The organism is Paraburkholderia kirstenboschensis, from assembly GCF_904848585.1.
Classification (GTDB): domain Bacteria; phylum Pseudomonadota; class Gammaproteobacteria; order Burkholderiales; family Burkholderiaceae; genus Paraburkholderia; species Paraburkholderia kirstenboschensis.
Window position 1 is genome coordinate 56,140 of the sequence record NZ_CAJHCR010000017.1, and the last position, 109,386, is coordinate 165,525.

The following is a 109,386-nucleotide window of genomic DNA, read 5'->3' on the forward strand; positions in this document are numbered from 1 at the left end:
ACGCCGAGCGTGAGCTCGTCAATTGCGGCCGCGTCGACCTGCATTACCTCACCCCCATATCGCCGTAACCGCGTCTGTCCGGTGCTTAAGGTGAAAGCCACCTGAAGCACACACATCTAATCCTGCTGGGAGCCAATCCCAACGGGACCGGCTCCCGGTTTCTGAGGAGCTTTCCATGTCGAATCGCAATAGCATGATCACAGTCGTCTCGATCAAGTCGATCCTGATCGTTGCCAGTATTCTGGCTCTCACTGGCTGTGCGCTCGTCGTTTTTGGCTGTGCGTTCGAAGCGCAAGGTCAACTCGATCTGTTGCGCGCATCCGGTCCTGCAGCCCTCGAGGCCTACCTGGCGCATGTCGGCTCGCACCAACTGTCCTTCGCTGCGCTCTTGGTCGAGTCCGTTACGGGACACGGCTACGGGTACGGCGCGTTCGTGCAAGGCGTCGGTTTCTGGTTTGTCTTCGTTCTCGCACCGCTTTCGGTCGTGCTGCTCACCGCAGCGCGCTGGTTTGCTGTTCGCGATCGGAGCACGAACCCGCGGCTTCGCCTTGCCGTTCACTGAATAAAAACCCTTTTCTTTCCCGTCAGGGCGACCTCCCTGACGGGACGGTTGCCCCTCTCTCGTTGAGGCAATCAAATGTTCAAGATCATCGTCAGTCTCGTTCTCGCGTCCTTGCTGTCGGCTTGTGCCGGTGTTGATTTCGGCTCGCCGAATACCTACCAACGCTATGACGTACAGCGCGCGGGAACGGTCGAAGAGGGAACGGTTATCCGCACTCGCGCGATCACGATCGAAGCCAGCCAGGATAACTCGGGTTTGACTTCGCTGATCAGCGCTGGCGTCGGTGCATTCCTCGGTAGCCGCACTATCGGTAACGGCTCTGGCCGTTATATCGCTGGCGCGCTGTCGGGGGCTGCATCCGGCTTCGTGACGCAGAAGGTTTCGCAGGCCCTGTCGCATCGGGCCGGCCTCGAGATCATCGTGCGCAAGAGTTCTGGCGGCAACGTGGTCATCGCCCAACCCGATGACCAGCAGTTTGCTCCCGGCGAGCATGTGCTGCTCGTCTCCACCAATTCGGGTTTGCGCGTTACGCACTGATCCGCTTCTCCCAACGCCGGCGCCGCTGGCGCATTCCTTAATCGCGAGGTGTCCGAAAGGGCGCCTCGCTTTTTACTTTTCAGAGACATCAATGTTCAAGATCCCAAAGGTGTTCCATGCAGACCGCCGCAGCGCGGGTGCCGCATCGGACGCTGCCATCACCCATCACGCGACGCAGATGCTGCGTCGTGTGGCGCGCGACCTTCGTCTTCGCGCTGGCGAGCACGAGGTCGTCGCCGAACCGGCACGCCGGGGACGCGGCTGCCGCGTCACGCTTCGCACTCCGGCAATCATGCTGGAAGTTGCCGACACGCCGGCGCGTCGGAAAGTCGCCGTGTCGTTTCGCACGCGTCGCGGCCGCTCGGATATGTCTGGCGGCGCCGATAACGCCGTTTCGCTCGAGCAACTATCGTCCCGCGATGGGTACGACACGCTGCTTGGCGGGCTGCGCCTCGCGGGTGGACTCGATAACGAACGTCGATAGGAGGCTCGATGGAAATCGTCGATATCCTCGTCGAGTACCCATCCGGTATGACGATCAGCGATCGCGCCAGCTACATGCGCGATGCCAGTCAGGTGTATCCATCCGAGCGTCTGCAGGCACTGCTTCGGCCGTTATCGATGGCACGACTATGCAGCTTGACAGCAGGATTGACGGGACGTTTTCGGTTGGTGACGAGATCGCCACCGGGCGGGACAGCGCTGTCAAGGTTCTGCTCCAGCCGTTTCTTGACCCGTCAAATGACCAGCGACAGCAGTTCGGCCGGTTCTGTCACACACTTGCCGCTGCTGCTTTCCTGGGCGCTGTCGGAGTCTGGCATTCGACAAAGGCCTGGACCGCTGCCGACATCAAGCTGGAAGTCAGTCTGGTCGCAAGTTTTATGCTAACGTTCGTTCAGGGCATGATTTCCATCAAGGGAGAATGAGCATGGACATCAGTTTTCTGGTAATTGGCTTCGCAGTTGCTATGTGCGGGATTGGCTCGCTGATGGAGCACAAGGCGCGCAAGGCCAAGCGGGAGCGGCGGTTAACGCGCATTTCGCATTAAGCACCTGATATCGTCTCGGGCCGAATTTTTCTTCGGCCCGGCATTCATGAAAGGCTGCACCTTCGGGTGTGGCCTTTTTCATTTTCTGGACGCCCTATGTATAAAACCCTTGATTTCCCAGCTGCCTTGGCAGCTGCTCGCTTTCATCCCGCAGGCAAGTCGCTCGATGAAGTTGTGTCGCACGTCGAGCTCACACTGCGCGAGACTGAAAACGAACCGGAATGGCTGTCGCGGGCGAACCTGGTCGAAGATGCGAACACCGATCTATACGGCTTGCTTGGCAGTACGCCATGGCCGGAAGTCGGTCCGACGAGGCGGGTAAGCCTCTCGGTGGAACGTGGCAATTCTGAAGGCTGGATTATCCGCGTCGACCTTGTAGAGCTTGTCGGCGACGGCGACACGCAGTTCTGGAAGTGCCGCGGCTGATACGCATCAAAAGCCTTTCGCGCTCCCGGACATGGTCGGTAGCCGCCATCGTTTCGTGGATGCTCGACGTCGACTGATCCAACCTGATTCCTTCAACTCCTTTTGGGGCCACCGTCCCCAGCTGGGGTGTTGGCCCAATTTTTTGTGGAACCAACTGCTCATGTACACACTGACCATTCCCGGTGAAAAGTTCGTCGCCGCAACGCTCGCTGGCGTGCTGGCTCTCTTTCGCGATGAACGCGTTCAGGCAACCGAAACGGCCTCGATCTCGCTCGACGGTGATGCCTGCGTCGCAACGGTGACGCGGTACAACGGTACCCTCGCGCTCCGTCATCCCGGCGCTGCGGCCCAAGTGGTGGCCGCACTGTTCAACGAAGTTCGTGATTACTCGCTGTCCGAATATGGCGATGCTCCCGAACCCTGGCGGATCCGTCCGGCGCACTGGGATGAACTGTTCGGCTTGTTCGATCTGGCGCGGACCCCGGAAAGCTTCCTCTCCAGTAGCCAGATCGACGCCGAAAGAGCAGCGGCGCGTGATGCTCGCCAGTTCTTCAACCTCTCTCCGTTGTTCCATAGCGTAGCGGTCGAGCGACTCGGCTTCGGCGCTGGTGGGCCGGCGGCTCCGGGCGGGGGCGTGAGCTGCAGGCACGAAGTGCACGTCGCCTATGCGCTTCTGCGCAACGAGCCGGTGCCAGATAGTGTCCTCGACGACTATCGCAAGATGGACCGCGCCTTCCGATACGACCTGGAGTGGGCGAAGCCGCTTCTCGACGTCGTTGAGCTGCGTGGAAGGCTTCCTGCGGAGAAACATCGCTGGGTCGCCTCTGTCATGCGCGCAGCGAAGCAGCCGATTACCGCTGAAACGGTCGACGCAATCGTGGCGGCCGTCAGTGGTGTACCGGACGCGTGTGACTTCGTGGATGTGGACGATGCGCTCTTCGCTGGAGGCATCCTGTCCGTCGACGCACTACCGCCGATGTTCAACGAGCCGATAGCCTTGGGCACGCCTGTGAACGGATTTGCAGAGCGGCTGCGCCAGATCCTGGCCGACTCGCGCCGGGACAAGTCGCTGGACCGCGCGGACATGGAACGTACGCAAGGGCGCATGACTGCGCGCAGGCACAGGCTGGAGCGCGAGATGGCACAACTCTCGCACGGTCGTGAGACCTTCGAATGGGCCAACCGCATGGCTCTCGCCGTCGAGCAGCATGACCTGCCGCTTTTGCTTGAAGTGCTAGATAGTCCGGACACCCGCAACCGCAGCAGCAAGCGCGCGCTGGAAGAGCACTACGGCATCAAGCTGCGCGGCATGAATGCCAAAAGCCGTCGCCGTGCCATCTTCGGCCTGTGCGGGATGGATGAAGTTGGACAGGCGGCATGGCAAGAGGCGGATGCTGAGCGCAAGGCGGCCGCGCGCAAGGCTGAAGACGCGCGACACGCTAAAGAAGTCGCACAGCGTGCCCAGTATCAGCGTCCCGATGGCGTTGTCATTGATGGAGCCGCACACGTGGAGACCGCGATTCAGGAGGGTTTCCGCGAGATCCGTGACTGGCGCAAGGGAGCGAGCAAGCAGTACGCTCTCGTGAATGTCGAGCTGGGTCAGGCGCGAACGCTGCGTGCGAAAGATGGGACGCTCGATTACGCGCGTGCCATGCTCGAACGTCTGGCCGCGTGAGGGGGCGACTATGCGATTTGATCGTTACCCCCGGTGCGAAGGCTATCGGTGGACGCCGCGTATGGAAACGCTGCACCTTCGCCGGCAGGACCGTGCCGCCGAAAAGATCGCTCAGGCATATCCGCTGTTCTCCGACCAGATTGCACCGCCCCGCGCGTTGTCGGTTGAGGAAGAGAGGGTGCGCCGCGAGCGCATGTATGACCGCAGCGAGCAACGCATGCGTGATCTGGTTGCAGGCCAATGGCGTCGCTTGCGGCGCGAATACTTTGCGTGTTCGGCCGACGTGCGTGAGCGGATCGTGAGCGAATGGAAGGCTTGGCGCGGTCCGGCCAACCCTGTCTGTTTTTCCTACGTTATCGAGAAGCACAACGGCATCGGCGAAGAGAAGTCGCGGCGGCATCGTGAAAGGGAAGCGGCAATGATTGCCCGAATCGATTCAGCGCGCCTTGCTCAGTCGTCGTTGCTCTGACGGTCACATTTATTAACTTACAACCGGCGCCCAGCGCCGGTTTTTTTCGTCGACCGGTTTGCGCTACCTGCTTAAGCGGGGTTGTTTTGCGCATGATTCTGTCATGTCGCATCATGGCGGCGACGTAGACTTCTATTCATCACCTGCGTCCCTGACGCATCGAACCGCCGGATTCCGGCAACAATTCTGCCCTGGGGGACGTCATCCCTTTACGGGCGGCACCGGGGTACCACTCTACGAGGACCCCATGACACAACAATCGGCTTCTCAAGGCGATGGCGTCTCGATCGCGCAGATCGAAGACGCGATCAACGTATGGCGCAACCGCAATCCTTCCATGTTCGAAACGGATGTGCTGGTGCTGTGCGCCGAAGCCCGCTGTCTTGCTGATCTGTACGGCGAGATGATCTTTACTCGCGAATCCTCGGTCTCGCGGGGTACGTTGACGCAAGCGCAACTTGAGGCGTTGACCGGCGCGCTCGCGTAACACACAACCGCTTTCTCTCGCGTCAATCGACGCATCGAACCGCCGCGTAAGCGGCACACTCAGATCGCCCCATTGGGACCACGTCCCTCGGGGCGTCGTTTCGTGGGGCCTTTCCTTTTCAGGGTACCCCATGAAAATCAATCCCTCGCAACTCGGTCAACTGCTTTCTGCTTATATCCCGAAGGGCCTTCCGGTTCTCATTACCGGCAGCCCGGGTATCGGCAAGAGTGATATCGTCGCGCAAGCTGCGCACGATGCGGGCCACGAACTGCTGATCAGCCATCCCGTCGTCGAAGACCCCACGGACTCGAAAGGGCTTCCGTTTCCGTCACCTGACGGCAGTGCTGCGAAGTTCCTGCCGTTCGGCGATCTGGAGCGCGCCATCAACGCGCAGTCGCCGACAGTGTGGTTCCTCGACGATTTGGGCCAGGCGTCGCCCGCCGTGCAGGCAGCGAAGATGCAATTGCTGCTTGCACGTCGCATCGGCGAGCATGACTTGCCACCTCATGTCACCTTCGTTGCGGCCACCAACCGGCGCAACGATAACGCCGGCGTGACGGGCATTCTCGATCCTGTCATCTCCCGTTTCGCAACGGTGGTGGAGCTGCAGCCGACGATCGACGACTGGACTGCCTGGGCGGTGCGTAACAACGTGTCGCCGGAGTTGATTGCGTTCTTGCGCTTCCGGCCGGATCTGTTGTCCGTTCAGAAGAAGTCGCGCGATATCGAGAATGCGCCGAGTCCCCGCAGTTGGGGTTTCGTCGCGAGAACGATGGGCGTCGTACCGGCAGAGCTTGAACTGATCTCCTATGCAGGATCGGTTGGCGACGCGGCCGCGAGCGAACTGATCAGCTTTCTCGGTATCTACCGTCAACTGCCCTCGCCGGACGCCATTCTGCTTTCGCCGGATAGTGCGCCGATTCCCGAAACGCCCGCTGCGCTCTACGCAATTAGCACGGCGCTCGCCGCGCACTCGACCGAAGGCAACTTCGACCGGGTGCTGACGTACAACGATCGCCTTATCGACGCGGGCTACGGCGAGTTTGCGGCGCTGCTTGCGCGCGATGCGGTCCGTCGCACGCCGGAGTTGCAAAACACCCATGCGTTCATTCGTGCGCAGGGTGGCCCGCTCGGTCAAATCATCCGCGGCCAGTAAGCGCGCGTCCTTCCCGCTTTACCTGTCTCTCTGTTGCCACGGCTCGCCCCGCGCGGACCGTGGCTTTTTTCTGCCTGCCGAATCCATTCCCTATCTTTTCTGGAGTTATCCATGAACATCACTGAACTGAAGTCGAAAGTCATGCTCTCGTCTGTCACCGTCTCCGCCTGGCAGGGTCGTCGCTTCGATATGAAAGCGACCGAAGCTGTCGAGGCGAAGCATCAGACCAAGGGCATCGGGCGCTTTAACAAGCGTCTGTTGCCGGAACACGCGCCGAGCTATCACGAGGTCATCTCGATCGGCAATCGCATCCGCTCGTACTATTACGCCCACACGCTGCAGTATGAGCAGTTGGGCGTGCGTCTGCTGCCGACGATGATCTACATGGACGTCGCCGATCAGCTGCGCAGGATGAAAGACGAGTTCGAGCTGGCGGTGTCCGTTTTCCTGACGGACTATCTGGACCTGAAGGAAAAGGCGCGCGACGAGCAGAAGGACCTGTACAACGAGGCGGATTATCCGACGCTCGCCGGGATGTCAGGCAAGTTCGGAGTCAAGCTCGCGGTGCTGCCGTTCCCGGATGCCAGCCAGTTCGGCGTCGATTTGCCCCCCGACGTTCTGTCCGATCTGCGAACGGAAATCGATCAGCACGTACTCGCCTCGATTTCGACGGCCAACAGCGACCTGGTCGGCCGTCTGTTCGAAGCGGTCTCGAAGCTTGCGGACCGGCTCTACGGCGGCACGAACGTTCGCCTGGACGTTACTAACAACGTGCGCGAACTGTGCGATCTGCTGCCCAAGCTCAACTTCTCGAACGATCCGAAGCTCAACCACATCCTCGAGCAGGCGAAGCGCCATCTCGCTGTGCATACAGGTGCCGATCTGAAGGAGTCGAACGTGCTGCGTTCGCAGGTAGCTGCCAAAGCCTCGGAAATCGAGGGGCTGATGGCCGCGTTCATGGGCGGAGCGCCGGAACCGATGGCTGATCGTGGACCGGCGTTTGCACCGTTCGAGACGATCGTCCAGCCGGAGCTGACGCCCTTGCTGCGTCTCGTTGCCTGAGGTGGCCATGGACCCGCGAATCTCTAAACAGCGTACCGCGCTCGTACTCGATCAGCCATTCTTCGGCGCGCTCGCGCTTCGATTGAAGGTAGTCGAAGACACATCATGCAAGACGTTCTGGACGGATGGGGAATCGTTGGGCTACAACCCGGCGTACCTCGGCGGCCTGAACGATCTTCAGACGCGTGGCGTGCTGGCGCATGAAGTTCTGCACGTGGCCAACGGTCACTGCTGGCGACAGGGCGACCGCGATCCGAAGCTCTGGAACGACGCATGTGACTATGCGATCAATCCGATCGTGCTGGACGCCGGCATGCTGCTACCAAAGGGTGTGTTGGTCGACGCGCGGTTCAAGGGCAAGTCGGCCGAGGAGATCTACGGCATCCTCGCGCAGGAGAAGCGGCAGAGGGAGAAACACCAGGGCAAGGGCAAGCAGGACGGTGGCAAACCGGACGCACAGTCAGGCCAGCAATCGGCTTCACAGCCGACGCAGCAAGACGGCGTGCCCGGGGGCAGTAGCCCGCCGCAGTCCTCAAACGCGAACGGCGCGAACACACCGTCCGTCAATCCCGAACCCGGCGCAACTCCTGACGCCGCTCCCTCCTGTGGCGAGGTCCGCCAGTACACCGGCGACGACAAGGCCTCGAAGGAAGCTGACTGGAAAGTAGCCGTGTTGCAGGCTGCGAAAGCAGCCAAAATGCGCGGCGCGCTGCCGGGTGCTCTGGAAGCGATGGCCACGGACGCCGTTGAGCCCGTTGTCAACTGGCGGCCGATCCTGCATCGCTTTGCGCAGGAATCGTCGCCGACTGACTACAGCTTCGCGATGCCGGATCGTCGCTATCTGCACATGGGACTGTACCTACCGTCGTTGAACGAGCCAGCCGTTGGCGATGCCGTTTTCGTTCGCGACTCAAGCGGTTCCGTGTGGGATGAGACCCAGGCGCAATTTGCTGCAGAAATCATCGCAGTGAATGCCGGTGTGCAACCGCGTCGCCTGATCGTGATGGACTGCAACACGCACGTTACGCAGGTGCAGATATTCGAGCGCGGTGATGCGGTCGAATTTGATCTGCTGCCGGTGCGCGGCGGCGGTGGTACTTCGTTCGTCGAGCCCTTCGAACGGCTAGCGAAAGACGGCATCCGTCCCGCGTTCCTGGTTTATCTCACCGACATGGACGGTCGCTTTCCAGACGACCCGCCGGACTATCCGGTTCTGTGGGCATCAACGACCCCGCTCAAACGGGCGAAGAAGGCACCATTCGGCGAGATGGTCGAAGTGATCTGCTAGTGGGCGCAGTTGTCCAGTTCTCTAATCGAAACCCCGGCCGAGTGCCGGGGTTTTTTTTGGGGCCATCAGATTGATTGCACAGCTTGCACGACAGGCTACGGGTGGAATTTTCGGCGGCTAGCAAAAATTTGCCTGCAAAATCAGGGAAGTATTTTTCTTTGCTTTACGACTGCGATCGCCGCTGTGGCGATAGTGACCTGATCCGGCTCAGGTTCCTATTGCGATTTCTGCAAATAAGATGCGCGCTTGCGAAGATCTTCACGGTGATCTTTACCAATCAGGCATTGATCAGCCGTCGGTTTTCCTGGTTTAGAAGAACCACGCTGGCTGCGAGACGAATCCATTGGCGCGAGGACTTTTGCCGGAATTCGGAGGAAAAGCTAGCATTTTCAGCTACGAAAAGAGGTCTAGTTGGCGTGGATCAAGCTCATTGCCATCAGCCCGGCCGGTCGTGAGCTCGGGTGCAAGATGCGGTCCAACCCGGAAAAAGCAGGGATCGACGCCAGCGTTCTGCGCGGCACGAAGCCACTGAGGCGTGTCGCCGACACCGTTCCATTCATTGCCCCGGGCGTCGCGGTAAAGCGGTGGTTGGTCGAGATCACGCTGTATGGAGTCCGCGAGGGCTTGCGGTGTGATGCCGAATTCTTCCATCCTGCGCCGGATCCACTGGATCAATCGGTCGCGAGCTTCCCCGTCAACGATTCTTCCATTCATGGGCGGTTAGCTCCTAAGCGCGTTTGCGTACCGTCTCGCCAAATGACTCTCCTGCGCGGAAACGGTCGAGCCGGTCGCTCGCTTCTGCAACTGCGGCAAGCGGGGCGCGCCGCAGCTGTTGGTCGTAGGTGGTGACGATGATCGCGAATTGCGCGAATCCGTCTTCGTCCAGCGACCATGTGTCGGAATCCCGGCCGCGATCAAAGGCATCCGCGATTACTTTTTCGGCGTCGCGCATCTGTTCGAATGTTGCCTGACCGTAACCCGCCTCGGCCAGCAGTCCCGTCAAAATCATCGCCTGACAGAGCGTTTGCGCCGCATCGGCATTGCCCTTTTTGCGGCGCATGGCATCGAGCGCAAGATGAACCTGCAGCACTAGCCGGTCAACTTCGGTGCGGGGCATGGGCAACAGGAGGGTTTTGTTTCGGCGGGCACGCGCAGCCTGGGCTGTGCGTGGAAACGGAATCGTTCGGGTCATTTGTCTGTGTGGATCTCATAACGCGTCGCGGCAGAATCCTACACCACGGTAGAGCGCGCGCCGCGGCCCGGAAAGCTATACGTTTTAACGCAGCTTTCCGGGTTAGGAGCCTGAGCCGGCTCACGCAACTCGGTGGAGCGTGGCAACGTCGCTCTACATATTCAGATAGAGCCGCACCCCTCCAACTGGCAAAAGCTCCTTAATTTGATCGTTCTTTCGGTCTGCTACAGGTCGTCCAAGACTTAAAAATAGCAGCATGTCTGAAGCTACCGAAAATCCCCTGCTCAAGGTGCGCCCGCTCGAAGAGAGTGCGGTGCAGATGTTCTTTGCGTCCGTCGCCCCGCTGAAGGAATTCTTCGAGGCGAACGACGTGGCCGAAATCATGGTGAACAATTTCGACAACATCTGGGTGGAGCGACGCGGGGAAATGCATCGCCTTGATCTGACGCTGAACCAGGCGACGCTGAACGGCGCGATTCTTTCGCTCGCCGCTTCAGTTGAAAAGTCGGCTAAGGCGGGCACCGCGCAGGGAATCATCAATGCCGGGCACAAGGGGTTGCGTATCGCAGCCGTCATGCGTCCGACGGCGATCGATGGCCACGCGATGTCGATCCGCAAGCACAGCGACAAGCAACTCAGTCTCCTCGACTACGTCGCGATGGGCGCTTTCTCGCGTGTCAACGCGCGACACGAGCACAACGACGAGAAACTCTTTTACTCAGGCATCGAAAACGAAGGTCTGATGGCCGCCGTCAGTGAGCTGATCGTCCGGCGAAAGAATGTGCTTGTGGCGGGCGGCACGTCGACGGGTAAGACGACGTTTCTCAACGCACTAGGTGAAGCTATACCCGGCAACGAGCGCGTCATCTCCATCGAGGACACGATGGAGCTGAAGCTGCGTGTGCCCAATCTCGTGCGCTTTCTGTCGAACCCGGACAAGGGTGTCACCACACAGGCGCTCGTCGCGCTGTGTCTCCGCTTCCGTCCTGACCGGATCATCGTTGGCGAAGTACGTGGTGGAGAAGCGTTCGACTTCATCCAGGCACTGAGTACCGGCCACGACGGCGGTCTGGGCTCAATTCACTCCAACGACGCGCGCGGCGGCCTTAGCCGTCTTGAAAGCCTCGCGATGCTGGGGATTCCTCCTGGCAGTCGGTGGGACCTTGTCGACATGCGCAAGGCCATCGCCGACTGCTTCCACTACGTCATCCATCTGCGCCGCACCGGCGAGTTGCGTCACGTTTCCGAGATCGTCGAGATCAAGGGGTTCAAGGATGGGGATTATGTCCTCAACCGCGTTTTCTAAATTAACTGGAGCTGTGTCATGAAGAAGTCCCTCAGGTCTGTGAAGTCGCGTCTGCGAGCCCTTTCGGCCGCGACATATCAGCGCTTTCTGAGCCGCCGTGAGATCCGCTCGACCATCGTGGCGGCGAGCCTCGCATTTTTCACGCCGTTCGCATCGGCGGTGAGCCTCAGCGACCTCGGCGCCGCAACCGACGTCATCTGTCTGATCCAGGCATATATCAGCGGCCCGTGGCTGTACGGGATTGGCATCGTGCTCATCATCGTTGGTGCTGTTGCGATCGCGAGTTCGGAAAGCACGATTGGAAAGCTGATCTCGTCGGTGCTGGTCGGCCTGGGCCTCGCTGCCTGTGCGGTGAACATCGTGAAGAACCACCTCGGCATCTCGTACACCTGTGCGTAAACAGACCAAAGTCAGCCGGGGCTTGTCGCTTCCGCGCCAGATGGGTGGCGCGGATCGCGGGCTGGCCATCGCAAACGGAACGCTTACGTTGCTGCTCTGCTATTCGAGCATGACGCTCGCGTTTCTCGCCGTGGGTATCGTCATCCACTGGGTGCTTCGCTGGAAAAGCAGCCGCGACCCGTGGTGGCGCGACGTGATGCTCGTCTACAACCACTATCCCGACCTGCACGAGCCGCTGCCGTCCGCGAAGTTTTCCGCGCGATTCAAGCGGCCTTACGGTTTCGATCAGGATCTTCCATGCTGAAAAAAATTGTGCGGCGGCCGGTGCAGGAAATTGCACCGTGGGCAACCATGGTCACCCCCGAACTCGTCCTCGACAAGGACGGGTCGCTGCTGACCTGCTTTACGTTTGAAGGGGTCGATGCCGACTCGCCCAACGCCGACGACATCTCGTCGATGCGCACGAATCTGGACAACGCGTGCAAGAATTTTGATCATCGGATCACGGCGTGGTGGCGGCTTTCCCATCGACGTGTGCGCGGTGCAATTGACGGTGAGTTCACCGCGGACATCGACGCGTATGTGGACAAGATCAACCGCAATCACGTAAGCAGCGGAAAGTTCTTCCGCAATACCCACTCGCTCTCGCTCGCCTACACGCCGGAAACAGGCATCAACAAGGTGTTTGACAAGGTCGCCTACCATATGACGGTGGGCGGCAAGTCGATGGTGTCGGCGCTTGTGGAGACGGCGAAAGACACGTTCTTCGCCCGTAGTGCGTTCGTCTTCGATCTGGAGCGCATGACGTCCGACATCAAGCGTTTCGAGTCCATTCTCGATGCGTTCAAGGGTGGCATCACGCGTCTGAAGGCAAAGCGGCTGGAATTGCAGATCGCACTCGCGTACCTGCATCAGACGGCCAATCCGTCCGTGCCGCCGCGTCGCGTACGCTACCCGGTCACGATGCTCGATACGCACCTGACGGAAAGCACAGTCGTCTACGGTGCCGAACACCTGATGTTCGAGTCGGCGCACGGCGTGCGATACGCCAAGATCGTGGCTGTCAAGGAATGGATGGGTTTCCAGGAAGCGGCACTCGACGTGCTGTCGGAAGTCGACGCAGAACTCGATATCTGCGTGATGTTCCGCTTTCTGGACACCAGCAAGGCAAAGCAGTACATCGACAAGATTCGCAGCTTCTACAAGATCGCAGCGTTCAATCCGTGGGCGATTATCAAAGGGTTTTTCGCCAAGGAAGAGCAGAGAAACGAGAAGGGCCGCATGATGCTTGCGGACGAAGCGGAAGAAGCGCTCGCGAAAATCACGGCAGAGGGACAGCAGTACGGATTCGCCAACGTGTCGGTCATTGTCTACGGCAATACCGCAGAAGAGTGCGACGACGCGACCAGCGAAGTGATTGGCAAGATCGGCAATGCCGGTTTCGGGGTAGTTCTCGAGCGAGACAATCTTGCGGCTGCATGGAACACCACGCTCCCGGGTCGCTGGGACAAGCAGAAGCGTCTGCAATTCGTTGAAACGCCTGCGGTGTCGGATATCGCGCCCGTGCGCAGCGTAGCTGAGGGCAGTACCGTCAACGACTGGCTGACGCAACAGTCCGGCCAGAAGACCGGGCCGCTGACCATGCTCCCGACGCGCCACAAAACGCTGCAGCGTGTGAACCTGCATCGGCCCGGCGGCGCTTCGCACCTGCTGGTGCTCGGGCCGATCGGCATGGGCAAGTCGATCATGCTCAACTTCCTCATATCACAGACGGGCCGTCACGGCGCGCGGCGCGTGCGCTTCGACAAGGACCGCTCGACACGCATCCCGACCGTGCTGGCCGGTGGTCGCTTCATCGATGCGACGGGACGCTTCGAGGCGGCAACGTCGGTCAATCCGCTTTCCCTCCTGAGCGACAAGAAGCATTTCCCCTACGTCGCCGAATGGGTGCAGATGGCGATCGAAGACGATTCGTTCCGTTGCAGCAAGGCAAACGAGCGGGAGATTTTCGAGGCCGTCGTCACGCTCGGCGAAGGCTACGGCCCGGAGTTCTGGACGCTCTCGTTCCTGAACACGATTCTTCCGGCCGAGCTACGGGACCGTCTCGCGGTCTGGACCAAGGGCGAGAAAAACGGTCGGTTCTTCGATCACGTCGACGACGCCTTCACGCTGTCCGACGACATCTCCATCGAGATGGGCGACCTGTTCAACAACTTCCCGGTGGCCGCCGCCCTTTTCATGGATTACGCGTTCTACCGGATCGCGCAGTGGCTGGACGGCAAGCGCTACACCGTGATCGAAGTCGAGGAGGCCGGGTTCTTTTTTCAGAACGAGCGCTTTTACAGGCGGCTGGAAATCTGGGCTGTGACCATCCGGAAGCTTAACGCTACCTTGATGATGGCGACACAATCGCTTGCTCAGGTCGCCCGTATCGCGGACTTCGAGGTGCTCAAGGAAAACATCCCGAATATCATCTACCTGCCCAATCCGGATGCGAAAAACAACCTGCATCTGTATCGCGACAAGTTCGGCCTCACGCTCGACCAGATCGAGATGATCGCGCAGGCCGCGCCAAATCGCGACTACCTGTGGGTCACACCATCGCAGACACGGATGCTTCAGGCGAGCTTTCCGAAGGAAACGCTCGCGGTGTTGCGCTCCGACGGTCGCGCGCAGGCGATGCTCGACAAGCACTACACGTCGGGCGCCGTTAACTGGCGGGAAGGGTATCTCGCCGAAATGATGACACTCGACTGATCTCTAACGGGAATATCCAAGATGACAAAGATTCTGGCACGCCTTGCCCTGACCGTCGGCATGACGTTCTTCGCGTCGCAAGCCGCACACGCGCAATTGACGGTCATTGACCCGACTAACCTGATCCAGAACACCATCACGGCCCTCAAAGCCGTCAAGACCGAGGTCTACCAGGACAGCAACATCGCTTACCAGTACCAGATGATGGCCAACCAGTTGCTCCAGGCTACCAACCTGGATCCAACTGCCATGAAGGCACAGTACGACCAGATTACCGGGGATATCAGCAAGTACAAACAACTCGCCGATAACGCAACGAGCCTCTATGGCGACCTGCAGGACGGCAATCAGTGGCTGTCGCATGTTCAGACCATGATTTCGCGCTCGGGCAAATCGAATGCCCAATGGTTCGCAGACATGGGCACGTTGTACACCCAGCGGGACAAGCAGGCGACTCAGCTGATGCAGACCGGGAACAACGTCCTGCAGCACGTGCAGGACCTGGCGAAACGACGGCAGGATCTGCAGTCGCAGATGTCGCTCACCCCCACGGCGCAGGCGACGGCAGAGCTTACGACGCATTACCTCGACATCGTGTCGAGCCAGATGAGCGATCTGTTGCAGATGACGGCCGGAAAGGCACAGAAAGATGCGCAGCAGCAAACGGCAGACAACGAAGAAGACAAGACGCGGTCCGCGAACGCGAAAGCGTTTCTCGATCAGCAGGCCGCCGAGCGTGCCGCTTACGGCAATTAATGGATTTGTGAGTCAACCATGATGTTGCGTAAGCTGAGATGTCTGGTCGTCCTCTCGCTGTTGGCGCTAGTCACGGTCATAGCGCCGCCGGCCTTCGCTGACACGGCGGCGCCGGCGGCCGCCAGCGGAACAACTGCCAATCCGTATGTGAGCGCGGGCGAGACGGCAGCTGGTAACGCCCGCGCGATCGATAAGATTACCGCGTTGTTTTCGTCGATCATGAATACGGCTGTGGCCGCCTCGCAGAGTATTCAGCAGGAATCTGACAAGTTCGCCAGCGGGCTTGCGGTCATCACCATCGTGCTCGCGGCTGTGCGGTTTGCCGCGACAAAAGACCCGGTAATCGCGTGGGTCGCCTTGTTTGAAGAGCTCGGTATTCTCGGCATCTTCGCGTCGATCTATGTCGGTTTCGCGAGCTGGGCCCCGAACTTCTACAGGTGGTTCGTTTCGATGGCCAACGACATAGGCGGCGCCAACATGACCAGCGCGCTGAGTATCATGGGTAACGCTGCCGGCCAGGTCTTCGATTCCGCAGTGCAGGCATGGTCCGGAATTGGTTTTCACCTGACCATGATTCCTGACATCGTGATCGCGACGATTCCGCTTTTTCTGGCTTGGGCGCTACTGTCGGTGACTTCGATCATATTCGTGTTCTTCATCAACATCGGACAATTGCAGTTCGCGGCCGGTGTTGTGATGGGCCAGATCGCGTTTGCACTCGGCTTCTCTTCTTTCACGCGCGGCTATTTCAAGACGTGGCTGGACTACATGGTCAGCGCGGGGATGTATATCGTCGTCGCAGCCATCCTGATGCGACTCGTTACGCACAGCATGGTGGACGCCGTTCATGATGCAGCAGCACTGGGCCTGACAACCTCGGGAGCTGCTGCCCAGGTGTTCGATCTCGCATTCTTCGTATTTCTTGTCTCCTTCGAGATTCCCAAGATCGCAGGCATGTTCGGCGGCGGTGCAAACGCCAGCGGCGCGATCATCGGGAAGGTCGCGAAGACAGCGACGGCGGGAGTGGTATGACGCTGCACGCATCCACGACGAGCGATGCGCTGATGACACAGCATCAGCGACGCGTCGATCTTATTGCGCAATGCGCCAACGAAGTGAGCAAAGGCGAGCTCTCGCGGAAATGGATGACCGTGCTGGAATCGTGCGCGGCGTGGTTTTCCTCATTGCCGCTCAGCCCCGATCTCTATCGTGAGCCAGGCGGTGCCTTCCGTTGCACCGTGGAGACTGCTTTCTATTCCATGCGCCTAGCGGGCGGCCAGAAGTTCGGTACCAATCTGCCATCCGAGCAACGCCGGCGCATCGAGCCGCAATACAACTACGCAGTCTTCCTCGCTGCTGTCTGTTCCCGGCTCGACGAGCCGTTCCGATATTTCGTGATCGAACGTGACAGGGATCAGCAGGCCTGGAATCCGTCAGTTCATGGCGCGGTGGGGCCGTGGCTGGGCGGTTCTGAATATCGCGTTTCACGCCGGGCGCAACCGCTGGCGGTCGAGCGGATGCGCACGGGCATGCTGGCGCAGGTTCTCGTTGGCTCTGGCCTCCTTTCCGAGCTCGATGGCGAGGTGCAGTCGGACCTGTTTGGAGCGATCAACCCGAACATGCAGCCTCTGGGAGCGGAATCGCTCCTCCATAAGGTTGTGCGCCAAGGGGTGAGCACCGCCGACGAATTCGACCGCAAGGCGCAACGCGCCGTGTTCGCGCCAGTTCAGTTCGACGTGCCATCGGCCGTTCATGTGGCTGCCGAGCTGGAGCCGGTGGTTGCTGTTGCGCCCGTCCCGGATCAGCCCTCGCCATCGGCTGCTACGGTCGGCCAGTCGGCACTGGCCGGTGCTTCATCGACCGCGGCGGCGCCGCAATCGGTAAGTGACCCGGCCCCCGCGCCAGTGAGCCCGGTAAGCGTTCCGGCCGCTCCTTCCGGAATGACGGCCGAACTGCCTCCTGAGCCGTCGGCAGTCAGCGCGAAGGCGTCGCCGCAACCATTGCACGAGGCGCTGCGGATCTCGCCGGCTACGAAAACCGCGCCGTCGGCACCCTCGCAACCCGCCGTCGATCCGTCCGCGATGAGGTCTCCCTCCCAGCCGACTGCAGATCGTCGCGAATCGGCACCGCCCGCGGCATTTGATGAGGTACTCAAGGGAGTACCAAATCTCGTGCGCGAACTGTTTCAGGCATTGCGTGAGGATGTCGCGGCGGGGAAAGCATCGGTCCAGTGGAGTGACCAGGGTCTCGTCTTGCCCAAGCGACTCGTCGGGGGCTACGGCGTTAGCAGCAGCACGCTCGTTGAGCACATGCGCAAGCGCAGCCTGATGGTTGCCGACGAAGCGGGCCAAATCACGCTTACGCCGCGGGCTGGCCAACTTATTCTGGATCGCCCAGCATGATTACTCCCTATATCAATCATTTCCGTCCTATCTACGAGCTTCGCGCGGCCGTCTTCTGGCTCGCTGCGATTGTCATGCTGCCGCTCTCAGGCATGCCCTACGCCTGGATTTTTGCACTCGTCGGACTCGCATTCCTTCTGGTGCGGTCGTTCCAGATCTGGCGCGCGCTGAAATTTCGCATGGCCATTTCCACGAAGTGGCTGACGACCTTGCCAATTCCCAAGCTGTTGCAGATTCAGAAGCGCATGCGCGAGGAGGCGAATTCGATGTACCTCGGCATCGGGTTCGAATGGACGCAGAAGCACTGCCAGATTGCCCACGACATCCTGCGCATGCCAACGACGGATATCCCGGGCTTGCCGAAATGGCTCAACAAGACCAAGACGGGCCGCAAGATTGAGGACGCGATCGAGGGCTTGTTCGCGCCCAAGGACAGCATCCGGGATCGCATGCCGCAGGGCGCGTCATGGATTCACGGCCTGGAGCCGAAAAAAGCCTTGGTGCCTTTCCATTACAAGTCGATGGGAGGACACACGGCGGTAGGCGGTACGACGGGCTCGGGCAAGACGCGCACCTACGAAGTCATCTCGACGCAGGTCATTCACCTGGGCGACGTGCTGATCAACGTCGATCCGAAAAACGACAAGGACTGGAAGCTGCGTGCGGAAAAGGAAGCTGCTCGCACCGGCCGGAAATTCCTGTATTTCAATCAGGCTAAGCCGTCGGAGTCTGTGCGACTCGAGCCGCTCGACAGTTGGTCGCAGCCATCCGAAATCCCCGCGCGGATTGCACAGTTGATGGAAGAGGGTCCATTCCGGGATTTTGCTTACCTGTTTATCAGCCGCTCGGTGAACGGCGAGCTGTACATCGGTGACAAGCCGAATTTGCGCTCGATCCTGAAGTACGCGCAGGGTGGTATCGCCCCATTGCTCGAAAAGGCGCTGCGGCGGTTTTTCGTGGAAAAGGGATTGACGGACTGGGAACAGCAGGTTGCTACAGAAGCAACCCGCCAAAGTCAGCGCAACAATGCCGCGACGCTGGTCGACGGCATGATCGGGCTCTACAGCGCACGATTCGCTTCGCAGGAGCAGGGTCACGAAGCGATTGACGGCCTGATTGCGACCCACACGCATGACCGGGAGCACTACATGCGGATTATCGCGTCCGCGCTGCCGTTGCTTCAGATGCTGGCGACGGGCGAGACGGGTCTTATGCTCGCGCCGAAGGTCGATGACTTCGATGACGAGCGCGAAGTTTGGACCATCGAAAAGGTGATCCGCCAGAAAGCGATTCTGCATATTGGTCTTGATTCGCTGTCTAACAGCATTGTGGCCAAGGCTATTGCGTCGATGCTGCTCGCAGACGTGTCTGCGGTCTGCGGTTCGATCTACAACTTTTACGAGACGCCGCCCGACGTGGTGTTGATCATCGACGAGGTGGCTGAGGCGATCAACGAACAGGTGATCCAGATCCTTAACAAGGGGCGCGGGGCGGGCTTCAAGGCATTCGTTGCTTTCCAGACGCGCGCTGACCTTGAGGCAAAGCTTGGAAACGCCGCCAAAATGCTGCAGGTTTTGGGCAATCTGAATAATCAGATCATCCTTAGACTCGAAGATACCGATACGGCACAGTGGTTCTCGGACAAGGTCGGGGAGACAGCAATTCGCAACATCACGATCACCGGCAGTACGAGTACCGGCACCGAAGCCCATATCGGCGAATTCACCGGAGGCGTCTCGCGTTCGCTTCAACTGGAGAAAGCGCCGCTGATTCCAACCCGCCTGATTCACAGCCTGCCCAACCTGCAATATTTCATGCGCATATCGGGCGCCGCCGTGTACCAGGGCCGCATTCCAATCCTTCAAGGCTGAAAACCTACGCATGTCTGCCGTATTCAAAAAAATTATTCGCGAACACAAGCTGTCGTCCCGCCTGATTCCTGTTTTCACGCTGGCGCCGGAGCTTGAGCTTGCCTGCGCGCGGGTGGCCGATTTCATTGGGGAGAAGTTCATGGGTGAGGCTGAGCCACTCGTGAAAGAGATGCTCGACACAGCGATCGCCGAGTTCAAGCGCACGCGAAAGACTGGCAATCCGCACATTGCGTTCATGCAGGGACTGTTCAGTCACGCGCACCGGCTCTATGCACGGCGCTATATTGCGCGCGATGGCGAGCGCTATCACGTGTGGCCGACGATGCTCGAACCGGTCACTGATTTCGAGGCGCGCCATGCGGGCCGGGCGACGGAGATGGTCGAGGAGCGGTGTCCCGAGGTGGTCACGCAGCGCTCTGTTGCCTTCCAGCTAGCCGCGCGTGCGCTGACTGGCGAAAACTTCCGGCTCTATTTCGAGGACTACGATGTCGCTCACGCCTTTCCTAATAGCGAAGCTGTCGAGGGTTGATCCAGATCTCGCGCGACGCGCTCTATCGACGGCGCGCGCACAGGACGTGATGGATGAGTCGCGTCCCGACGAGTTTTCTCGTGGCGACGGCGCGAGGGCATACGGGATGGCGCTCTACATTGCCCGTATGCCAGTCCATTTCTACGTTGGAATGTTCGGGCTGATCCTTTTCCCGCTGTACATGCTGTCCCGAGTGGTGCCGGTGCTGATTGAATGGGCGATGCAAGCCTATGGCCGGTAGCCGCTTCGCTTCTCACCTTAAATGGTGGTTTTTCCTTGTCCCGCTGCTGGCGCTTTTTGTCATGCCCGCGATACCGGACAGGTCCATGTTTTCCGTACCGCCCGAAGAGGCCGACTCCGTGCAGACCGTAGCAGGGGTTGAGCGTGCTGACGAGGTGGTCGCATTGACCAATACGCGGTTTCGACGCTGGTTCGTTGACTCCGGCATTATCCGCGCGACACTCGATGCGTCCGGTTCCGGCGAGATCGGTGAAGCAGGCGTGTCGGAGTTCGCGCACGGCTGGGTCCACAATTTCTGGCTTGAGATCTATCGCGTGATCTATCGAGCGAGCGTCATGAAGCTGTGGCTGATCGGGACTTTCGTCTTCTGTGTTGCGGCCTTCGTTGACGGCTCTGTGCGGCGCAAGATCAAGGCGTCCGCTGCAGGCTTCGCCAGCCCTCTCTCGTTTCACCTTGCCGGTCACGGCATCCTGCTCGTCTTTGGGGTTGCATTCGCGGTTCTTGCAGCGCCGTTCCCTGTACTCGCACAGTACTGGATCGCGGTGGCGGCGATTCTGGGTGCGCTGCTGTGGAAGGCCGCGTCCTCATTTCAGTAACATATTCCCCGGAAAGCTGCGGCAAACCACGTAGCTTTCCGGGTTAGCACCCTGAGCCGGCTCACGGCCCTTTCGCGAATCTTCTCGCGCTCGCTGGTCGCAACTCCTCCCGTTCCTCCATATGCGCCACCTTCAGTGCGCGTGCGCGACACCTATCCCCACTCTCTCCGACGTACGCCGACGGAAGTTGGTCGCACCGGATCGGCGTTACCCCCAAAAGCAGATTGAAATCGTCCATGTTTTGGACGCATCTCGCTCTGCAGCCCTCGTGACAATAAGGTCGTACCGCGCACGTTCGCGCGTGCTTTCCACAGGGACCCACTATGACGACCATCACGGAAGAGACGAACCTCGACGCTGCAAGCAATCCTGCGACCGCCCATCCCAACGCAGCCATTGGCGCTGCGGAGACGCCCCCCACTGCTGATGGCCCCGCTACGACCGACGGAGCAGATGGTGGGGAGATTGAGCTCGAGCTGCAACAGATGGAAGATGCCGCGAACACCCTTCAGAAAGAAGGGATGATTAGCGAGGCGGAAGCGACAGAAAAGCGTGAGCAAGTGGCTCGCACGCGCAAGATGTTCCGTGAACTGTCGCCGGCGGAACGCGCAGCGATCGTGCAGCGTCGCCGCGAGATCGGCCGCGAACTCATGAACCGCCAATTGTCGGGTGCGGCCGTCGTCCAAGCTGCGGTCCGCCTGAATCACACTCGCCTCAAACCGCTGTTCGAGCAATGGTGGCCGTACCTGAACCGGATGAGCATCAACATGCAGCGCTTCGGACGCTCGACATTCGGCGCGGAGGATCAGGGCGCCGTCACAGCGTTCTTCGAGAAACAGGTCGGCGAACTCGAAGCGTATGTCGAAGAGCAGCTGAGCGTCGCTCACGGTTTCCGTGAAAAGACCGAGACACGCCTGCGCGAGCAGGGCGATATCGTCTTTGCCCCAAGCGTCACCAAACCTTCGTTGGAAATCGGCGTAGAGGCATACTCGCGGTTCTCGATGCGCCTTCTGTCACTGCTGATGAAGTTCGACAAGGTGATGGATCACTTTGACTTTCTGGTGTGGAACGGCGTACGTGACCAGTCCGACGTCGACGAGGAGACGACCCGCTTCCTGCGCAAATTCCATCCTGTCGGCGTGCGGGGCTACATGACCCACCTGCGCCTGATGACGACCGTCCGCGGCCGCTAACAGGGCCTTCTACCATGCTCGACGGGCTGAATCCGCAGCAGCGTGAGGTCGCAGAACTGCGCCACCACTGTGTCGCGATCGCGTGCCCAGGTGCAGGCAAGACGAAAACCATAGCGGCGAAGGCTGCGCTGTTGCTGTCCAACCCGACCGCGATCGTCGGCGCCGTCACGTTCAGCAAGGACGCGGCGCTTGAGTTGCGGGATCGAATCCTTGCGCTCGCCGGCGACGGCGCTAAAAAGCGCCTGATTGCGGGGACATTTCACTCGCTCGCGTTCAAGCAACTCGGGAAGCGGGATATTGCGACGGATGGCGATCGCCTGGGGCTGATTACGCGCGTTATCGCGGAGCTCGGACTGAACTGGAAGCCCGAGGAGGTGGTACCCGTCGTCGAACGCATCAAGACTAATTTCGGTCGGGTCGAGGCGGGCACGCCTGACGCGCAGATCTACGCGGCCTATCAGGCAGCGCTGGAGCGCAACGGAAAAATCGACTTTCAGGACATGCTCCGTCTTGCCGTTGCCGGCATGGAAACGGGCAAGATCGCACCGTATCAGTTCACCGATCTGCTCGTTGATGAGTTCCAGGACACCGACCCATTGCAATACCGATGGGTCGAACTGCATGCGAACGCTGGCGCGCAGGTCACGGTTGTCGGCGACGACGATCAGAGCATCTACGGCTTTCGCGCTGCGCTCGGCGTCAGGGGAATGGAAAGCTTCGCGGAGACGTTTAACGCGCATCGTGTCGTGCTCGGCAGCAACTACCGTTGCCACGGCGAGATCCTCTCCGCCGCCGATCGGGTGATCCGCAATAACACCGATCGGATTACCAAGATTCTGCTGGCAGAGCGTGGCCCCGGCGGCACAGTTGCGACAAAGCGGTCTGACGACGAATACGCGGACGCTGTCGCCGCCGTTGAGACACTGCATCCGCTCCTCAGTGCAGGGAAGTCGTGTGCGATTCTCGCGCGCACGAACCGGATTCTCGACCCTATCGAAGCTGTATGCCGCTCACACGGGGTATCGTATTTCCGCGCCTCGGGTAGTTCCGTCCTGAACCGGCCTCAAGGCGCGCTGATGTGCAACCTGCTGCAAGTTGCGGAAGGGCGCAAGCAGAACGGACTGGACGCGGTGCTTGGATACATGGGCACGAGCACACCGCTGCTCGGCGCCCTTCATCGCGACATGGGGCCGGTGCTTGTTCAGCGCCTGAAAAAGGATCTCGTCGACATTGGTCTGCCAGAAGACACGGCGACGGCATACCGCAGTTTCATGAAGCGTCTGTCTGAATGGCAGGAGATGTGTGAGCGACGCTTCTACTCGCTCGTACTGGACGGTGTACACGAGCTGATGATGACCTACGCAAAGAATGATCAGGCAATCCGCGCAATACAGGGCACCTACGATGTGCTGTCGCGGTTGAGCGGAACCTTTGCGGAGCGCATCGAATACCTCAAGCGCGATAACAACAAACCGGCTGATGGTGCGCTGGTGCTTACGACGATGCACAGCTCGAAGGGGTTGGAATGGGACCACGTGTGGATTTCACGCGCCGAAGAGGGCGTCGTACCTGACGAGAAGAGCACGGAGTCCGAGGAACGCCGCCTCTTTTACGTGGCGATGACCCGCGCGCGGGACGGTTTGACCATCGCGACAATCAAAAAAAATCCCGTCTCCCGCTTTCTTATCGAATCCTCCATCTAGTAGGCATTCGTCGGTTTCCCCGGGAGTTAACGTGCTAATCGGTCCGATGCCGGAATGTGGCGGGGATAAAAGTGCAAACGGAAAAGAAACGGGGCGCTGAGCGCTCCTTTTTTTCGTTACGCACGCGAGCGTGTCAAGCGGTCCCGGCCGTGCGGGACAACTGCTGGACGTTGCTCGTGGCGTTTTCGATGGTCATATCGCTCTTACGCTTGATCTGACCTTCGAGGGAGGCACGCGGGCCAAGACGGATCGTCCCGTAATAGTAGACGTTGCCTTTTACACGGCCGTTGATTTCCAGGACGCCACGTGCGTGCACGTCGCCTTCCACCGTTCCATCGACGCGCACATGTTCTCCTTCCACCTGGCCTTTCACCATGCCACCCTGTCCGATGTGCACGAGACCGGCATTCGAAACGATGTTGCCGTCCACAATCCCAAAGCTGCTGACGCCGTGGTCCAGGATGACATTGCCGTGAATGGAGAGGCCTGCTGCCAGCAGGGTAACGTTAAGCGGTTGGGGCTTCATTGGTAGAGCCTCATCAAAAGAGTTGCACGTCGCCGGTCTTGCCGGCTTGCGCTTTGGGCTGTGTGGTAGCTGCTGGTTCGGGCGACGCCTCATTGGTTGGCGTGGTCACCTGGTGACGTGTGACATGACGCAGAGGACGTAGCGCGGGACGTGTCTCTGGCTTTGCCGCTTCCTGTACGGGTGTCGCGACGGGCGCTTTCGACTGGACGGGCGACGGTTGTGGTACCGGCGCTTGCGCCGGTAGCGATCGCACTTGCGAGTCCGCCGTAGGGACAGCTTGCGGCGCCGGCGCTGCTGAGGCGACTGTCGCGGGCGCGATGGGCGTTGCGGGCCGCTGGATGCGGATCGGTGACGCCGCCGCGACATTCTCCGCGGCAGGCCGTGCCGTCGGTACCGTCCGGTCCACTACGGGAGCGGATGTCGTTGAAGCGAGCGAGCGTGCGTCGACGTTCGAGAGTGCCGAATGGGTGACGGGCTCAACGGAGTCGAGGTCTTTCGAAGTGAGCGGGTGCGCCGGGTTGACGTCGATCGGTCTGTCGCGGGTTGATTCGCTCGCCGGTACGGGCGTTTGAGTTGCTGCCGAAGATGCGGCGAGAACTGTCGGCGCTGCCACCGTCTCATGCATGGCGTGCCAGATGCGCGCGATGCTCATGCCGCCGACTGCGGCTACCGCCGCAATTGCGAGCGCAACAAGCGTCGGCTTCCCGACCTTGCTCAGTTTGCCGACGAATTTATCGATTCGAGCGCCGGCCGAACCGCCGCGATCGGGAGCGGGCAAGGCGGGCATGGCCGCTGTATGGCTGGCGATGTCGATAACCACCGGTTGCGCGGTATATTGCGCGTGCAATGCCTGAATTTCCCTGAGGTTCATAGTCTCTCCTTTGACAGTTCGAGCGTAACCACCACGGGGCGATGTCAAGTAGCGCGTAGAACTGTCGTCGTGTGCTGAAAACGGCGAGGCGTTATTGCTCGCGTCGTTCACCGTCGAAGTCGTACTGATCGTTGTCCGGCATGCAGATCTGTACGACCTGCTTCAATCGGCGTTCAGCGTTGTCGAGGATGCGTGCGCGGTCTTCGCCCGTGATCTTGCCTGTCATCATGCGTTCCGTCGCGCGGGCGTAGACACGGTCGTATTGCGTGAGACAGCGAACGAGCAATCCCGCCAGGGGACGGGTGATGGTCAGTTCGATCAGATCGTGCGGTAATTCAATCGGACGAACCTGATGACGCAGCAACCACTGCTCGGTCTTGCGCAGCCAATCGGAGGTCTCGCGCAATGCCGTTTCCAGCGCGCGAACTTTACCGCCGCGTGCGACGGCAATTTTCGCGGCGCAGAAGTTGTAGTCCGAGCGGATGTAGTTGCGCGCGAACTGCGACGAATAACGCAGGACGGTCTTTGCGTCTGATTCCGGGTTGATGCGCGATAGTCGCGAATCGCTGGTCAGGCGATCAATGGGTTTCAGTCCACTGCCCGCTGTTGCGGCAATGGACTGTTCAGGTTTTGGAGCGACGCCTGGCGCTGGATGCGGATCCGGCTCCGGTGTCTGTTCAAGAACGGCGGCCATATGATTATTTCGGGTGGTCTCTCTCACCGGCCATTTTGCTCGCGCACGTCAGACGATTTAAGGGTAAAAGCTGCGCTGTTTTCGTCACCTTTCTGACGTACACGGTCTGCGATTTGCGCAATACTGACTCTACTTCTCGCGTCTCTGACGCATCGACATGACCCCGGCTAGCCCGGAGTCCATCTTCTGTACAAGCCGTGCCCTGTGCATGCTCCGACCGGTTGGCCACTGGTGTGGAATTTTCTTCTGATGAGCGCCTAGCCCGCGCTCCCCATTCATTCAGTCATAAAACTCGTTGCCGGCCGCATTCATTTGCGCCGCGACATCGTTCGGACCCGGACATCGGGTGTTCTCTCTCCAGAGCCTAGTCTGGGTAGAACGATCGTAGTCGACTGAACCGTGATCCTGCGGCGGAATTGATTTTCCGAAAATGGGCTGTTGCGCAGCGTGACCATGCTGCGCGAGGGCGACTTACGCCCTCGTATCTGAGCCTTGCGGCTCCCTGAGCGCCACGACCCCGGAAGGGTTGTGGCGCTCGGGTCATTTTCATCGAATCCCGAAACGCGTTCCTCACTCCGAGGGACGCGTTTTTTTTCGTCCTGTCGTTCCTGTCCCGAAGGAGGTCATCTTGCTTCCAGACCGTCTTGATGAGCGCATTGCCGAAGCGATCAGCCACACGATTGCAGAGGAGCGCACCACTGCAGATACCGCGTCGCCCGCATGGCGGGCACGGTGCGAGGTTGCCCAGATCGCGAAGTACAGCGATCCGGATCGCCGCGTCTTTCTTTCCCACATAGCCGAACGCCGCGGAGAGGCGGCAGCACACGAACTGGAGCATTCAGTCAGCGAGTTGCGCACCACGGCCATTTTCTTTCTAGCAAGGAAACCCTCATGAACGCAGTAGTCAATCTGGTCAACGGCCCTGTTCGCAGCGTCGTTGAAGAGCGGGCGTTGCGTCCGCCGGTGATCGGGCACATTCGCCCGGGCATTAAAGTCCTCACATCGAAAGCCCGTGGCAACGCGCGTGCGGTCGAGCTGTACAACACGATGGTCGCAGCAGGTGATTCGTTCGATACGATCGCTTCCGTGCTCGAGTCGAAATGCAACCTGAAAAACGCGCTCGTGCCGAAGAACACCGCATATTTCACCTGCCGCCGCTCGGACTTCAATAATCCGGACGTGGCCGACGAAATCCTCCGGCTCTACGGCGAGGACCGCGGTGACGGCGTGAAGCTCTACCGGTTTCCCGTACTGTTCGCGTTCAATGACTGGATGCAGAACCTGCCGAACCAGATGACCGTATACGGCACAAATGGTCGGAAGTTCTTCTCCCAGTACGAGCGCGACGGAATCCGCTATTGCATGACATATGCAAAGATCGAGCGCGATCCGCGTGCGCAACGTGCGGTCCGTCACTTCGGCGGACGCACCGTCGTACGTCGCCAGGATGAGGCGATTCCGGACGGCATCTGCGATCCGGAACAGTGCCCGCAGTATCAGGCGCGACACTGCAACCTGTCTGCGAGTTTCGTGTTCGCGGTGCCGGACATCAAGGGGCTCGGCCTGATTGAATTGCCGACGAACTCGATCTACGTTCTGCAGAAGGCCTACTCAGCGATGCAGACCGTGCAACTTGCTCGGGGCAAACTGACAGGCACGCGATTCTGGATCACAAAACGCGAGTTCGACATTACGCGGATCAACGAGCACGGCGAGGCAGTGAGAGCGAGCCAGATGCTCACGGTACTCGATGCAGACATCGATATCGGTGCGTTGCTAGACGCAGCCGATGATGCGCCCTCCGCACTGGAAACGGCGAGCCGGGCGGTCGCGTTGATCGAAGCGGGCGGCAATGTCGTGCGGCTCGGCGGCGAAGTCGATGCAGCAATCGGTAACGCGGTTGCCGAAGGTACCGTGATGGACGCGTCCGTCGACCCGGAGGCGGGCACAGGTGTCGGCACGACGGTAACTGTTGGAACTGAAGCTGCGACGGCAAACGAAGCCGCGGCGGCGACCGTCACCACCGCTTCGACGGCAGGTGCAGGCAATGCGGCGGCTGCCGGTCCGTTGTTGCAACACGTGCTTGCAGCACAGCCGGCGACGGCCGGCTCGATGGAAACGCTTGCAGACAAGCGCGACCGGATGTCCGACCTGCTGCAACGGCTTGGCCTGAGCGCGGAGGATCGTAAACAGGACTTCCGCATCTACGCCCATACGAGGTTCGGGCGCGGCTGGACCGAACGCGAGCAGGACGTCGACCAGATGAACGAGCGACTCGTGCAGGCACTGACCGACCGTGAAGCGTTCGATCGCGAGATCGGCGCGGCCAGACAGCCGACGTTTCTCGACTGATCTGACGTTCCTTCAATCCTTGCCAGCCCTTCGGGGCTGGTTTCCTTCCTGCTTCTTTCCTGTTTCGATTGCGAGAACATTTCAGCAAGCCTGCGTTTGCTCAAATGCTTTCGACCGCGCAACTGCGCATCGAAAAGAGCCCGCCCCGGCGGCCCATTTTCTGTCTGGCTTTCAAGGAGTCGTCCTGTGCGCAAGATCGGCAATTTCACCGCGTTTTTTGGCGCGGACGATGTGTTCAGCAACTGGCATCCCTGCCGCTTCACCTATCACGCCGTTGCGTTCACGAGCGTTGAACAGTTCATGATGGTGCGACGCGAAGTCGCGTAAGTAATTGTTTCAGCTAGATGCTTAGCGAAGAAACCTGCATTTCCGTGTGCAGTAGCCTACTCAAGCTCGCGGTGTTGGTAACGGCACCGTGAGAAGCCTTGAGGACAATGTAGATCGCCTTCGGGCTAGGTGATCCCGCGAGGGTAGCCGAGAACTCCGAGCACAACTGGGGTTCGGTCGCTAGGCTGATCGGTATGGGTAACACATGTGAACTGTCGATAAACGTCGTTAATTGCAACAAGCCAAACGTGCTGACAGGCTTGAACCAAAACGGTACGTGACTGGTTGACCCGCTCATCATTCGGGTCACACGGACGCAACAGTCACCGGCGAAAAGACAGGCCCTAACCCGGTCGTGTTACTTACGTGGAACGCGGTAAGCCCGTATATCTCCCGCAAGGGTAGGAGCATCGCAAGATGCGACGATGGATTGCGGGTATGGGATCGTGGAAAAAGCGAAGGCTCGGTTGTAATGACCGAGATACAGGCAGCTGTTTTTGTCTGGCCCGAAAGGGAGCCCACTTCCACGTGGTCTTTCATCACGAGATGTATTGAGAAACCTTTTAAGGAAGGAAAGCAGATGACTGCATCGTTGGTAGACGCAGGTGCGCCTTCCCATAACTCGGTAGAGTGGCGCCAGATTGATTGGTCCCGCTGTCATCGAGAAGTGAGAAGGCTGCAAGCGCGAATCGTGAAGGCAACGAGCGAAGGCCGCTGGGGCAAGGTGAAAGCCTTGCAATGGCTGCTAACGCATTCGTTTCATGGCAAAGCTCTAGCCGTGAAGCGGGTAACTGAGAATCGAGGCAAGAACACGCCGGGCGTGGACGGGGAAACCTGGTCTACGCCGGAATCAAAGTCTGCTGCCATTTTTTCGATGGGGCGACAAGGTTACCGACCGTCACCTCTGTGGAGAATCTATATTCCGAAAAGCAACGGAAAGCTCAGACCCCTGGGTATTCCGACAATCCGCGACCGAGCGATGCAAGCGCTGCACCTACTATCTCTCGATCCGGTGGCTGAAACGATTGCCGATGGTTATTCCTACGGTTTTCGTACACATCGATCTGCGGCTGACGCCATAGAACGGTGCTTCGGTGTGCTGGGAAAGAAGGCCTCTCCGCAGTGGGTGTTGGAAGGTGACATTAGAGCCTGCTTCGACGAAATCAGTCATGACTGGCTACTCGCGAACGTTCATATGGACCGAGCGATACTCCGCAAGTGGCTGAAGGCGGGATTTGTGAGCGATGGTGTCTTATCGCCCACTGAGGAAGGTACCCCTCAGGGCGGAATCATCTCCCCCGTACTCGCCAATCTCGCATTGGATGGGCTACAGGCCATGCTTCGAGACCGATTTACATGGGTTTCGAAAAACAAGCTTAGGGGGTGTGTCAATCTTGTCCGGTACGCGGATGACTTTGTGATCACGGGGCGTTCGAAAGAATTCCTGGAACACGAAGTACTCCCGGCAGTCGTAGCGTTCCTCCGGGAACGAGGGCTTGAGCTTTCACAGGAAAAAACCCTCATCACGCATATTGACCACGGTTTCGACTTTCTCGGTCAGAACATCCGGAAGTACGGCGGGAAGCTACTGATCCGGCCGTCGGATAAAAGCGTGCGTTCGCTGATGGACAAGATTCGCGATGTAGTCAGAAACAACAAGCAGGTTAAGCAGTCAACGCTGATCCGTTTGTTGAATCCAATCGTCAAGGGCTGGGGCAACTATCACCGGCACGTAGTCGCGAAAGACACATTTCACAAAGTGGACTTCCTGATTTGGCAATGTTTGTGGCGGTGGGCAAAACGCAGGCACCCAAGGAAACGTCTCCCGTGGATCAAGAACCGGTATTTTCACCGTGTCGGTCCTCGGGACTGGGTTTTCGCGGCAGATGAGCGAGAACCCGAGTCCGGGCGATGTAAAACTGTTCAAGCTTCAACACTTGAGCAAAATAACGATCGTTCGGCACGTCGCTGTCAAAGGCGAGACGAATCCATATGACCCAAGGTGGGAAAGCTACTTCGAAGAACGTCTTAACCTTCGGATGGCGAGATCATTGACCGGTCGGAGGGTGCTCCTGTCGCTTTGGATTTCTCAAGGCGGCAAGTGCGCTCACTGCGGGGAAAAGATCACCAAGCAGAGTGGATGGCATGTTCATCATATTCGTTGGAGATCGCGGGGCGGGAGCAGCAGTATCTCCAATCTCGCTTTCCTGCACCCCAATTGTCACAGGCAGGTTCATAGCCGAGATATCGCAGTTCGTAAGCCGGCTCCTTGACTGGGATTTAGAAAGGCTTGAGCCGGATGAAGGGAAACTTTCAAGTCCGGTTCTTAGGGGAGGGGCAGCCAGCAATGGCTTTCCCTTACCCGACTTCTCCAAGGCGAAGCTCTTCAGCGACGAGAAGTCGGCTGCAAGGATCCTCGCCACTCGCGATCCGATGACCCAGAAGATGATAGGCCGCAAGGTGGCCGGCTTTGATCAGCAAATCTGGGAAGCGAAGCGCGAGTCGATTGTCTTCGTGGGATGTCGCGAGAAGTTCGCGCAGAACCCGGGGCTCAGATCCATCCTGCTTGCCACGGCGCCGACCGAACTTGTCGAAGCCAGTCCCTACGATCTGATCTGGGGCATCGGCCTGGGCGAGCGCGATCCACGGCTGACTGACCGGTCGCAATGGCGCGGACAGAACCTGCTCGGCATCACGCTGATGCGGGTTCGCGATGCGCTCGCAATGAACTGATCATCCTTTCTTCACACCCTCGCGGGTGTTCATCCATGAGGCTGCCTTCGGGTGGCCTTTGTGCTTTTTACGGAGGCGAATTTGAAACTCGCTCATTTTTCTGACCTGCATTACGCTCCGGACAATCTGGCCGAATCGGAACGCTGCTTCAGCTTTGCGGTGGGCGACGCGATCGCGAGCGGCGCACAGGGGGGTGTTATTTCCGGCGATTCGACCGATCATCGGCTCGACGCTCATGCACCGTCCCTGCACGCGCTTGCTACCCAGGTGCACCGGCTCGCTAACGCGATGCCAGTGCTGATGCTGCAAGGCACGTTCTCTCACGAACCTCCGGGCACGCTCGACAACTTTGCATTGATGGGCGGCGCGCATCAGGTGCACATTGCCGATCGCGTTTCGCAGGTCGCGCTCATCGACGGTCGTTTCTGGGCCTCGGCGGGCCCGGTATTCTCGGACGACGAGCTGGGCCGGTTCATCGGTGTGAAGCCTGAAGTTGTGTTCACGTGCCTCCCGACGGTCAACAAGGGCCAACTGGCCGCGAGCGTTGGCGCGCTGGCAGCCGGTACGGAGCTGGGCGATGTGCTTGCCGCATATCTGGCGGCGGCAGGCCGCGTGAACACGCAGCTTCGGGCAGCCGGTATCCCGACGGTCGGTGTCTCGCACGGCACCGTCAATGGCTGCACGACGGAGCATGGCGTGGTGATGGCAGGCTTTGACCATGAGTTCTCGCTCACGGCGCTTTTCGAGGCCGAATGCGATGGGTTCATGCTTGGCCATATCCACAAGGCGCAGCAGTGGGCGCGCGAGGGAAGACTGGTTGCGTATCCCGGATCGATCGGCCGGTTTCATTACGGCGAAGAGGGCGAGAAGGGTTATCTCGCTTGGGATGTGCAACCTGGTGTGGCGAGCGCAACGCTCATCACCACGCCATCGCGTCAGATGGTCTGTATCGATTTCGACGGGCCGCCCGACATGGGCCGCCTTGCTGAAATCGCCGCGCACGCAGCCGACAAGTTCGTGCGTGTGCGCTGGCAGATCGACGAGGAGCATCGGCAGGCCGTCGATCGCGAAGCCATCAAGGCGCTGTTTTCCGGCGCCGCGGGCCTGAAGGTCGAATCGCGGGTCCTTCCCGTCGTGCGCAGTCGTGCCGAGGGCATCAGTCTCGAGACGACCGTCGAGGGAAAACTCGCCCGCTGGGCCGAACTGACTTTCGTTGATGTTGGTCCGCTTCAGGAGCGCTTGCAGTTGCTGGTCTCGGCCGAGGTGGAGGCGATCGCATCCGATGTTCTGGCGCGCATCGACTCACAGCCGGATGAGCGGTCTGATCCGCAGACGCTTGCAACCGTGCTGCCGCACCCAGCGGTGGGTGCCATCGCGGCAGATGCGCCGGCAGCTTCCGCGGTGCCGTCGGCGCCCGCTGGCACTGAGCCTTCAACGCTGGACTGGCTGAATGACGATCTTTTTGCGGCGTAGCCGCCATATAGCGGGAGTGGCCTGTAAGGCGCTCCCGCGCGGGACACGAGTCGTGTCCCGGTAGCACGTTGCTCGCGTGTTACCGGAACAGGATTTACCCGCGTCTCTGACGCATCGATCGCAGTTCGCTGCATCCATTTTTTCTTTTAACCCTGGCGGGGAATCATCCCCCCATGGGATGCACTCCGCCGATTTTTCTTCGGAGTGTCCTCATGTTTGGTCTTTATCCCGCCGGCGCCAGATGGGTCCGGCACTTTTCGGCAGCACGTGCGCCTCGCGACATCCAGAAGGTCCTCACGGTCCACGCTGGATTCAGCGCAGGCATTTTCCATCAGCCGTTCGGAGAGAGCCGCGGCGCGGTAATCGCGCAGAAGGGTCGTTTGCTGGTACTTGCGGAACGCGTTGATTCGGTCAGTGCCGATCTGGCGCTGGTGCCGGACGTGCAGATGCAGAACCTGCTGTGGTCGTTCAACAGCGGGTATGCGAATCAGTGGGGTTCCCGCGAGCTCCGTGTGCTGACCGGTTGCGACAACTGGGATGCGTTGTTGCGGCAGGCAAGCGCCGATTACGCGCAGGCCTGCGACCTCGTTGAGGAAGCTGTCTCAGGCGCGCTTGAAGCGAAGGCGGCAGAGAAGCTTGCCGCCGAGCAGCTGGCCGCTGAAAAGGCGGCTGCGGCAGAAGTGGCCGACGCACGTCGTCTGGCAGATCCCGTTGTTGGCACGATGTACGCCAACGACGACGATGTGCCGTGGCTGCCGTCGGACTATCTCTTCGATGCACCGCATCCGGAGGTCGCCTCATGCGCCCACTAAAGCTGACCCTGACCGGTTTCATCGGCGTGCGCGACGGCATGAAGCGCGAGAGCGTGTCACTCGATCTCGTGTCCCTGCCGTCAGGCCTGATCGCGTTGACGGGTCCAAACGGTGCGGGGAAATCCACGATCATGGACAACCTGCATCCGTACCGGATCATGCCTTCGCGGGCCACAAAGCTTTCTGTCGACGGATTCTCGTACTGGGACCACCTGTACGGATCGCACGCCCTCAAGGAGTTCGAATGGGAGCACGGCGGAGTCTACTACCGCTCGTCGTTTGCATTCCGCAAACCGGGCAAAACCGGCAAGGCTGAGTATTTCCTTGCTTGGTGCGACCCGAGCGGCACATGGCAACCGATGCAGACCGGAGACGGCACTGTGTCAGACGGGAAAGCCGAAACCTACGATGCGTGCGTCGAGTCGGTGTGCGGCTCGCTGGAGTCTTTTTTCACCAGCGTATTTTCCGCACAGAACCGCCGACCACTGGCGTCCTATGGCGCAAGTGAAATCAAAGGGCTGCTCGCGGAGCTTCTGCATATCGACCATTTGCGCGCGCTGTCGGCGAAAGCTGGCGACGTCGTGAAGGTTCTCGGCCGCGCGCTCGATGCGACGCACCAGCAGCTTGTTGCACTCGGGGCGAAGCGCGACCGCGTTGTGCAGATTGATCAGGCCATCGTTTCGGATGTCCAGTCAGTCGCAGCGGCTCGGGAGAGCCGTGAGGCACTCAATGCACGTGCAGTCACGCTGAGCGATCAGCGCGCAGTTCTGGTTGCGAAACAGACTGCGAACGCGGATGCCCCAGCGCGGTTGAGGGAACTGGCCGGACGACGCAGTCTGATCGCGTCGTCACTGCAGGCACTGGTGAATGACGGCTTGGCTGACGATCGCCGCTTTACGCAGCGACTGTCGGCCTTACGCGAGTCGATTGCCGGTCACAACGCGGTGATCGCGCAGCGTGACGCCATCCTGGGTGCTGCCGCCGCGCGCGATGGTGCCCAGGCACGTCTGGCGAGCCTCGAAGCGCGTGTCGAGCCAATGCAGCAGGCCATCGCAGCACTGGAGGCCAAGCAGCTTGAACTGACCGCGGCCACTTCGCGCATCAACGGGCTGACATCCGAGGGCGAGTCGAAGGCGTCGTTGCTCAAGTCGCTGGAACAGCAGGCTAGCGTGATCGCTGCCGTTCCCTGTGCGGGTCACGCGATGCACAACACGTGCCCTCTGCTTGCCCAGGCGCGTGAAGCCGATGCGAAGGTTCCTGAGCAGCGCGTTTCGCTCAACAACCTTCGTGTGGCATTTCGCACGAGCCGCGAAGCGGTGGATCGTCTGACGCCCGAAGTGCAGCAGCTTGCTACGCGGCGCGCCGAACTGAAGACGCTGTCCGGGGAGATTGCAGCCTCGCGGCGTGATCTGCAAACGGCGGTCGATCTTGCGGCGCGCCAGCCATTGCTTGATGCGTCAACCGAAGGCGTTCGCAAGGCCAGTGAAGAACTGGACGCTGTGGAAGCCGAGGCGAAGTCTGTTCGCGAGCGACGACAGATACAACAGAACAGCCTGTCGGTGCAGGCGCGCGAACTCGACGCAGAAGTTGCGCGGCTCGGTGTCGAAGACGTGACGGCCGCCATTGCAGATCTGGACCGGCAACTGACGCAGTGTCGCGACGGCATCACCGCAGCCGATGCGCGGATCGAATCGCTGATCCGTTCACAGGCAACCCGTGAAGTCGAGCGGCAGGCCATCGCGAAAGAGCTGGCGGGATTCGACGCGACGCAGTCGCGTGCGAACCGCATCTCCGATGAGATCGCCAGCTGGAAGCTGCTTGCGAAGGGGCTGGGCAATGAAGGTGTCATTGCCTTGACGATCGACGATGCAGGCCCGGCGCTGACGAAAATGGTGAACGACCTGTTGCTTGCCTGTTATGGCATGCGCTTCACGGTCGAGATCCAGACTCAACGTGCACTGGCAAGCGGCGAACTGCGCGAGGGATTTGAAATCCTCGTGCACGACGCCGATATCGACAGCACCAAGGCAGTGACGGTGATGTCGGGCGGCCAGAAGGTCTGGATCAACGAATGTCTGACACGCGGCATTGCGCTGTATCTGGCCAGTAATGCGGGCCAGCCGTATCAGACGCTGTTTAGCGACGAGTCCGATGGTCCGCTGGATCCGCAGCGCAAGCTGCAGTTCATGCGCATGAAGCGGGAAGTTCTGCGACAGGGCGGCTACGAGCGGGAGTTCTTCATCTCGCAAACGCCGGACCTGGTTGCCGAAGCTGACGCCGTTATCGACGTAGAGGCGCTTGCAGTCTGAGCGTCAATTTATCTTTCAACCCTGTGGGGATCGCTCCCCACAGGGGCGTTCCCTCGCCTTTTTTTCAACGAGGAACGCCATGAAACACAAGCACGACATGTACGCACGAACCGGAGCGGTCACCGTCTCCGTTCGGCCTGCGATGCCGCGCACGGGCACTGTCCACACCTACGTCCTGAACGGCACGCTCCTGCGTGACGTTCTCGTCGGCGGCAAGTGGGTAACGCACCACGCCAGCATCCCTCTCGAATCGCGGGCCGCGTAAGCGGCTTTCCTTTTTCATACCGGGTTCATTCCATGCAAAATAACCTGATGATGCTGCTTCTGGTAGCAGGCAGTTCGACGCTGTGTGCCTGCACGATTCAACCGCAGGCCCAGCCTCAGCCGTCGAGGCACGTATCGACGAGTGTCATCCAGCAGCCGCGAGGTGAGCCGGGCGACTTCATTCTTTGCAACGATGGTCGCGTGCTGGTTTTTCCAGTCGCGCATCCGAAAACCTGTTCCTGATCCGCAAGGCCTCGACCTCGAAAGAGTGTCGGGGCCTTTCGCATGGAGAGCCTTCATGAAGAAACAGATCACTACCGCGGCTGCAATTGGCGCGTTGCTTGCCATCGCATGCCTGTTCTGGGAGCAGCAGTCGGCGGCCGCTTTGTCCGCAACTGCAGGCAAAGCGACACGCGCACCTGGCGCAAGCCAGTCGCCGTTCGACCGGCGACTGAATGTAGCCGTGTCCACGGGCACGCGACGCGATTCGCGTCACGGCGACTGTGTGCCGACCTAACGTCTGACGCATCTTTTACTCACCCGCCGGGGCAAGCCCCCGGACGGGGAGCCTGCCCAGCAATCTTCTTATGGAGCAGGCCAAATGACTTACTCTTGCACTGATTTTTTTGACGACGTGATGCGGTGTCTCGCCGATTCTGGCGCAATCGCAACCGATGACGTTCCGGAGAACAACCTGGGTGTCGCCGCGGATCTGGCGATGGCGGCCATCGTTACGATGCATCGCGCGAGCCTGTCTTCAAATTTCGTCCGTGAGCTTCTGGATGAAGTTGAGACCCTTGGCACCGTAGCCGAAGAACATGGCACCGGAGCGCTCGCGTTTCTGTTCTACCTCCAAGCCGCGATTCTTAACGAGACATTTGTCGAGGCGCGCAATCACGACGACGCAGGTCTGCTTGCATTCATCAGGCGTTTTCCGTCAGGCGTCACCTGGATGAAGCATATCCGGGTCTTGGAGTCGTCCTAGCCAGCATCTATACCCTACGGGATCACGCTCCCGTACGGGCGTGATCGCTGCGTAGCCGTTGTACTTTTTTCCCTATCCCTTGCGGGGCACGCCCGCGAGGGCTGCTCCGCATTTTCCATTGGAGTGGCAAATGACTCGAGGCCCACGCGTGCCCGGCATGCCGGTGCTGCAGAAAAACGCTCATGTAGATGACGGGCTGCTCGTTCGAGTGGGCATCCCTCATAGCGGCGGTCGGCTCGCCTTTCATGCTTTCAACGAGGGGTACCCGGCGATGGTGTCGGCGTCTGCCTTGTGGAACCGAAAGACAGGCCGCTTTCGTATCCCGCGAGCGACCGATCTTACAGAGATTGACTTCGCCCTGGATAGCGCGGGTTTCTCAGCGATGAAGCTTTTCCAGGCAAAGGGTCGACAAAGCGGAATCGCGGGCGTATCCCTGGACTATGGAGCAGTTCGTCGAACTGGCATCCTGTTCAGGGGCAGCCTGGGTCGCCCAGCCGGACATGTGCTGTGAACCTGAGCTCGCAGCGGACCAGGATGCAGTCGACTATCGGGTGAACGCAACGGCGACGTTGCTCGAAGCGATGCTGCGGGTCGTTTATGCCTGGCAGGATCAGCTGGCGGCAAGTTGTAGCGCCGAAGTTGTGCAGAACACTGTCCGGATTCCGGTACCCGTTGCACAGGGTTGGAAAGTTGACGATTACCGACTAAGCATCGACCTGTTGCTCCAAATGTGGGAGCGGTGGGTGCCGTGGATTGCGGCGCCGGTTCTTATCGGTCTGGGTTCGGTCTGTCGGCGGCACCTGACCGATCGCCGGCACGGGCTGTTCGCCATCCTTGAAGGCCTCGAAGCGCACCTGCCGGCCGGTTCCAAACTTCACCTGTTCGGCGTAAAAGGGCAAGCCCTGGAGCGCGTCAAGATGTATGACTGGGTGGCAAGCGTGGATTCCATGGCACCGGACTTTGCGGCCCGCGTGAAAGCGCGGCAGGCGGGAACGCCCAATACAATTGCTCACCGGGCGGCCGAGATGGATCGTTGGATGAGCAATGCGTCGCGCCGGGTCGCTCCTCGGAGCGGCGATCAGTTTCGCCTCTCGTTCAACGGCTAGGCCCCGATAGTATTGTGATCAGCCCGCGGGTTCCTCTGGAACTGCGGGCTTTTTTTCGTCTGAGACGGGCAGCGTCCCATAGCCCCGTTTGCAGAGAGCGGGTTATCAATGCACGCGGCATATTCCCGGAGCGACTACGCCTCGGCAATTGCGCAACAGTGGCGATTTGTCATACCTTACGGCAATCACAGATTCGAAGGTCTGGTATGCCAGCACAATGCACATTTGCACTCAACGGATTGAAGGTCTCGACGCTCCTATGCAGCGGTTTTGGCGGAGTAGCCGCTTTCTCCGGCAACAAGAATCACGTCGATAACCCTGCAGACACTGCTGTCGTCGGCGCCGGTCCGATCCCGAAGGGCCGCTATTACATCATCAAGCGCGAGACGGGTGGGCGGCTTGGGCGCGTGCGCGACCTCGCCCTGGATATGTGGTCAAACAGCAATCGGGCGAGTTGGTTCGCGCTGTACAGTGCCGACGGCAAGATCGATGATTGGACTTTCGTGAACGGCGTGAAGCGCGGCAATTTCCGGCTGCATCCGAACGGCCGCTGGGGTATCAGCGACGGCTGTATAACGCTCCCATCGCAGGCGCAGTTTGACCGTCTGAGCGCCTACCTCCTGTCACAACCGTCAGCGGTGATCCCCGGCACGGATATCCCCTACTACGGAACGGTGGACGTGCGATGAAAGGTCTTTTGCGCGTGGGCCTTGCGGTCCTGCTCACCCCACTCGTGTTCATCGGTCTTTCGCGTATTGACCCACTCGCGCGCTGGGTCGGAAGCGACGCCGTATGGACGGTGCTCACGCCGTTATTTCGTATGTTCGGCGCCGTTGGCACCGAAGGCGAAGAAAGCGTAGTGCTCTGCGTGCTGCTTGCCGTCAGCTTCATCACTGCGGCGCTCCTGGTCTGGATTGCATCGGTCCTTATCCAGAGGCAAAGACAGCGCCAGGCAGCGCGGTAAGCGCTCCGCCGTGTTCCGGTGAGTATGTTGCGTGTCATCTGCGCCCGAACGGACGACGGCGGCTGTGCCTGCCGGACCTGCGCTCCGTAGACTTAAAGGGCGTCGATGCTGATGTCGAAGAATCCGTTGCATCCGGTGCAACGGAACAGGCGCCGCTTGAGTTCGGCCGCCGTCCGCTTCCTTGTCCGTTTGAAACCGTGCGGTCGCGCCTCGACCTGCTTCAGGCAGTGCGGGCAGTCCATCAGCGGCCGCGGAGCTTTAAGTCCAAGCCGCACGCGCCGCTCAAAGTTGCCGGTCGGATCCAGGAGCAACAGCCACTCGCGGAATCGCCGGACCCAGGCCTTTACTATTTCAGGCGTCGTCCCGAGTTCTTCTGCGGCATGAGCGAGCGGCCGATGCTGCGAAAGCAGAGGCAGGAACGCATACAGGATGTCCTTGCGCAGCATCTTGGCCAGCGGCGTACGGGTCGCACGCGAATACAACCTTGCGCACACACGGCACTGGAATTGGGGCAGAGGCGAGCGCGCGCGCTTCGTAGAGGCAAGTCGAGTGTTGTCGCTGCCGCAATGCGGGCACGGCGGCGGTTCGACATTGTCGGAGAGGGTCCGGTCGACGTGGCTTTTCAGAAAACGCGTCAGTTCCTTGTCCTCGACGTGGCGTCGCGGAAGAGGACTGGTGTGACGCAGCGGGCCGCCGAAATCGAACCGCTCTGCATCGAGGGCCGAGAGAAGCGGCGTTGGCACCGGCACCGGCGCCTTGCGGGGCTGCGTTCTGACGGAAGCGGATTCGACACGCGGCAGATCCGGGGCGTCGAGTCCAGCGCGTCGGCGGCGCTCGGCCGCGTTAAGCGCCAGATCATTGGCCACGATGACGGGTATGTCACCGCCGGTCGTTGCCGCGTCCAGCGGCCACACGTAAGCGCACGACGGACACTTCGCCCGACGTTTGTCGTCGGCGCTGAACCCTCCGTTGTTCAGTTGCCCATCATGGCCGCATTTCGGACACTCGCCGTGCGGGCGGTATCTCAGGCCGAGCCTGACAAGCGGCGTCCAATGGACGTCGGGATCGTGCGTGCAACGCGATGAGTTGCCGGAAGCGCATCAACCAGTTCGAGACGGCGCCGTATTCGACGCCCAGACGCCGTGATACCTCCTCGAGCGGCACCGGCTGGGACAGAAGCCGGAAGAACTCGGGCATTTTCTTCGCGAACCGGAGGCGGGCAATGGGGCTGCCCGTCAGTCGTGTGTACAGACGACGGCAATCGGCGCACCGAAAATAGGGCACTGCATGATACTCATTCGCCCGCTGGTGCAGGCGGCCACGGGCGCCAGCGCAATGCGGGCAACGCGGCACCGGAGTCGCGTCAGCCGAATGGAGCTCCGCCCAGAGGCTACCGACGAAGGCGGTAAGGGCGGGATTTTCTGTGTCGCCGTACTCCCGCGCTTTGCCGTGCGTGATTGGCTCGTGCGCATCGAAGAAAACCTGGGGGCGAACGGAGCGTCCCGAGCGCCGGGAAGATTGTTCTTTCGGTAGGCCTGCCATCTCGTTGGGCGATCTGCAATAAGCGGTAATTCTAGGAGATATAGAGGTGCACGTCTGGCCAGAGGGCGTCGAGCTTCAAAAACGGACGTTTATCGCCCCGGTTGGTCCGGATCGGCGTCGTGAGAAACCTTGAGCGTCAGGACTTTCCTACAGTCAAACAACGCCCCGCGCGGTATTCACGCATCATATTCATGATTTCTTGCCGACGTAGGTCGGGATCGAGTTTCCTCGCTTCGACGATGTGTGCGATGAGGTCATCGTCCACGCTTTCCGGCAACAGCAGTTGCATATCGCTCAGCGATAGATATTCGACGGCGTCCCCACTATCGCCAAATTTCTCGTAGCATCGGGCATAAAGCTTAATAGTGTCGTAGGACAGGTTTGTTTTGTTCGCTATGTACTGGTAGACGGAAACTCTTGCGTGCTTCCGTATGGCGGGCGTGTCTCCGTCCCTGGCGACGCAAACTGCTTCGTAACGCTCAACGAGAAGGACGATGGCTCTGCCGGCTTCTGTGTGATGGCGCCTGGCGCCGCAGACGAGCCGCAGATAAACGATGGCATCTGTGAGCGTATCTGGTGTGTCGTCCAGCGCAGCTTCGTGTTCCTCGGTGCTTTCGCCTCGTCCCGTACCTCATTCATCTTTGTTCCTTGCATTGTCTGGACAGTCTTATCAGCTTTCGGCCGCATCCGTGAAAACTTTAAGTAGATCGTTGCGCAACTCTGATACGTCCATTTCATTCCGGGCGCGTGTAAGGCCCACGTACAGCAAGCGCTTCTCTTCGTCGGCCATCGTAGTGCGTCCATCGTCTTCCGTCTTGAACCTGAAGTCGCCGCAGACCTTCACCCGGTCCCATTCAAGACCTTTGGCGCGGTGAATCGTTGAGACCACATAATCCGCCTCCGCTTCCGGCGAAGCGCGGGACAGGAGGTCGCGCAGATAGGCGGTGCCTTCACGATCGATAAGCTGGACAACGGGGAGGAGATCACGGCCAGCGTGAGTCGCTGCGTATTGCTGAACGTCGCGCCACGTTTCGAACAGTGCGAGTGAAGCAGGGCTGAACGTCCGCTGACCCCGCATCAGGCGGTCCGCGCCGTCGGCGAATGCAAGGATCTCCTCCACGTTCGCCCGCACGGCGACCTTGTGTCCGTTCTGCAGGCCGTTTGCCAGCGTCCCAATGACAGTCACGTTCTTGCGGCAGAGGATCGCGTCGAAGCTCCGGGTGGGTTCATGCTCCTCGAAGAAGGTAGATGAAATGTTGGCCTGGCCGCGAACCGGTACGCGCTCGCCCAGGAGGTTCAGCACGCGTGAAGCAAGCGCGGCAAAGTGCGGTCCGAAACGGAACGACTCAGTGAGCGCGCACTCCCGTGCCTTGATGTATTCCATGGCGTTGACCGCACCGCGCCACTCGTAGATCTGCTGATAGGGGTCGCCCACATAGATGATCTGGGCCTGGCCCTGACGACGCAGGACCGACAGCATCAGACCGTCGCTGTCCTGCGCTTCATCGAACAGGATGAAATCGGCGCCGATCTGCGGGCGCGACCGCTCCCACGTCTTCAGATACGTGTCTGGGGTGATGGCGATCTTTCCCTGCGGGTCGATGCTCTCGTTCCAGTGTCGTACCACGAAGGGCAAAAGCATCGCGCGCAACTCGTCGGCCGACTGCTCGGTGATCATCTCGTCGACTGGAATGTGCCACGCCTCTGGCTCGTCCTGCGCGGACCGGCAAAAGCGTGCAGCGCCATCTGCAACGAGGCGGCCGAGCTGGAAGGCGGATAGCTCGACGTTTTTGCCAATAATCGTCGGAACGCGGACGGGGCCGAGCCCGTACCTGGCAGCGAGAAGGTGAGGCGGCTCCTTTGGAAGATTCAGCCGCGCGGTCAGCGCCTTGTCGGTGGCCCGGAAGGCGACCGAATGGACCGTCTGACACATGACGTTGCGCGGAAACTTCCGCCTGGCTTCGGCCGCAATGTCCTTATTGAAGGCGAGGTACTGGCCACGCTTCGTGCTGAACCGTTCGGCGATCATCCCGAGCGTCGAGGTCTTGCCGGCGCCGGCGTACGCTTTGACTTTTACCGTAGCGCCGGAGGTGACCGTCTCGAGCGTGTCGAGCTGTTCGTTCGTCGGCTTGATTGTTTTCATGCGCTCTCGAATGATGTGGGCGGCGAAGGGCTGTGATGCGGGTTGCGGGACACACGAACTCCAGGACATTCTGACCGGTCGCGCAGGTGCACGCCCCGTCGAAAGACGGCGTAACAGCACCGCCTTTCGGGCTCGTGAACCGGCCGACCGTGTCACACGCCTATCGCAGCGCGTTAGCTATGTCGCGCGGCACGGCAACGGGCTCGGCGTGGCTGGTCTGTACGCGGGTCCGTCCGGCGACAACCGACTCAGACCGGATCGCGACACGTTCCCGGAACAGACCGCGACCCGTTGTGACATGCGTCGCCTCGTATGGATTGCCACGCTTGATGTAGTCCCCAACGTCGAAATCGATTGGAAACAGCGACGACTCTTCGCCGCTCTCGACGACGAGCCGGATGGCGTTCAACGGAACACCGCGCAGGTGAGTATCCAGAATGCGATTCAGGATCTGGTCCCGGACGATGGATGACTCCATCGGACCCTGGTACTCGGCCTTCGTCTCAAGCAGATGGACAATCGCCAGACGCTCAGTTGTTGCGGTAAGCGCAATGCGGAACTGAAGGGCGCATGGTCGGCCCGTTTCATCGGGATAGGTCATGTCCATGAATGATGTTTTGTATTGCATTTAGCACTCCGAACAAGCTTGTGCCGGCACAGACGAACCGGCAAGACCAGCCTACGGAGTTGGAAGCGAAGTCAAGTCGTCTGGGCGCTGATGGTGTCGCGGATGCGGATAACGGTGCGATGACTGGCCAGGCCCAGCATTGCGCTCGTCTGTTCGTTGGTGCGGCCAGACAGCAACTGACGACGCGCGAAGGTATTGCGCAACACACGCGGGCTCATGTCCGGCGCAGCAAAGCCGATCGCGTCCAGCGCTTCACGCACGACCGCACCGAGGAGGACGTCGTTGATGGGCTTGTCACCTGTGCGCGGCGCGGGGAAAAGAAGCGTGCCGTCGGGCGACGGATGAAGCCGTTGCCATGCCGCAAGCGCAGGCGTCGAGAAGGCGGGAAGGGCCACAGTCCTCTCGAGGCGTGTCCCTCGCTTTGGAACGGATACCTGCGGCCGTACCCCTTCGACGACGACGTCGCGCCATCGCGTGCCGCGGACTTCGGCCGCAGTGAGGCCCGCCCCCAGCAGCAGCGCTACGACAGCGCGGTTGCGGCACAGGCGGGCATCGTCGCCGGCGTCGGGTTGCACGAAGGTTTGCAGCGCCGCGTCGGCGGCCGGATCGAGAAAGAGCGGCTCGGGCTCATCCTCTGGCCAGGCGGCCGAGAGTGCGAAGGGTGCCGCCGGATTGCTCTCACGCAGACCGACGTCGACGAGGTGGCGACATAGTCGATCGATCAGCTTGACGTAGCGCAGGCGTGTGGTCGTGCCCGGCGCGCAGCGGTTTTCGACGTCGCCAAAGAATGACTCAAGGTGCTCGGGCCCAAACGTCGCGAGTGCCACGCCGCGGGTGAGCAGATGGCGTAGGAACCGGTCGAACATCGCCTTGTGCTGCACGATCGAGCGTTGGGAGAACCGGCGGCGGTCTGCGCCGGCCGCCTCTGTCGTCTGCCAGTGGAGATAGGCGGAGTGCGGCTCGGCATTCCACAGGTGCGACTCGTTCATGGCATTGATCACCTTATATACTGAACTGGCGTCATCCCTACACCTGGCGAATCTCCGATCCGCCATCCTGCCTCTAGGAAGAGGGGGGTACCGTGCCGCCCCCATAGGCGTCGCAGATCGCACGCAGGCACGCAAGCGGACCGCCCGGGACGATCTTTGCAGCGCACGCGAGCATCAGGTTGAGGGAAAGCCCGAAGTCCTCGACCAGATAGCCGCGCTCGCAAACATCGCCGAGCGCGGTCGCAATGCACGGCACGCGCTCGCGCAACTCCGTGACATCCTCCCGGTAAGCCCAAATGGGCTTCCCAAGCGCAGCCGCAAACCCGATCTCGAATGCAGTGCCACTATCCGGCTCGCCAACGCCACGAAAGTCAGCCACATTGGCCATCACCATATCGGCGCGGCGAATGGCGGCCGCGTTGGCACGATAGATCCACGCGGCCTTGTCTTGAGGCGACAGGTTCGCCGGCGCGATCGCGTCGAGCGGATAAAGCCCCTCGAATCCCAGGCTGGTGCAAAGTCGCTGCAGCGAGCGACCGTATTCCAGTGCGTCGGGGCGAAACACGTCGAAACCCGCGAGATAGATCCGCGCCTTTCCGGCGCCGTCGTGTGCCGCAGTCATTCGGGGATGCGAAAGCGTGCGAGGTCCTGATCCTTGATCCATCGCGGCGCCCGCCCGCGCCCGCTCCACGTTTCGCCAGTCTCGGGGTCTCGGTACTTTGCGGCCACCGGGCGTCCCGCGTCCTTGCGCCGCTTGCCAAACACCTGGTCAGGCGTAAAGCCGAACTCCGCCACAGTCTCGCGGACCTTTTCGAGCGCGGACGCAGCTTCGTGCTGTCGTGCCTCTGCGATGAGTTTTTCAAGCTTTTCTTTTTCCGCGAGCAGTTCCTTGTATCGTGCCATCGTCTTGAATTTCCGTTGTGGATGATGGACGATTCTACCAGGCCCGAATCGCTGTCAAGTGCCCATCCCTGACTCGCAGGCGGAGATGTGATGTTCGCTCCGGTCCTCGCCAGCGGCGGCTCAACTTCACATTTGCAATAACGACTATCGATGAAAAGAATTTCTGTCCGTCGCTCGAGCGTTCATGGTCGCGGCGTCTTTGCGTTGCAGCCGCTTAGCGCAGGTGAACTCATCATCGAGTACACCGGTACGGTTATGAGCTGGAAACGCGCGGTAACCCGCCATGCGAAATTCGGCACTGAGGGACATACGTTCCTGTTCGGGCTTGCCGACGGTCGGGTCATCGACGGCTCGATCGGCGGCAACAGCGCACGATGGATCAACCATGCGTGCGTCGCGAACTGTGAAGCCGTCGAATCCGAGGGGAGAGTACTCATACACGCACTCGCGAATATCAGGGCCGGCGAGGAACTGTTTATCAGCTATGGACTGACGACAGAAGGCCGCGCTTCGGCATCGGTACGAGCGCAGTACGCATGCCGTTGCGGTCACCGTCGTTGTCGCGGAACCATGCTCGGCCGCAGATGACGCAGCGGTAGCGTTCCGGCTGCGTGCCTTGTAACGGCGACAGTCGGTCCGTCCGATATTCAACGGTCACCCGCGCTGAACGCTTTGCTCTACGCGGCGATGCATCCAGGAAGCGCTTTCCTATGGCTTTTCGTTCGAAAGCGTAGCGATCCTTCGCGCGTGCAGGCGTTCACGAAGTAGGACCTTGGCTACAACCGGTAAGTCTGCGGCAAGCTCATTGCAACTTTTGTGAGCCAGCACCAGGTTGGCGAGTCGCCAGGAGCCGCCGTCCTTTTCTGACAAAAGATGTTCCAACGTCACGTCGCCAGTTCCAAGCGCAACGCCGCAGTAAAAGCAGTTGTCCCCGTCGCGCGCTCGCAAGCTCTTCAGGCGTGCCGCCCGCTTCTTCTGGCTCGGGTTCGCGGTATCTCGGGATCGCGGCGCGGACGGTAAAGTACCGTTTCCCGCCGGCCGCAGAAGTCTGATCGCCATCGGCTCCATGCGGATGACTTCGGCTGCCCCCTTCTCGAGCAGCGCAATCGCCCGCGATAAGGAACAGTTCGCCACCGCGGCGCCGTTCAGATCGAAGACCGCAACCGCTGACATGATTTGTCGGGCCTTAATCAGTCAACGTAGATGCTCATCCGCGGCTCGCCAGGGCGCGCTCGATCTTCTGATCGGTCTTGTACTGGCTCAGTGCGTAGACGGACCAGATTGCGGCAGGAATCCAGCCGATCAGCGTAATCTGAAGCAGCAGGCAGACTATTCCCGCGAACGACCGCCCGATCGTGAAGAACTGAAGCCATGGGAAAATCAGGGCGAGCAATAAACGCATTTTTGTCCTTTGTTGATTGAGGTTTTCTCAGAAAGCACCGACGCCGGTCGTGAGACGAAGATGCTCCGGTAGCGGTGAGTATCAAAAGGCCTGGCGTTTCGTGTTATCGGCCGCGTCCCGCGAAACCTTGAGTTCGTCGACGGCGGGACGGGTGTCGCAGGGAGGCGCTTTAGCTGGCCGGCTTCCCTGGCGGGGCCATGTCCGCTGCTTTGGAGAGCGTAGACAAACGCCGGCGACGGTATGGAATGTGCTGGAACCACTGCGACGGCCGGGCCTCGCACAATTCCGCCAACGACCGCCCTGGCCGGAGAAGGGAGAGATTCCATGACTCATCAGGACTTTGTTCGTCAGCTTGCGATGATGCTTCGCGATATGCCGCGTGGCGTTACTGCGGAGCTCAGCGATTGCATGGTGGCGTACTGGAACGGGCACTCCGTCGTCTTCGCCTTCCTTTGCGAGCGTGGGACCGGAGCGGTAGAGGAGGAGTTCGACATTGACGATTATGTCTGGGAAGACTGGCGGCCAACCTTCGAAAACTGGCTTGCACGGCCCGTGTTCAGCGCCAGCCCGGAGGTTGAGCTCTGGCTGAGAGATGCTCCGCCGCACGAGGCCGGTGCGTGAAATGGGGCGCTGGAGTCGCGGGCGTGGAAAAGCAGTTGCCAGTCCGTTGCAATCGGAAGAGGGCGCGCTGCCGCTGCTGATTTCGCCCCAGCTAGCCACACTCGTAGACCGCGCCCCGAAAGGCGGCGACTGGTCCTACGAAATAAAATTCGACGGCTATCGCGTGATGACGCGTATTGAACGCGGTATCACCCAGATTTTTACCCGCAACGGACACGACTGGACTGCGCGCATGCCGCGGATAGCCGATGCCTGCAACGCCCTACAGGTTGACGACGCCTGGCTTGACGGGGAGGCGGTCGTACTCGACTCGGGCGGCCGCCCCGATTTCAACGCGCTGCAGAATGCCTTCGACCGGCGCAGCACGGCCGACATTGTCATGTTCGTATTTGACATCCTCTGGTTGAATGGTGTCGATCTGCGTGAGCAGCCATTGCGTTCCCGCCGCGCGCTCCTGCGCGAACTGATGGAGCAGGCGACATCCGACGCGATACGCTTTTCGGAAGACTTTCCGCAGGACCCCGTGTCTCTTGTCGCCTCCGCATGCAAGATGAAGCTTGAGGGCATCATCGGCAAGAGGGCGGACGCGCCTTACCGTTCCGGTCGCTCGACGGACTGGATCAAACTCAAGTGCCAGGCCAGGCAGGAGTTCGTTGTAGGCGGCTTCACGCGGGCGAAGGGCGCGCGGGCGGGAGTGCAATCGCTGCTGCTTGGCGTGCATGAAAAGGACGGTTCATTGCGTTACGCGGGCAGCGTGAGGCCGTACTTTTCATCCCGCGCCGCGTCCGCCTTCCTGACGAGAGCAGACTCCGTGCGCCGCGAGGCCACTGCCTTCTACAACCCGCCGAAGCCCGAGAAGGAACGGGATTATCTGTGGCTCGATCCGTCGATCGTCGTTGAATGCTCGTTTCTCGAATGGACGCCGGGCGGCGAAGTGCGTCACCCCGTCTTCCATGCTGTGCGCGACGACAAGCCCGGGTCCGCAGTCAGCGAAGAGCCGATGGTGACCGTAGAGTGCGACGAGCCAGTGGAAGCTGACGCCGGCTCTACACGGGAAGTGGCGGGCGCCAAGGGCGCAGTGAAGATCGGCGGCATCCGGATCACCAATCCGCAGCGTGTTCTGGACGAAGTCACCGGCCACACAAAGAGGGAACTGGTCGAGTACTACTCAGCCATCGCTGAGTGGGCGCTGCCGTATCTGCATAACCGTCCGCTCGCCCTCGTTCGCGCCCCGGAAGGAATCAAGGGCGAGCTTTTTTTCCAGAAGCACAGTGAGAGAGCCCGCATTCCGGGTGTCGTCGAACTGCCTCCCGAGTTGCATCCACGTCACCCTCCGTTACTGGTCGCGGGCAGCGAACAGGCGCTCGTTGGCTTGGCACAGATGAGCGTTATCGAGATCCACACGTGGAACGCCGTCGCGCCGGACCTCGAGCATCCCGATCGCATCATCTTCGATCTCGATCCGGACCCTGCGCTGCCATGGACCGCGATGCTGGAAGCCGCCAGTTTGATGAAGGTCGTGCTCGACGAGATCGGCCTGCACTCCTTTCTTAAGACGAGCGGCGGCAAAGGCTTTCACATCGTTGTGCCTCTCACTCGCCGACAGGGATGGAGCGAAACCAAGGCGTTCGCCCACGGGGTTGCGAAGCATATCGCGCACGTCGTGCCGCAGCGATTTTCGGCAGTGCTCGGCCCTAAGAATCGCGTCGGAAAAATTTTTATCGACTATTTGCGCAACAGCCGTGGGGCGAGCACAGTTGCCGCCTTCTCCGTGCGCGCCCGCCCCGGCATGGGTGTCTCAATGCCTGTCTCCTGGGACGAACTTCGGGAAATTAGCCGCGGCGATGAGTGGACAATGACTAAAACCGTCGAGCGTCAGAGATCGCTGAAAAAAGACCCGTGGCAGGGCTACTGGCAGACGCGGCAGGGCATCACGGCAGCCATGCGGCGCGCAGTGGGTCTGGCTTGAGTACGCTTGGCCGCGGCGAACGGCGGACGCGCGGCGACCGGGACGCAACCATCATGAAGTGGACATGCCATCGCGATAGGCAGGCTCCGACCCGAGGTGGACTTTCGATCTGCTCCGAAGCAGACATTCACGAGACAAACGAACGCAAGAAATTCTTGCGTTTCCATCTGACAATCAGTTGAAGTAGTAGCCGCAAATTGCGCCGGTCAGTCCGATATGCGTTTGAATCGATAGAGCGCGTAATGCTTTGCCGTTCCCGTTGGGATTGCACCAAACAGCATATTCATGTGAACTTGCATGTGTTCCTCAACCATCAGGTCGCCATGCTCGTCGAGGTAAAGCGCGGCCGACGAGTCTGTACTGTTCGGGCCGAACTCGGAGCGCCCCGTCCCACTGGCGCCACCCCATGCAATCTTTCCGTTTCGGCCCGTGCACACGAATCGGCCTTTGTCCTCCATCGAAGAGATGTACTCGACAGGTTGTCCAGTAGGAAAGGCAAGCGTCACAGTCGCCCTCCGGTCGTTCCAGGCGATTGCTCCGGACTGAGGGTATCTGCCCGTTTCCGCTGCGTGAAGCTCAGCAACCTCAAGAGCGCCTCTGAAAGGAAAGGCATAGTCGATACGCAGGCTCTGCTGAGCCTGCCGGGCAACAGCATCGCCGTCCACCAGCAACCCACGTCCCTCATATTTTCCGCTGAGATCTGGACATACGCTTGATGCGTACGACGCAGGTTCGAGGTTCTTGCCACCTGCGCCTGGATAGCTCGCTGGTGAATGCAAACATCCGCAGCAAGCGATCGATGCCGTTGCGACAAACAGTGTACGCAGCCTCAATTCTGGTCCTTTGTTATGGCGCTCGACAACCCGGGATTCTCGATGGTCTCTTCCAAGTGTGGCTGTCGCAAATGTCAATGATAGGGATTGTCAACGGTTGAGAGGCCCGCGTCGAGTGGCCGCTCCTGGCCGGCTGCCGTCCCGCAGGCAAGATATGGCTTCGTGTCGGCGTTCAGAGCGGAGGCCTGCCCAGCTTGGCCCACTGCTGCACGGACTCCCGGTCCCATTGACGCGCTGCATACGATGCCAACTTCGCGGGAACGTCGTCGCCATTCATGACGAGGCGATTTAGCATCAGCGCCAAGTCCGTGTCGGCGATACACCAATCGCCCAAGAGGTGGGATGCATCCTGGGAGAGAAGCCTGTCGGCTGCGAAGTACAGCTTTTGCACTGCCAACTCCGCTGCGGCTGTAAGAGCCGGAGCCTCCTTTTTGTAGAACACAACCTCCGTGGAGCGCTCCTGACGAATCGGCAACAGATCGCTTCTGAGCCACGCCTGGAGTTGGCGCGCCCGAGCCCGGAGATGTCGGTCAGGGGGATAAACGGGGGTTTCGGGGAAAGTATCGTCAAGATACTCAGTGATTGCCGATGACTCGGATAGCGCAAAATCGCCATGTACTAACGTGGGTACGCGCTGAGTCAGCGATTCGACGGCGTAACTCTGTTCACGATTAGCGCCGCGTCCAAGGTCAACCGCAAGCAGATCGAATGTTAGTTGCTTCTCCCGAAGCGCTACGAACACAGACATCGCGTACGGGCTTGCGAACTGCGCATCAGCATATAGACGAAGCGGTGGCTCAAGCATGACACATCCTTGGTGACCGCTTGTTGAGCAGCTCGATGGAAGGAGCCTGAAGAGGAATGGGCATTGTCAGCGATCTGAGGCGTGATGTCGAACGGCCGATTTTGGCCCGGTTAATGCCTGATCGGACGCGCCCCGTCCGGGGCGCCGTATGAGATGCTCGTTCAGACAATGTAGCGCTTCGCGCGCCCGGATGTCGGACGACGCCTCGGGGGGCGCCCTTCTGCTCGCGCAAAAGCGGAAGCTGGCGCAACGCTTCTTCGTTGGCCGGGCCGATAGAAAGCGACGCGCATACGCCTTCATCGCCTCGTCGACCCTGCCCGTCTCCTCGATAGGCATTCCGTGGCTGAGTGCGCTTCGCGTCGGGAGCGGGCGACAGCAGGCTAGCAGTACGCATACTCGCCGACAGGCCCATTATTTGCCCCAGCGTCGTTAATTCGTGAAACAAGGAGGACCTATGGCAGACCAGCATAAACCCGGCGAGACCGTTAAGACATCCGGGATTTACAAGGTAGTGAAGGAGGGTGGAGGCGGCCCGGAATTCGAGGTCACCTGTGTCGAAGGGGAGCATTTTCCGCCGACCCGCTCGGGCAAGGGCGCGCACTATGAACTGGTCCACGGCGCGACGCATTCGCATAAGCACAGCGAGCTTGGCAGCGGCGACAATTAGCGAGGCTATGGAACGCCCGGATGGCCCGCGTTGAGGGAACGGTGCAGCGCGGCAGGCCGTTGATCGGTGCGGGCGCGTAGCCAGGTTCGGCGTTGCCGGGAGGGCGGCGATATGACCAGACGATGGACAGTCGTGGCGGCAATGTTCGCTTCGACCTTTCTGCTCGGCTGCGCGGTCCGCAGCATCAGAGTGAACTGGGCCGCGCTCAGAAAAGCCGGCTACGATCCGTCGCCCTGGTATGACGATCCGTATTACCCCGATGACCTGCAAGCGGCACAGCGCCTCGTGGACTACTGGTTTCAGACCGAATGTCAGGTCGCAGTCGGGTTGACGGGCGTGAATGTCCTGACGGTCAGGGGGCCAAGCCCGGGAACCCGATCTGCCGCCTGACATGGGCGGAAAAGCCCATAACGCGGCGAATAGCGACGCGCTCCCCCAGGAAGCTCGCGGGCACGTATGAGCCGACGGTTCCGCGCTCTGCATCTGATGCATAGCCGGTGGCAGAATGATTGCCCTGATCTCAACGGAGACTGGCATGTCGATCTTGGTAGGCACTGCTTCGTGGACAGACAAGACGCTGGTCGAGTCGGGCGCCTTTTATCCTCCCGGCTGCAATAGCGCAGAAGCTCGTCTGCGGTATTACGCAAGCGTGTTCCCCCTGGTCGAAGTCGATTCCTCGTACTACGCGATGCCGAGCGCGACCAACAGTGCCCTATGGGTTGAGCGCACACCCCCTGGGTTCGTCTTTGACGTGAAGGCCTTCCGGCTGTTCACCGGCCACCAGACCGAGCCGCGATTTTTTCCGAAAGATCTTCAGGCAGCCCTTCCAAGCACCGGCAAGAAGAACCTCTATACAAGGACATCCCGCAAGCGGTGCTGGATGAACTGTGGGCCCGCTTTTTTGAGGCGCTGCAGCCGTTACATGTGGCCGGCAAGCTAGGCTCGGTGCTTTTTCAGTTTCCTCACTGGATCACCGCGGTACCGAAAGCCAGGGAGCACGTTGAACACTGTGCGGAGCGCATGCATCCGTTCCTCACCGCATTTGAGTTCAGGCATGAGAGCTGGTTGGGCGAAAAGCACCGGGAGTCGACGCTCGCAATGGAGCGGGAACGCGGCATTGTGCACGTCATTGTCGATGCGCCGGAGGGAGTGTCAAAACGCGCACACACCGTTTGGGAGGCGACCTCTCCGGAACTCGCGATCGTACGGCTGCACGGCCGCAATGCAGACACGTGGTCGGGCGCCGAATCGGCCGCCGATCGCTTCAACTATGAGTACTCGGAGGACGAATTGCGCTCGCTCGCGCCGGACATCCAGGCGATTGCGAAGAACGTCGGACGCACGCACGTCCTGTTCAACAACTGCTATAGGGACGTCGCACAGCGCAACGCGGGAATGATGACCCTGCTGCTCAGCGAGCGACCGTAGGGGTAAGCATACTTCCTTCCAATGTAACCGTAGCTGATCAATATATGCTATGCGATGCAAGGCGGTGAAGTTACTTCGCCCATCTATCACGTCGCACAATCAGCCTTTCCGGCTTTGGAGCAGAATGTTATCTGCATAGTATTATTAACGCACAGTAACAGGAGAGCGCGAATATGTCGTGGTCATTCCAAGTGGACGACAACCATTCGATAGGGTTTGGACTTGATTCCGACGGTGCCGAGTATGTGTACGGCGATGCTTCAAGTTTTATTTTTGAGCACGAGTTAAGCACGCCGATCCCGTCGCGGCTCAAAAACGCGGTTGCTAGCTGGTCGATTCGCACGCCTGCGTCGTCCGATGCCAGTCTTGACCCCGCTGGCTCTGGTCTCTACCAAGCCGTGCGCGCAGCCCCGGGGAAGGTTCACGCGATGATCCAATTTCATGGTGCCAACGAGTACAACCGTGCAGACTTAATAGGAGCCACGATCTGCGTTCCGCAAAACCGTTTTGCACTTGTTCGAAAGCAGTTGGAGATAGCGGTCACGTCTCGCCTTCCCACGCAGACGATCATCGTGCTGGATTTCAATCAGTTCAATAATCACGAAGGGACAACGATCCCCACGCTACCCACGTTTATGACCTATGGAAAGCCGGTAATGTCTAGCCGGATGCAGATCACGACTCGCAGAATCGTCGACTAGGGGAACCGTTCGCTTGAAGCTCTTTTTTAGTCAGAAACGAACAAAAACATGACGCCAAATGACCAAAGGCCTGACAGTGCCCTTGATGTTGCCCTTACTGACACTCTCTTAAAACAGGCGGTGCTTACCACGTTTAAGACCGTTGACTTATGCTCACAAATCGTGTCGCCTCGTATTGAACATGCACATGAGTTGGCGAAGTGGGGACTGAAAATTGCTCGTCGCGATTACGATAAAAATCCGGAGCGATTGATGTTGCTAATTTCTCCGTCTAGTGTGGCGAACGCTCTTGCTGTTTGGGGATCCTCGAAAAGCGACTGGATTGTTTTGAGTGATGGGCTTTTACTCGCCCTGCAGTCAAAGGCAAATCAGGTAGCGGAAAAGCTCGCGTCCGAGCAGTCATGGATACTCGAGACAGAATTGCTCAGGAGCATCCAGAAGGTTGATACGCTAACCGGGCTCGATACACCCGTGGCGTCATTTTTGTATTTTGCGGCGGTTTCGTTCTTCGTCGGACACGAGGCTGGGCATCACGTTCTCGGTCACGACGGATACTTTCGAAATGGTGCACATGCAGAGGTATCCGATCAGAATTCAACTCCGAATGTTGATTCGAAATTGACTAAACAGGCTCTCGAATTTCAGGCGGATCGTTACGGGGTGATGGTCGCACGGGTTGCGATGATTGGATGGCTGTCTCGACATTGGGACGTGCGAGAGTATTCAGCCCAGGAACGAGCTTCCTATCAGTGGATTATTGCTTTCGTAATGAGCGTTGGTGCACTCATGGCGCTTTCGGTAATCAAGCCGCGTCGTATTGATTGGGAGGCGGCCTATGGGAGGGAGCATCCGCCCGGCGTGCTGAGGATGATCCAGCTTCTGAATGCTTTGACGGAGTCAATCAAAGAAAACTTTGGGTTGCTCGGAGATAAGGAGCTGGAAACGATTCGTCTCGAGGCCATCGATCTCGTCGCCGAGACCACGCTCGTCCCAGGGTCGCCGGATCATATCCTTTTCCGAGACCGCCTCGCTCGAGAAGGAAGGCGCGCCGCATTACGTGCTATCGGATTGCTTCAAGCGATCCATGACCCGAACGCTGCCTCCTACATACAGAAGATTGCCAACGCCTTTCATGAGGTGACCCCTTTGCTCAACCCGAGAAGCAGAAGATTCATTGAAGACTTGGGCGTGGCACCGCAATGACTGCAGAGGCGAAACACCTTGGTTGCTCGACAATCAACATGTATTCGGCTGGTAATGAAAAACAATACCAGCCGATCAAGCTGCTGACCCGTTCGAACGCGCTTGCCTAAATACGGGGGCTGGCCCGGGACGCAGTGGTTGCGCCGGCAAGGGCGACGCCATTGACGATGTCTTGCATTGGTGAGTGTCCGTAACAACCCACGTGCCTTGCGAACGTGACTGTCCGTTCAACTGCGATCAGCGGACATTTGCGACCCGAAGCTCGAATGTAGCTGACGGGTCGACGCCGCGAGTTCACAAATGAGTTCGTCGCCGTTCATGCAAGCGCGTCGGGTGCCGGAAAATCCTGGTAACCCGCGTCCATCGGGTAGGCGCTGTAGTCAGGACAGGCGGTATGGACTATCCGACGGTCTTGCGGATGAAAGCCGGTTGTCCTCCTGCCCATTTTCGCTTCGCAAGTAATCAGTCGGCTAGTGCCCATCATCTCGCCCAAGTATGTGCCGTCCGCGGCGAACACCTCGTCCCCCAGGAAGCGCCCAACGTTACGGCCATCGCGCGCCCACAGGTCGTCCCCGTCCCGATAGCCGAAGCTCTTGCCACCCCAAGTCCATAGCCAGTCCACTTTCCCTCCCCCGTTGTTCGAGCCCGCAGCCGCAGAACGAATCTCACCGCGATGGCTCCTGCGCACGCGCGTCGTCGAGCCACTCGAGCAGCGACGGCCGAAAAGTGAAAGCAGGGCGCATTATCCAAGCTGCAACGTTCTCCCTCAATTGCGGCAGAAGGTCCTCAGGCTCGAACGGATCCACGACGCGCCCCGGCTCGTCCGTAGAGAGGTGCGCACCGTTCAACCTAACGCCGTCCCAGTACAGCACGCTATCCCCGGTAATGTCGGCAGTGGTTCCTGGTGGTCGGTCGCGAAGGAGCATGGAAATGTTTGCGCAGGCCCTTTCCAATTCGGCGCCGAGCGGAGCACGCTTGTATTCGCGACGGCTCAATCCTGCGGTCACATATGCCAGTCTGACGAACGCAAAGGCCCGTGGACCAAGTTCCTGCTCAGCGCAGCCCGTATAGGCGCAGTACCCCAGAACGAGGGTGCTATGGACATGCCTAGAACGCCCTGATTTGACGGAAAAAACGTTGGCCACCGGATGTCCATAGGAAATGGGCGGGAAGGGCAAGATACGCGCGTTCATGTCCATGGTGTCACGTGGCTCGCTGCCAGCTCCTGCCCGGCGTCAGCCGATGCAGTGTTCACGTGTCCGCCGCCAGCCATTGGCCGGATTCGGGGGATCAAATTGCCAGTGGTATTGCCTCAACGCGGCCATTAGCCGCCGCTTAGTGTGGCGCCCAATAAGACGCTCTGACGTCCGGTGCCCTCACAAAACCGCCGTTCCAGCGTTACCCATGATTTGAGCAGGAGATTTCTAACGTCGTAGCCCCGTGCGCTTGGAGGCGTCAGACAAGTTCGTGGCCGCCTTTGACAGTAGAATGTTGATCGCGCTTTCGACGTCGCGTGTTCCTCTTGATTCCAGGAAAGTGGTGAACGAGATGGCCAACGAAAGATACCGGTGGCCATCGAACCACATTGTTGCCTCCTCGCAAAAGCGCTGGAGCGTCCTTGCGATGTCGTCCGACGACACGTCTGGCAGTTCCCGGCAAATCGAGGCGTGTGAGCGCGCCGTGTCGCACAGTAGGAAGACCTTGGACTGCAGCGCATCGAGCTCCTTAACTCGACTTACATTGAGCATGGATCGCGCGTCAAACAATAGGACACGGCCGCCCAGTTCGAGGTATGTGAAGGAGCACGTCGAGTGGCAGGCTCTCCAATTTTGGATTGCGCCCAGGAGATCGCGCGTGTACGCTTCAATCGCCTTCTCATCGATTGCGCTGTCCGCCTGAAAGAAATAGGACAGGTTAAACACTGCCTGTTGCGACTGCCGTTCGTAGACGTCGAAGTAGGCCGGATACGGCCGGAGATTGAAGAACCCCAACTGGGAGGCTTGGGTGAAGTTTGGACTGAATCGGTCCAGCCTGATCTCAGAGCCTCTGGCCGGCGGCTGCAGGTGGCATAGCAGCGGGATGAGGGAGGCCATCGAGCGATATTCATCCGGATCCTCTCGTGGGAATCCCCACAAAAGATTCCAATCAACCTTGACCCCGAACTCGGCGCACCACTTCAGAAGCTGAATGTTCTGGACCGCGCTGACCCCTTTCTTCATGATTCGAAGCACTTGGTCGCTGAGGCTCTCGATTCCTGGCTGAACGTGCCTTACGCCAGCGTCTTTGAGCGCCTTCAGCTGAGGCTTGCTCACATTGCTCTTGATTTCGTAGAACAAATCAAGACTGCTCCCAAGCTGCGCGAGATGCGGCAGCAACAGGTCGAAATACTTATAGTCCATGATGTTGTCCACGAAGGAGATCTTCGCTTCGGGATACTTTGCCGCAATTGAGACTATCTCCTGCAGGGCGTCAGCAGGTCGTCTGCTCCGGAATGTCATGGTGGCACCGTTAAGGCCGCAAAAGGTGCAATGATTTTTCATTCCCCACCAACAGCCCCTGGACGTCTCTAATGGCAACTGGACCATAGTCGTATGCCTGTCGCCCCACAAGCGGCGAAGATCGCCAAAGTAGTCATCGAAAGACGGCGTTGGGTAGTCGTTGAGGTCAGCCACCATCTTCGTCTGCATGAACGAGCCGCCTCCGGGCACCGGCTCAATGTAGGGGCGTACACGCGGGCTCTGGTGAGGATCTTCGCCGGCCAGCAGACACTGCACGAGCGGGACGATGAGCAGATCTGCTTCGCCTGAGACAATGAGATCGACGAACGGGAAGCACCGCGCCAACTCCCGGCCCATAGAACCCTCGCAGTTCGCCCCGCCCAAGATGATCTTGACCGAGGCGTCCAATTGTCTAAGCCTTGCGGCAACCGCCAAGCTCGCCATGTTCTGTTGAAAGACAGAGGTTAAGCCGACGACCTTGGGCGCATATTTCAAGATCTCGCGCGCAGCGTGATCAACAAAGTCCTTGGCAGAATCGGCTAGCCAAAGGATCCGCTCCAGTAGTTGCGTTCCTCTTGTTTCGCCGTATCCGGCGGCCGATGCATCGTTGGCCTTGACCAACTCGAACTCAGGGCCCCCAAATGTACGTGCGAGGTATCTCTTCTGTTGTGCCAAGGTCTTGGGGGACAGCGCGTGGCTAAAAATCCACTCGCCAAGCAGGTCGGTTGTTCGAGGAAATCCTGCTGCGATCCTGATATATAGATCGCGTCCAACGATGGAGGCATAGTCCAGCGCGAAGTGTCGACAGGTAGCACTGAACCCTGCTGCACCGAGCCGAGCTTGCAAAATTGCAAGTGCCAGAGACGGGCTGTGGAGAACGCCGAAGGGCAAACTAGCCAGCAAGATATCGCTGCACGGCTTTTCGCCCTCCTCGGTTGAAATGGCATTCATAGCGTGTCATCGCGGGATAGTTTGACAACCGACGCACAAGTCGTTTGCGCGGTGGATGATGGGCAGGAACTGTCTTCGTACCCGCCGGCTCTTCGCTCTGGCTGGCTGTCCGACTCTTGACCGAGTATCGACTGAGATCCATCGCCGCCGCTCGAAATGAGCTTCCGCAAATAGGCCAGGGGGGGCTGGTTATCGCACGCGCCAAGTCCAAACGCACTCATACCATAGCCAAGATCACTCTGCAGTTCTGGTGGCATCGACAGAACCTCTGTACGAGGAATAGACAGGAATTGGTTGTACTGGGTCCGCAGCCAACCTCGGCAGTAGTTGAAAGTCAAGGTGCGCCGGCTTTCGTCCTTGGTGACATTTGCGCCGCCGCCGTGAAAGACAGCACCGTCCCACAACAACACCGACCCTGCAGGCATCTCGCACTGAATCACCTCCGCGGCCTCGGGGCGCCTCGACGCAGGCCAGCAACAGCTGCCTGGAACGACTTGCGTGGCACCATTAGCGATCGTGAAGTCGTCAAGGGCGATGGCGGCCGTGACTACAAGCGGCAGACGCGGCCGCGGAGGTTCAGGGTAAAAGCCGTCGTCACGATGCAGTCGTTGCGCGCTGCATCCCGGATCTGGCGACATTGCGACGGCTCCAGCGTTAAGAATGAAGTCGCGACCGAGAATGCCTTGGACTATCATGCGCAGCAGCGGGTGGACCGCCACTTCGTCCGCTGCGCGCGACTTGGCCAAGACATTATGGACATGGACCGTGAGACGTGGTCCCGAAGGGTCGTTCGCAACGAACATGCGTCGCGACGCGGCAAACTGTGACGCCATAGCGTCGCGTACGCGTCCAATTTGCGCTTGGTCGAGCAGCCCCGGCACAATGGCATAGCCTTGGGAGTGCACCTGCGCAATGGTCGCCTTGACCAGTTCCAGTACCTTGAGTACCTGTGCATGAGTGCGTTCGTCTTCCGGTGCGACAGCTGCCGCAGCAGTCTCCAGCAACCCCAGCCTGCGTTGATACTCCCTATCGCGTTCAGCCAACCGTTCGTCGAGCTCTCTCGCGTATAGCTGCGCGTGCAGCGTCCGCACCTCTGCGCGAAGTCGTTTTAATTCAAGGAGCTCTTCTTCGTCCATTGAGTAAGCCCTTGGGCGGTTCTTCGCCACGGATGAAGTGCCGCATGCGCAACTTCGATTGAACGCGGGTGGAGTTCGTACGTCAACGCGCCCCTTGACTGGAAAGATTCGCGGTGCCACGATTGGCCAGCATGCCGGCAAGATCAAGTCATCGTACCGCGAGGTACCAAAATGATCGTTGTGTTCGACGGTTTTTGCAACTTCTGCAATGGCTGGACACGGTTTGTGTCGCGGCACGATCGACTTCACCGGTTCCAGTTTGAGGCGGCCCAGTCCGACAAGGGTGCAGAATTACTGCAGTCGCTCGGCCTGTCGACCGATCGACTAGAGACAATCATCCTTGTCGACGGTCAACGGTCTTACCAGAAGTCAGACGCGGTGGTGCAGATCCTGAGGCATCTTGGCTGGCTGCACCTATTCGCAATCGCCCTGACGCTCGTTCCCAAACGATTGCGGGATGCGGGTTACGACGCATTCGCGCGCAGGAGGTACAAGTGGTTCGGCAAGTCCGGCACGTGTTTCCTGCCCAATGCAAATTCGCGTGTCAGCTTCATGCAGTTTCCTAGAGTAGCCGCACGGTCGACCATGCGCCTGTCCGCCGAAGAGTTGGCTCGCTTAGAGGCGATGTTCGCTTCGGCACAGGTCCGAAGCGACCCCGCTGTCGCGTCGGCCACCGACCAATTACTCGATGCGATGCGGCGCGCCGCTCAAGAGAGGGAGGCTACGCGTCGGCTGCACCAGCAAGCGGACAAGCAAGCCGCGGTCGAGGCCGCCCCAACCCATGAGCCGGACGATTCCTCGCAGACAAACCGCGCAGCTGTGTATCCCCAGATGACGCCGCTAGGGGAAGTGAACTGGAACGTGCCGCGTTCGCTGGATGAACTCATCCTTATCAGGCGGGCGCTTCTGCGCAACGAAGTGCCAAGCCTACGAGCGCAGGCGTGTCCGTCATGGGATTGATTGCCGTTGGTCTCGTACTGCTGTGGTTGGTTGCCACGGTCCTGTATCAGTACGCGGCTTTTCAGGGCATCTTGGGGCCGTGGGATGTCTTCAAGCTCTTGCCGAGCTGGTGCTTCTTCGCCCCCCATCCGGCCACTCGCGACAGCCATCTCGTGCTTCGGGACCTGCTGCGCGACGGCACCGTGACTACTTGGATCCCGCTGTCTAATTTTCCATCCAGGAGACTTTTGCATGTTGTATGGCATCCGGCCAAGCGACCGAGAAAGGTCCTGCGCGACGCAGCTAAGATCATCAAGCTCACCAGAAGCCGCTCCGAATCCAAAGGTGTGGTCCAGTGTTCGTTGCCGTATCTAGTGATCCTACACTTCTGTATGAGACAATGTCCCTTAGACGACCATGTCGTCGCCCGTCAGTTCGCAATTGTCGAAACTTCTGGTCGTGACGCACGTAGGATATGGATTACCTTCATCTCGGAATTCCATCGTCCCTGAGTGCTCTCTACACTCACGACGTTGTTGGTAGCCTCAGCGCTACGAGGCGGCTGCTGGCCGTTTGGTGTTTGATGTCCACCCTCGAGTGGGTGAGGAATTTAGACTTATTCAAGCATGATGGATTGCTGTCGTGGCGCATCTTGTCCCTTCGCCCTGGATGGATTTTCCACGGCGACGGGGTTCGGTCGCTTTTCTGGGCGAGATCGACGACCGGAGTGCTGGCCATTAGGATGGTCGCCGCGGTGACTTTGCTGGCCAGTAACGATCCGTGCTTGCTGTGCATCGCCCTAGTGGTGATTGTCGCGACGTCCTGGTTTCTCACCATCAGGACCTGGCTGGGCGAGGATGGGTCGGACCAAATGGGCCAAATCGTGGCGATCGGTTCGCTGTTGATCTCCGCAGGGATCTTCTTCGACCAGTTGGCGTTATCGTTCGCCGGCACTCTACTCATCGCCGGCCAACTGACCATCTCGTACTTCTTCGCCGGGTTCGCGAAGCTGCGGTCTCCCGAGTGGCGACGCGGGCAAGCATTGGTCGGTGTAATGGGAACGCACAGCTACGGGCATTCCTTTGGAGCGCGCATCTCCAGCGGCAGTGCCGCATTTGGTACCGCTTTTTGCTGGCTGGTAATTCTGGGTGAATCCATGTTCCCGCTGGTGATCTTTGCGCCGCAGACGGCGTTGCTGATAGTTCTAGCCGCATTCCTATTGTTTCACCTCGCCAATGCTTTGTTCATGGGACTGAACACTTTTGTGTGGCCATTCTTGGCCGCGTATCCTTCGGTGATCGTGCTGAACAATCTCATAACCCATTCGATCGGCCTGAGGTAGTGCCAAAGAGCGCCTCGACCTTCTCCAACAGCTCCAATTGAGTGGTTGAAGGCTGTGGTTGCTGGACCTGCCCATCGAGCATTTCCTTGGCCAACTCCTTGGCGGTATGCCAGCTCTTCGCCGAATTCCCTTGCTTCAGCGCCAACGCTCGCTGTCTGGCTAGCGCATCTATCAACGTCGCGAAGTCGGGATCCTGTCCGCACGGCGGCGAACGATCCACGGTGCTCAGGTCGATATTCGGGAAGACAAGGCGCTCCGCAGCGCCCGCGAAGGCTGACCAGACCGCGCCGTACATGGTTGAGGGAGCTGCCCGTTCCTGGTCGCCATAGGGCGCGTGCGCGAGCATTGCCACACAAACACCTTTGGTGGGTCGAATGTATTTCCTGATCGCTGCATTGGCCACTGCTACCAAATCCTCGATGGGCGTAACGGATGTCAAGCTCATCGTATCGTCAAGCCTCAGCAACGCCGGGTCCAACACGCGCTGGCTGGCGGCTTCTGTTGCCGAGATCCGTTTCCGCAGATAGTCTCTGATAATCACTTGCAGTTCCGTACCGTCGCAGGACATCTTTGTCGCAAACTTCTCAGTACGTCGGGCGATGGATCCCCAGTCGCTCAGCGGGATCGACTCCCTCAGCGCGACTGGCGGGGCCACGGCAACGAGTTCGGCCATCGCATAGATTCCCGGCGCGTAACGCGAGGTTGGTTCCATTACGGCGTGCGAGACTCGCGTCCAAAGCTGCGCGGGGACACGATGTTGATCGAGCGTTTCCTCCCATCTCAAGCGGCTACAAACGCCCTTCGCTGCACGCACTATTTCAATCAGGAACCAGGTCGCTAGGCTGAAGCAACGCGAGGGCACGTCGCCATGTTTCGTGGCGGGACCTAGCGCATCCAATGGAATCCGGCCGGGGTCAGACAGCCAATCCAGCTCTTGTCCGAGCAGCTCGGTTTGCTCTCTCAACAAAGCGCGCTTTGCGGCGATTGCAGCCCATTCGGGTGAGAGAGGCATGATCGTTACCTTCCTCCAGTACAAGCCGCATTGATCGAACCAGCGACAAATCAACCCACACCAAGGACTGAGTTTCAGTGAACCACGTTCGCGCCACCCGGTGCAACCTGCCCGTGGGGAATACACATCATCGTTGCCAAGATCACACCGCTCGCCCATTCAAGTTCCACGACCTGCAACTCTCCGCTATTGCTCAAGAGGTGCCGCAAAGCGTTCTTCTCGGCACGTTGCTGTTCACTCGTCGACGGCCCACTATACAGGTCATCTATGATGAGGACGGCGCTTGGACGCATCGTCTTAAGCACGGATTCGATGTTCCCGTATTTTATCGGAGCAGCGTCAGCGAAAATCAAGTCGAACGTGCCTATCGTCGCCACAGCTTCCGCCGCATCGGCCGTCAGGATGTGCACGCCGGCAGGCCACTGCCACCCTGAGGCGGCGTTGCTCAGCCGGCGATCTCCTTCGATGCTCACCACATCGACATCGTTGCGCCCGCCAAGGCCACTTATGATCCAGCCCAACCCGACGCCAACGCCGGTTCCGATTTCGAGAATCCTTCCCCCAACCGGCACGGCGGCGGCAAGCACCGCCAGAAGCCGACCAACATTGTCGTCGCAAGATTTCGTGAATCGCTGGTCCTTGGCTCGACGCTTGGCGCCCGCAACCGCTGGCGGGACGTTGGCTTGAATCAGATAAAGCCGGTAGCTGCCGGCCTCCACAAGCTGCTTAACGAGATCGTCGGGATCCGTGCCATTGTTCGCTCGCGAAGCCAAGCTATAGCCAGTCGGCGAGAGGTCAAGAATGGTCTTCGCAATGAGTCGACGAACCGCCGGAAACTGCAGCGCAAGTCCGTCACCCGAATATTCAGCGACTGCTCGGTTGAATCGCTCCAACTCGCCCTCGGTGGTCAGGGCCGCTATTACGCGGCGCGCGTCGTCGACTTCCGCACTGACGGCCGAAACCAGCCGGCGGGCTAGGCTCGCTCGCGCCACTTCGCTTTCTAGAAAGACGGACTCGACCCGGTTCGCTTCCCTCTGATAGCGATCGAGGACCAAGTGAATGTAAGCGCCCTTTGGCGGAGGCGCAGGATCCAGGAAGCCGAGAACAGACATCAGCCAGTCCAGCATGCGCTTTCCTGCGATACCTAACTCCCTCGAACAAGACTCGCTCAATTGCTCGCCAAGGTAGCGCGCGCGTTCAAGCGCCTTGCGACTGTCGATTAGCCCCTTGAATGGGCCGTAGGTAGGTTCTAGCGCTTCCGCGCGCCGCTCGGCCTGCGAGGCCAGAAGAGATAGGTGGACGTACACATGGAACGCAGCAAAGGTTCGATGGGTGTCCCAATGATTCGCCTTATTGAGCTCCTCGGCGTTCCACAGCGAGCAAACCTTGGGCGCATCTTCGCCTGAGAAGTCCGGATCAAGCAGGGAGTGACCATGGCGAAAGTCGTACAGCTTCTGGTGCAGCGCTTCGTGTAGCAAATGCTCCGCCACGCACCAAGGGTTCCTCAGAATCTGCCTGTTGAGGAAGATCGTGCCGCCCATTCGGATCTGAGAACTTGAGACCTTGCCCTTCCAGAAGCCGACGTCGTCAAAGCACCCGATAAGGTGTGCATGACCCAAGGCGCTTGGCGTGAGCGTCGGCAGAAGCTCCTGCAGCAGGTGTTCGCCCTTCCTAAGCATGGCGAGTTCGTCGCCGCTGAGGCTACACAGCGATTCACCGTATTCCTGTTCGAGGATAGTCCGAAACGCACAGCCGAGTAAATCGTCCGGGTAATCTTCGCGCCAGACCCAGCCGTGATATGACTCTGGCCCCAAGCGGTCGAGGGTAGTCGAACTATTCTCAAAGGGCGTGCCAATCTTGCGCTGCTGGAGATGCCGAAGCGTCGTTTCGAAGACCCGTTCGCATTCGAGAAGAGATAGGCCATACGACGTATCCGTCTCGAGGTGCAAGTGTGCATGTTGGACAGCGCACCGAACGACTGTATTGCCAACGATGCGATACCGCGTTTCCTGCCCGGCGTGGCCAAAAGCGTCTAGCAGTTGCCTAGCGATTGGCAGCTGCGTGGCGACTCGGTCAAGGCGACGCTTATAGGCAACCTGAAGTTGCTCAAGAATATAGGCGCTCTCACCGAATGCGCGGTGCCGGACGAGCGCCTCTTCTACTGCTTGCAATAACTCTGAAGCTTCGTCCTTGACCATTTTTCGATATCTTACCGTCGACGATGCGCACATCGGCTGGACCCGGTCGTGCAGCCCTTTGTGCTAAGGGTACGAGCGAAAGATGATGGTGAAGACCTAAATTCAGCAGCCCGACGGTGGAACGGCGGCCGCGACGGATCAACCGCCACGCCGCTAATTCTTCTTGTCGATTTCGAGCATCTGACGCGGGGTTTCTAGTCGCCACGAAAGATCTGCGAGCGCGGTGTGGTCGTGATGCCCGACGCCGCCTTGGGTGTCGTGATCGTGCCCGGCATCCATCATGGCTAGGCGCATTAGCGTGTCCACTTTCAACTGCAAGTTCATCAGATCGCCAGGCGAGAGATCTTCCATGAGGGTCATTCGAAGTTCTTCCACCTTTTTCTTGAACGCCTCAGACATAGACGCCTCCTTCAGAGAGGTTTTAACAAGGCGACAAAGCAATCGGCCGACTCAGTACACATTAGGAAACGGTCATAGCAGTGTCAACCCCATTCTCACCAATTGTGCAACGTTGTGCGTAATCGTGAGCGAGCCGTTCGCGGCGTCGAGCGCCGTCGGGGCGCATATCGCCGTGTATTGCTTGGACGTGTTCGGCGCGACGCTGTCGGCGATGGCAGGGTTGCCCGGCGGAAGCGTAGTGGGATTGCAGGTGGTGACCAAGAATGCGCCGCCACTCGCGGCGAGGTCTATAAAGGGCGGACCACTTTTCCCACCCTGCGGAGGTTCGGATGTCCGCTGGACCATAAAGCAGCCATTGAACGTACGCGGGCCCCGAGGTCCGGCGAGGGTCGGAAGCACGCGTTGACGACCGGCCGCTTTCGGAAAGCGGAACACTAAGGACCGCTTTGCGGCGATGAGCTTGAAGGGCCGATGGACTCAGCCCGACCCGTTGCCGTCATTCGGACAGTGACGACCTCAAGGGCCGGTCTCGCAGTCCAACGGACGTTCGCCTATAGTCGCGCACCTTGGCGATCGCCGATCCTTCGGAGACCAGTTTGCGCTGGGCGATTGCGGTAGGCCCGTCTCGAACATTTTGCAGTTATGTCGTCAGCTTTTTCGCTTTCAGTGGTACGAGTCAAGCGGACAGTGCCACCGCATGGTTTAGGCACGTTTAGGCACGAGGCTGCGTGCCAGCGATTATGCGTCCGGCATAAGTCGATCGAATCTGTGCGGTACCGGACACTTCACGCAAAATCTATCTTTTTATTGATGAGAGAAAGACTAGCGTTTATTTGGACGAAAGCGGCGGGTGCTTGGCAGCATATGAACAGAATGGTGCGGGCCGACGCGGGCGGCGTAGGCGCTCTCTAATCCGGATGCGATCGACATTTGCATAATCCATGTTGACAACTTAGATCTGCCGTCAATTGATAGACAAGGAGCACGCGACGATGGCTTGCACACCCCTCAATATCGATAACGGTTTATTTATAACCACGAGCCCATGGGAGCAGACGGCGTCAAAAAGCTTTGACGGCAAGACCGTTACATGGACGTCCGCGGGCGCCAACCCAGGCATTATTGTACAGAAAGGGGCGCAGAGCGTTTTTCACCAGCAGCTCAGCAACCACACGCTCCACTACGGCGTGCTGGGCAATAAGTTTCTTGTGATTCTCGACGTCGAAGGTGGCGTTGGTGCGAGCACCCGATCGGTTTCACTGGTCAATTTCGACACGATGACCGAGGTGCCCGTGCTCTCTGTGCTTGCGAGCTCGAATGCAGTCGCACTGCCGGTCGTCAACCCAAGCCAGGGCAGCGGCTCAGTCTTCCTCGCCTATGGTCAGGACGGGACGCAGCAGACGAGCGTCGGCATCTATCGTAGCGACAACGCGGCCGTGCTGTGCTCGCTCGGTGCGCCCATCATCGCAACCGGCCAGACTGCGGGCGAGGCTACGGCGACGAACGTCATTATCCATTACTCGACTGGCAACGTCAGCAAGACGCAGGTGTGCCCGCGGCCGCTCGGAAAGTGCACGATTACGCCCGCTTTGCAGGCGTTCCCCGACGTTCCGATTGGTGGCTGCCCGGTGACACCGCCGACGAAGGTGTTTACGATCAAGAACACCGGCACCGATTGCCTGACCCTCAACCCGATCGCCGCCGGGGCGCCTTTTAGCATTCAATCAACCTCGAAGGCGCTCCCGGTGTCACTAGGGCCGAACGAAGTCGTCGACGTTACCGTCGCGTTCAACCCCACGACGGTCGGCAACTGGAATCCACAGAACATTCCAGTTTCGACGAATCCGGTCAATGGCGACAACAAGCTCGTCTGCAACGGCAAGGCCGTTGCAGCGGCGTTCAAAATCGGCTTCAGTGGAACGACGGTCAACTTCGGTAAGCAGCCGGTCGGCTCGAGCCAGACTAGGACTCTGACGATTACCAACACGGGTACGAAGCCGATGTCGGTGAGCTCTTTCGGCGTCACCGCGGACGGGTATACCGTGGCGGCGTTCAACATCAACCTGACGTGCGGTCAGTCGTTCGCGGTGCCGATCTCGTTCGTTCCTTCGTCCGTGGGTCCGCACACGGCAACGTTCTCGGTTGCGCACAGCGCGCCGGGAAATCCGACGAGGATCACGCTGCTCGGCGAAGGATGCATCGCCCATGCCGAGATCGTAGTGCCCGCGACGGCGCCTATCGACTTCGGCCAAATCCAGCAGGGGTTTCGCACTGTGCGATTCATTACAGTGAGCAATCCCGCGGACGGTCCGCTCACATTCCAGGCCGTCATCGGCGGTACCGACGCTGCGCTCTTCGGCCTGCCAGATCCGAACGGATCGGTGGTCAATCCGCCGGCGACCCGCACCTACACAGTCGATCCCGTGAGTCCATGCGGCAACCTCACCGTCGGGACGGGCGAGACGGTCGTCGCCATCGCGTTCTTCGCAGGCGTTGGGCCGAAGGTCGCGAATGCGACGCTTACGCTGAGTAACCACAATGCGACGAACTTCCCGGCCTCGCAGACGTGGGTATTTCCGGTGAGCGCCGAGATCACGCCTCCGATCGCACTCGACGTGGCGCTTGTCGTCGATCACTCCCACAGCATGAACGACGCACTCGGCTCCCGCGTTAAGATCGACGCCGCAATCTCGGCGTCCGAGCTCTTCGTCGAGCTGCTTCGGCCCGACCTCGACGACCGCATCGCAATCGCCCGCTTTAACAACAAGCGCAACGTCGTGGTGTCGATGACGGCTGTGTCGACGGCAGTGGCCCCAACTCAGAACGACATCCGGCAGAAGGTCGACACCGACATCAAGCCGGCCGAAGGGCTCACCGCGATCGCAGGCGGCACGATGCTGGGCATCCATGAAGTCGAAAAGCCGCACCCGGGCAATCCGTCGCCACTCAAGAAGGTGGTCGTCGTGCTTACCGATGGCATCGAGAACACCGGCTTCGAGGAGCCAGCGGGCAACTGGCTCAGCATTCTCGGCGGCACGATGTATAAGCCCGACGCGGTTGTCAAGACCGATACGATTGAGACGACCGCGGTGACGTGGCCGGCCGGCATTGAGCGCTACGCGATCGGCATTGGAAAGCCGGGCGAAGTCAGCCCAACACAGCTGAACGCGCTGACTGGCGCCCCGCAGAACGTCATGTACGTCGATCAGGACCTGACGGGCAAACTCTACTTCCAGCTCGAGAAGTACTACACGCAGATTTTCATGGGCATCGTCGGCACGCAGCCGATTCTCGATCCGATGTACTGGATCTCTCCTGGCGAGAAGCAGGAAATCCAGTTCGAGGTGCTGCGCGGCGACGTCGAGGCGATGGTCGTCATCTACGACTACCAGGGCCAGCGGCTGCCGTTCTTCTGTGTTTCGCCGACGGGAGAGCTCGTCGATCCCGTGATGGTTCCCCCCGGCTATCAACTTCGCGCAGCATTCACGAGCCAGGCGCGCGTCGTGCAGTTTAAAATGCCAGCGAAGGAGCCGGACCGCTACGCGGGCACATGGAAAGTCGTCGTCGTGCATGACGGAAGGATTTGCAAGGGTCCGCCGAACCTGCGCAGCAAGGAGCCCGGCTTCGTGCCGCGTGACTGCGAGACAGGGGTGAAGACACCGCAGCTCTACGGCATTGCGATCGGCGTCGGCAGCGATTTCCGCATGTTCCCGTTCGTGACGCCATCACCGGTCTACACAGGTGATGCGATCCTGCTGACCGCACTCGTGTCCGAAGCGGGGCTTGCGGTTACCGGTTGCACGGTGACGGTCGATGCGACGGTCCCGGGCGGATCGACGACGCAGGTCAAGCTGTACGATGACGGCGCGCACAGCGACGGCGACGCCAACGACGGCGAGTACGCGAAGTCGTTCACGCAGACGTCCTCGCCGGGCATCTACCACTTCAAATTTCGCGCGGTCGGGTACAACCGCGACGGCCGGGAGGTGGTGCGCGAAGCTGTGCGCGACAAGCCAGTGCTCGAGCGTGGGCGCGAGGATCCTGGCGACCCGCGCAATGGCCATCCGGGCGGCGACGGAAAGCTAGATGACGGCGGCGGTCGGCCTCCGCAGCAGGACTGCTGCTACAAAGTGCTGCTCCAACTTCGCGAGCTGAGCGATCTGCTTCGAAGGCAAACGAGCGACGCGCCGAAGTGAGGCGTCGGGAGTCCTCGCTCTTGGCATTTAACAGCGAATCGGCCGGCAACTTAAAGTTGAACGGCCGTAAGCAGACGATGCGACTGCCATGATCGACGCACGAAGGTCCGTACAATACTCTTTTCCGCAGTGCCCGGTAGGAAACGGGCCATTGTGGCCAACCTGGGTCAGCGGGAACTAATCGCCAAACGACTTGCGACATCAGATGGCTGCAATCAACCGTTAGCCGGCGCGTGTGTCTACCCGTTATAGCCATCCTGCTTTTCGAAAGCGCAGCCAAAGGATCACATCTATTCCGAACATTACCGCGATACAGATCGGATAACCGTATTTATAGTGCAGCTCGGGAATCTGGAAATTCATCCCGTAGACGCCAGCAATCATCGTCGATACCGCGAAAAGCGCGGCGAACGAACCCAAGCGCTTCGTCACCTTGTTTTCAGCCATTGAGATCATCCCGAGGTTCACCTGGATCGCCGTGACGATCATTTCGCGGCGCCCTCCCGCTATCCGACATCGTGTCTAATGGACGGGAGCATAATTTTTGTGACCTCTCCCGACTGATCCCCTTAGTCGGGAGGTGCCGAAAACATGCCAGGAAATCGTGGGCAAATCCACCTGATCACAGTGAGATTCGATTAGCTGACGGCAGCCCCCTCAAGAATGTCGTCCTTCTCGAATCTGATTCGGTTCGCACTATGAGCGGGCACCCATGATGGTACTTCCGGTCTCGCAGGCAGCATCGGAGTCTCACAAATTCCGCTTCCTTGCAGCACCACGCGAGTCCAACCGTCAATACTGCCCGCCCTGCACGCATTAGACTCAATAAACGCCTTCGCGGCTCAACGCGTCATCCTCCGCAGTAAAGATCCCGTCGGCAGCAATAGCTGCCTCGATCTGCAGTAACCTCGAATTGAGTTTATTAATGGCTTCGCGATCCACTGCGTTTCTGGATCCGTGAGACAGCAAGCGCGGATGTGTTAGGGACTTTGCAGTAGCGCGAACTCGGCGGGACTTCGCGAACGGCCGTTTCTGTGCGAGCCCAAACGGCAGTTAAGCCCGTGCGGCCGGACCGTCGTTGACTCATCCGACGGCCGCTTTCTCGTACAGAGCTGCCGTCTGACCGTCCGCTCGGACCCGCCTGCGAACGACCGGAAGTGGCCGATTGGGTGAGGTCGCCAACGAATTGGTAAGGACCTCCCTGATTGCAGGATCGACACCGTCTGGTGCCATCATGGCTCGTGCTACTACCTTCCGGGAAGGGGGATGTCATGGACAGGATTGCTCGTGTTGGCGTGGATCTGGCGAAGAACGTGATGCAGATTCATGCGGTCGACAGCGCCGAACGCGTCGTAGTACGTAAAGCGATTCCGCGGGAGCGATTTGTGAGCTGGTTTGCCAATCTGGAACCGTGTCTGATCGCCATGGAGGCATGCGGTGCGGCGCATTACTGGGCACGCAAACTACACGCGCTCGGGCATGAGGTGCGGCTGATTCCCCCGCAATTTGTCGCGCCCTATCGTAAAGGCGGCGCCCATGTAAAGAACGATGCACTCGATGCCGAAGCTGTCTGCGAAGCGGCGAGCCGCCCGCACATGCGTTTCGTGCCGGTCAAGTCACCTGCGCAGCAAAGCGTGCTGGTGCTGCACCGCATGCGTACCGGATTTGTCGAAGAGCGTACCGCGCTGGTGAACCGGTTGCGCGGGCTGCTGGCCGAGTTCGGGGTGTTCCTGCCGCAAGGCATCCGCCGGCTACACGAGCACCTCATTGAGCGCATTGAGGACGGCAGCAATGAGCTGACAGGACCAGCGCGGCTGGCCCTGTTGCGCGGCTGGAAACAATGGCAGGTACTGGATGAGCAGATTGCCTGGTTTGACAGGCAGATTGCCGAGCATGCCAACCGCGACCCGCAGGCGCAACGCTGCATGGACGTGTGCGGCGTGGGCCGGCTAACGGCATCGGCCGCAGTGGCGACGGTGGTAGATGCCCGCCAGTTCAGGAACGGCCGGCAGATGGCCGCCTGGCTCGGCATCGTGCCCAAACAGAAAAGCAGCGGAGGCAAGCAGCGGCTCGGGAGCATCACCAGACAGGGCAACAACTATCTGCGAACCTTGCTGTTCCAAGGTGCCCGCTCAGCGGTCCTGACGGCGCACCGACGTGACGACCGGCTCTCGCGCTGGATTGTTCAGTTACAGGCGCGCGTGGGCTACTACAAGACACTGGTCGCCGTGGCGAACAAGCATGCACGCATTCTGTGGGCGGTGCTCGCCAAGGGGGAGCGATTCGATCCGTCCTACGCGCGCGCCCGCACTGGTGGGGCGACGGGCGCCTGATACCCAAACGACATCGCCATAAACTGGTTCCGTAGTTGAGGACGCATTCGACGAAGGATAGCGACAGGTCAGACCGGCAGCGGGCGAACTCGATAAGCGGTGAGGCGCTACACGAAATGTATTCGCCGTCCAACGGATGGAGTCCTGCTGCGCGGTTACTATCCGGGCCCAGGCGCGGTTGTGATGGCGCCCAACAAGGCCGTTTATAGGCATGCAGTCTGTCACGCCGCCAACCGTTGTCGTTGTAGTCCTCCACTGACCGATACAGGAATCGAACATATGAATCACTAAACCCAGCTTGCAAAAACTGGAAGGTCCTTATAGGCTGCTTATTGGCACTCCTGTTCCGATTGACGGGCGGGCTCGCGCGCTCAAAGACCGTCATGGACTACTTATACAACCGCTCCGGGGGTGGAAGAAGATCGTCAAGTCGGGCGCGAAGCCGGGCGTTTTCATGCAGGAGTTCAAGCACCTTGCGTTGAGCGCTAATGTTTTGTGACTGTGCCAAGTCACGCTGCGTCTTTAGCTCCAAGACCATATCGGCCAAGTCTTTGCGGGCGCGCTTCACCTGAGCCTTGCGCTGACGTTTTGCCGCTTCCTGTCGTTCATTGATCGCCACCCACGCTTGGATTTCGCGGATAAGCGCCGGATAACGCGTCTTTCTCAGAGCGGAAGGATCGGTTCCCGCCTCTCGGGCTACATTGTTCTGGCTGACAGCGGTCCCCGCCGGGAGCAAACAGGGAGCGTTTTCCTTCAGACGCTCAAATGCCGATCGGAATAGTTGCTCCGCCGATTCAGTTGCCGGTGACATCAAGGTAGCTCCGTAGGCCGCGCGCCTCTGCTTGCAAAGCCCGCCAACGCGGACTCCCCGGACGAACAGAAACAAGTTGCCGCTCGACACTTTCAAGTTGCCGCTCGATTGACGCACGCTTGGATCTATCAAATATCGCGTCGCGGCATGGACGGTCGCCGTCCCCGCCGGCGCACCGCGCGACCGACTCAATGCCGCCATAATCACAATGGCCGCGCTTTGTGCAGCCTCCGAGCCGTGTTTCCCGGAAGCAGACCTCGCCGTTCTGACCGGCCTTGACGAGAGCCGTGAAGTCGCTGGAGCCGACCAGGTTGACCACGATGTCTCTCTTGCGTTGGAAACCGAGAGGAGAGACATAGCGATCATCAACTAGCGCTTCGATTTGTCTGGCCAGCACTTCGTATTTTGCGGCTGTTGTCAGACCTTCGTAATCCTCGCTAAAGCGCAATCGGCTGTAATTCCGTCCATAGTATCGAGTTTGGAGCGGCGTGAGATGTTTCATTATCACCTGGATCGAACTGTCGCTTAGAAGGCCGCTGGCGAACATGTTAATGGCCCCCGTGCGGCGCAATTGGTGAAAGCACAGCGGCCACGTTTCGCCAGCTTTGAACCTCCCGCCCTTATCCAGGTTTGGCGTGAACCTGCGAGCGGTGATCAGGTCGTCTTCCGTAACCTTCAGTTCCCTGGCATCGAACAGGCAAGGATACCGTCTGGTCAATTCCTGATAGGACGATACCCGGGGGCGAGTCCCATACGGCTTCCATGCGCCCGGTCCCGAAGCCCATGGCTCAAATGCGGTGCTGTACAGGTACGGGTTCGTCTTGTCGTAGTCGCTGCAATCCACATCGGGGTTCGCGACGGCACATGGCATTCGCAAACGGGCAATGAAAGTCATTACAGCTACGGCGCGCTCGGTACTGGGACTCGTTGGCCAGCGGGCGTCGCTGTCGGGGGCTGTTTTCGTGGTGTCGCCGCAGATGACAGGGATGCGGCCCAGTAGATCATCCTCCTCCCAAATGAGACAGTCGCACCTTGACGCTGCAGCCTCCTGGCTTCGCTGCAGGGTGAAGTTTATGAGATACGCGAGTCCAGCCGATTGGACCATGGTGAGGTAGGAACTGAAACACTTGACGTCGATTCTTCCCTTCAGGCAAGGCCGAACCCACTTCCGAAGTAGTCCGTCGATACCGAATCTCCTGGCGCTAAGTTCGAAATGCCCGTAGTAGCGGCGACCGGTCCGCGCTCCAGTCCCGTCCCGTGGCATGGAAAAAGGGCAGAGCGCAGACGATGAAGGCTTTGCGGCAAGTGCCGCTTTCAACGAGCCGAAATTGTGGATATACGCTTCCAAACAGAAGTTGAAGCAGGTTTCTATCTGTGCCTGATGACGGACGAAGTCGTCAAGACACTCTCTTAGTCTGAGAACTTGATATTTCCAGATGCGCGGGGGAATATATGCGGTCTGTTCGCTAAAATATTTGGCATCCGCGCTGAAGGAAGCGGAAAGTTGGCTGATTCCGCTTTCATCTATCAGCGTGAGGCCGAGATGATCTTTTGCACGCAAGAGACGATCGAGAACGACGAGCGTGCGCCGCCTTTCCTCAGCGTTCGCATATAGCGCACCCACTCGACTCAGGAGCTGCGGAAACCGGGAGAGTTCACTGGCTAGAATGCCTTCGCTGTTACAGAGCACCACGATCCGCCGAACGTAGCCGAAGCATAGCCTGAGCGACGCCCAGCTTTTGATGCCTCTAGGACCCCAAATCAGCCATGTAGTCAACAACCTTAGAATGTGCTGGTTCGCCGGGCTCAGCCGTGGGGCGCTGCGACTATGCCGCCCGCCGACGAAGTCGAGCTTCAAATTTGATCCCGCCCACGAAGAAAAATCCCAGAAAGGGTCTCTCCATAGCGACACGGCGTTGCCATGTCGATCTTCACTGACAACCCAGTTTTCCGGGGGCGGCCAGGCGGGCGGGCGGTAGCAGACCTCGCCGGCTGATATCGGCGCTTTGATGAGTTTCATACCAAGCCCGGGAATCACCGCATCCATGCCGTCCCCTCCAGCTCACGAATTTCGTCCCGCATCGATGGGTGGAAGTAGCCTTCGGCGATACGGGCTAGCGCTTCTCGTACCCACTCCTGTCTTGCAGCAGTAGACTCTTCGAACCAATGCAACTTTGCCTGGATGCGGTCAATGGCGAGTTTCGCGGGCGGTATATCTGCATCGCATTGCAGCGAGCTAGTCCGGCCGAGCTCAATAGTTTTGAGGTGTTTGAACGTTGCGAGCGCCCAGATGTAATCTGGTGAATCCACATCGCGATGGTTTTCGCACCACAGGCAGCCGGACGGTCGCATGCAATTGGGCTTCGGCGCCGCCTTGGGAATATGCGTGATGTTTTTCGGAATACCGTTGCATCCTCCAGGGGCGACAGGCTGAGTCTTCGCCAGATGCGGATCGAACTCTGACCAGAAACGGACCACCTCTGCCATTGCACGTTGAAGACTTGGACGTTCGTATGCAGCGAGCATCGTTTGCTTCGCATGCTGCGCCATTTCTGCGGTGAGGTCGGGATCTGCTGTCGTCCGGAGTAGCCAGTTCACCCTTGTGTTCCTTAGAAGGCGAGGACACACGAAGCGGAGGTCTAATGCGCGACAGATGGCGCGAAGCCGGCCGCCATCACATCGCGAATCTGGCCGACTACCACCGATTCCGACGAAAGGAAACAGCCGCTCAGAATCAGGAAACAGGTGCCGTCGCCAACCGAGATATCGTTCAAAGTGGGGCTTGTAGTCCTTGAATATTTCGAACAATACGACACCGCCCCGGCGCTTCTTGTATTCCTTCACTTGGTAGCCATCGAGGTGACCAACGTAGAAAAAGTCACCAAGATCGAGGTTGCGCGCCTGCGTGAGATTCAACCCCGTCTGAGCAACCAACATAAACAGCTCGGCCTCCATCCGAAGATGCGCAAGAGGGAGCCGCAGTCCGGGAGAAGTTGCTTTCCCCGTCTTGCTAAGTGCCGCTTTACGCCCAGTCCAGGCTAGTACTTCTCCGCTCCTCAGCTGTATTTCTATCGGCAAGCGGGCTTCGCATATTGTCTGGACGGTTAATTGATCGCAAAGATCTTGTAGCAGGCTTCCGAAGCGAAAGGTCTCGGCAAGACTTTGCTTCTCTGCTTGCACACCTACTGCGCTTTTTCGTCGCCTCGGGGATTCGAGCCGGGTCATTTCCAGCAGTCGGCTGCGGCGTTGTAGGACGCGATCCAACAGTCGGCCCACCATAGCTCCCCACCCGTACGCAGTCCGCATTGAGATGGCCTGCTGGTCCCTATGGTTGCCGCTCTCCCTTGCACGTTTGCTCGCGCGGGTTCGCTGGAAGAGCGATTCGGCCCATTCACAATAGCTATCCGTTACGGTGTCGACTGTCAACGGACAATTCGTGCGATCGGCGAAGGCAAAAAACTGTCGCAAACACTGCAACTGCGCGGACGTCGTTCCGCGTGGACCGCCGCTACCGATCGCCGCGTTGATCTCTTCGTGCAGCATCGACACAAGATCCAGCCGCTCCACTAGGGGAGCGCCTAGCATTCCTCCATCTGCGAGCCGACCGACCTTGCGCAGGTTTGCACTTGCGCCGCCCTTGTAAAGAAGGACGTTCATGTTCCAGGGCGTTTCTCTTGATCCAAAATTCACGTCCGGGAATTGCAGGTCCGGGAGTTGAGATCTCTCAGGCATCCATGCGGCTCCATTCTCTGTTCCGAAGCCCAGTGAAGGCTTGGTTAAAGGCGGCAGCAGCACGCCCCTTTGCGCGGGTGTTTTCTAAAAACGTGATATAGCCCAAGGTGGTCTGCTCGCTCTTGTGCAGCATAGCGTCCCTGACTATTCGGATTGCTTCAGTCTTTGCACCATATTGCAGGAGGATTTCAAGCAGCCAGGTTCCGAACGTAGCGCGAGACTGGTGGAACCGGAAACGCTCAAGAAAGGGCAGCCCGGCCTTGACCGCTCGCTGCCTCATCGCATGAACCAGTCGGTCGACCGTTTCGACGTAGTACGGACGCCCGGTGCGCGTCAAAAAGAGCAGATCTTTGTCGGCTGGTGCGGCCTTGGCTTCGCGCAGGAGGCGGCGTGTAGATAACGAGTATGCTTTAAGGTCGGTCAGAAGTGTTTCTGGCACAAACAGCTCGCCAGCGACCGAGAACTTAGTCGCGACGTTGGTTCCGGGCCCCACTGGAAGCAGATACACGCCCGACGTTAGAGGATCTTCGCGAGCGGTTTGAAGGCTGGTGACAGAGAGAGTCGTAACGGTCCCAATCCGCGCTCCGGTGAAAAAGCCTGTCGCGAGCATTAAATGCAATTCCCTGACCTCGTGCTCCGCCGTAAAGGCCAAGAGCTTGTGCATATGTTCGGCGCGAAGGGGCAGCAAGCCGTCCTCCAGTGTTGCGCCTATGCGCTTGCGGTTGGAGATCCCGAGATCGCTGGCTAGGCGCATCATGCTCCTTTTGAAGCCGACCGAATCATGGTAGTGGATAGCCACAGGTCGATCAGTCCACATAGGGTGTTGCGCGCCAATGAAATCGTGAAGGTCGGCAAAACGGTAGAACTGAATTACCGCACTCATACAGTTAGACGCAGTGCTGCCCGCCAGTCTCCTGTTGTCTACCTCATCTATCAGATGCTTGCGGAACTTCCTGAGCACCTGTTCTTCCCGTCGCGCGGGGAAGTGCTTCCAATCGATACTCCTGCTTTCAAGAAAGTCGGCATATCGTTTGAGGTGTTTCATTGTCCGTTTGCTAGTTTGGGGGTCGACTTCCTTGGACGATGCACGGTCTAGAGCCCACAAATTTGCTTCGCTCCAGCCAGCACCGTCATCCCAAAAAATTTGGGGCAATCGGTCAATTGACTTCCGCTGTTGTTTTGCCCAGACCAGTTCCTCGCGTTCGTTCAGCGAGGCGTCGAAGAACTCATATTGGATATATTCGAGCCGCGCCATGACGTTTTCCTTCCCCTGCAAACTGTCGCTCGAAAATTCACTGGCCGCACGGAAAAGCCTTGTGGAGACAGTGCGCTTGGCAAACTCACAGCTCCGTCGATCGGAAGCTGACTAGTAAAGGAAAGCATGCTCATTTGCGCGCACCGGAGGGGCAGAGGAACGGGTTGTTCTTCGGGTCTTGGCGGTATTCGAAGCGTCCTGCCCCTCGGTGCGATTCCGCATCATGTACCCAGCGCACAGAGGGTTGCCCGGGGCGGGCCTAGCCACTCGTTCCACCTGTGCTATGTCCACAGCGTAGAAGCTCAGGGGTAGATGTCAATGACAATCTATTCCGGGGTGGCGCAAAAGTGCTCGAAGTCGTCCAACGGTGTATGACCGCGATCGTTTGTTGGTAGATCGCGCTTCCCGATCACAAGTTGGAGCAACTCATCAGGCTTCCCGTAACACATGGCGTCCTCCCGTCCTGTCCTTCCCGAACCGAGCAAGGCGGGTTCCTGGGGCGCGAGCGGAGCCAACTTTGTGACTCTGCCGGTCGCCGGCATTGTTTCCGCAGACCTGGGAAAGGAAGCAGCGAAGCCCGCCCGGGCTCCTGTTGCTGCGAAATGAGCGGCCCTTTGGCCTCTTATTGATGGTTTGATCCCGACGCGCGCCGCTATCCTTTACGAAGACTCTCAGGTTCTGCCACGGCCCTAAAAATGGGCAGAACATTTAGCCGACCCCTGCGGTCGGCTTTTTTTCCGGACTTTCGTGCCGTCGGCTATTCATGCGGAACGTTGAACGAAGTAACCCGTCGTCTTCACCCGCAAGCTGGTATGGAAAACGCCAAACCACGGAGGAGTAACAAGAATGGAATCAATTAATGTACCGGGCAAGATCATCTCTCAGTCGCACGATGGATGCATCGCGACGATCGGGCCGGTCTCGGCGTCGATGACCCGCGCAACGCTACAAGCGATGGTCACCGCGGTCGAAGAGATTGACAGGAAGATTGGAGCCTCCCCTCTTGCTGTCGTCGGTCCAAGTTTCGAGCTTCGCAACGGATGGATCGCAGTTGCCTGGGAGAGAGATCGGAAGTGCTACGTGTTTAACCTGCGCGGAGTAGCGTGGAACGTGTTACGCAGCGACGTAGATTCGTTCGTTCGTGATGCTGCAATGCCGTTTCTCGCGCGTGGCACGGCGAGCAAGTTACTCCAGCGCATCGAAGGCGCAGTCGATACTGGTACCGACTAACCACGCAACAGGCGCTTGCCGGTACTTGCGGCTTGCATCACAGGTATGCAGAGGCCGCCTTTCCCGGTGACAGCGAATAGGGAAAGAAAGGGTGGGAAACAATGCGTCGCATGCGAGACGGGTACTTCATGGGGAAGCTCCCGCCGGCGCACGCTTGCGACTCGCTGTTAGTGGACCTGCCGCCAGGCGCGCTCCAGAGCGCCAAAGATAATCGGCACAAAATCGTGCCCCTCAAACGAGGCGGGCCAGTCGTCGTTCGGATACTCCAGCACGGCAGGCGCACAGATCATCTGCAGCAACCGGTCACTGAACCTGCCGCCAGCCGTTACCTCGGCCAGCACCTCCTCTTCCATCTGATGAAGCAGCTTCCAGGTCAGGACGCCTTTCGAGCGATGACGCTCGACAACGCGCGGTATGACTTCCTCAGCGGCCGCCTGCGCGTCAAACAGGACGTTGTAGTTCGCCATCGTTTCCTTCCTCGTTGTTTCAGTGAAAATTGCGGCTCGCCGTCGGCAGTTCGCCAAGCAGATGCGACACGTCGACGAGCCGTTGGGCGACGAGGTGCGTCACGTCACCTTCGCGTTGCCACACACCATACACAGCGAGCAGCGATGCGCCGAGCGCCTCGCGACGTTGCCGCTCGAGCACCGACTGCCAGACGATGACATTGACCGACCCGGTCTCGTCCTCCAGCGTCATGAACATCACGCCGTTCGCGGTGCCGGGGCGCTGCCGCACGGTCACAATCCCGCATCCCCGCGCGAGCTGTCCATTGCGATAACGCATCAACGCTTCAGCAGGCATCAGCCGCATGGACAGCAGCTTTTCGCGTAGCAACGCAATCGGGTGACGGCCGAGCGTGAGGCCAGTCGAGCGGTAGTCCGCGATCAGATCCTGTCCTTCCGTTGGAGCCGTCAGTGCCGGCGCCTCTTCCTCGCGTGTCGTTGCGCGTAACAGATCCTTGTCGGGCACCGCGGCGACCGCCGCCCACAGTGCCTGTCTGCGGTCCCCGGAGAGCGGCTTGAGCGCGTTCGCTGCCGCCAGCACCTGCAGGTCGTGGCGGTCGAGCTGTGCGCGGTTGGCAAGATCTGCGACGTCGCGAAACGGCCTGACCGCACGTGCCGCCTCAATGCGCCGGGCTGTTTCCTCGCGCATGCCGCGAACGACGGACAAGCCGAGCCGCACGGGCGCCATACTGCCATCGCCTTCCATCGCCGAATCCCAATCGCTGATGGTCACATCGACCGGCAGCACGCCAACGCCGTGGCGCTTCGCGTCCTGCACAAGCTGTGAAGGCGAGTAGAAGCCCATCGGCTGGCTGTTGAGCATCGCGCAAAGGAACGCCGCAGGTTCGTGACGCTTGAGCCAGCAGCTCGCGTAGACGAGAAGGGCGAAGCTTGCCGCATGACTTTCAGGAAAGCCGTACTCGCCGAAGCCCTGGATCTGGGCAAAGATCGACTCGGCGAATTCACGGTCGTAGCCGCGCTGAAGCATGCCTTCGACGATCCGGTCATGGTAGTGCTGCAGGCCGCCCTTGCGCTTCCATGCCGCCATCGCGCGGCGTAGCTGATCGGCTTCGCCGGCGCTGAAACCCGCCGCGAGCATCGCTACCTGCATAACCTGCTCCTGAAAGATCGGCACGCCGAGGGTGCGTTTCAGCGCCTGCTCGACGTCGGGGCTCGGGTAGGAAACGGGCTCGATGCCCTGACGCCGGCGCAGATACGGATGCACCATGCCGCCCTGCACCGGGCCCGGCCGCACGATCGCAACCTCGATCACGAGATCGTAGAACTCGCGTGGTTTAAGACGGGGCAACATGCTCATCTGCGCACGCGACTCGATCTGGAACACGCCGACGGTGTCGGCCGCGCAGATCATGTCGTAAGTCGCTTCGTCCTCGGGCGGGATGTCCTGCATTTCAAACGGCTCGCCGCGCTGCTGCGATACGAGCTCGAGCGCCCGGCGGATCGCCGACAACATGCCAAGTGCGAGCACGTCGATCTTCAGCAGGCCGAGCGCTTCCAGATCGTCCTTATCCCACTGGATCACAGTGCGATCTGGCATCGACGCGTTTTCCACCGGCACGAGACGGGACAGCTTGCCGCGCGCGATCACGAACCCGCCCGTGTGCTGCGACAGATGACGCGGAAAGCCGAGCAGCTGCGCGGCAAGCGTCGCCCACTGCTGGATCATCGGCGTCTCGGGATCGAGGCCGCTGTCCACGAATCGCCGTATTAAATCCGCGCTCGAATCGAACCAGTGATGTTCCTTCGCGACGCGGTCAACGATGACGGGGTCGATGCCGAGCGCCTTACCTGAATCGCGGATCGCGGAGCGGGGCCGGTAGGTCGTCACCGCGGCCGCGAGCGCCGCGCGTGTGCGGGAGTACTTCCGGTAGATGTACTGGATGACCTCTTCGCGGCGCTGGTGCTCGAAGTCCACGTCGATGTCAGGTGGTTCGCCGCGCTCCTTTGAGATGAACCGCTCGAACAGCATGCTGCTGCGGGCAGGGTCGACTTCCGTCACGCCCAGAACGTAGCAGACCGCGCTATTGGCGGCCGATCCACGCCCCTGACACAGGATGCCCTCGTTGCGCGCGAAGCGCACGATGTCGTACACCGTGAGGAAATACGGCTCGTATTTCAGGTCCGCAATCAGCGCGAGTTCGTGCTCGATCTGCACTTGCACGTTGTGCGGAATGCCGCGTGGATAGCGGCGCTGCGCCCCCAGATAGGTTTCGCCGCGCAGGTAGGCGGTTGGCGTCGTGCCGGGCGGCACCAGTTCGTCTGGGTATTCATAGCGCAGTTCGTCCAGCGCGAACGAGCATCGATTGGCGATGTTCAGCGTCTGCGCGAGCGCCTCCGCTGGATAGACGTTGGCAAGCCGCAAACGCGAGCGCAGATGCTGTTCGGCGTTGGGCGCGAGTTCAAAGCCGCATTCAGTGACCGGGCGGCTAAGCCGGATGGCGGTGAGCGTGTCCTGCAGGGGCTTGCGCGATCGCACGTGGATAAGTACCTGACCAGTCGCAACGACGCTCAGACCATGTCGCTCTGCGACGTCTAGCACGACATTGCGGTGAATGTCATCCAGCGCCCGCGCGTGCAAGGTGAGGCCCATCCAGCAACGATTTTCGCCAAACGTGCGCGCTGCCCATTCCGCCTGCGCGTCGAGGCGCGCTTCCTTCGCCGGGAATTCCGGCGTCAGGATGATCAGGCAGTCGGGCAGGGCGCGCAGGTGCGCATATGGCGGGTCCGGATGGTCGAGATCGTGCGGATAGAGCAGGTACGTGCCCTTGGCCGTGCGCGTGCGTGCGAGCGTAATCAGTTCGGACAGGTTGCCGTATCCGTCACGATTCTGCGCGATCGCCGTGAAGGCAAGGGCAGGGGAGCCGTCCGAATTGGTCAACCGGAAATGCGCACCTACGAGCAGCTTGATGCCCGCCTCTTTCGCCGCGACGTGCGCGCGCACGATGCCAGCGAGCGAGCATTCGTCGGTGACAGCAATCGCCTCATAACCGAGTTGCGCCGCGCGCGCGGCCAGTTCCTCGGCATGTGACGCGCCGTGAAGGAACGTGAAGTTGGAGAAGCACTGCAACTCGGCATAGCCCGGCAGGCCGAACGACGGATACGACATGGCTTATCCGAAGAGACCATGCAGATACCAGCGCGGCTCATCCTCGTCGACCGCACCTATGCGTTCCCGGAAAATCCAGTAGCAGATGTGATCGTCGGCTTCCGCGACGAAGTAGTCGCGTGTGACCGGCTCGCCCTGGAACCACCCCGCCTCAACGCGCTCGCCGGACGACACGGTGCGCAGCGGCGTGCCATAGAAGGGCCGTTCGCCCCGCATCAGGAGCTTCAGCGGCTGTTCCAGCAACCATGTCGGACGCGGCGTATCGCTCGCCGGCGGCACGTACTTTGTTTTGTTGTCCGTCACGGACACCCAGCGCGCGGCGACTTCCGGCCGGTGGTCAGCAACCGGCGCCGGGCGCAGCACATTTTCCGCGCCGAGGCGCGCAACCAGCAGTTCGAGCAGCCGCGCGTGATCGGACGCGGTACCGCCCGGCTCTGGAAAGAGCGAATCCGACGCGGCTTCCGCTTCGTTCACTTCCTGTACAACCAGTTGCAGGGCAATGACCGCGGCCGAGAGTTCCACGCGCGCAAGCCTTTCCTTGAGCAGCCGTAAAAGGTGATCCTCGCGCCACGTCGGCTCCGCGAGCGAGACTTCGATCGCGGTCGGCTCCATTGCATCGCGACCGCGTTCGTGCTCGAGCAGCAGAACGATGCGCGTCACGGCAAGCTGCTTCTGCGAGAGCCAGCCGGTTAGCTGAACCACGAGCCGGCGCGCCGCGAACAGGCAGGCCTCCGCGTGATCGATGCGATCCGGCAGTTCCACGCGCGCCTGAAAGGTCGGCGGCGTCTCAAACCATTCGAACACTTCGGGTGCATCTCCATTGGCGCGGTCGAGCAGATCCAGCAACGCTGTCCCGCAACGCTTCTTCAATCCTGCGCGCGGGAGTCGCATCAGTTGTCCAACCGTTTCGCAGCCGATGCCAGTGAGCCAGTCCATATGGCGACGCGCGGGTGGCGGCAGGCCCACGGGTAATCCGGCCAGCCTGCGGTGGAGAGAATCGTGCGACAGTGCCACACTGCCGCGAGCGCGCGCGAGCAACCATGCCGCCTGTCCCGTTGGTGCAACGCTGACGGTCGCGGTCATGCCGATAGCATCCGCCACTCGACGCGCCATGCGGCGCAACGAGCGGATGCCCCCAAAGAGCCGCAGACTTGCTGACACATCGACGAGCACAGTGCTTTCCTCCGCGATGACCACCTGCGGCGAAAGATTCAACAGGCCTGTGGCGACTGCGCGCACCGTGTTGACCTCGGCCGCGCTGTCACGCTCATGCATGACCGTAGCGGGCGCAAGCGTGAGTACGCCGCCGCGGCGCATGCCCATACAGACGCCTGCTTCATGCGCACGCGCGTCCATGGCGATGACGCGCTCTTTCTCGAGCACGGCAATGCCTTCGGTTGCGTCCGAGGTTTCACGCGACCACTTCGGCCGGAACACTTCGAGGCACAGTGACGGGAGATGGACGCCTAACCACAGTTGCATTGCGTTTTACGTTGAGGATCGGAGAGGGCGTCAACGGGACGAAGAGCGGCTCATCACGTGCGGGGCCGCGGCGTTTAAGGAACTGGATATTCACACCATCCTTCGCTGCACGTATCGCAAGCCGCAACGGCGCCGGCGAGGCGTCGCGCGTCGTCGCAAGCGGTCGCAACATGAAAAAGAGCGACTCGGACGCCTGTGCGGCCAGATGCAGTCGGCGCAGCGATTCGGGCCGCACGTGGTTCTGCCAGAAAAGCAAAGCACCGCATGTGCCTGCGCGCAGAATCTGCTCCGCGGCCCACAGCGCATCGGCCGTGCGGGGCGCCTTGACCGTCATTACATTTGAAGGATCGAGTCCCCACCAGGTGAGAGCCGTCGGCTGAAGGTCATGAGGCGGCTGCAGCATGGCAACAGGCCTGGACGACAACTGCTCGAATGCAGGACGAAGCAGTCGTAATTCGCCGCAGCCCGTCTGCTGCAAAAGCAGATCGGTCAGTGCGCCGCGTGGCCAGCCACCGCCAGGCAATTCCCGCGCGAGGTTCTCGTCGCCGCAATCAACGACGCGCGACCGTGCGTGCGCCAGCTGATTGCCGCGCCACAGATCCGGGTGAATCGTCTCGGGCAGCATAACGGCATTCATGGCTCCCTCCGGTGGCAAAATACTGTATAAAAACACAGTATAGCCTGGACGGCAGCGCGGTTTGTTTGCAATTTCGGGGTCACATCACTCGGGGCCATTGCACCGGTGCAATTCCTACACTGCTTTCAGCTAAAGACATCCGATCCGGTTCGACTTTATTTCGCAGCGCTAACTGATTTACCAGTAAGGATCCGGGTAAGTAGAGAAAGTGGACTCGACTCAACCGCGTACGATCGCGGTCTCGCGATCTCATAACAAGCGAAAGTCGGCGATACCTCAATGGCTGGCGTGATGGATGCGGCGTACCTCGCGCGCTAGTTCGCGAGCTTCATGTAACATTTCGCGCGTGCAATCACATTGAGTTGGTCTGATTCGAACATGCAAATCCGCCCCCTGTCCCATCTCTGTTTCCTTGCTGCGGCCATATTGGCTGCTGCGTGCTCAAGCAAGTCCACACCCAACGAAGACAACTTCGCTGCGGCCGTCAACCAGAAACTTGCGTCCAACCCCGTTCGCTGCTTGCCGCCAACGGATTGGCCCGCGACGGCCGAGCCCGGCGATCACGGCAACCCGTATGCTTTTTATGACGCGGGAGTGGGCTTCGTGCAGGCGGGCATTGCGACGATGAAAGAGGAGGGTCCAGACTACTCCACCAACTTCCGCAAGAAGGCCATTTTCGCGCTTACCGATGAAGGCAAAAAGCAACTGGTCTTGGACAAGCGCCAGCCTTTCCCGGGCAAGGATTACGGCCGATTCTGCTATGGAAAGGTGAAGTTCACAAAGGTTTTGAAGTGGGATGAACCCACGAAAATCGGCAGCGTGAAACCGTCACAACCGTCACTTACTCCTACGAGATGGTCGACGTGCCGAAGTGGGCGGACAATAAGCAACTTCAAACGTCGTTCCCGGTACTTGGCACCGACGTAACCGGCAAGGGCCAAGCAAACCAGGGCGTTTCGCTCGTTGACGGTCGTTGGCAGCCTGCAGGCTGACTGTCACCCGGTGTTTGGGGGACGTCTGTACGCTGGTCGAAAAACAGCGCCCGTGGACACCGATGGAAAGTTAGCCCGCATCTAGCGGCACTATCGGAGAATCATTCTTATATGCTTGTTAATTTCTTCACGTGTCATGCGCGCCGTGTTGAATTCGCAATCTATAAATTCACCCTCGTCAAATCCCGCTTCATTTTCAAATCCAGAAAGCAAAAAATAACTACAGTAATTTTCATATAGGAAATAATGAAGCTCAACAAAAAAATCCAGAAAATCAACATCATAAAAACATTCGGAGATGCGTTCTGATTCATGATGCAATGCTCGCTTAGTCGAGCCATGATGGTAGACAAACACATCTTCAAGATGATTTAAAGCGCTATGTTCTATAGTCTTAAGCTTGGATAGTTGTATATTGCTCCTGCACTTAAAAGCGCAAAATAGATAATAACTTGGGCTCTCTGAGCTGGATGATCTGGTTGTAAGGTCGCCCATGGTTATCCCTACCTTGGCAAATTCACTATCTCGAGCGTTGGCGCCTAGATACAGCCACTTCTCGGTCGACTCAAAATTTGCTTTTGATTCGTTATGAATGAATTCCATTTTATAACAGGCAAATGGATCAACTTCCAAGTCGTACTCTCTTTTCGTCCTTTTCAACTTTTCCTCTCAAAATAAACCAAGCCAGTTCGCCCCACTTCAAGGATGTACGCCGGGTAGAAGACGCGTATCCAGCGCAAACCGCTCGTCGTTTCGAAGCCTGAAAGTTCCGGCTGCAGTCGCAGTGTCGATCAGAAGATTCCACGAATGGCCGCTGACAACACTGGGGATCAAGACCAGAGGATGCTCGGACAACAGTGCGTCACCAAACGCCTGCTGATTGGGACTGACGGTGCCGGACTGAAGCCAGTTGGGATTAGGAATGGCCGATTTCTGGACGACATAGACAGGTGCCGCATCAATTTCCACTTCCAGCAGTCGATGCGGGACTGTGTCCAGCACATTGAAACCCTTGTGGACGGCCACTTCAAGGATGGTGGTGGCCGGGTCGAGCGACGCGTAAATCACACGTCGCCCCTTTGAGGACCAACGACCTCCGACCTGAAAGGCGCCTTCTGCTGTGTCCCACGTGGGCACGTACTTTTCGCGCTCCAGTCGCCAGGCGGCGAAACCGCTGCTGCCCAAAGCAGCCGGCAGCGGCGTCAAGCGTAAACCCCGTAGTCCATTCTGGTGAGCAACGCCTTGACGAGTTCTGTTCCTTCGGAGCTTTGCAGCAGGTCGATCGGCCGCCGCTGATCCAGCGCCAAGGCTGGTTTCAGGAGCCAGCGTTCGGCCTCCTCCTGGGAACCAAGCACGTCGATCGCGTGCTCCGTTATAGCGGCGAGCCGAAGCAGTCGGTCACTGGCGTTGCTGTCGAGCCGCCGGTCCGCGTCCTTCCCCCGCTGAAGCGTTCTCTCACTAACGCCGATGGCCTGCAGAACAGCATCCTTCTGGACTAGTTCATAGGAATCCATCATGGTCCGCGCGAGCAGAACCGGCAGACCTCGGGTGACCATATCGTGCACCATGAGCGGCTCCATGTCGGCGAACCGTTCGAGCCCTTTCGCGCCCAGGCGGCCCGTGTGCGAATCCGCCGGTTTCGCACGCTCCCGGTCATCATGCGGCGACTCGCCCCACGAATGAATCAACAGCTCAATTTCGTTCAGTAACTTCCCGAAGCGCGCCGCTCCGATGGAACCAGCCGCTTCTAGGGGCTTTTCGACTGTGGCAACCATACCGGACTCCTTTCCGTCATGTGTCGTTTAATTATACGACACGTGTCGCTTGCATTCAATGCGGGGCTCGACGGCGCCAACGCGGAGACCCGGTAATGCAGCACTTAGCGTCTCGACATCGGTCAGTGACGTCGAGGACAGTGTCGCGGCGCGCCGCATGCATCTGCGTCAAGCCTCGGCGCGTGTCATCCCGTGTGCCGTGGGTGGCGCAAAGCAACGTAGGTTGCCTTGCGCTACCGGCGGGGATCCGCCCGAATGCGCAGATCCTCATTCTGCGCTTCCTGCGCGTCACGGCGGGACAGAGATCACGTCACAGGTAATCGGGTTTGGCCGCATGAAGTCCGCACGCGTTTGCGCCCTCCTCTCGGTACGCGGCAAACGAAGGTATGAAAGCTACTCATGCCCTTTGTTTCACGCCCCTGCCAGCCGGCAATGAAGGGGCGGATAGCCCACAACTGATCGCCGCTTTCGCGTAAAGTAACTAGCTAGTTCACTTGTCGTAGCCATTTCAAGATGTCGTGGCGGCAGCTATTTAGAAATGTCGGGTTTTGACGTTGAGTTTGACTCTGTCTTTAACGGTTTGAATCTCACGTAGCGTTGAAGGACCGCGCGTGAACGGGCAGGGCGTGTCAGTCCGTTCAGACAGATCCTGCAGACCGACGGCCAGGTTTGCGTGTCTGGTTCGGCTGCCTTCGTTGTGCCAGTTCCGCGATCACGCCGTTGATGTCGGCCTGGGTGAATTCACGCTGCTTCTTCGTGCCTTGCGCGCGTTCCGTTGCCCGAACCGGTTGTCCCTGATTCGTGCGCGCGGGGGAGCCGGAGATGCGCCGGTTGTCGCGTTGCGCCTGGATCGCCTGCGCGACCTGCAGCGCGTGACTCAGGCGTTTATGTTCAACGATCGCGCCCTGGTCGATTTCGGCCAGCCGGTCGTATTGCCGGTTCGGCAGCACCCGGCCATCTGCGCGGATCTCGATGCGCCCGTCCGGGTACTCCCACACGTCGATGTAGCGGTGGACCAGTTTCCGGTTCTCCGGCGTGTCATCCAGCAGGTACATTACGCGGTCGTACTGAATGGTCAGTGATTTCGTCACACGTCGCGTCTCGCGCCACGTCATCAGCAGGTCGAGATTCTCGTCACCCCGCAGCGGCCGGTGCGCGTCGAAATCGCTCTTCGGCGGCTTCGCGAAGCGTGCGTTGTAGGCCGCCATGAAGGAGGGCGCATACGCATTGGCTCCGACGATCGTGCTGATTCCGCGCAGTCGCAATTCCTTCACCAGCCGGTCCTGCAGCGTCAGGTGGGCGCGCTCGACGCGACCCTTCGCTGAGCTGCTGTTCGCGCAGAACGTGTCAATGTTCAGCTCGAACATCGCCCGGCCGAAATGTGTCACGCTGCTTCCCGTTTCATGGGCCTTGCCACTGCGAAACACGCTCGCCTTGTCGCTGTAAAACGCGCCAGGCTTGCCGTGGCATTCGATGTACGCCCGCGTCGCCTCGAAATAGCTGAAGGTCGATTCGCTCGCCGTGAAGTGCAGATGCATCAGCCGGCTGGTCGCATCGTCGACGTACACCAGCAGTGTGCAGGCCGGCGCCCGTTCCTCGAACCACCGGTGATCGCTGCCATCAATCTGGATCAGTTCGCCCAGACACGCACGACGCGCCCGCGGCTGATAGATCTTCGGCGGGCGCTGCCGGCGTGGTATCCACAGACCGGCGTCCGTCATCAGCCGCCTGACCGTTTCCTTGGCCATCCGGATGCCGTGGCATTCCCGAAGCTTCCCGCAGGCCAGTGTCGGCCCAAAATCGGCGTAGCGTTCACGAATGATCGCCAGCGCCTGCTGGGCCAGTCCTTCGTCCAGCTTCCGGTTGCCGGAACGGCCACGTCTGCGCGAGGCCAGTCCCGCTGCACCGGATTCCTGGTAGCGAATCACAAGGCGCTCAACCTGACGTACGGTCAAGCCCAGGCGTTCGGCCGCGCGACCAGGCTTGAGGCCCATGTCGACAACGGCCTGGATGACCTTCAGACGGTCGAGTTCGCGCATGTTCAATGTCACCAGTGCAGCTGCATGCATGGCCGGCTCCATAGTCCCGCAGGGAACCGGCAAGCATATCGAGACCAGAACACGACATTTCTAAATGGCTAGAACACGACATTTCTATAAAGCTACTACACACGATTGGTTGATAATTAACATTATGTAAAATCAAAAGTTAGTCGCAGTGCCTCTCGCATGTTTACCGTTGGTTTGCATAAACTTGTTCCTGTTTTTTGCGGAAATTTGTTCCTAGCCCCCTGGACGAGATTCGGCAGCATTTCAGGCTTCTCCGTTGTGCGTTGGCTGTGAGAAAAACGGCTGCTGGTCAGATGATCGCCGGCATCGGGAGACCGACGAGAAACATCGTATCGACTGGTGATGCGCAATAGCCGGAGGACCAACGTCCGGCCAGAAAATCGCGTCAGGGTGCCTCTATCAGCCGAGACCGGATCGATAGCCACCATTGCGCACAAACATCGCGCCCACATCGCCGTTGGAAATCTGCCTCGCGATCTTCGACAGATCGCCGGCCTTCGGTTCGCCGATCAATGCGTAGGCGAGTTCATTCTGCCGCCAGGATACGACGGTCATGCCGTTCATCTCCCGTTGCGCAATGGACTGATCCGGGCGCGAGTCTTTCATCACGCAAAGCGCGACCGGTGTGCCGTGCTCGGGAAGATAAACCATCTGTATCAGCGGCTTGCCGTTGTAGCGCAAACGCTCGACGGATTTGAACGTCATCCCTGCCCGACGCAGATCCGGCATGCGCAGTCTGATGCCGTCGTCTTCGCGAATCGCCGCAACGGTATTGGCCAACATGGTGGGATCGGGCGTGAGATTGGCGACGGTGTCGCGCGTGTAGAGTCGCTGATAATCGGCGGCCACACCCATCCAGGACTGCACACCCGTGGACGCGACCGTTGCGGCGTGATTGCCCGATGTTCCAGGCCAGCCGCCAAGCTGTTGCACCAGCCCCGCACAGAACGCTCCGGCGACGAACGCAGCTGCAAGCCACATACGCGGCCACATACTCGGCCAAATACGCGAGTGCGAACGCCGCGTGCTTTCTGCCGCAGGTTTATTCTGCGCGTCGGCCGCCATTGCTTCGATGCGAAGCCGAAGTTCGTCGGGCAGCGGGGGCAATTTCTGCGCCGCGAACGCTTCGCGATACGGCAGACGCGAGGCGCGCAGCAATTCGACGCTGTCACGCAGATCGGCGGACTCGGCCAGCTCGCGTTCGACCGACTCGGCCTGCGAAGCGCTGAGTTCGCCGTCGGCATACGCGATCAGTTGGCTGTCGTCGAGTTTCATTGGACGATAGGCTAAAAAAAGTGGTGGACGCCCGATTGGATCGCAACTGGGCCGGAACGAAGACTCGCTTGCCCACAGACCTCCATGATAACCGCAGTCGCCCCTTCCCCGAACGCGCTCCGGCATGGACCAGAGCGCCTGTTCATCGCGCGGGAGCCATTCCGGATCGCATGTGCCGCGTCTTCAATGTGCACTGGCGCGTGCCGCTGCGGCCTCTTCCTGCACGCGGCGCCGGAACGACACGCTATATGCAGCCGAACGCGCGGCGAGTAGCGGATCGGATGATGGTGCGATGCCATCCGGCAGGATCGTCGGATCGAATACAACATCGCGGCACGGACCGTCGATCTGCGTTTGCGCGCGCTCGATCACCACTGTGCCCACGTCGATTCGAAGCCGGTCAGGCGAACGCGACCATTCCCGGGTTGAATCGTCGAGCGGATCGCCGGTCTGCGCGACATCCAGCGTGAGATGCCAGCGCAGCGGGCCGATGGCAAGCTGTGTCGTCAGATCGTAGGACAGGAAGTCGGGATCGCGCTGGTCTTGTGTATCGACGGAACGGTACGGATGCTCCGGCACCACCTTCCAGCGCACGAAGCGCCGCACGCCGTGCGCATCGGTGACGCGGAACGCGCTGATGCCGTAGTACGTCGCATTGTCATAGCCGGACGATGGCGGATGCCCGTCGACGTAGCGGTCGAACGCGCGCGCTTCGGGATGGCCGTCGAGAAACGCCTGCATTTTCGCTGGGTCGGCGTGACCTGTGCGCGGATCGCGCGCCCCGGCTTGCAGTTGCTCGAACAAGGCCTCCGGCGTGCGCACCGCGAAGATCGGCGTCGAATTCATTGCAAGACGCCAGTCCTCGCCGTGCGGTAGCGTCATGCGCAATGCGAAGCTGCGCACCATGCCAGTGGCGTCGTCGCGCGTGGGATCGCTGCCGGGCATCGACAGGCGTCCAACCAGCGGATAAGTGCCGCGCGCGAACGCGCTCGCCCGCGACAACAACTCGCCGGCGCCATTGCTTTCGAAATGCCCGCTCACGCAGACTCCCTTCGCGTGATTACGCCTGAAACCGGGATGCGGCCCGGTCATTGCCTCGAACGAGCCTCTACGGTATTCCGTTACACGACGGCCCGAGGGTCGAACGGACGAGCTACTCTTCGCGACACATGTTTTTCGAACCAGGCGCGGCAGTGTGATTTACCGCCATCGCCAGCATGTGAACGGCCCGATGACGTCGGGTTTTGTAAGAATGTACGTTTATTCGAGGTGTCCTCCTTGAACATACAGCGACCAAAAAACATACAGGCATAGGTGCCGCCACCTTCGACGACAGTTGCGAAAACGCTCCGCCGATCCGCTGTACGTTATTTGCGCCCCGTACGTTTTTGGCATACACTGGCCCAATAGCGTACACTGACACTTCCCGATGACTGCGAACGCCCGCCTCTCCGCTTCGGAGCAAATGGCGCTTAGCCTTGCGTGTGAAGCCTTTTCTGACGCGACGCGGCGCTTTCGCGCTGAGCCCCGCTTTGGCGTGGCTTTGCGCCCGGAGACGGCAGACGCGGCAATTCACTTCTCTGTGTCGGGCAAGGATTTCGATATGCCCGTGGCAATCGTTCCCAGTGCGAGCTCGCAGAGCGCCGCTGTCGTGCTTCACCAGAAGCATTTCCGGCCCGACGAGCCAGCAGCCGACCGCCCGCTGATGCTGATCACATACCATGTGTCGCCTAGGCTCGCCGAGAATCTCATCGCCAACCGCATTCCGTTCCTGGACACCGCTGGTAACGTCTACCTCGACGAGCCGGAGGCAACGGTCATGATAACGGGTCGCGAAAAGCCCACGCTCAGGTGGACGGACACCGCCTCGCGATCGACGACCCCGAAGGGGCTGCGTGTGTCGTTTGCGCTCGCCACCCAACCCGGTCTCGTCGAGCAGCCCTACCGCACCATCGCTGAGCAGTCGGGCGTGGCACTGAACACGGTCAACCTGGCAGTCGATGACCTGATCGCGCGCAGACTGGTCGTCAAAAAGAACGGTCGCCGCATGATCGCGCATCAACGCCATTTCATCAAAGACTGGGTGGATCATTACGCCACGGGACTGCGCACGAAGCTGGGAGCGCGGCGTTACGCGAGCGGGGTGGGCATCGACTGGTGGCAAGGCGCCCCCCTTGCGGACTTCAAGGCCCGCCTGGGCGGCGAGTGCGCGGCTGAGGTTCTCACGCACGCGAACAAGCCTGTTCTGGTGACGGTTTATGCGCATGGCGGCGCGACATCGCCCCTTATGAAGGCCGCTCGCCTGCGCCCTGACCCACATGGAGAGGTTGAGATACTCGAATCGTTCTGGCCTGAACGTGCCGAGCAGAGATGGAACGTCGCGCCGGGCGTCGTTCATCCAGTGCTCGCCTTCGCCGATCTGATCACCTCGGGCGACAGTCGGAACGCCGCCGTTGCGCAGACGCTCTATGAACGTTTCCTCGATCATTAAGGTGCCAGCCGAACGGCCGGTGCCCCCCGTCACGACCGCCCTGCTCGCTGCCGTAAAGGATGCCTGCCAGAGGCTTGGGACGCGGTTCGTGCTCGCGGGCGCAACCGCGCGGGACATCCAGTTCCTGCACCTGCACGGCGTGAAGGCGCCGACCGCGACTCGTGACGTCGACGTGGCGGTATGCGCTGTCAGTTGGGAGTCTCACAGGCGGCTGATCGACGAGCTTCTCGGGACCGGTCAGTTCACGCGCGACAGGAAAGCTCAGCAGCAGCTTATTTTCCGGCGCGAGGCCGACGGGTACGGCATGCAGCTCGACCTCGTTCCGTTCGGGCCGCTCGAGGCACCGCCCGGGGCCATCGCCTGGCCGCCGGACGGCGATACGGTCATGAACGTGCTCGGCTTCCAGGAAGCGGTCGAGACCGCGCACCAGGTGGACGTGGGCGAAGGCCTCGTAGTGCCCGTCGTTACGGTTCCGGCGTTCGTGCTGCTCAAGCTGATGGCTTGGCACGACCGGCGTCACGTGAAGAACACCGATGCGTCGGACCTGCTATTCGTATTGCGGCAGTTCTTCTTCGCCGGAAACGATGTGCGCCTGTACGACGAGGCAATGGATCTGCTAGAAGCATGCGACTTCAACGTCCAGCTCGCGTGCGCAGGCCTCCTTGGCCGGGATGCGCGGGACGTCGCGTACCCAGAGGTGCGGGACGCGGTGCGCGCGATCCTCCAGACGCCGGAGACCTATGCCACCCTGAAGAAGGACCTGGTCGCGCGCGCCGCAACGCTCATGTTCGGCGAGTTCGTCGACGATTCGGACGACCTGCTCGAAGCTTTCAAAGCGCAGTTCGTTATTGACGCGCCAGCCAGCTAGTGTCCACGACGATGCGTGCAGGATTGGCGGCAGCGCCAGGCGGCGCGCGCAACGTGCGCCGCGCTGAGCGCCGCCAACAACCCACTACTCCCGGTTGCGGCCCTGCGTTCGGCGGGGCGTGAGCGCGAAACGTTGCAGTTGATGCCACTGACGCTGCCGCGGGTCAATGTGATCCAGACCTCAGGCATCGTTCTCGGGTGTGCGCATGATGCTGTTGACGCACTCCCCACCCTTCTTTCAGATCAGCTACCACGTCAGATTGGACCTTTGGCGATAACCTACGCGTTCCTTATTAATGTCGAGGCTGAATTGAAATGTCCGGGTTATGTAAAATTCCGCAGGTCACCCAATAAATATATGGCCAGCCAACTCACACTCGAGTATCCCAGTGATCACGCGAGCTAACGTCCATGGATCTAGCTTTGCCTTTTTGGGATGCACACGCTATCCACTGCCGCCGGTCGCGCAGTCGGGCATCGAAGGGCAGCTAACCTAGAGGTCCGGTCATTGAAGCCGGCGTCACAGGGACAGGAGTTCTTGAGGTTTGTTCGACGTCTGCCCATTTCCGTGGGCTCGGCTTGCGCCGGCATGTGCGGGCAGGCGTTGAATAAACCTGAAGGGAGGAAACCGCGGAGTGCACCGATGCAGTGGAAGCGTCGATGACTATGGCGATTGATGGGTCAGGAGGGACTGCGGTATTGCAGGACATGCGGCCGGGCGTGATGCCGGCTGGGCGGTGAGGCCACGGCGAAGCGATGCAATCGCGCCATTGTGATGGTGAAGCGGTCGTGCGAGGCCCTGCGCACGGAGACCGGCGCAAGCGTCCGCTCGTGGGCCGCGTTGCCGCAGAGCCGACAGTGTGGCTGTTCGTCCTGGAACAGTTGCGCTCACGTCTCGCCCCCGAGCGTGGGTGGTGCGCGAATCGGTGCGGTGCGCGCAAGGATATCGATGACGATCATCGGCGCGCCGCAGTGCCGGCAGACGAAGGCTGGTCGCGTTTCGATGACGGGGTCTTCGGGTGATGCGTTGGCCTGTGCCGTGACGTGCAGCAGTTCACGCACCTTCGCGAGATTGGCGCGGCGTACCGGATTCGCCAGCAGTCCATAGTGGCGGAGGCGATGGAAGCCCACGGGAAGCACATGCAGCAGGAAGCGGCGCATGAACTCGCCAGCCTCCAGCGTCATGCTCTTGTAGCGGGTGCGCCCCTTCTCACGATAGTCCTTCCAGCGGAAGGTCACGCCGCGTTCATCGAACGCGAGCAGGCGCTGGCTGGAGATGGCCACACGGTGTGTATAGCGTGAGAGATAGGCGAGTACCGCTTCGGGTCCCGCAAAGGGACGCTTGGCATACACGACCCATTCGCAGGTGCGCAGCGGCGCAAGCCACCGGGCAAAAACCGCCGGCTCGGCGAGTCCGGCATACTCCCCAAAGAACTGCAACCGGCCACACCGGTGTGCCTGCTCAAGTGCCTCGAGGAAGCGCCTGCGGAACAGGCGTGAGAGCACGCGCACCGGCAGGAAGAAGCCAGGCCGGCAGGCAATCCACCGCTCACCATCGGGCGACAGGCCACCACCGGGGACGATACCGTGTACGTGCGGATGATGCGTGAGCGCCGAGCCCCAGGTGTGCAGCACCAATGTGGCGCCAATCTGCGCGCCAAGATGTCTGGGATCCGCGGCGATGGTACGCAGCGTATCGGCAGCAATGTCGAACAGCAGTCCGTAGATAACCGCCTTGTTGTACCAGGCGATTGCGCCAATCGGCGCGGGTAGCGTGAAGACGACGTGGTAATACTCGACCGGCAGCAGGTCGGCCTGACGTGCCTCGAGCCAGCGGCGTGCGGCACTCCCCTGACACCTGGGGCAATGGCGGTTGCGGCAGGAGTTGTACGCGATCTCGGTGCGCGCGCAGCCGGAACAGCGCAACACGTGTCCCCCCAGCGCCGCAGTGCGGCACTGTTCGATGGCCGACATCACCTTCAGCTGCCCCAGGCTCAGCGACACCGTGCGTCGCCATACCGGTCCGCGGGCGCGGAAGATGTCCGCGACCTCCAGCATTGGTACTGCGTCGCGTTACTCGGAGGGCAGACGCTCCAGTGGACTGATGACTTCGCGCAGCAGGTCGGTGGCCACCTGCACGTAAAGCGCAGTGGTCTCAATCTGCTTGTGGCCCAGCAGTACCTGGATCACGCGGATGTCGACCTTCTGTTCGAGCAGATGCGTCGCGAAACTGTGGCGCCTATGTCGCTGGGTAGATAGGCGCCACTATCTGCCGTGCCGGACTATGTCGGGTAATCCAGAGATAGCTTGGATTTCACCGGCGATTCAAGCAATCGGCTGGAGATAGTCTTGACTCCTTCCACCAGCCCCCGCAAGTCGGGAAGGAGCTCATCGTGAAGTGCATCATTCATGACGTGGTTGTACTGTCGCGGCCACCTGAAGGGCCGCTTGCGGCCTACATCGCACCATTTGCGAGATCGCTCAGTGAGCAGGGATACAGCGATGGATCACAGAAGCAGCAAGTACGGATCGCATCAGGGTTTAGCCGTTGGCTTGAACAGACGGGTGTCGGAGTGCGCAGCATCTGCGCCGAACATGCGATACGGTATTTACGATATCGCGCTCGGCATGTTCGGCCCCGCCGAGGGGATCAGGCCGCGCTTAGACACCTCATTGACTTTCTTAGCCAGGAGCAATTGACGCTTGCAGAGCGGGTACCGTCGCCCCGACTGCCGTCGACTGAGCGCTGCGTGCAGGCATATGTGACGTATTTGCGTGAAGCGCGTGCCTTGGCCAAAGCGACGATCGTCAACTACGTGCCGTTCGTCCGCGGCTTTCTTGATGACTGTTTCGGTAAAGGACGCGTCACGCTCTCTCGCCTACGTGCTGGCGATGTTGTGAGATTTGTACAGCATCAGGCGCCGCGTTTGCAGCCAAAGCGTGCGAAGCTTCTGACCGCCGCGCTGCGATCCTTCCTACGCTATGCGCGCTATCGCGGGGACATTACCCTGGATTTGTCCGCCGCAGTTCCAGTCGTGGCCAACTGGTCGATGCCGTCAATACCACGTGGGATCGCTCCAGATCAAACACGGCAGTTGTTAGCCAGCATCGATCGACGAAGCGGAACCGGTCGTCGCGACTATGCCATTTTGCTTTTGCTTGCTCGATTGGGGGTTCGCTCCGGGGAAGTAGCAGCACTTGAACTGGATGATATCGACTGGAGCGCGGGACGTTTGAACGTACGAGGTAAGAGTGGGCAGCGCAACGAGTTGCCATTGCCCGTCGACGTCGGCAAGGCGATCGCTACATACCTGGTTCGCGGGCGACCGCATAGCACATGTCGTCATGTGTTTCTGCGCGCCCGAGCCCCGATCACAGGGTTTAGCGGGTCAAGCGGAGTTAGTTCGGTTGTGCGGCATGCCCTCAAGCGCGCTGGCATCGACGCTCCAACTTTGGGAGCCCACCAGTTTCGCCACGGATTGGCGACTGAGATGCTGCGCCATGGTGCCTCGCTCGGTGAGATAGGAGAGTTGCTGGGGCATCATCACCCGCAAACCACGACGATCTACACCAAGGTTGACATCAAGGCGTTGCGCACGCTAGCTGTGCCGTGGCCGGGAGGTGTGCAATGAACACGCTCCGGCAGGCCGTTGCTGAGTATCTCAATCTTCGACGCAGTTTGGGATTCAAGCTGCATGATGCGGGCAAGTCGTTACTCGATTTCGTCACGTACATGGAGCAGCATCGCGCCCCCTACATCACGCAGGCATTGGCTCTCGCCTGGGCGCAACAACCATTCGGCGTCCAACCTGCACACTGGGCGAAACGACTTAGCTTCGTACGCGAGTTCGCACGTCATCGCAGCGCCACCGATTCGCGCACCCAGATTCCAGCGCAAGGCTTGCTGCCGTTTCAGCCGAAACGGGTTCGACCGTACCTGTATTCGGACGATGAGATTCGCAACTTACTGCGGGCCGCCCTTCAAATTCGATGTCGATATGAGCGCAGTGGACTTCGGCCCAGAACATTCTATTGCCTGCTTGGGTTGCTGAGCGTGTCGGGTATGCGGCTCGGGGAAGCCCGCAATCTTGAGATTCAGGACGTGGATCTCACCACCGGGGTGCTCACAATCCGTGGCACCAAATTCGGCAAGTCCCGCCTCGTGCCTTTGCATGACTCGACTCGCAAGGTGCTTGCCGACTATATCGAGCGACGTAATCGTCATTGGGCTGGTCGGCCAGTGTCTACCTATCTGTTCGTTTCCAACCGGGGCAATCGTCTGGATGGCGCAGAGGTACATCGAACTTTCTATGCGCTGTCACGACAGGTCGGCCTTCGGGGCGTTTCCGACGATCATGGACCACGCCTGCACGATATGAGGCACACATTTGCGACGAACACGCTTGTGCTTTGGTATCGGTCTGAACAGGATCCGGAGCGTCGGCTCCCGATCCTGTCAGCGTATCTCGGCCACGTCAATGTCGCCGACACACAGTGGTATTTAAGCGGCTCGCCAGAACTCATGCACGAGGCCATGCGCCGGCTCGAACAACGCTGGGAGAAACGGCCATGACTACTCCCGCCAGCTTCGCACCGCTGCTTGAGCGTTTCTTTACGCAGCGACTAATGCAGCAGCGCCAGGCGAGTCCTCACACGATCAGTTCCTATCGCGATACCTTCCGTCAATTTCTGAAGTTCGTACAGCAGCGCTTGCATCCCCGAAATTCAGGCGTGACGGTAGCTTGACGCAGAAACGAGTCAGCGTCCACCGCTTGAGGCACACGATGGCTATGGACCTTCTGCAGGCCGGCGTAGATCGGTCAGTGATCGCGTTGTGGCTCGGGCATGAATCGGTGGAAACCACGCAGATCTATCTCGAAGCCACCCTTGCGATGAAAGAGCAAGCCCTTGCGAAGGCATCTCCGCCACAAGGTAAGTCGAGTCGCTACCGACCAACAGATCAACTCCTGGCCTTCCTGAACAGCCTGTAGGATCAGGCAAACTATGTCGGGGAACGGAATGGCTTGCTTCGCGCCATGGCGCACGAATATTGCGCGGTCGTAACAACCTGAGCTCATTACCCGACATAGTGCGGCACGGCAGATAGTGGCGCAGGGTGTGCGGGGTGACCCGCCTGTCGATCTGCGCGGCTTCGGCGGCGGCGTGAACGGCGCGATTCAGCTGTCGCGTGCTGAGCGGGTCGACGGGATCCATCCCGGGAAACAGCCACCCGCCGTCGAGCATGCTGCCCTGGGCACGGGCGACGCGCCACCAGAGCCGCAGGCGTTCGAGCAGGACCGGCGAGAGCATCGCGTAGCGGTCCTTACGGCCCTTGCCCTGCTCGATGCGCAGGGTCATGCGCTGGCTGTCAATGTCGCTGACCTTCAGCGCCACCTGACTCGAGGCAACAATCCGGAAGTCTTTCCCACTTCCTCATCTTCTTCGCATCGGAGAATACCCCAGCGCACGAAGCGTCCGCCGACATATCGAAAAGGCTCTGGCGGCAGCGCCCGCGGTTCACGCGTGCAAAAAGGTAGCGAACTCCATTCGTCGTTTGACCTAAGAACGAGTGACGCAAGACATTGCCCCCAATGTATGTGGGATTAACGCCATGTCCCGAATATCCGCAGCCGTAGTGGATCCGTGTTCCCGGTAATGTTCGAAAGAACGGTAACCTGTTGAACGAAATATCGATGCCGCCGCCCCATATGTTCGATCAATCTGAACATCTCCGAAAGCCGGCAGTAGCCGACGGAGTCCACGCTCCCCCTCGGTCTGGGCGATCCACAGCCCCAGTACCTCCTTGTGGCCGGCCATGTTCACGCCGATGGCCAGGTACACTGCCTTGGCGCGCACCGCGCCGCTGTCGCGGACCTTGACGTGGATGCAGTCGAGATAGACGATCGGGTAAAGCCCGTCGAGCGCACGGGCTTGCCAGACCTTCACCTCCTCACTGACGGCGTCGGTGACCGCCGAGATGAGCGTGGGCGACACCTCCGTACCGTATATCTCTTCCAGATGACCCTGGATCTCGCGCACGCTCAGACCCCGTGCGTACAACGAAATGATCTTATCGTCGAAGCCCGTCCAGCGCGTCTGATGACGCTCCACCAGCTTCGGCTCGAATGCGCCCTGACGGTCGCGCGGATTATTGAGCCGCAACTCGCCCCCCCTGCAAGGTCTTCGCGCTATGCCCATTGCGGGTGTTGCCAGTGGCATTGGTCACCGCTTCGCTCTTGCCATGGCCCAGGTGCTCGGACATCTCCTTCTCAAGCCCTCGCTCCCCCAGCATCTTCGTGAGGTGCTTGAGCAACCCGTTCTCGCCTATCAGGCGTTGCGAGATACCGAAGCACATCCGCGCGTCTCAGCTGTTTGCGTACAACAATGTGGCCTTGCAAATCCACTACGTGAACCTGCAGCAGGTTCTTGGCCAGATCCAGTCCAACTATCGCTATCTTCATGATGAACGCTCCTTTGCCGTGGGTATCACGGCCTCTCCACTCTGGCATACATCTCTCGCTCCGTAGCGGGAGTCGTCCATCACATCAGAACGAACGGCGAAACGGCCGACGGCCAGCGCAAAGCGTTCGTGTTCGCGGAAAACTATCTCGCGGTTGACACGGGTCAACCGACTTCTGACTGCCTCGTGTACATTGGACGCACTGCTGCCGCGCACGCATTTGCTGTAGCCTCCCGTTGCACGCATGCGGACCGCTTCATCACGTCAGGAGATCCACCATGGCAGGCAAATCAGTCACACCCTTCGATCTGTACCGCGCGAATCTTTCGCTTGCGCTGCAAGTTGGGAGTTTCAGCCACGAAGCCCGGCAGCAGGTTTCCGAGTTGGAGATGCAGCGCATCCGGCGCGATCTTGCGGCGGCGCATGCCATTCGCAATGCGGTATCGACCGCTCATGACTGGAGCGAATTCTCGGCGTCTTACCAGTCCACGGTGCGCGATTACATGACGACCACCACAAACCTCTGGCAGCAAGGGCTGGACTCTGCCGTGCGGCTGCAAAGCCGATTTAGCGAAGGCCTGCGCGAAGCGTTGGCGAACTGGCAAACGGCCTGGAGCGAGCAATGGCCGACGCATGCCCCCATGAATCCGGTCATGCTGCCGTGGCAGGAATGGCTGCGACGTATGGAAAGCACGGCGGCGGGCATGGCCTACGGACAAGCGGGCCGAGGCGACGTCTCCAGTCAGGTTACGCCGGCGACTTCAGCTAAATCGCCGGCCTCCGGCAAGCGTCCGGAGCAGGGAGAGCATCATGTCGGCTAAGCGCGTAGCTTTCATTACCGGTGGCATGGGTGGCTTGGGCGCCGCGATCAGTCGGTGTCTTCACGATGCGGGCACGGCGGTCGCCATGTCGCACTCCGAGCGCAACGATCACGTTGCCACGTGGCTCAGCCATGAGCGCGATGCCGGTCGCCACTTCGTCGCCTATGAGGCCGACGTCTCCAGCTTCGATTCGTGCGCCCATTGCGCCGAGCGCGTGCTCGCCGAATTCGGTACAGTGGACATTCTGGTGAACAACGCGGCCATCACCCGCGACTCGACTTTTGTGAGGATGAACAAGGAGGATTGGGACAACGTACTGCGCACCAATCTCGATTCCATGTTTAACATGACCAGACCGCTGCTCGGCGGGATGCTCAAGCAGCAGTTCGGGCGGATCGTCAATGTCGGTTCGGTGAACGGCGCGCGCGGCGCGTTCGGGCAGACCAATTACGCGGCGGCCAAGGCAGGCATTCACGGCTTCACGATGTCGCTCGCGCCGGAGGTGGCCAGACACGGCGTGACCGTCAACACGGTATCACCTGGCTACCTTGCCACGGCGATGACCGCGGCGGTCCCCAAGGACGTGATGGAAACGAAGATCCTCCCGCAGATTCCGGTGGGCCGCCTCGGTCAACCGAGGCAAAGGAGCGTCATCATGAAGATAGCGATTATTGGACTGGATCTGGCCAAGAACCTGCTGCAGGTTCACGCAGTGGATTTGCAAGGCCACATTGTTGTACGCAACCAGCTGAGACGCGCGGATGTGCTTCGGTATCTCGCAACGCTTGAACCGTGCGTGATCGGCATGCAAGCGTGCGGCTCGTCGCACTAGTGGGGCCGGGAGCTCGCGAAGCTCGGGCATACCCTTCGCCTGATCGCCCCGCAGTTAGTCCGTCCCTACGTAAAGAGCAACAAGACCGACGCGGCCGACGCTGAAGCGATCTGCGAGGCAATGCAGCGACCGCACATTCGCTTCGTACCGGTCAAGACGCAGGCGGAACAGACAATCCTGTCGCTGCACCGCGCACGCGCCAGGCTGGTCAAGTCGCGCACCGCGCTGGCCAACCAGTTCCGTGGGCTTCTCGGTGAATTCGGCATCCCGCTGCCACAAGGTATCCGGCTGCTGAGGAGCCGGGCCATAGCGGCGCTATCCAGTCACGACAGAGAGCATTGCGAGCCGTTCCGGGCGTCAATCGAGATGCTCTTCGAGCACCCGCGCGAATTCGGCGACAAGGTGGCTGAACTGGAAGGGCGTATCCGCGCGATCCATCGACGGACTGACAGATACAGCGTTTAACATCGCGACAGCGTCCACTTTCCAGAGGTTGCTTGAGCAGACTTAAATTCGATGACACAACGGTCGGGACCATGGTGGGTCAAACCCGCTTTGCACCATGGGCAACCAGGCCCGAGGTTCTGACGAGGTACCCATTCGCGGATAACATCGCGGGCCAGCCATACACGCAAATGGCTGGCCATGCCGAGATTTTTCCTATCGGTATGGACACCTCATCGATTGAACCGGGCGGCATTCCAGACAGCGGGAGCAGCGACAAACTGCGCCCGGCCATCATCTCGGCCAGGTCGCGCAGGCTGAGCTTGTAGGGGTATTCGTCCTTTTCGTGCAAAACCGGGAGCTTTGCTCTGAAATGCCATGATTTTTCAACGACTTGCAAGATCGAGATTGGTGTAACGCTCGCGCAAACAGAAACCCTTGCTGGATGCGGCTCACCGGGGGGAGACAGCCAGATTTTGCACGAAAAGGATGAATACCCTTGAAGGCCTAACGCGAAGAGGAGGAAGTGCATACCGCCGCGCACACGGCCGCATCGCAGTTTAACTGGCGGGCGTCCAACTCATCACCACGCATCGTCAATCGCTTGGAGTCTTTCAATCATGCCGTCTACCATCCCCTACGATCCGGCGCTAGCGCTCGGAGACCTCGTCAGTGCTGCCCGCCTGGCGACGTTGGAGCAAATCTCCCAAGCGCAGGCGCCCGCGAATGCCGCCGAGGACACGCTCAACTCGATGATCTCGACCAAGCGTTCCCTCGACATGACCTCGCAAGAACTTGCGGGCATGGGAGTGGACACGTCAGCCGTCGACTCAGAGTCCGTCGATATGGGCAAGCAGATCGCCACTGCGGCGGGAGAATATGCGATAGCAAAGATCGCATCGCTCAAGGCGACAGGTAAACAGTCAAATCCAGAATCACAGCATCGCTGGCACGCTGGTCGTAGCCGTGACATGCACGCACAAAGATGCGCTGCTGCTTGCACCATTCATCTTGGACGTCGACAAAGGGATCCGCGCTTTCAACGCATATTTCCCCGACGACATGATCAAAACGGACTCGATTGCGTCAATCTCGAAGATCGCGGCGCAGGCCAATACGAAGGACGAGAAATCGTTGACACTGCTATCGGGAGCTACGGTCGGTTCCTGTTTCATCGGCATGGTCCACATTCTCAACTCGACTGAAACGGAAAGCAGCGAGACGATGGAAAGTGTCGCTGACTCTCTACAGTCGCAGTTCAAGATCGCGGGGTGGTTCGAAGATGTGTCCGGCGGCTTCGGCGTAAATGCCTCGTTCAGCGATGACGCAAAAGCACTTCTGTCCACGCAGAACGTCACTTCCCACTGCACCTTGACCACGATCGGCTCGATCCCGTCGATCCGATCGAATCAGGTCAAGATGGGTGTGCAGCAGTTTGCGGACTTCGATGGCGCGTCGTCGATGGCTGCGTTGCTTAAGCTGCAGGGGGTCACTGCGAGCGTTCAGGAGTCTGTGGCGTCGTCGGCTGAAGCGGCCCGCACTGGTGGACAGTTCATTGCCATGAAGTCCAGCCAGATGGAGAGCGCACTCTCCGCGCTGGCGCAGATCGACGATGGCCAGAACAAAATGATCGATACCAACTCGATGATGGACGCGCTGGATGACTACATCCAGAAGTGCATCGCCGGGAACATTGGCGCTCCGATCACTTACTATCTCAAGAGCATCACGGCCTCGCAACTCGCAAAAATCTGGATGGCCAAGTACTATCCGAACAAATTCCTCTCGATCTCTGGTGATGACTCAGGCACTACTGGCGGCGGAAGCGGCAGTGGTGGTGGCACCGGAGGCACAGGTGGTGGTGGGGACAGCGGTACGTCTGGTGACGGCGGTAGTGGCGGCAGCGGGAGCTGAGTCTGGCGCAATCGTAACGGCCCGGCGGGATCTTCTGCCGGACACCAACATGCGTGCGGCCAAAAATCGATGTGACGACGGCGAGTCTCCTCAAACCGCTATAGCACAGGACGACTAGAGTCGTCTTCGATGCCCGCCGCCTAGCCTCGCTGTCAGCAGGCGACGGCGAGGCAACTGCCGACCGTCCCTAACCGGAAACGCTCATGCGCATCCTCGCCACAACATGTCATGACTGTATCGAATATTGACCGCCTCACGCGCTCACTCGGTGGCTTCGAGCGGACGTGGCTCACGACCGTTCTGGAGATGACCGCTGAAGGTCCAGTGTCTCTCCGCGATCTTTGGCGTGCAGGATGGTTCACTGAGCCATCCGGTCGGGCATTGATAATCCAGCCGGCGCGCGCGAGCGCATTTTTGTACCTCTCGGAGAATTTCGACAAGGACTGCGCGCGCGAAGCCGAGCGTACGCTGGCGCTTGCGATGTTAATCGAAGGCTTGGTGGCAGATGGGTTCGCCTTCAGATTTCAGACATCATCAACGCCGCGCGGGCAGGTTCGCTGTATCGGCGCGACATTTCGGGATCCCCATGTGGAGGTCGCGACTGGTCGTCCTCGGATCGTGATCAATTCCGCCGGGGACTATACCGATGACCCGGCGACAATTTTGAACCAGAAGGGGGAGGTCGTTTCCCGCAGCATCTGCTTGTCGCAGGACGCGTACGACCTGATCAGCAGCGCCACGCACGGCATGCTGATGCTGCGCGCACCGGAGCGAGCGGCGTTGCAGGTGGCGGTTGCAACACCGACGCCGTGCGATCTGGCGCTCCCTCATGGAAGCGCCCGCGAGCGACAACATGATGCGTTGACTCATGGTTCAACGGATACGCAGTCGGACAACGCGCCAGGTTCTGCCGAGACGTCGCCAGATGCATCGACCCGGCGCCGACGCGTTCTGCCGCGGGCGGGGACGATCGCCGCCGCGGCCGTCCTCGGCGCAAGCGCTTTGACCGCGATCGCTGCGTGGTGCTTTCGCATACCGGATGAGGTGAATCCCGCCGTGATGCTTGGCCTGTCGACGGCGTGTTCCGGCGCGGTCGGCCGCGTGTTGTCTTCTGCCCCAGTTCCAGTCGCGTCAGAACCGGTTGGTCGCGGGTCGGTTACGACCCAGCCGGCCGCCACGGGCGTAGCTTCGAGCGCGTTGCGGGCGCCCGCGCCGCGCGTCGCCATGGCTGCACCAACTTTTGGCGCGCTGGATGCGACAGGCGTTCTTCCCTTGCGAAACGACGACGCCGCCGTGGTAAATGTGGACACCATGCCAGGCAACGCCCACGGCCTGGATGTGTCGCAATGGTCCGGAGGAGGCAAGGCCGGCGCGGAGGCTGTCTTTGCCGCGGTGCCGCATCTCGACTTTGCGTTTGCCCGAGTCGCGTATGGAACCCGGCTTGACCCCGAATTCAGCATCAATTGGGCCATCATGGGACACCGTTCGTTGTACCGGGGTGGCTATCTCTTCCTGCGGCTCGACGAGGACCCCGTCGAGCAGGTCGACGGGGCGGTGCGAGCTCTGGGCGAGGCCCGAGCGCGAGATCTCTGCCTGGCCATTGACTTCGAAGAAATGAGCCTCGACAAGCCTCAGGCCAATCCTCCCGTAGAGCAGGTCCAGCGCACGATCATCGCGGCGCTTAAGCACGTCGCACAGACGATGAAGTGTACGCCTGTGATCTACACGGATTGGGCCATTGGTCAGCGGTACCTGAACTCGCCGGCATTCGCTCGGTATCCCCTCTGGATTGCGGATTGGACCGAGGGCCGCCAGCCACGCGTGCCACCTCCGTGGACGAGTTTTGCCTTCTGGCAGCGTTCCGATCACCTGAAACGCAGCCTCGACCCGGCGGACTTCGATGTATTTAACGGCAACGCTACCGATTTAGGTCAGTTTTCGCGCGTAGCAGGCAGGCGGAATCTCGGCACTGCACACGAGGGCTCAACCCCAGCAGTTCCCTGATATCAGCCGGTTTTCACGACTTAGCCTGACTCTCGGAGAAACTCATGAATGTCATGTACTGGAATTGCACCGCACCCGGTGCAGGCGGCTCTTTTTCCGCCGAGAAAGTGGATGCAATCGGGCAACGTATCGCGGCACTGCAGCCCGATATCATCTGCCTCGACGAGATGTCGGCGCTCATTACTGGCGCACTCACCGCCGACAGACGGCTGAACTCGATGAAGACCTCTGAGGGCGCGCCAGCGAATCTGTCCGAGACCTACGCGGCGGTGAACGTGAACGTCAACCCGGGCGCGCACCTGAATACGGCAATCTTTGTGAGAAAGACACTTCTCCCGGCTGTGGTCAAGGTGGCCATTGGGCTCCCTCAGGCCAAGTGGGATAGCGATAACACGAAACGCGACCTGGTGCGCGCCCAGTACATGGATAGTCAGACGCACCGGATAGTCAGCATCTGGTTTCTCCACGCGAATGCCAGCCAGAGAAACGGTGCCAAAGCCGCGTCATTCGCTGCTCAGGACGTCACAGCTGCGAACAATGACATCTTCATTGGCGACTTCAACGTGAATGCGCCAGACCTTCATCTGTACCCCAAGGCCGTGCAGACCAAGCCTGCGCTCGACGGCTATACGTACTCACAATGGGCGAAATCGGCCTATTCAAACGGTGCGACGCAAATCGGTAGCACCGTGGATGCCAAACCCGGAGGGCTGATCGACTTCGCGATCGCCAACGCAGCGGGAACGGTGAAAGTCACGCCACTTAACTCGCTCGCCGGGTTGACTCACATGACCGACCTGGCCAGGGATTACAGGAAAGACACCCTCGAATATATCCAGAGGACCTTCGACCACTTCCCTGTCCTATTTCAAGTCACTTGCGCGTAACGACTCGCCCGGCCCCCGTGGCATCCATTTGCGTCCGGGGATCCTCCAGGCGATTAGAGAAAATCAAGCCATATCCAGTCTGCTGATATGACTCCCGGTGTCGATCGGGATCGGCTTTTCAGTTTCTAGCAGGCTGTTGAAAAGCGCGCCGTGATGACGACCGAAGCTATGTTCAGGAGCCTTGCGCGTGCAATTTCCCGCTGAATTACCGGTTCGCCGCGCGATCTGCGCGGGGCATGCGCACGCATGCAGCCCTTCTGGCGCGCAGTCTTCGCGCCGTGGCGGCTGATCGCGTCGCTCCTTGCAGCACCACACCTGGCATTCGAGCCATGCGGGTCAGATTGCTCGCAACCATCGTCAGCTTGAAGTGCTGATCGACGCGCTTGATGCCGCGATAGACCGTCTGCCGAATCCGTCCGATGGTCTTGTGAGGTCAGTCGGAATCCGTGGACGCCAACCAGTTAAGCAGCGATTTTACTCAAATGGAATCGCTGCGTGAAAGCGACCGGCGACAGATAGTCCAGGCGTTCCTGTGTTCGCTGCCGGTTGTAAAAGATTTCGATGTATTCCGCGAATTCTTTGCAGGCCTGGTCGCGGGTCGAGAACTTGCGATGATAGACGAGTTCATTTTTCAATGAGCCCCAGAACGATTCAATGGGTGGGTTATCAAGACATTTTCCACGTCTACTCATTGATGCCTGTGCGTATTTCGGGGATGTCGAACGGGCGATTCGGCGAAGCCGAACAGGCTGGAGGGCGGTACTGCGTAGTGCATGGATTGTAGCGTGAGTGTTCGGAATCAGGCTATGACGTCGTCGGGTTTGTTCTTTTTGCGCATTGATTCGCCCTTCAATGGGAGCTTGTGTGCCTGATGTACGAGACGATCGAGAATGGCGTCAGCGAGTGTGGGATCCTGTAGCCATGCGTGCCAATGCTCGAGGGGCAACTGGCTGGTGATGATCGTTGAACGGGTGCCAACGCGATCGTCGAGCACTTCAAGCAGATTGTTGCGAGCGCCCTGGTCGAGATCCTGCAGGCCCCAGTCGTCCAGTAATGTTGCGCGCAACATTAATTGATTTATGTGCAGCGCGCGGTTATGTGGAGTTTCCCTCTGGGCGCTGCTTCGGCGCCTGGTTGTGTCAGGAGTTCGTCAACATAACTTCGTCGTGGGAGTAGCGTAGTTCCTCCGATCACCGTATTCGGAGGGCAACAGGCTTCAGGAATTGTTTCCGAAGGTACATCGCCGCTATGAGGGATCGCGGTTCGCCGCCGATCTTGAGGGTTTCGCTGCCTGGCTGCGTCGGAGCAGATATTCTCGCAACAGTACCTGCGATCATTTGTTTCGGGCAAAGCAAACCCTTGAACGGATGGATGGCGCCGAGCCCGGCGGGGAGTTTGCCACCGAACATCTCTACGCTGCATTTACGTCATCGCGCTTCCCTGCGCTATATCGAGGCACGCAGCGGGCATTCGAGCGCTTTCTGTCTTCGCGCGGCAGATTGATTCGGGCTGAGCCGGACGACCCGTTCGGAGCCCTGCGCGGTCAGTATCTACAGTACCTTCATGAGCTACGTGGGTTTGCCGTCTCGACCGCCGCTCAGCATGACTCGACTCTCAGGGACTTCCTGCGTCGGGCGGTGTTACCCGACCGAACGCTGCGGACATTGGGCGCTACGGACGTCGAGAATTACATCCGGCTCAAGAGCCGCGAGGTTACCCGTCAGACGCTGCAGCATGTCATTGCGCATCTGGGGGGGTTCTTGCGCTATTGCGAAGAGCGTGGCGATATCACGCTCGGACTGCATTGCATTGACACGCCACGGACTTATCGTGCCGAGTTGCCCCCGCGCGCACTCGACTGGAAGCT

At 59.8% G+C, this 109,386-nt stretch carries 102 protein-coding genes and 12 pseudogenes; 67 read left to right on the plus strand and 47 right to left on the minus strand.

Annotation, left to right across the window (positions count from 1 at the left end; translation table 11 throughout):
- Positions 1 to 175: 175 nt before the first annotated feature.
- The 11 genes from JMY24_RS30375 to JMY24_RS30425 all read left to right on the plus strand — a co-directional run bounded on the left by JMY24_RS30375 (position 176) and on the right by JMY24_RS30425 (position 8,710).
- A complete protein-coding gene (locus JMY24_RS30375) occupies positions 176 to 562 on the plus strand; it encodes a hypothetical protein (protein ID WP_128597392.1) in 387 nt (128 codons plus the stop codon).
- A gap of 75 nt (positions 563 to 637) precedes the next feature.
- Complete coding sequence (locus tag JMY24_RS30380) at positions 638 to 1,099, plus strand: outer membrane lipoprotein (protein ID WP_128597393.1); 462 nt, start codon at positions 638 to 640, stop codon at positions 1,097 to 1,099.
- Between the two features lie 91 nt (positions 1,100 to 1,190).
- A complete protein-coding gene (locus tag JMY24_RS30385; protein ID WP_128597394.1) occupies positions 1,191 to 1,583 on the plus strand; it encodes a hypothetical protein in 393 nt (130 codons plus the stop codon).
- Between the two features lie 148 nt (positions 1,584 to 1,731).
- Entirely contained in the window at positions 1,732 to 2,025 is a 294-nt protein-coding gene (locus tag JMY24_RS30390; protein ID WP_236597573.1) for a hypothetical protein, read from the plus strand.
- A 218-nt stretch (positions 2,026 to 2,243) separates the two neighbouring features.
- A complete protein-coding gene (locus JMY24_RS30395; protein WP_128597395.1) occupies positions 2,244 to 2,573 on the plus strand; it encodes a hypothetical protein in 330 nt (109 codons plus the stop codon).
- A 160-nt stretch (positions 2,574 to 2,733) separates the two neighbouring features.
- Complete coding sequence (locus JMY24_RS30400; protein WP_128597396.1) at positions 2,734 to 4,248, plus strand: hypothetical protein; 1,515 nt, start codon at positions 2,734 to 2,736, stop codon at positions 4,246 to 4,248.
- A gap of 61 nt (positions 4,249 to 4,309) precedes the next feature.
- Positions 4,310 to 4,717: a hypothetical protein gene (locus JMY24_RS30405; protein ID WP_236597574.1), complete on the plus strand. Its 408-nt coding sequence runs from the start codon at positions 4,310 to 4,312 to the stop codon at positions 4,715 to 4,717.
- 247 nt (positions 4,718 to 4,964) lie between these two features.
- Entirely contained in the window at positions 4,965 to 5,204 is a 240-nt protein-coding gene (locus JMY24_RS30410) for a DUF3717 domain-containing protein (RefSeq protein WP_128597398.1), read from the plus strand.
- 130 nt (positions 5,205 to 5,334) lie between these two features.
- On the plus strand, positions 5,335 to 6,360 hold the full coding sequence (locus JMY24_RS30415) for an ATP-binding protein (RefSeq protein WP_128597399.1): 1,026 nt from the start codon (positions 5,335 to 5,337) through the stop codon (positions 6,358 to 6,360).
- 111 nt (positions 6,361 to 6,471) lie between these two features.
- On the plus strand, positions 6,472 to 7,422 hold the full coding sequence (locus JMY24_RS30420; protein WP_128597400.1) for a hypothetical protein: 951 nt from the start codon (positions 6,472 to 6,474) through the stop codon (positions 7,420 to 7,422).
- A gap of 7 nt (positions 7,423 to 7,429) precedes the next feature.
- Positions 7,430 to 8,710 carry a vWA domain-containing protein gene (locus tag JMY24_RS30425; protein WP_128597401.1) on the plus strand — a complete coding sequence of 427 codons (1,281 nt, stop codon included), beginning with the start codon at positions 7,430 to 7,432 and terminating at the stop codon, positions 8,708 to 8,710.
- A 393-nt stretch (positions 8,711 to 9,103) separates the two neighbouring features.
- Here JMY24_RS30425 and JMY24_RS30430 read toward each other — a convergent pair whose 3' ends face one another.
- Positions 9,104 to 9,424, minus strand: a complete 321-nt coding sequence (locus JMY24_RS30430) for an H-NS family nucleoid-associated regulatory protein (RefSeq protein ID WP_201703430.1) — start codon at positions 9,422 to 9,424, stop codon at positions 9,104 to 9,106.
- Positions 9,425 to 9,437: 13 nt separating this feature from the next.
- Complete coding sequence (locus JMY24_RS30435; RefSeq protein WP_128597403.1) at positions 9,438 to 9,902, minus strand: hypothetical protein; 465 nt, start codon at positions 9,900 to 9,902, stop codon at positions 9,438 to 9,440.
- A 256-nt stretch (positions 9,903 to 10,158) separates the two neighbouring features.
- On the opposite strand from JMY24_RS30435, the gene JMY24_RS30440 reads away from it, so the two are divergent.
- From JMY24_RS30440 to JMY24_RS30500, 13 genes are all read left to right on the plus strand, one after another.
- On the plus strand, positions 10,159 to 11,208 hold the full coding sequence (locus tag JMY24_RS30440) for a CpaF family protein (protein WP_128597404.1): 1,050 nt from the start codon (positions 10,159 to 10,161) through the stop codon (positions 11,206 to 11,208).
- An 18-nt stretch (positions 11,209 to 11,226) separates the two neighbouring features.
- On the plus strand, positions 11,227 to 11,607 hold the full coding sequence (locus JMY24_RS30445) for a TrbC/VirB2 family protein (protein ID WP_128597405.1): 381 nt from the start codon (positions 11,227 to 11,229) through the stop codon (positions 11,605 to 11,607).
- Entirely contained in the window at positions 11,600 to 11,911 is a 312-nt protein-coding gene (locus JMY24_RS30450; RefSeq protein WP_128597406.1) for a VirB3 family type IV secretion system protein, read from the plus strand. Before JMY24_RS30445 ends, JMY24_RS30450 begins: the two co-directional genes overlap by 8 nt.
- Entirely contained in the window at positions 11,905 to 14,364 is a 2,460-nt protein-coding gene (locus JMY24_RS30455; protein ID WP_201703431.1) for a VirB4 family type IV secretion system protein, read from the plus strand. The genes JMY24_RS30450 and JMY24_RS30455 overlap by 7 nt, the downstream gene beginning before the upstream one ends.
- A 21-nt stretch (positions 14,365 to 14,385) precedes the next feature.
- Entirely contained in the window at positions 14,386 to 15,120 is a 735-nt protein-coding gene (locus JMY24_RS30460) for a TrbJ/VirB5 family protein (protein WP_128597408.1), read from the plus strand.
- Between the two features lie 18 nt (positions 15,121 to 15,138).
- Positions 15,139 to 16,152, plus strand: a complete 1,014-nt coding sequence (locus JMY24_RS30465; protein ID WP_236597575.1) for a type IV secretion system protein — start codon at positions 15,139 to 15,141, stop codon at positions 16,150 to 16,152.
- Complete coding sequence (locus tag JMY24_RS30470) at positions 16,149 to 17,522, plus strand: TraI domain-containing protein (protein ID WP_128597409.1); 1,374 nt, start codon at positions 16,149 to 16,151, stop codon at positions 17,520 to 17,522. The genes JMY24_RS30465 and JMY24_RS30470 overlap by 4 nt, the downstream gene beginning before the upstream one ends.
- Positions 17,522 to 19,393, plus strand: a complete 1,872-nt coding sequence (gene traD / locus JMY24_RS30475; protein ID WP_128597468.1) for a conjugative transfer system coupling protein TraD — start codon at positions 17,522 to 17,524, stop codon at positions 19,391 to 19,393. The genes JMY24_RS30470 and traD overlap by 1 nt, the downstream gene beginning before the upstream one ends.
- Positions 19,394 to 19,403: 10 nt before the next feature.
- Entirely contained in the window at positions 19,404 to 19,922 is a 519-nt protein-coding gene (locus JMY24_RS30480; RefSeq protein ID WP_128597410.1) for a hypothetical protein, read from the plus strand.
- A gap of 49 nt (positions 19,923 to 19,971) precedes the next feature.
- Positions 19,972 to 20,163: a hypothetical protein gene (locus tag JMY24_RS30485; protein ID WP_236597576.1), complete on the plus strand. Its 192-nt coding sequence runs from the start codon at positions 19,972 to 19,974 to the stop codon at positions 20,161 to 20,163.
- A complete protein-coding gene (locus JMY24_RS30490) occupies positions 20,153 to 20,758 on the plus strand; it encodes a DUF4400 domain-containing protein (protein WP_128597412.1) in 606 nt (201 codons plus the stop codon). The genes JMY24_RS30485 and JMY24_RS30490 overlap by 11 nt, the downstream gene beginning before the upstream one ends.
- Before the next feature lie 323 nt (positions 20,759 to 21,081).
- On the plus strand, positions 21,082 to 21,951 hold the full coding sequence (locus JMY24_RS30495; protein WP_201703432.1) for an ATPase: 870 nt from the start codon (positions 21,082 to 21,084) through the stop codon (positions 21,949 to 21,951).
- 14 nt (positions 21,952 to 21,965) lie between these two features.
- The gene (locus tag JMY24_RS30500; protein WP_201703434.1) at positions 21,966 to 23,654 is read left to right on the plus strand and encodes an ATP-dependent helicase; all 1,689 of its coding nucleotides are present in this window, start codon (positions 21,966 to 21,968) and stop codon (positions 23,652 to 23,654) included.
- A 133-nt stretch (positions 23,655 to 23,787) separates the two neighbouring features.
- On the opposite strand, the gene JMY24_RS30505 is transcribed toward JMY24_RS30500, so the two are convergent.
- The 3 genes from JMY24_RS30505 to JMY24_RS30515 form a co-directional block, all read right to left on the minus strand.
- A complete protein-coding gene (locus JMY24_RS30505; protein ID WP_128597414.1) occupies positions 23,788 to 24,180 on the minus strand; it encodes a bactofilin family protein in 393 nt (130 codons plus the stop codon).
- A 13-nt stretch (positions 24,181 to 24,193) separates the two neighbouring features.
- The gene (locus tag JMY24_RS30510) at positions 24,194 to 25,051 is read right to left on the minus strand and encodes a hypothetical protein (protein ID WP_128597415.1); all 858 of its coding nucleotides are present in this window, start codon (positions 25,049 to 25,051) and stop codon (positions 24,194 to 24,196) included.
- Positions 25,052 to 25,142: 91 nt separating this feature from the next.
- Positions 25,143 to 25,745 carry a DUF1845 domain-containing protein gene (locus JMY24_RS30515; RefSeq protein WP_201703436.1) on the minus strand — a complete coding sequence of 201 codons (603 nt, stop codon included), beginning with the start codon at positions 25,743 to 25,745 and terminating at the stop codon, positions 25,143 to 25,145.
- Positions 25,746 to 26,373: 628 nt separating this feature from the next.
- On the opposite strand from JMY24_RS30515, the gene JMY24_RS30520 reads away from it, so the two are divergent.
- The 5 genes and pseudogenes from JMY24_RS30520 to JMY24_RS30540 all read left to right on the plus strand — a co-directional run bounded on the left by JMY24_RS30520 (position 26,374) and on the right by JMY24_RS30540 (position 31,157).
- On the plus strand, positions 26,374 to 26,640 hold the full coding sequence (locus JMY24_RS30520) for a DUF7696 family protein (RefSeq protein ID WP_128597416.1): 267 nt from the start codon (positions 26,374 to 26,376) through the stop codon (positions 26,638 to 26,640).
- Positions 26,637 to 28,097, plus strand: a complete 1,461-nt coding sequence (locus JMY24_RS30525; RefSeq protein ID WP_128597417.1) for a recombination directionality factor — start codon at positions 26,637 to 26,639, stop codon at positions 28,095 to 28,097. The genes JMY24_RS30520 and JMY24_RS30525 overlap by 4 nt, the downstream gene beginning before the upstream one ends.
- A 186-nt stretch (positions 28,098 to 28,283) precedes the next feature.
- Positions 28,284 to 28,424 (plus strand): NADAR family protein, encoded by a 141-nt coding sequence (locus JMY24_RS30530; protein WP_236597577.1) that lies wholly within the window; start codon positions 28,284 to 28,286, stop codon positions 28,422 to 28,424.
- A gap of 580 nt (positions 28,425 to 29,004) precedes the next feature.
- Positions 29,005 to 30,688 (plus strand): annotated as a pseudogene (ltrA, locus tag JMY24_RS30535) (group II intron reverse transcriptase/maturase); the annotation flags it as partial.
- Positions 30,570 to 31,157 carry an NADAR family protein gene (locus JMY24_RS30540; protein WP_243672254.1) on the plus strand — a complete coding sequence of 196 codons (588 nt, stop codon included), beginning with the start codon at positions 30,570 to 30,572 and terminating at the stop codon, positions 31,155 to 31,157. The pseudogene ltrA and the gene JMY24_RS30540, both read left to right, overlap by 119 nt.
- On the opposite strand, the gene JMY24_RS38590 is transcribed toward JMY24_RS30540, so the two are convergent.
- A complete protein-coding gene (locus tag JMY24_RS38590) occupies positions 31,158 to 31,394 on the minus strand; it encodes a hypothetical protein (RefSeq protein WP_236597580.1) in 237 nt (78 codons plus the stop codon). It abuts the gene before it with no gap.
- Positions 31,395 to 31,514: 120 nt separating this feature from the next.
- Here JMY24_RS38590 and JMY24_RS30545 point away from each other — a divergent pair, with 120 nt between their 5' ends.
- The 4 genes from JMY24_RS30545 to JMY24_RS30560 all read left to right on the plus strand — a co-directional run bounded on the left by JMY24_RS30545 (position 31,515) and on the right by JMY24_RS30560 (position 36,016).
- The gene (locus tag JMY24_RS30545) at positions 31,515 to 32,630 is read left to right on the plus strand and encodes a metallophosphoesterase family protein (RefSeq protein ID WP_236597581.1); all 1,116 of its coding nucleotides are present in this window, start codon (positions 31,515 to 31,517) and stop codon (positions 32,628 to 32,630) included.
- Between the two features lie 380 nt (positions 32,631 to 33,010).
- Entirely contained in the window at positions 33,011 to 33,442 is a 432-nt protein-coding gene (locus JMY24_RS30550) for a hypothetical protein (RefSeq protein WP_236597582.1), read from the plus strand.
- Positions 33,430 to 35,751 carry an SMC family ATPase gene (locus JMY24_RS30555; RefSeq protein ID WP_128597420.1) on the plus strand — a complete coding sequence of 774 codons (2,322 nt, stop codon included), beginning with the start codon at positions 33,430 to 33,432 and terminating at the stop codon, positions 35,749 to 35,751. The genes JMY24_RS30550 and JMY24_RS30555 overlap by 13 nt, the downstream gene beginning before the upstream one ends.
- Positions 35,752 to 35,830: 79 nt before the next feature.
- Positions 35,831 to 36,016 (plus strand): hypothetical protein, encoded by a 186-nt coding sequence (locus JMY24_RS30560; protein ID WP_128597421.1) that lies wholly within the window; start codon positions 35,831 to 35,833, stop codon positions 36,014 to 36,016.
- Between the two features lie 14 nt (positions 36,017 to 36,030).
- On the opposite strand, the gene JMY24_RS30565 is transcribed toward JMY24_RS30560, so the two are convergent.
- Positions 36,031 to 36,240 carry a hypothetical protein gene (locus tag JMY24_RS30565; RefSeq protein ID WP_164853765.1) on the minus strand — a complete coding sequence of 70 codons (210 nt, stop codon included), beginning with the start codon at positions 36,238 to 36,240 and terminating at the stop codon, positions 36,031 to 36,033.
- A gap of 73 nt (positions 36,241 to 36,313) precedes the next feature.
- On the opposite strand from JMY24_RS30565, the gene JMY24_RS30570 reads away from it, so the two are divergent.
- The 5 genes from JMY24_RS30570 (at position 36,314) to JMY24_RS30590 (ending at position 39,070) form a co-directional block, all read left to right on the plus strand.
- Positions 36,314 to 36,532 carry a hypothetical protein gene (locus tag JMY24_RS30570; RefSeq protein WP_128597423.1) on the plus strand — a complete coding sequence of 73 codons (219 nt, stop codon included), beginning with the start codon at positions 36,314 to 36,316 and terminating at the stop codon, positions 36,530 to 36,532.
- Positions 36,533 to 36,616: 84 nt separating this feature from the next.
- Positions 36,617 to 37,000, plus strand: coding sequence for a hypothetical protein (locus JMY24_RS30575; RefSeq protein ID WP_201703440.1), 384 nt, complete (start codon positions 36,617 to 36,619; stop codon positions 36,998 to 37,000).
- A 440-nt stretch (positions 37,001 to 37,440) separates the two neighbouring features.
- Positions 37,441 to 38,106, plus strand: a complete 666-nt coding sequence (locus JMY24_RS30580; RefSeq protein ID WP_236597583.1) for a deazapurine DNA modification protein DpdA family protein — start codon at positions 37,441 to 37,443, stop codon at positions 38,104 to 38,106.
- A gap of 206 nt (positions 38,107 to 38,312) precedes the next feature.
- Positions 38,313 to 38,795: a DUF2778 domain-containing protein gene (locus JMY24_RS30585; protein WP_128597425.1), complete on the plus strand. Its 483-nt coding sequence runs from the start codon at positions 38,313 to 38,315 to the stop codon at positions 38,793 to 38,795.
- Positions 38,792 to 39,070 (plus strand): hypothetical protein, encoded by a 279-nt coding sequence (locus tag JMY24_RS30590; RefSeq protein WP_128597426.1) that lies wholly within the window; start codon positions 38,792 to 38,794, stop codon positions 39,068 to 39,070. The genes JMY24_RS30585 and JMY24_RS30590 overlap by 4 nt, the downstream gene beginning before the upstream one ends.
- 92 nt (positions 39,071 to 39,162) lie before the next feature.
- On the opposite strand, the gene JMY24_RS30595 is transcribed toward JMY24_RS30590, so the two are convergent.
- The 7 genes from JMY24_RS30595 to JMY24_RS30630 all read right to left on the minus strand — a co-directional run bounded on the left by JMY24_RS30595 (position 39,163) and on the right by JMY24_RS30630 (position 45,275).
- On the minus strand, positions 39,163 to 39,984 hold the full coding sequence (locus JMY24_RS30595) for a DUF746 domain-containing protein (protein WP_128597427.1): 822 nt from the start codon (positions 39,982 to 39,984) through the stop codon (positions 39,163 to 39,165).
- A gap of 764 nt (positions 39,985 to 40,748) precedes the next feature.
- Complete coding sequence (locus JMY24_RS30605; protein WP_164853767.1) at positions 40,749 to 40,901, minus strand: hypothetical protein; 153 nt, start codon at positions 40,899 to 40,901, stop codon at positions 40,749 to 40,751.
- A 381-nt stretch (positions 40,902 to 41,282) separates the two neighbouring features.
- Positions 41,283 to 42,755, minus strand: coding sequence for a 3'-5' exonuclease (locus JMY24_RS30610; RefSeq protein WP_128597429.1), 1,473 nt, complete (start codon positions 42,753 to 42,755; stop codon positions 41,283 to 41,285).
- 160 nt (positions 42,756 to 42,915) lie between these two features.
- A complete protein-coding gene (locus JMY24_RS30615) occupies positions 42,916 to 43,362 on the minus strand; it encodes a hypothetical protein (RefSeq protein WP_236597584.1) in 447 nt (148 codons plus the stop codon).
- Between the two features lie 92 nt (positions 43,363 to 43,454).
- Positions 43,455 to 44,372, minus strand: coding sequence for a tyrosine-type recombinase/integrase (locus JMY24_RS30620; protein WP_128597470.1), 918 nt, complete (start codon positions 44,370 to 44,372; stop codon positions 43,455 to 43,457).
- Between the two features lie 73 nt (positions 44,373 to 44,445).
- Positions 44,446 to 44,994, minus strand: a complete 549-nt coding sequence (locus JMY24_RS30625) for a nucleoside 2-deoxyribosyltransferase (RefSeq protein WP_201703442.1) — start codon at positions 44,992 to 44,994, stop codon at positions 44,446 to 44,448.
- Positions 44,991 to 45,275 (minus strand): H-NS histone family protein, encoded by a 285-nt coding sequence (locus JMY24_RS30630; protein WP_128597431.1) that lies wholly within the window; start codon positions 45,273 to 45,275, stop codon positions 44,991 to 44,993. The genes JMY24_RS30625 and JMY24_RS30630 overlap by 4 nt, the downstream gene beginning before the upstream one ends.
- Positions 45,276 to 45,425: 150 nt before the next feature.
- Between JMY24_RS30630 and JMY24_RS30635 the strand changes: the two genes are divergently transcribed.
- On the plus strand, positions 45,426 to 45,863 hold the full coding sequence (locus tag JMY24_RS30635) for an SET domain-containing protein (RefSeq protein ID WP_128597432.1): 438 nt from the start codon (positions 45,426 to 45,428) through the stop codon (positions 45,861 to 45,863).
- 120 nt (positions 45,864 to 45,983) lie between these two features.
- Here JMY24_RS30635 and JMY24_RS30640 read toward each other — a convergent pair whose 3' ends face one another.
- Together JMY24_RS30640 and JMY24_RS30645 are read right to left on the minus strand one after the other, a co-directional pair.
- The gene (locus tag JMY24_RS30640; protein WP_201703443.1) at positions 45,984 to 46,448 is read right to left on the minus strand and encodes an HNH endonuclease; all 465 of its coding nucleotides are present in this window, start codon (positions 46,446 to 46,448) and stop codon (positions 45,984 to 45,986) included.
- Positions 46,449 to 46,482: 34 nt separating this feature from the next.
- Entirely contained in the window at positions 46,483 to 46,677 is a 195-nt protein-coding gene (locus JMY24_RS30645; RefSeq protein ID WP_128597433.1) for a YqaE/Pmp3 family membrane protein, read from the minus strand.
- A 324-nt stretch (positions 46,678 to 47,001) separates the two neighbouring features.
- On the opposite strand from JMY24_RS30645, the gene JMY24_RS30650 reads away from it, so the two are divergent.
- The gene (locus JMY24_RS30650; protein ID WP_128597434.1) at positions 47,002 to 47,298 is read left to right on the plus strand and encodes a hypothetical protein; all 297 of its coding nucleotides are present in this window, start codon (positions 47,002 to 47,004) and stop codon (positions 47,296 to 47,298) included.
- 1 nt (position 47,299) lies between these two features.
- Entirely contained in the window at positions 47,300 to 49,267 is a 1,968-nt protein-coding gene (gene ligD / locus JMY24_RS30655) for a DNA ligase D (protein WP_201703468.1), read from the plus strand.
- A 206-nt stretch (positions 49,268 to 49,473) separates the two neighbouring features.
- On the opposite strand, the gene JMY24_RS30660 is transcribed toward ligD, so the two are convergent.
- On the minus strand, positions 49,474 to 49,938 hold the full coding sequence (locus JMY24_RS30660; protein ID WP_236597585.1) for a hypothetical protein: 465 nt from the start codon (positions 49,936 to 49,938) through the stop codon (positions 49,474 to 49,476).
- A 334-nt stretch (positions 49,939 to 50,272) separates the two neighbouring features.
- Positions 50,273 to 50,905, minus strand: coding sequence for a glutathione transferase (gene yfcF, locus JMY24_RS30665; protein WP_128597436.1), 633 nt, complete (start codon positions 50,903 to 50,905; stop codon positions 50,273 to 50,275).
- 454 nt (positions 50,906 to 51,359) lie between these two features.
- Between yfcF and JMY24_RS30670 the strand changes: the two genes are divergently transcribed.
- The 5 genes and pseudogenes from JMY24_RS30670 (at position 51,360) to JMY24_RS30690 (ending at position 54,904) form a co-directional block, all read left to right on the plus strand.
- Positions 51,360 to 51,572: a hypothetical protein gene (locus tag JMY24_RS30670; protein WP_128597437.1), complete on the plus strand. Its 213-nt coding sequence runs from the start codon at positions 51,360 to 51,362 to the stop codon at positions 51,570 to 51,572.
- 179 nt (positions 51,573 to 51,751) lie between these two features.
- Positions 51,752 to 51,887 (plus strand): annotated as a pseudogene (locus tag JMY24_RS30675) (DUF4148 domain-containing protein); the annotation flags it as partial.
- Positions 51,888 to 52,107: 220 nt separating this feature from the next.
- Positions 52,108 to 53,000 (plus strand): annotated as a pseudogene (locus JMY24_RS30680) (DUF72 domain-containing protein).
- Between the two features lie 173 nt (positions 53,001 to 53,173).
- Positions 53,174 to 53,701, plus strand: a complete 528-nt coding sequence (locus tag JMY24_RS30685; RefSeq protein WP_128597438.1) for a hypothetical protein — start codon at positions 53,174 to 53,176, stop codon at positions 53,699 to 53,701.
- A gap of 48 nt (positions 53,702 to 53,749) precedes the next feature.
- Complete coding sequence (locus JMY24_RS30690; protein WP_128597439.1) at positions 53,750 to 54,904, plus strand: hypothetical protein; 1,155 nt, start codon at positions 53,750 to 53,752, stop codon at positions 54,902 to 54,904.
- A 665-nt stretch (positions 54,905 to 55,569) separates the two neighbouring features.
- Here the strand turns inward: JMY24_RS30690 and JMY24_RS30695 are convergent.
- The 3 genes from JMY24_RS30695 to JMY24_RS30705 form a co-directional block, all read right to left on the minus strand.
- The gene (locus tag JMY24_RS30695) at positions 55,570 to 56,103 is read right to left on the minus strand and encodes a hypothetical protein (protein WP_128597441.1); all 534 of its coding nucleotides are present in this window, start codon (positions 56,101 to 56,103) and stop codon (positions 55,570 to 55,572) included.
- 225 nt (positions 56,104 to 56,328) lie between these two features.
- Positions 56,329 to 58,353, minus strand: a complete 2,025-nt coding sequence (locus JMY24_RS30700) for a RiPP maturation radical SAM C-methyltransferase (RefSeq protein ID WP_128597442.1) — start codon at positions 58,351 to 58,353, stop codon at positions 56,329 to 56,331.
- On the minus strand, positions 58,350 to 59,489 hold the full coding sequence (locus tag JMY24_RS30705) for a phytanoyl-CoA dioxygenase family protein (protein ID WP_201703445.1): 1,140 nt from the start codon (positions 59,487 to 59,489) through the stop codon (positions 58,350 to 58,352). Before JMY24_RS30705 ends, JMY24_RS30700 begins: the two co-directional genes overlap by 4 nt.
- A gap of 171 nt (positions 59,490 to 59,660) precedes the next feature.
- Between JMY24_RS30705 and JMY24_RS30710 the strand changes: the two genes are divergently transcribed.
- The 3 genes from JMY24_RS30710 to JMY24_RS30720 all read left to right on the plus strand — a co-directional run bounded on the left by JMY24_RS30710 (position 59,661) and on the right by JMY24_RS30720 (position 61,770).
- A complete protein-coding gene (locus JMY24_RS30710; protein ID WP_128597444.1) occupies positions 59,661 to 60,449 on the plus strand; it encodes a thiol-disulfide oxidoreductase DCC family protein in 789 nt (262 codons plus the stop codon).
- A complete protein-coding gene (locus tag JMY24_RS30715; protein ID WP_201703446.1) occupies positions 60,440 to 60,940 on the plus strand; it encodes a hypothetical protein in 501 nt (166 codons plus the stop codon). Before JMY24_RS30710 ends, JMY24_RS30715 begins: the two co-directional genes overlap by 10 nt.
- A gap of 71 nt (positions 60,941 to 61,011) precedes the next feature.
- Positions 61,012 to 61,770 (plus strand): hypothetical protein, encoded by a 759-nt coding sequence (locus tag JMY24_RS30720; RefSeq protein WP_128597446.1) that lies wholly within the window; start codon positions 61,012 to 61,014, stop codon positions 61,768 to 61,770.
- Here JMY24_RS30720 and JMY24_RS30725 read toward each other — a convergent pair.
- The 3 genes from JMY24_RS30725 to JMY24_RS30735 form a co-directional block, all read right to left on the minus strand.
- On the minus strand, positions 61,742 to 62,782 hold the full coding sequence (locus JMY24_RS30725; protein WP_128597447.1) for a hypothetical protein: 1,041 nt from the start codon (positions 62,780 to 62,782) through the stop codon (positions 61,742 to 61,744). The two genes, JMY24_RS30720 and JMY24_RS30725, sit on opposite strands and share 29 nt — an antisense overlap.
- A gap of 74 nt (positions 62,783 to 62,856) precedes the next feature.
- Positions 62,857 to 64,980 (minus strand): O-methyltransferase, encoded by a 2,124-nt coding sequence (locus JMY24_RS30730; protein WP_128597448.1) that lies wholly within the window; start codon positions 64,978 to 64,980, stop codon positions 62,857 to 62,859.
- 153 nt (positions 64,981 to 65,133) lie between these two features.
- Positions 65,134 to 65,379: a hypothetical protein gene (locus JMY24_RS30735; protein ID WP_128597449.1), complete on the minus strand. Its 246-nt coding sequence runs from the start codon at positions 65,377 to 65,379 to the stop codon at positions 65,134 to 65,136.
- Between the two features lie 992 nt (positions 65,380 to 66,371).
- Between JMY24_RS30735 and JMY24_RS30740 the strand changes: the two genes are divergently transcribed.
- Complete coding sequence (locus tag JMY24_RS30740) at positions 66,372 to 69,575, plus strand: choice-of-anchor D domain-containing protein (RefSeq protein ID WP_128597451.1); 3,204 nt, start codon at positions 66,372 to 66,374, stop codon at positions 69,573 to 69,575.
- A gap of 246 nt (positions 69,576 to 69,821) precedes the next feature.
- On the opposite strand, the pseudogene JMY24_RS30745 reads toward JMY24_RS30740, so the two are convergent.
- Positions 69,822 to 70,088: pseudogene (locus tag JMY24_RS30745) on the minus strand (CorA family divalent cation transporter); the annotation flags it as partial.
- 758 nt (positions 70,089 to 70,846) lie between these two features.
- Between JMY24_RS30745 and JMY24_RS30750 the strand changes: the two are divergent.
- Positions 70,847 to 71,908 (plus strand): IS110 family RNA-guided transposase, encoded by a 1,062-nt coding sequence (locus tag JMY24_RS30750; RefSeq protein WP_128597452.1) that lies wholly within the window; start codon positions 70,847 to 70,849, stop codon positions 71,906 to 71,908.
- A gap of 388 nt (positions 71,909 to 72,296) precedes the next feature.
- On the opposite strand, the gene JMY24_RS30755 is transcribed toward JMY24_RS30750, so the two are convergent.
- From JMY24_RS30755 to JMY24_RS30770, 4 genes are read right to left on the minus strand one after another with little or no spacing between them, the layout of a single operon-like run.
- The gene (locus tag JMY24_RS30755; protein ID WP_128585241.1) at positions 72,297 to 72,719 is read right to left on the minus strand and encodes a hypothetical protein; all 423 of its coding nucleotides are present in this window, start codon (positions 72,717 to 72,719) and stop codon (positions 72,297 to 72,299) included.
- Positions 72,703 to 74,766 (minus strand): hypothetical protein, encoded by a 2,064-nt coding sequence (locus tag JMY24_RS30760; protein ID WP_128597453.1) that lies wholly within the window; start codon positions 74,764 to 74,766, stop codon positions 72,703 to 72,705. Before JMY24_RS30760 ends, JMY24_RS30755 begins: the two co-directional genes overlap by 17 nt.
- Positions 74,754 to 76,451 (minus strand): site-specific integrase, encoded by a 1,698-nt coding sequence (locus tag JMY24_RS30765; RefSeq protein WP_236597586.1) that lies wholly within the window; start codon positions 76,449 to 76,451, stop codon positions 74,754 to 74,756. The genes JMY24_RS30760 and JMY24_RS30765 overlap by 13 nt, the downstream gene beginning before the upstream one ends.
- The gene (locus JMY24_RS30770) at positions 76,444 to 77,706 is read right to left on the minus strand and encodes a tyrosine-type recombinase/integrase (RefSeq protein WP_201703448.1); all 1,263 of its coding nucleotides are present in this window, start codon (positions 77,704 to 77,706) and stop codon (positions 76,444 to 76,446) included. Before JMY24_RS30770 ends, JMY24_RS30765 begins: the two co-directional genes overlap by 8 nt.
- Positions 77,707 to 78,552: 846 nt before the next feature.
- On the opposite strand from JMY24_RS30770, the gene JMY24_RS30775 reads away from it, so the two are divergent.
- Complete coding sequence (locus JMY24_RS30775; protein ID WP_128597457.1) at positions 78,553 to 78,936, plus strand: hypothetical protein; 384 nt, start codon at positions 78,553 to 78,555, stop codon at positions 78,934 to 78,936.
- 167 nt (positions 78,937 to 79,103) lie between these two features.
- On the opposite strand, the gene JMY24_RS30780 is transcribed toward JMY24_RS30775, so the two are convergent.
- The 4 genes from JMY24_RS30780 to imuA are packed head-to-tail and all read right to left on the minus strand — an operon-like array spanning position 79,104 to position 84,688.
- Positions 79,104 to 79,403, minus strand: coding sequence for a DUF2471 family protein (locus JMY24_RS30780; RefSeq protein WP_128597458.1), 300 nt, complete (start codon positions 79,401 to 79,403; stop codon positions 79,104 to 79,106).
- Positions 79,404 to 79,422: 19 nt separating this feature from the next.
- On the minus strand, positions 79,423 to 82,569 hold the full coding sequence (locus JMY24_RS30785) for an error-prone DNA polymerase (RefSeq protein ID WP_201703449.1): 3,147 nt from the start codon (positions 82,567 to 82,569) through the stop codon (positions 79,423 to 79,425).
- A gap of 3 nt (positions 82,570 to 82,572) precedes the next feature.
- Entirely contained in the window at positions 82,573 to 84,051 is a 1,479-nt protein-coding gene (locus tag JMY24_RS30790) for a Y-family DNA polymerase (protein ID WP_128597459.1), read from the minus strand.
- Positions 83,981 to 84,688 (minus strand): translesion DNA synthesis-associated protein ImuA, encoded by a 708-nt coding sequence (imuA, locus tag JMY24_RS30795; protein WP_128597460.1) that lies wholly within the window; start codon positions 84,686 to 84,688, stop codon positions 83,981 to 83,983. Before imuA ends, JMY24_RS30790 begins: the two co-directional genes overlap by 71 nt.
- A 378-nt stretch (positions 84,689 to 85,066) precedes the next feature.
- Between imuA and JMY24_RS30800 the strand changes: the two genes are divergently transcribed.
- The gene (locus JMY24_RS30800; protein WP_128597461.1) at positions 85,067 to 85,615 is read left to right on the plus strand and encodes a hypothetical protein; all 549 of its coding nucleotides are present in this window, start codon (positions 85,067 to 85,069) and stop codon (positions 85,613 to 85,615) included.
- 155 nt (positions 85,616 to 85,770) lie between these two features.
- Here the strand turns inward: JMY24_RS30800 and JMY24_RS30805 are convergent, their stop codons facing one another.
- From JMY24_RS30805 to JMY24_RS30830, 6 genes are all read right to left on the minus strand, one after another.
- Positions 85,771 to 86,313 carry a hypothetical protein gene (locus tag JMY24_RS30805; RefSeq protein ID WP_201703450.1) on the minus strand — a complete coding sequence of 181 codons (543 nt, stop codon included), beginning with the start codon at positions 86,311 to 86,313 and terminating at the stop codon, positions 85,771 to 85,773.
- Positions 86,314 to 86,379: 66 nt separating this feature from the next.
- The gene (locus JMY24_RS30810; protein WP_128597462.1) at positions 86,380 to 86,886 is read right to left on the minus strand and encodes an RES family NAD+ phosphorylase; all 507 of its coding nucleotides are present in this window, start codon (positions 86,884 to 86,886) and stop codon (positions 86,380 to 86,382) included.
- On the minus strand, positions 86,883 to 87,455 hold the full coding sequence (gene parS / locus JMY24_RS30815; protein ID WP_128597463.1) for a type II RES/Xre toxin-antitoxin system antitoxin: 573 nt from the start codon (positions 87,453 to 87,455) through the stop codon (positions 86,883 to 86,885). Before parS ends, JMY24_RS30810 begins: the two co-directional genes overlap by 4 nt.
- A gap of 638 nt (positions 87,456 to 88,093) precedes the next feature.
- Positions 88,094 to 89,524: an ISNCY family transposase gene (locus JMY24_RS30820; protein WP_201703451.1), complete on the minus strand. Its 1,431-nt coding sequence runs from the start codon at positions 89,522 to 89,524 to the stop codon at positions 88,094 to 88,096.
- A gap of 399 nt (positions 89,525 to 89,923) precedes the next feature.
- On the minus strand, positions 89,924 to 90,799 hold the full coding sequence (locus JMY24_RS30825; RefSeq protein WP_201703453.1) for an anti-sigma factor family protein: 876 nt from the start codon (positions 90,797 to 90,799) through the stop codon (positions 89,924 to 89,926).
- Positions 90,800 to 90,982: 183 nt separating this feature from the next.
- Complete coding sequence (locus JMY24_RS30830) at positions 90,983 to 91,891, minus strand: catalase family peroxidase (protein WP_201703454.1); 909 nt, start codon at positions 91,889 to 91,891, stop codon at positions 90,983 to 90,985.
- A 511-nt stretch (positions 91,892 to 92,402) separates the two neighbouring features.
- Here JMY24_RS30830 and JMY24_RS30835 point away from each other — a divergent pair.
- The 3 genes from JMY24_RS30835 to JMY24_RS30845 are packed head-to-tail and all read left to right on the plus strand — an operon-like array spanning position 92,403 to position 94,563.
- Positions 92,403 to 93,290: a type IV toxin-antitoxin system AbiEi family antitoxin gene (locus tag JMY24_RS30835; protein ID WP_328809293.1), complete on the plus strand. Its 888-nt coding sequence runs from the start codon at positions 92,403 to 92,405 to the stop codon at positions 93,288 to 93,290.
- Positions 93,268 to 94,158: a nucleotidyl transferase AbiEii/AbiGii toxin family protein gene (locus JMY24_RS30840; RefSeq protein ID WP_128598581.1), complete on the plus strand. Its 891-nt coding sequence runs from the start codon at positions 93,268 to 93,270 to the stop codon at positions 94,156 to 94,158. Before JMY24_RS30835 ends, JMY24_RS30840 begins: the two co-directional genes overlap by 23 nt.
- Positions 94,159 to 94,173: 15 nt before the next feature.
- Positions 94,174 to 94,563 (plus strand): hypothetical protein, encoded by a 390-nt coding sequence (locus JMY24_RS30845; protein ID WP_128598582.1) that lies wholly within the window; start codon positions 94,174 to 94,176, stop codon positions 94,561 to 94,563.
- 482 nt (positions 94,564 to 95,045) lie between these two features.
- Here JMY24_RS30845 and JMY24_RS30850 read toward each other — a convergent pair whose 3' ends face one another.
- Both JMY24_RS30850 and JMY24_RS30855 read right to left on the minus strand, forming a co-directional pair.
- Entirely contained in the window at positions 95,046 to 96,215 is a 1,170-nt protein-coding gene (locus JMY24_RS30850; RefSeq protein ID WP_128598583.1) for an IS91 family transposase, read from the minus strand.
- 15 nt (positions 96,216 to 96,230) lie between these two features.
- Positions 96,231 to 96,395 (minus strand): annotated as a pseudogene (locus JMY24_RS30855) (tyrosine-type recombinase/integrase); the annotation flags it as partial.
- Between the two features lie 155 nt (positions 96,396 to 96,550).
- Between JMY24_RS30855 and JMY24_RS30860 the strand changes: the two are divergent.
- From JMY24_RS30860 to JMY24_RS30875, 4 genes are read left to right on the plus strand one after another with little or no spacing between them, the layout of a single operon-like run.
- The gene (locus tag JMY24_RS30860; protein WP_128598584.1) at positions 96,551 to 97,789 is read left to right on the plus strand and encodes a site-specific integrase; all 1,239 of its coding nucleotides are present in this window, start codon (positions 96,551 to 96,553) and stop codon (positions 97,787 to 97,789) included.
- Entirely contained in the window at positions 97,786 to 98,730 is a 945-nt protein-coding gene (locus tag JMY24_RS30865; protein ID WP_128598585.1) for a tyrosine-type recombinase/integrase, read from the plus strand. Before JMY24_RS30860 ends, JMY24_RS30865 begins: the two co-directional genes overlap by 4 nt.
- A complete protein-coding gene (locus JMY24_RS30870; protein WP_201703456.1) occupies positions 98,727 to 98,903 on the plus strand; it encodes a site-specific integrase in 177 nt (58 codons plus the stop codon). Before JMY24_RS30865 ends, JMY24_RS30870 begins: the two co-directional genes overlap by 4 nt.
- Positions 98,904 to 98,947: 44 nt before the next feature.
- Entirely contained in the window at positions 98,948 to 99,148 is a 201-nt protein-coding gene (locus tag JMY24_RS30875) for a site-specific integrase (protein WP_328809294.1), read from the plus strand.
- A 115-nt stretch (positions 99,149 to 99,263) separates the two neighbouring features.
- Here JMY24_RS30875 and JMY24_RS30880 read toward each other — a convergent pair.
- Positions 99,264 to 99,563 (minus strand): annotated as a pseudogene (locus JMY24_RS30880) (tyrosine-type recombinase/integrase); the annotation flags it as partial.
- A gap of 354 nt (positions 99,564 to 99,917) precedes the next feature.
- A pseudogene (locus JMY24_RS30885) lies at positions 99,918 to 100,488 on the minus strand (IS256 family transposase); the annotation flags it as partial.
- Between the two features lie 407 nt (positions 100,489 to 100,895).
- Here JMY24_RS30885 and JMY24_RS30890 point away from each other — a divergent pair.
- The 3 genes and pseudogenes from JMY24_RS30890 (at position 100,896) to JMY24_RS39670 (ending at position 102,735) form a co-directional block, all read left to right on the plus strand.
- The gene (locus JMY24_RS30890; RefSeq protein ID WP_201703459.1) at positions 100,896 to 101,438 is read left to right on the plus strand and encodes a hypothetical protein; all 543 of its coding nucleotides are present in this window, start codon (positions 100,896 to 100,898) and stop codon (positions 101,436 to 101,438) included.
- A pseudogene (locus JMY24_RS30895) lies at positions 101,428 to 102,132 on the plus strand (SDR family NAD(P)-dependent oxidoreductase); the annotation flags it as partial. The gene JMY24_RS30890 and the pseudogene JMY24_RS30895, both read left to right, overlap by 11 nt.
- Before the next feature lie 180 nt (positions 102,133 to 102,312).
- On the plus strand, positions 102,313 to 102,735 hold the full coding sequence (locus JMY24_RS39670; protein WP_413231279.1) for an IS110 family transposase: 423 nt from the start codon (positions 102,313 to 102,315) through the stop codon (positions 102,733 to 102,735).
- Positions 102,736 to 102,814: 79 nt separating this feature from the next.
- Here JMY24_RS39670 and JMY24_RS30905 read toward each other — a convergent pair whose 3' ends face one another.
- Complete coding sequence (locus JMY24_RS30905; RefSeq protein WP_128598626.1) at positions 102,815 to 103,114, minus strand: hypothetical protein; 300 nt, start codon at positions 103,112 to 103,114, stop codon at positions 102,815 to 102,817.
- A 611-nt stretch (positions 103,115 to 103,725) separates the two neighbouring features.
- On the opposite strand from JMY24_RS30905, the gene JMY24_RS30910 reads away from it, so the two are divergent.
- The 3 genes from JMY24_RS30910 (at position 103,726) to JMY24_RS30920 (ending at position 107,519) form a co-directional block, all read left to right on the plus strand.
- Positions 103,726 to 104,628: a hypothetical protein gene (locus tag JMY24_RS30910; RefSeq protein WP_164853888.1), complete on the plus strand. Its 903-nt coding sequence runs from the start codon at positions 103,726 to 103,728 to the stop codon at positions 104,626 to 104,628.
- A gap of 228 nt (positions 104,629 to 104,856) precedes the next feature.
- Positions 104,857 to 106,632, plus strand: a complete 1,776-nt coding sequence (locus JMY24_RS30915; RefSeq protein ID WP_128598629.1) for a GH25 family lysozyme — start codon at positions 104,857 to 104,859, stop codon at positions 106,630 to 106,632.
- A gap of 44 nt (positions 106,633 to 106,676) precedes the next feature.
- Positions 106,677 to 107,519 (plus strand): exonuclease/endonuclease/phosphatase family protein, encoded by an 843-nt coding sequence (locus JMY24_RS30920; protein WP_201703462.1) that lies wholly within the window; start codon positions 106,677 to 106,679, stop codon positions 107,517 to 107,519.
- 289 nt (positions 107,520 to 107,808) lie between these two features.
- Here JMY24_RS30920 and JMY24_RS39675 read toward each other — a convergent pair.
- From JMY24_RS39675 to JMY24_RS30930, 3 pseudogenes are all read right to left on the minus strand, one after another.
- Positions 107,809 to 107,946, minus strand: a pseudogene (locus JMY24_RS39675) (IS5/IS1182 family transposase); the annotation flags it as partial.
- A gap of 34 nt (positions 107,947 to 107,980) precedes the next feature.
- Positions 107,981 to 108,220: pseudogene (locus JMY24_RS30925) on the minus strand (IS3 family transposase); the annotation flags it as partial.
- A 98-nt stretch (positions 108,221 to 108,318) separates the two neighbouring features.
- Positions 108,319 to 108,621, minus strand: a pseudogene (locus JMY24_RS30930) (ATP-binding protein); the annotation flags it as partial.
- Between the two features lie 121 nt (positions 108,622 to 108,742).
- On the opposite strand from JMY24_RS30930, the pseudogene JMY24_RS30935 reads away from it, so the two are divergent.
- A pseudogene (locus JMY24_RS30935) lies at positions 108,743 to 109,386 on the plus strand (site-specific integrase); the annotation flags it as partial.

Coding starts and splice junctions, on each gene's coding strand:
- JMY24_RS30375 (WP_128597392.1), top strand. CDS start 176: ATGTCGAATCGCAATAGCATGATCACAGTCGTCTCGATCAAGTCGATC.
- JMY24_RS30380 (WP_128597393.1), top strand. CDS start 638: ATGTTCAAGATCATCGTCAGTCTCGTTCTCGCGTCCTTGCTGTCGGCT.
- JMY24_RS30385 (WP_128597394.1), top strand. CDS start 1,191: ATGTTCAAGATCCCAAAGGTGTTCCATGCAGACCGCCGCAGCGCGGGT.
- JMY24_RS30390 (WP_236597573.1), top strand. CDS start 1,732: ATGCAGCTTGACAGCAGGATTGACGGGACGTTTTCGGTTGGTGACGAG.
- JMY24_RS30395 (WP_128597395.1), top strand. CDS start 2,244: ATGTATAAAACCCTTGATTTCCCAGCTGCCTTGGCAGCTGCTCGCTTT.
- JMY24_RS30400 (WP_128597396.1), top strand. CDS start 2,734: ATGTACACACTGACCATTCCCGGTGAAAAGTTCGTCGCCGCAACGCTC.
- JMY24_RS30405 (WP_236597574.1), top strand. CDS start 4,310: ATGGAAACGCTGCACCTTCGCCGGCAGGACCGTGCCGCCGAAAAGATC.
- JMY24_RS30410 (WP_128597398.1), top strand. CDS start 4,965: ATGACACAACAATCGGCTTCTCAAGGCGATGGCGTCTCGATCGCGCAG.
- JMY24_RS30415 (WP_128597399.1), top strand. CDS start 5,335: ATGAAAATCAATCCCTCGCAACTCGGTCAACTGCTTTCTGCTTATATC.
- JMY24_RS30420 (WP_128597400.1), top strand. CDS start 6,472: ATGAACATCACTGAACTGAAGTCGAAAGTCATGCTCTCGTCTGTCACC.
- JMY24_RS30425 (WP_128597401.1), top strand. CDS start 7,430: ATGGACCCGCGAATCTCTAAACAGCGTACCGCGCTCGTACTCGATCAG.
- JMY24_RS30430 (WP_201703430.1), bottom strand. CDS start 9,424: ATGAATGGAAGAATCGTTGACGGGGAAGCTCGCGACCGATTGATCCAG.
- JMY24_RS30435 (WP_128597403.1), bottom strand. CDS start 9,902: ATGACCCGAACGATTCCGTTTCCACGCACAGCCCAGGCTGCGCGTGCC.
- JMY24_RS30440 (WP_128597404.1), top strand. CDS start 10,159: ATGTCTGAAGCTACCGAAAATCCCCTGCTCAAGGTGCGCCCGCTCGAA.
- JMY24_RS30445 (WP_128597405.1), top strand. CDS start 11,227: ATGAAGAAGTCCCTCAGGTCTGTGAAGTCGCGTCTGCGAGCCCTTTCG.
- JMY24_RS30455 (WP_201703431.1), top strand. CDS start 11,905: ATGCTGAAAAAAATTGTGCGGCGGCCGGTGCAGGAAATTGCACCGTGG.
- JMY24_RS30460 (WP_128597408.1), top strand. CDS start 14,386: ATGACAAAGATTCTGGCACGCCTTGCCCTGACCGTCGGCATGACGTTC.
- JMY24_RS30465 (WP_236597575.1), top strand. CDS start 15,139: ATGATGTTGCGTAAGCTGAGATGTCTGGTCGTCCTCTCGCTGTTGGCG.
- JMY24_RS30470 (WP_128597409.1), top strand. CDS start 16,149: ATGACGCTGCACGCATCCACGACGAGCGATGCGCTGATGACACAGCAT.
- JMY24_RS30480 (WP_128597410.1), top strand. CDS start 19,404: ATGTCTGCCGTATTCAAAAAAATTATTCGCGAACACAAGCTGTCGTCC.
- JMY24_RS30485 (WP_236597576.1), top strand. CDS start 19,972: ATGGATGAGTCGCGTCCCGACGAGTTTTCTCGTGGCGACGGCGCGAGG.
- JMY24_RS30490 (WP_128597412.1), top strand. CDS start 20,153: ATGGCCGGTAGCCGCTTCGCTTCTCACCTTAAATGGTGGTTTTTCCTT.
- JMY24_RS30495 (WP_201703432.1), top strand. CDS start 21,082: ATGACGACCATCACGGAAGAGACGAACCTCGACGCTGCAAGCAATCCT.
- JMY24_RS30500 (WP_201703434.1), top strand. CDS start 21,966: ATGCTCGACGGGCTGAATCCGCAGCAGCGTGAGGTCGCAGAACTGCGC.
- JMY24_RS30505 (WP_128597414.1), bottom strand. CDS start 24,180: ATGAAGCCCCAACCGCTTAACGTTACCCTGCTGGCAGCAGGCCTCTCC.
- JMY24_RS30510 (WP_128597415.1), bottom strand. CDS start 25,051: ATGAACCTCAGGGAAATTCAGGCATTGCACGCGCAATATACCGCGCAA.
- JMY24_RS30515 (WP_201703436.1), bottom strand. CDS start 25,745: ATGGCCGCCGTTCTTGAACAGACACCGGAGCCGGATCCGCATCCAGCG.
- JMY24_RS30525 (WP_128597417.1), top strand. CDS start 26,637: ATGAACGCAGTAGTCAATCTGGTCAACGGCCCTGTTCGCAGCGTCGTT.
- JMY24_RS30540 (WP_243672254.1), top strand. CDS start 30,570: ATGTTCATCATATTCGTTGGAGATCGCGGGGCGGGAGCAGCAGTATCT.
- JMY24_RS38590 (WP_236597580.1), bottom strand. CDS start 31,394: ATGAGCGTCGAGCCGATGATCGGTCGAATCGCCGGAAATAACACCCCC.
- JMY24_RS30545 (WP_236597581.1), top strand. CDS start 31,515: ATGGGCGGCGCGCATCAGGTGCACATTGCCGATCGCGTTTCGCAGGTC.
- JMY24_RS30555 (WP_128597420.1), top strand. CDS start 33,430: ATGCGCCCACTAAAGCTGACCCTGACCGGTTTCATCGGCGTGCGCGAC.
- JMY24_RS30560 (WP_128597421.1), top strand. CDS start 35,831: ATGAAACACAAGCACGACATGTACGCACGAACCGGAGCGGTCACCGTC.
- JMY24_RS30565 (WP_164853765.1), bottom strand. CDS start 36,240: ATGCGCGACTGGAAAAACCAGCACGCGACCATCGTTGCAAAGAATGAA.
- JMY24_RS30570 (WP_128597423.1), top strand. CDS start 36,314: ATGAAGAAACAGATCACTACCGCGGCTGCAATTGGCGCGTTGCTTGCC.
- JMY24_RS30575 (WP_201703440.1), top strand. CDS start 36,617: ATGACTTACTCTTGCACTGATTTTTTTGACGACGTGATGCGGTGTCTC.
- JMY24_RS30580 (WP_236597583.1), top strand. CDS start 37,441: ATGGAGCAGTTCGTCGAACTGGCATCCTGTTCAGGGGCAGCCTGGGTC.
- JMY24_RS30585 (WP_128597425.1), top strand. CDS start 38,313: ATGCCAGCACAATGCACATTTGCACTCAACGGATTGAAGGTCTCGACG.
- JMY24_RS30590 (WP_128597426.1), top strand. CDS start 38,792: ATGAAAGGTCTTTTGCGCGTGGGCCTTGCGGTCCTGCTCACCCCACTC.
- JMY24_RS30605 (WP_164853767.1), bottom strand. CDS start 40,901: ATGCAACTGCTGTTGCCGGAAAGCGTGGACGATGACCTCATCGCACAC.
- JMY24_RS30610 (WP_128597429.1), bottom strand. CDS start 42,755: ATGAAAACAATCAAGCCGACGAACGAACAGCTCGACACGCTCGAGACG.
- JMY24_RS30615 (WP_236597584.1), bottom strand. CDS start 43,362: ATGGACATGACCTATCCCGATGAAACGGGCCGACCATGCGCCCTTCAG.
- JMY24_RS30620 (WP_128597470.1), bottom strand. CDS start 44,372: ATGAACGAGTCGCACCTGTGGAATGCCGAGCCGCACTCCGCCTATCTC.
- JMY24_RS30625 (WP_201703442.1), bottom strand. CDS start 44,994: ATGACTGCGGCACACGACGGCGCCGGAAAGGCGCGGATCTATCTCGCG.
- JMY24_RS30630 (WP_128597431.1), bottom strand. CDS start 45,275: ATGGCACGATACAAGGAACTGCTCGCGGAAAAAGAAAAGCTTGAAAAA.
- JMY24_RS30635 (WP_128597432.1), top strand. CDS start 45,426: ATGAAAAGAATTTCTGTCCGTCGCTCGAGCGTTCATGGTCGCGGCGTC.
- JMY24_RS30640 (WP_201703443.1), bottom strand. CDS start 46,448: ATGTCAGCGGTTGCGGTCTTCGATCTGAACGGCGCCGCGGTGGCGAAC.
- JMY24_RS30645 (WP_128597433.1), bottom strand. CDS start 46,677: ATGCGTTTATTGCTCGCCCTGATTTTCCCATGGCTTCAGTTCTTCACG.
- JMY24_RS30650 (WP_128597434.1), top strand. CDS start 47,002: ATGACTCATCAGGACTTTGTTCGTCAGCTTGCGATGATGCTTCGCGAT.
- ligD (WP_201703468.1), top strand. CDS start 47,300: ATGGGGCGCTGGAGTCGCGGGCGTGGAAAAGCAGTTGCCAGTCCGTTG.
- yfcF (WP_128597436.1), bottom strand. CDS start 50,905: ATGCTTGAGCCACCGCTTCGTCTATATGCTGATGCGCAGTTCGCAAGC.
- JMY24_RS30670 (WP_128597437.1), top strand. CDS start 51,360: ATGGCAGACCAGCATAAACCCGGCGAGACCGTTAAGACATCCGGGATT.
- JMY24_RS30685 (WP_128597438.1), top strand. CDS start 53,174: ATGTCGTGGTCATTCCAAGTGGACGACAACCATTCGATAGGGTTTGGA.
- JMY24_RS30690 (WP_128597439.1), top strand. CDS start 53,750: ATGACGCCAAATGACCAAAGGCCTGACAGTGCCCTTGATGTTGCCCTT.
- JMY24_RS30695 (WP_128597441.1), bottom strand. CDS start 56,103: ATGGACATGAACGCGCGTATCTTGCCCTTCCCGCCCATTTCCTATGGA.
- JMY24_RS30700 (WP_128597442.1), bottom strand. CDS start 58,353: ATGAATGCCATTTCAACCGAGGAGGGCGAAAAGCCGTGCAGCGATATC.
- JMY24_RS30705 (WP_201703445.1), bottom strand. CDS start 59,489: ATGGACGAAGAAGAGCTCCTTGAATTAAAACGACTTCGCGCAGAGGTG.
- JMY24_RS30710 (WP_128597444.1), top strand. CDS start 59,661: ATGATCGTTGTGTTCGACGGTTTTTGCAACTTCTGCAATGGCTGGACA.
- JMY24_RS30715 (WP_201703446.1), top strand. CDS start 60,440: ATGGGATTGATTGCCGTTGGTCTCGTACTGCTGTGGTTGGTTGCCACG.
- JMY24_RS30720 (WP_128597446.1), top strand. CDS start 61,012: ATGTCCACCCTCGAGTGGGTGAGGAATTTAGACTTATTCAAGCATGAT.
- JMY24_RS30725 (WP_128597447.1), bottom strand. CDS start 62,782: ATGCCTCTCTCACCCGAATGGGCTGCAATCGCCGCAAAGCGCGCTTTG.
- JMY24_RS30730 (WP_128597448.1), bottom strand. CDS start 64,980: ATGGTCAAGGACGAAGCTTCAGAGTTATTGCAAGCAGTAGAAGAGGCG.
- JMY24_RS30735 (WP_128597449.1), bottom strand. CDS start 65,379: ATGTCTGAGGCGTTCAAGAAAAAGGTGGAAGAACTTCGAATGACCCTC.
- JMY24_RS30740 (WP_128597451.1), top strand. CDS start 66,372: ATGGCTTGCACACCCCTCAATATCGATAACGGTTTATTTATAACCACG.
- JMY24_RS30750 (WP_128597452.1), top strand. CDS start 70,847: ATGGACAGGATTGCTCGTGTTGGCGTGGATCTGGCGAAGAACGTGATG.
- JMY24_RS30755 (WP_128585241.1), bottom strand. CDS start 72,719: ATGTCACCGGCAACTGAATCGGCGGAGCAACTATTCCGATCGGCATTT.
- JMY24_RS30760 (WP_128597453.1), bottom strand. CDS start 74,766: ATGGATGCGGTGATTCCCGGGCTTGGTATGAAACTCATCAAAGCGCCG.
- JMY24_RS30765 (WP_236597586.1), bottom strand. CDS start 76,451: ATGCCTGAGAGATCTCAACTCCCGGACCTGCAATTCCCGGACGTGAAT.
- JMY24_RS30770 (WP_201703448.1), bottom strand. CDS start 77,706: ATGGCGCGGCTCGAATATATCCAATATGAGTTCTTCGACGCCTCGCTG.
- JMY24_RS30775 (WP_128597457.1), top strand. CDS start 78,553: ATGGAATCAATTAATGTACCGGGCAAGATCATCTCTCAGTCGCACGAT.
- JMY24_RS30780 (WP_128597458.1), bottom strand. CDS start 79,403: ATGGCGAACTACAACGTCCTGTTTGACGCGCAGGCGGCCGCTGAGGAA.
- JMY24_RS30785 (WP_201703449.1), bottom strand. CDS start 82,569: ATGTCGTATCCGTCGTTCGGCCTGCCGGGCTATGCCGAGTTGCAGTGC.
- JMY24_RS30790 (WP_128597459.1), bottom strand. CDS start 84,051: ATGCAACTGTGGTTAGGCGTCCATCTCCCGTCACTGTGCCTCGAAGTG.
- imuA (WP_128597460.1), bottom strand. CDS start 84,688: ATGAATGCCGTTATGCTGCCCGAGACGATTCACCCGGATCTGTGGCGC.
- JMY24_RS30800 (WP_128597461.1), top strand. CDS start 85,067: ATGCAAATCCGCCCCCTGTCCCATCTCTGTTTCCTTGCTGCGGCCATA.
- parS (WP_128597463.1), bottom strand. CDS start 87,455: ATGGTTGCCACAGTCGAAAAGCCCCTAGAAGCGGCTGGTTCCATCGGA.
- JMY24_RS30820 (WP_201703451.1), bottom strand. CDS start 89,524: ATGCATGCAGCTGCACTGGTGACATTGAACATGCGCGAACTCGACCGT.
- JMY24_RS30825 (WP_201703453.1), bottom strand. CDS start 90,799: ATGAAACTCGACGACAGCCAACTGATCGCGTATGCCGACGGCGAACTC.
- JMY24_RS30830 (WP_201703454.1), bottom strand. CDS start 91,891: ATGACCGGGCCGCATCCCGGTTTCAGGCGTAATCACGCGAAGGGAGTC.
- JMY24_RS30835 (WP_328809293.1), top strand. CDS start 92,403: ATGCCCGTGGCAATCGTTCCCAGTGCGAGCTCGCAGAGCGCCGCTGTC.
- JMY24_RS30840 (WP_128598581.1), top strand. CDS start 93,268: ATGAACGTTTCCTCGATCATTAAGGTGCCAGCCGAACGGCCGGTGCCC.
- JMY24_RS30850 (WP_128598583.1), bottom strand. CDS start 96,215: ATGCTGGAGGTCGCGGACATCTTCCGCGCCCGCGGACCGGTATGGCGA.
- JMY24_RS30865 (WP_128598585.1), top strand. CDS start 97,786: ATGAACACGCTCCGGCAGGCCGTTGCTGAGTATCTCAATCTTCGACGC.
- JMY24_RS30870 (WP_201703456.1), top strand. CDS start 98,727: ATGACTACTCCCGCCAGCTTCGCACCGCTGCTTGAGCGTTTCTTTACG.
- JMY24_RS30875 (WP_328809294.1), top strand. CDS start 98,948: ATGGACCTTCTGCAGGCCGGCGTAGATCGGTCAGTGATCGCGTTGTGG.
- JMY24_RS30890 (WP_201703459.1), top strand. CDS start 100,896: ATGGCAGGCAAATCAGTCACACCCTTCGATCTGTACCGCGCGAATCTT.
- JMY24_RS30915 (WP_128598629.1), top strand. CDS start 104,857: ATGACTGTATCGAATATTGACCGCCTCACGCGCTCACTCGGTGGCTTC.
- JMY24_RS30920 (WP_201703462.1), top strand. CDS start 106,677: ATGAATGTCATGTACTGGAATTGCACCGCACCCGGTGCAGGCGGCTCT.